Source organism: Azospirillum brasilense, assembly GCF_001315015.1.
Taxonomy (GTDB): domain Bacteria; phylum Pseudomonadota; class Alphaproteobacteria; order Azospirillales; family Azospirillaceae; genus Azospirillum; species Azospirillum brasilense.
This window is the reverse complement of the sequence record NZ_CP012916.1, coordinates 565,344-680,686: the sequence shown is the minus strand read 5'-3', so window position 1 is coordinate 680,686 and position 115,343 is coordinate 565,344. Positions and strand designations below refer to the sequence as shown.

The following is a 115,343-nucleotide window of genomic DNA, read 5'->3' as shown; positions in this document are numbered from 1 at the left end:
GGATGATCCCCGGCGATCCCGCCCAGTACATGCTGGGCGACTACGCGACCGAGGAGGCGCTGGCGACGCTGCGCGCTCAGCTCGGCCTCGACCAGCCGGTCTATGTGCAGTACGGGCTCTACGTGCTGCGCGCCGTCACCGGGGATTTCGGGTCGTCGGTGGTCACCGGCCGCCCGGCGCTGGAGGAGATCCTGTTCAGCCTCCCCGACTCCGCGATCCTGGCCTTCGCCGGCCTCGCGGTGGCGGTGGTGATCGGCATCCCGCTCGGCATCCTCACCGCGGAGCGGCAGGGATCGTGGAGCGACATGCTGATCATGATCGTCGCGCTGTTCGGCATCTCCTTCCCGGTCTTCTGGCTTGGCCTCGCCTCCGTCCTGCTGTTCTCGCAGGAGCTGAAATGGTTCCCGGCGCTGGGGGCCAGCTCGGGCGGCGGCGTCCTCACCCACCTGCACCATCTGGTGCTTCCGGCCGGCGTGCTGGGCATCTCGGTCGCGGCCTACATCACCCGCCTGACCCGCTCGGCAATGCTGGAGGTGCTGGGCCAGGACTGCATCCGCGTCGCCCGCGCGATGGGGGTGCCGGAGCGCCGGGTGGTGTGGCGGCTGGCGCTGAAGAACGCGCTGGTGCCGATCCTCGCCATCGTCGGGGTGACCTTCGCCTGGTCGCTGGGCAGCGCCATCCTGATCGAGGTGGTGTTCAGCCGGCCCGGCATCGGCTCGATGATCCTGAAGGCGGTCTCGGCCCGCGACTACCAGCTCGTCCAGGCGGGCGTGCTGGTGCTGGCCGTCGCCGTCGTCCTCGTCAACAGCCTGCTCGACCTCGCCTATGGGCTGGTCGATCCGCGCCTGTCCATACGGTGACCCATGGCAGCCACAGCATCCCTCTCCGCGTCCGCTTCGGCGCGGCGGTCGTCCCTGATGCGCTATTTCCGTCATCCGGGCTTCCTGATCGGCGTGATCCTGCTGACCCTGCTGCTGATCGTGGCGGTGGCGGCCCCTTGGATCGCCCCGATGTCGCCGCTTGAGACCGACCTCGCCAACACGCTGGCCCCGCCCTCGGCCGCGCATCTCCTGGGCACCGACCAGTTCGGGCGCGATGTGCTGTCCCGCCTGATCTGGGGCACCCGCATCTCGCTCCAGGTCGCCGTCGCGGTGATGGCGCTCTCGCTGTCGCTGGGCATGGTGATCGGCGCGGTCGCCGGCTTCTTCGGCGGCTGGGTCGAGCGGGTGACCGTCTCGATCATCGACATCCTGCTGGCCTTCCCCGGCTTCCTGCTGGCGCTGGCCCTGGTGGCGGCCCGCGGCTCCTCGCTGGAATCGGTCATCATCGCGGTGGCGCTGGCCTTCACGCCGCGGGTCGCCGCGGTGATGCGGGCGGTCGTGCTGACCATCAAGCCGCGCACCTACGTCGAGGCGTCGCGGGCCATCGGCATGGGCACGATGCGGCTGCTGTTCCTGCATGTCGTGCCGAACAGCCTGCCGCCGGTGATCGTGGTCGCCACGGTCAGCGCCGCCACCGCCATCCTGGCCGAAGCGGGCTTGAGCTTCCTCGGCCTCGGCGTCCAGCCGCCGGCCCCGACCTGGGGCAACGTGATCGCCGACGGGCAGAGCTTCCTGGCCTCCAACCCGCTGATCTCGCTGTCGGCGGGCATTTGCATCGCGGTGATGGTGGTCGCCCTGAACCTGCTGGGGGACGGCCTGCGCGACACGCTCGACCCGCAGATGCGCCGCTCCTCCGGACGCGTGCTGTGAGAATGTCCATGCCGAACCTTCATCCCGTGGCGCCGACGGCTCCGGTCGCCCCCGCCACGGCTCCCCGCCCCGTCGCGCTGGAGTTGCGCGACCTGACCACGGTCTTTCCCGGCGACGACGGACCGGTCACCGTCATCGACGGCGTGTCGCTCGCCGTGCGGGCCGGCGGAACGCTGGCGGTGGTCGGCGAGTCCGGATCGGGCAAGTCGATGACCTTCCTGTCGGCGCTCGGCCTCGTCGCCGCACCGGGCCGCGTCCGCCGCGGCGAGGTGCGGATCGACGGCGCCGACATCCTGCACCAGCCGCCGGAGCGGCTGCGCCGCTTGCGCGGGGCGGTCATTTCGATGATCTTCCAGGATCCGCTGACCGCGCTGAACCCCGTCTTCACCATCGGCGAGCAGATCGTCGAGGTGCTGCGGGCCCACCAGCGCATCGGCCGCGCCGCCGCCCGCGCCCGCGCCATCGAGCTGCTGGCCCGCGTGCAGATCCCCGACCCGGCGCGGCGGGTGGACGACTACCCGCACCAGCTCAGCGGCGGGCAGCGCCAGCGCGTGCTGATCGCCATGGCCATCGCCCTGTCGCCCAAGATCCTGATCGCCGACGAGCCGACCACGGCGCTCGACGTGACGGTGCAGGCGCAGATTCTCGACCTGCTCGCCGACCTCCAGGCGGAGACCGGCATGGCGCTGGTCCTCATCACCCACGACCTGGGGCTGGTCGCCAAATACGCCGACGACGTGGCGGTGATGTACGCCGGGCGGCTGGTCGAGACCGGCTCCATGGAGGAGGTCTTCACCAAGCCCCGCCACCCCTACACCCGCGCGCTGTTCCGCAGCATCCCCCGCCTCGACGGCCCGGTGGACGAGGAGCTTCCGGCCATCGAGGGCCAGCCGCCCAACGTCGCCCGCCTGCCGCCCGGCTGCGCCTTCGAGCCGCGCTGCACGGTCGGCCGCGGGCGGGCGGACTGCTGCACCCGGCGGCCGCTGCCGCTGGCCGGCGACCGCTCCGGCCACCGCAGCGCCTGTTTCCACGAAGACCTGCCCGACCGGAAGGAGGCCACCCGATGAGCGACACCCTCTCCGCACCCTCTCCGGCCCTGGAACTCGTCGACGCCACCCGCGTCTTCACCCGCCGCGGTGGCCTATTCAAGAAGGCCGGCAAAGCGGTGCGGGCGGTGGACGGCGTGTCGCTGACCATCCGCGCCGGAGAGACGCTCGGCCTCGTCGGCGAGAGCGGCAGCGGCAAGAGCACGCTGGGCCGCCTTGCCCTGCGGCTGGTCGAACCGACCAGCGGGCGGCTGCTGGTCGACGGGCGCGACGTGACCGGCGTGTCGAAGGCCGAGATGCAGGCGATGCGGCGCGACATCCAGATGGTCTTCCAGGACCCCTACGGATCGCTCGACCCCCGCGTCACCATCGGCCAGAGCATCGCCGAGCCGCTGAAGGTCCATGGCCTGTGGGACGGCGACGGGCCGCAGAAGGTGGCCGGGGTGATGAGCCTCGTCGGGCTCGACCCCTCGCACGCCGACCGCTACCCGCACCAGTTCTCCGGCGGCCAGCGCCAGCGCATCGGCATCGCCCGCGCCCTGACGCTCGACCCCAAGATCCTGGTGCTGGACGAGCCGGTGTCGGCGCTCGACGTGTCGATCCAGGCGCAGATCATCAACCTGCTCCAGCGCATCCAGAGGGAACGCGGGCTGTCCTATCTGTTCATCGCCCACGATCTGGCGGTGGTCCGCCATGTCAGCCACCGCATCGCCGTGATGTATCTCGGCAAGGTCGTGGAGATGGCGGAGCGCGACAACCTCTACCGCCGGCCGCTGCACCCCTACACCGTCTCGCTGCTGGCGGCGGTGCCCATCGCCGAGGTGCGGATGCGCAACCGCCGCCGCACCTCGGTGACGATGGGCGAGATCGGCTCGGCCACCAACGTGCCGTCGGGCTGCCGCTTCCACCCGCGCTGCTACCGGGCGCGGCTGGTCGCGGCGGCGGGCGGCGTGCCCACCGAACGCAGCGGCGACGCCCTGCTGCCGCGCGCCTGCCTGACGGACCATCCCGCGCTGAGGTCCTGCGGCGGCACCGACCAAGTCGCCTGCCACTTCCCCGAAACCCCGGAAACCCGGTCCGAGGTCGCCACGGCGGTCCTTCAGGACATCGGCTATCCGCCCATCCGTCCCATTCCCCTGCAAACGGCCTGAGGATCACTCCCAATGTTCAGCGTCACCGACGAACTCAAGGACAACTATTCCGGCGTCTTCCAGAACCGGATCGGCTTCGGGCGGAAGGCCGCCATCATCTCCATCGACTTCATCGACTTCTACACCCAGCCCGGCGCTCCCTTCTTCGGGCAGGGGGTGGTGGACGCGACGATCGCCAGCGTGCCGCTTTACGCCGCCGCCCGCCGCGCCGGCCTGCCGGTCATCTACACCAAGGTCGTCTATGACGCGGCCGGGACCGAAGGCGGCATGTTCGTCAAGAAAATCCCGGCGCTGCGCGCCTTCACCGCCGACAACCCGCTGGCCGAGTTCGACGCCCGCGTGACGCCGGAGCCGCAGGACGTCGTGCTGGTCAAGCACCATTCCTCCGCTTTCTTCGGCACGCCGCTCAGCACCATGTTGCGCGTGATGGAGTGCGACACGGTGATCCTCACCGGCTGCTCGACCAGCGGCTGCGTGCGGGCGACGGCGGTGGACGCGGTGTCCCACGGCTTCCGCGTCATCGTCCCCGCCGAATGCGTGGGAGACCGCCACCAGTCCCCGCACGATTCCGCCCTGTTCGACATGAATGCCAAGTACGGCGACGTGCTGCCGGTGGCCGAGGTGATGGCCTACGTCGAGAAGCAGGCCGAGGCCGTGGCCGCCTGATCCCGTTCCTCCGTCCCTGACCTCTTCCGAACTGTATGGAGCGGTGGCGCGCCCGCGGCCGACCGGCGGGCGCGCTCCTGAGCAATCTGCCGACATGATGCCCCTTTCCAATCCCCTCCAGTGGTGCCTGCTGGTGGGGGCGACCCTCCTGTTCACCGCCCTGTTCATGGTGGCCGGCCTTCCCGGCGCGACGCTGCTCGGCCCGATGGCGGCGGCGATCCTGCTGGGGGTGCGCGGCGCCTCCATCGAGCTGCCCAAGCGCTTCTCCTGGCTGGCCCAGGCGCTGACGGGGGGCGTCGTCGCCCGGTCCATGGACGTGACCATCCTGCACGACGTGGCGCTGCACTGGTTCCCCATGCTGATGGCATTGTCCACAATGCTGGCCGGCGCGGTGCTGGTCGGCTGGCTGCTGGAGCGGTCGGGCCGCTTTCCCGGCGGCACCGCCCTGTGGGGGACCATGCCGGGCGCCGCCCCGGCGATGATCGCCATGGCCGGCGATTTCGGCGGCGACCCGCGCTTCGTCGCCGTCATGCAGTATCTGCGGGTGATCGTGGTCGTCGTCCTGGCCTCGCTCGTCTGCCATTTCCTGCTGGGCAGCGTTCCCGTGCCAATCGGCGTTCCGGGCGCCGTTCCCGGTGCCGTTCCCGCGCCATCGGCCTCCGTCGCCTCGACACTGGCGCTGGTGGCGGTCGCGTTGGCCGGCGGCTGGGCCGGCACCGTGACGCGGCTTCCGGCGGGGCCGCTGTTGGGGCCGATCCTGCTCGGCGGCACGCTCAACATGACCGGGCTGGTGGTGCTGGACTCGCCGTCCTGGCTGATCGCCGTCGCCTTTACGATCATCGGCTGGACGACCGGCCTGCGCTTCCGGCGGGAGCTGCTGCGCGATCTTGTGGCGTCGGTGCCGCTGATGCTGCTGTCCACCTTCGGTCTGGTGGCAATGTCGCTCGGCTCCGCCTGGCTGCTGGTCACGCTGACGGGAAAGGACGCGCTGACCGCCTATCTGGCGACCAGCCCCGGCGGGCTGGATTCGGTGACGGTGGTGGCGCTGGGCAGCGCCGCCGACGTGCCCTTCATCCTCACCCTGCAGACGCTGCGGCTGTTCGGGACGATCCTGATGAGCGTTCTGCTTGTGCGATTCCTGCGCCGCCGATAGAACGCAATCCCTTGCCCCGCCATTTTCCAACCGCCGGTGCCCGACGCCCCGGCCGGAGGACACCGTGACCCCGTTCAGCGATGAGAAGGCGACCGGGACCGTCCGGTCCGAGCAGGTCGGCTCCGTCATGACCGCCCTGCGCAACCGGGTGCTGGAGGGCAAGCTGCTCCCCGGCACCAAGCTGAAGGAGGCGGAGCTGGCCGCCCAATTCGGCGTGTCGCGGACACCGATCCGCGAGGCGCTGGTGGCGGCGGAACGGGAAGGGCTGGTCACCTACGAGACCAACCGCGGCTACACGGTGCGCCAGTTCACCCGGCGCGACCTTCTGGAAAGCTATGAGATGCGCGCCCTGCTGGAGGGGCACGGCTGCCGCGTCGTGGCGGAGCGCGGCCTGCCGCTCGACGTGGAGCGGGCGCTGCGCAACGGCCTGGACCGCGCCGAGGCGCTGATGTCCGGTGACAGCCCGCTGGAAGGGGAGGCGCTGGAGCAATGGCGCCTGCTGAACCAGCGCTTCCACACCACCCTGATGGGGCTGGTGCCGAGCGGGCTGTTCAACCGCTCCTTCCAGACCGTCTACCGGGTTCCGAAGATCTACGATGTCCTGGAGATGGAGAAGGATGGCCCAACCCTGCGCCAGTACAACGAGGAGCACCGCCGCATCCTCGACGCCATCGCCCGCCGCCAGAGCGGGCGCGTGGAATTCCTGATGCGGGAGCATCTCCAGGGCCCGTGCGATCTGCTGCTCCGCCGGATGGAGGAAGCGCCGGGCGGGTGAGGGGGGCCGTGCTGACGGTGCCCCCATTTCCTGCACTGACCCACCCGGCATATATGCCGTCTATACGACAGACCCTCTTCCGCCCCCCTCGAATCTATACGCGCATCGGGCGCAGCCTGATCGTGCCGGACACAGCCGTGCCGGCATCCGATCCACGCTGACGCGCGCCCGGTTCCGCCCGGGTGCGCCCCGGAGAGCACCCATGCTGGACATCATCGCGCTGGCGATCACCGCGGCCTTCTTCGCCGCGTCCATCGCCTATGTGCACGCCTGCGACCGCTTGTGAGGGAGGGCGGGCCATGATCGTCGATTACGCGCTCGGCGGCCTCGTCGCCGCCGGGCTGCTGGGCTACCTCGTGTACGCCCTGATCCGCCCCGAACGGTTCTGAGGAGACTCCCATGACCGTCAGCGGCTGGATCAACATCCTGCTCTTCGCCGCCCTCGTGGCCGCCGTGGCGCGGCCGCTCGGCGGCTACATGACGCGGCTGTTCAACGGGGAGCGCACGCTGCTGTCGCCGCTGCTCGGCCCCGTCGAGCGCGGGCTCTACCGCTTGGCCGGGGTGGACGCGAAGGCGGAACAGCATTGGGTGACCTACGCCGTCGCCATGCTGCTGTTCAACGCCGCCGGCCTGCTGCTGCTCTACGCGCTGCAGCGCTTCCAGGGCGTCCTGCCCCTGAACCCCAACGGCATGGCGGCGGTCCCCGCCGACCTCGCCTTCAACACCGCCGCCAGCTTCGTCACCAACACCAACTGGCAGAATTACGGCGGCGAAAGCACGATGAGCCATCTCGTGCAGATGGCCGGGCTGACCGTGCAGAACTTCGTCTCCGCGGCGACCGGCATCGCGCTGGCCGTGGCGCTGGTCCGCGGCTTCACCCGCACCGGGGCGCGGACGGTCGGCAACTTCTGGACCGACCTGACCCGCGGCACGCTCTATCTGCTGCTGCCGCTCAGCCTGCTCTACGCGCTGTTCCTGGTGTGGCAGGGCGTGCCGCAGACGCTGGCCGGGACGGTGGACGCCACCACGCTGGAGGGCGCCCGGCAGACCATCGCGCTCGGCCCCGTCGCCTCGCAGGAGGCGATCAAGATGCTGGGCACCAACGGCGGCGGCTTCTTCAACGCCAACTCCTCCCATCCCTTCGAGAATCCGAACGCCCTGACCAATCTGGTGCAGATGCTGTCGATCTTCGCCATCGGCGCCGGGCTGACCAACCTGTTCGGGCGCATGGCCGGCGACGAGCGGCAGGGCTGGGCCATCCTGGCCGCCATGGGCCTGCTGTTCTTCGTCGGCGTGGCCGCCGTCTATTGGGCGGAGGCCCAGGGCAACCCGGCCTTCGCCGCCTTCGGGCTGGACGGAAGCGCCGGCAACATGGAGGGCAAGGAGACCCGCTTCGGCATCGCCATGAGCGCCCTGTTCGCCGCGGTGACCACGGCGGCCTCCTGCGGCGCGGTCAACGCCATGCACGACAGCTTCATGCCGCTGGGCGGCATGGTGCCGATGGTCAACATGATGCTGGGCGAGATCATCGTCGGCGGCGTCGGGGCCGGTCTCTACGGCATGCTGCTGTTCGCCATCGTCACGATGTTCGTCGCCGGGCTGATGGTCGGGCGGACGCCGGAGTATCTGGGCAAGAAGCTGGAGGCGAAGGAGGTCAAGATGACCATGCTCGCCGTGCTCTGCCTGCCCTTGATGATGCTGGGCGGCACCGCCTTCGCCGTGGTGCTGGACACCGGCCTCGCCTCGCTCGCCAACGCCGGCCCGCACGGCTTCTCGGAAGCGCTCTACGCCTACGTCTCGGCGGCGGCCAACAACGGCAGCGCCTTTGGCGGGCTGTCGGGCAACACGCTCTGGTACAACCTGACGCTCGCCGCCGGCATGCTGGTGGGCCGCTTCCTGGTCATCGTACCGATGCTGGCGGTTGCCGGTTCGCTCGCCGCCAAGACCCGCAGCGCGGCCTCGGCCGGCACCTTCCCGACCCATGGCGGCCTGTTCGTCGGGCTGCTGGCCGGCGTCATCCTGATCGTCGGCGGCCTGACCTTCTTCCCGGCGCTCGCCCTCGGCCCGGTGGCCGAGCATCTGGCGATGCGCGCCGGCCTCCTCTTCTGACCGGGGACCTTCCATGGACACCCATTCGAAAACCGCCACCCGGACTCCGGCCTCCACGCTGCTGGACCCGGCGATCCTCCTGCCCGCCGTCGCCGGATCCTTCCGCAAGCTCGACCCGCGGCTGATGGCCCGCAACCCGGTGATGTTCTGCGTGGAGGTGGTGGCGGCGCTGACCACGCTGCTGTTCCTGCGCGATCTCCTGACTGGCGCCGGGGGCATCGGCTTCTCCCTGCAGATCGTGCTGTGGCTGTGGTTCACCCTGCTCTTCGCCAACTTCGCGGAGGCGGTGGCGGAGGGCCGCGGCAAGGCCCAGGCGGCCAGCCTGCGCCGCACCCGCACCGAGACCACCGCCAAGCGGCTGGCGGGCGAGGGTTGGGAGAGCGTTCCGGCCACCGCCCTCAAGCCCGGCGACCTCGTTCTGGTGGAGGCCGGCGACCTCATCCCCTCCGACGGCGAGGTGGTGGAGGGCGTGGCCAGCGTCAACGAGGCGGCGATCACCGGCGAATCCGCCCCGGTCGTCCGTGAATCCGGTGGTGACCGCTCCGCGGTGACCGGCGGCACGCAGGTGATTTCCGACTGGATCAAGGTGCGGATCACCGCGGCCCAGGGCAACACCTTCCTCGACCGCATGATCGGGCTGGTCGAGGGCGCGCAGCGGCAGAAGACGCCCAACGAGATCGCGCTGAACATCCTGCTGGCCGGCATGACGGTCATCTTCGTCATCGCCGTGGCGACCATCCCCAGCTTCGCCGCCTACGCCGGCGGGTCGGTCGGGGTGCTGGTCCTTGCGGCGCTGTTCGTCACGCTGATCCCGACCACCATCGGCGCGCTGCTGTCGGCCATCGGCATCGCCGGCATGGACCGGCTGGTCCGCTTCAACGTGCTGGCCATGTCGGGCCGGGCCGTGGAGGCGGCGGGCGACGTGGACACGCTGCTGCTCGACAAGACCGGCACCATCACGCTGGGCAACCGTCAGGCGGCGGAGTTCCTGCCGATCTCCGGCGTGGCCGACCGCGACCTCGCCGACGCCGCCCAGCTCGCCTCGCTGGCCGACGAGACGCCGGAGGGCCGCTCCATCACCGTCCTGGCGAAGGAAAAATACGGCATCCGCGCCCGCGACATGGGCGGGCTGCACGCCCGCTTCGTGCCCTTCACCGCCCAGACGCGGCTGAGCGGCATCGACAGCGACGGCGTGACCATCCGCAAGGGCGCGGTGGACGCCGTGCTGGCCCATGTGCGGACCCTCGGGCAGGGAATCGCCAACCAGGGCAACACCGTTACCGGCAACACGGTGATCGGGCTGCGCCCCGATCCCGCCCTGGAGGCTGCGGTGCGCGAGGTGCAGGCCATCGCGGAGCGCGTCGCCAAGTCCGGCGGCACGCCGCTGGCCGTCGCCCGCGACGGCCGGCTGCTCGGCGTCATCCACCTGAAGGACATCGTCAAGGGCGGCATCCGGGAGCGCTTCGCGGCGCTGCGCAAGATGGGCATCAAGACGGTGATGATCACCGGCGACAACGCCATGACCGCCGCCGCGATCGCGGCGGAGGCCGGGGTGGACGACTTCCTCGCCCAGGCGACGCCGGAGATGAAGCTGCAATTGATCCGCGACGAGCAGGCGCGGGGCAAGCTGGTCGCCATGTGCGGCGACGGCACCAACGACGCCCCGGCGCTGGCCCAGGCCGACGTCGGCGTGGCGATGAACACCGGCACCGTCGCCGCCCGCGAGGCCGGCAACATGGTCGATCTGGACAGCGACCCGACCAAGCTGATCGAGATCGTGGAGATCGGCAAGCAGCTGCTGATGACCCGCGGCGCCCTGACCACCTTCTCCATCGCCAACGACGTGGCGAAGTATTTCGCCATCATCCCCGCCATGTTCCTGGCCTTCTACCCGCAGCTTGGCGCCCTGAACGTGATGGGGCTGGCCAGCCCGGAGAGCGCCATCCTGTCGGCGATCATCTTCAACGCGCTGATCATCGTCGCGCTGATCCCGCTGGCGCTGCGCGGCGTCGCCTACCGCGCGGTGGGTGCGGCGCGGCTGCTGCGCCGGAACCTGCTGATCTACGGGCTGGGCGGCCTGATCGTGCCCTTCGTCGGGATCAAGCTGATCGACCTGCTCGTCACTGCCATCGGACTCGTGTGAGGACCCCGCCATGATCAAGGAACTGCGTCCCGCCCTCGTCATGGTCGCCGCGCTGACCGTGGTGACCGGGCTGATCTACCCGCTGGCCGTCACCGGCATCGCCCAGGCCGTCTTCCCGCATCAGGCCAACGGCAGCCTGATCGAGCGGAACGGGACGGTCGTCGGCTCCGCCCTGATCGGCCAGGGCTTCACCGGGGAGGGCTATTTCCACGGGCGGCCCTCGGCCACGCTGGGGCCGGACCCGGCCGACCCGTCGAAGAGCGTGCCGGCGCCTTACAACGCCGCGGCCTCCGGCGGCTCCAACCTCGGCCCGACGTCCCAGGCGCTGGCCGACCGGGTGCGGGAGGAGACGGAGCGGCTGAAGGCCGAGAATCCCAACGCCCCGGTGCCGGTCGAGCTGGTGACCAGCTCGGCCAGCGGCCTCGACCCGCACCTGTCGCCCGCCGCCGCCGATTTCCAGGTCCCCCGAATCGCCCGCGCCCGCGGCCTGTCGGAGGCCCAGGTCCGCGCCCTGGTCACCATGAACACCGAACAGTCCCCGCTGGGACCGCTGGGGGAGCCGGTGGTCAACGTGCTGCGGCTCAATCTCGCTCTCGACGCCGCCACGGCGACGCATTAGCTGAAGGTCAACAGGCGGCCCCGTCCGTTCCCCCGCGCGGGCGGGGGAGGGGCGGGGCCGCCGATCCGTTCCGAAAGCCGTCACCCGATGCCGAACGATCGAACCGCCACCACGGCCCGGCCTTCGCCCGAAGCGCTCCTGCGCGAAGCGGCGCGGGAGGGGCGCGGGCGGCTGAAGCTGTTCCTGGGTGCGGCCCCCGGCGTCGGCAAAACCTACGAAATGCTGCTGACCGCCCAGGCCAAGCGGCGCGACGGGGCGGACGTGGTGGTCGGCGTGGTCGAAACCCACGGCCGGCGCGAGACCGAGGCGCTGATCGCCGGGCTGGAGGTCATCCCCCGCCGCAAGGTTGAGTACAAGGGCCGCCGGCTCGACGAGATGGACCTCGACGCCATCCTCGTCCGCCGCCCGGCCATCGTGCTGGTGGACGAGCTGGCCCACACCAACGCCCCCGGCAGCCGCCACGCCAAGCGCTACCTCGATGTCGAGGAGATCCTCGCCGCCGGGATCGACGTCTACACGACGATGAACATCCAGCATGTGGAGAGCCTGAACGACGTCGTCGCCCGGATCACCCGCGTCCGCGTGCGCGAGACGGTGCCGGATTCCATCCTCGACCGCGCCGACGACATCGAGGTCATCGACATCACGCCGGACGACCTGATCCAGCGGCTGAAGGATGGCAAGGTCTATGTCCCGCGCACCGCCGAGCGGGCGATCCGCCATTACTTCTCCCCCGGCAACCTGACGGCGCTTCGCGAGCTGGCGTTGCGCCGCACGGCCCAGCGGGTGGACGAGCAATTGCTCACCCACATGCAGGCCCACGCCATCGCCGGCCCCTGGGCGGCGGGGGAGCGGCTGCTGGTCTGCGTGAACGAGGACCCGGCCTGCGCCGCCGTCGTCCGCTACGCCCGCCGTCAGGCGGAGCGGCTGCGCGCCCATTGGACCGCGCTGCACGTCGAGACTCCGCGCAGCCTGCGCCTGAGCGAGGCCGAGCGGGACCGCATCGCCGACGCGCTGCGCCTGGTCGAGAAGCTGGGCGGCGAGGCGGTGACCATCCCCGGCGGCGACGTCGCCGGCACGGTGGTCGAGTATGCGCGGACCAACAACGTCGCCCACATCGTGATCGCCAAGTCCCATCGCGGCCCCTGGGCGGAGCTGCTGCGCAGCTCCATCGCCTTCCGGCTGATCCGGCAGGCCGGGGGCATCAGCGTCCATGTCATCGCCGACGACGCCGAGGAGCCGATCCCGCCCAAGACCGTGCGCACCGCGGCCCCCCGGCGCCCGGCGCTGTCCTGGTGGCCCTACGCCGCCGCCACCGGCTATGTCGCGCTGGCGCTGGGCGTCGGGGAAGTGCTTCAGCAGATGCTCGATGTCAGCAACGTCGCGCTGGTCTTCCTGACGGCGGTGCTGAGCAGCGCGGTGACCGGCGGGCTGGGGCCGTCGCTCTACGCCTGCGTCGCCAGCATCCTGGCCTTCAACTACTTCTTCCTCAACCCGCTCTACACCTTCTCCATCGCCGATCCGGAGAACATCGTCGCGCTGTTCTTCTTCGCGGTGGTCGCGGTGATCGCCAGCAACCTGACCGCCCGCGTGCGCGCCCAGGCCGTCACCGCCCGGCTGCGCGCCAAGACGACGGAGGATCTCTACGGTTTCAGCCGCAAGCTGGCCGGGGTGGTCACCATGGACGATCTGCTGTGGGCGACCGCCCACCAGATCGCGGCAATGCTGAAGGTGCATGTGGTCCTGTTGCTGCCCGACGGCGGCACCGTGTCCGTCCGCGCCGGCTACCCGCCGGAGGACGAGCTGCGCGAGGCCGACCTAGCCGCCGCCGTCTGGGCCTGGGAGAACAACCGGCCCGCCGGGCGCGGCTCGGACACGCTGCCCGGCGCCAAGTGGCTGTTCCTTCCCCTGCGCACCGGGCGCGGCCCGGTCGGGGTGGTCGGCATCGACACCGACACCGCCCGCACCGGCAAGCCCGGCGCCCTGCTGACCCCGGACCAGCGCCGGCTGCTCGACGCTCTGACCGATCAGGCAGCACTCGCCATCGAGCGGGTCACCCTGGCGGAGGATGTGGACCGCGCCCGTCTGGCCGCCGAGACGGAGCGGCTGCGCTCGGCCCTGCTCACCTCGATCTCCCATGACCTGCGCACGCCGCTGGCCTCCATCCTGGGGTCGGCGACCAGCCTGACCGCCTACGGCGCCGGGATGGACGAGGCGTCGCGCCGCGACCTCGCCGCCACCATCCAGGAGGAGGCGGAGCGGCTGAACCGCTTCATCGCCAACCTGCTGGACATGACGCGGCTGGAATCGGGGGCGATCCGCCCGCGCACCGGACCGGTCGATCTGGCCGAGACGGTGGGCAGCGCGCTGGGGCGGGCGGGCCGCATCCTGGCCGGGCACCGGGTGGACGTCGATTTGGCCGCCGACCTGCCGATGCTGGACGCGGACGACGTGCTGTTCGAACAGGTTCTCTTCAATCTGCTGGACAACGCGGCCAAATACGCGCCAACAGGCTCGCTGATCCAGGTCGGGGCGTCGCGGGAGGGCGGTCGGGTGCGCATCGAGGTGCGGGACGAGGGCGACGGCATCCCGGCGGCGGATGTCGAGCGCATCTTCGACAAGTTCTACCGCGTCCAGGCCCAGGACCGGCAGCGTGCCGGGACCGGACTGGGGCTGGCAATCTGCCGCGGCTTCGTCGAGGCGATGGGCGGCACCATCGCCGCCGGCAACCGCAAGGACCGCTCCGGCGCCGTCTTCACCCTGACCATGCCCGCCGCCGCCGCCCTGCCCAGCCTTGAGGAAGAGGTGACGCCATGAGGTCGGACACCCTGCCGTTGCGCGTCCTGGTGGTGGACGACGAGCCGCCGATCCGCCGCTTCCTGCGCACCACTCTGTCCGCCCAGGGCTACGACATCGCGGAGGCGGAGGATGGCGCGGGCGCGCTGGAGGCGGTGCGGCGGCGCCCGCCGGACCTGCTGGTGCTCGACCTCGGCCTGCCGGGCATCGGCGGGCTGGAGGTGATCCGCCGTCTGCGCGCCGATGGGGTGGCCGCCCCGATCATCGTCCTGTCCAGCCGCGCCGACGAGGCGGGCAAGGTGGAGGCGCTCGACCTCGGCGCCGACGACTATGTGACCAAGCCCTTCGGGATGGATGAACTGCTCGCCCGCATCCGCGCCGCCCTGCGCCACCGCCTGCAGCAGCAGGGGGAGCGCCCGTTGTTCCGCAGTGGCGACCTCGCCGTCGATCTGGTCCGGCGCATCGTGACCGTCCGTGGCGCCGAGGTGAAGCTGTCGCCCCGCGAATACGACCTGCTGCGCCTGCTCGTCGCCCATGCCGGCAAGGTGCTGACCCACCGCTTCATCCTGAAGGAGGTCTGGGGTGCGGACACCGACGTGCAGTATCTGCGCATCTACATCCGCCAGCTCCGCCAGAAGATCGAGGCGGAGCCGGAGCGCCCCTCGCACATCCTGACCGAGACCGGCGTCGGCTACCGGCTGCGCGCGTCGGACTGATCCCGCCCCATACCCGTTGCAACCCACCGCTGCACGCCAAACCTGCTGCGCCGTGGTTGGATTCGTGCGACAGAACCCCCAGGGCCGCTGTTTCAAGCGCAAGCCCCAACAAAAAAGATGACCGCACACCACAATTGAGCCCAACCGAAGCCTTCGAAGAGATTTTCATATGGAAAGCGTCGATCTCTGGTCGCAGCTCACCGCCCTCGGGCAGGTGGTCGCCATCGACCTCGTTCTGGCCGGCGACAACGCCATCGTCGTCGGCATGGCCGCCGCCGCCGTTCCCAAGGAGCAGCGCCGCAAGGTGATCGTCTGGGGCATCGGCGCCGCCATCATCCTGCGCATCGCCTTCGCCCTGATCACCACCCAACTCCTCGCCATCATCGGGCTGACGCTCGCCGGCGGCGTGCTGCTGCTGTGGGTCTGCTGGAAGATGTACCGCGAGCTGCGCTCCCACGGCGAGGACGAGGTGACGCCCGACGAGGCGCTGGCCGCGAACGGCTCCGGGGACGCCGCGGTCGGTGCTGCGGTGGCGACGACCACCTTCGGCGCGGCGGTCTGGCAGATCGTGGTGGCGGACGTGTCGATGTCGCTCGACAACGTTCTGGCCGTGGCCGGCGCCGCCAAGGACCATCCGACCGTCCTGGTCATCGGCCTGCTGCTCTCCGTCGTCCTGATGGGCGCCGCGGCCAACATGATCGCCCACATCCTGCACAAGCACCGCTGGATCGGCTGGATCGGCCTTGCCATCATCACCTACGTGGCGCTCGACATGATCTGGCGCGGCGGCAACGAGGTCCTGGCCCAGGCCCATCTGCTTTGATGAGCCGAAAAAAAACCCCCGCCGCTCCGGCGGGGGTTTTTTCTTCAGGCGCCAGTACCCTCCAGCAGCCCCCGCAAATCCTCCTGGCGCTGGACCGTCCGCACCCCCAGCGTGCCGTCGCGGCCCCGGATCGCCACCTCCCGGCGCTCCAGATGCTCCAGCCGCCGGAGCCCCGCCAACTCGGCGGCCGCGTCGGAAAAGACCACGGTGGCGCCCAGCGTCTTGGTCATCTCCTCCAGCCTCGCGGCGACGTTGCCGGTGTCGCCGATGAATTGCAGCGACCCGTCCTCCGAACAGGCCACCGCCCCGACCACGGCGAGGCCGGAATGCACCCCGGCCCCGAAGGCCAAGGGCTGGTCCAACTCCTCCGCAAGGTCGCGGCTCAGAAGCTCGATGTCGCGCCACAGATCGGCGGTGGCGCGCAGCGCGCTGGCCGCCGCCGCCGCGGGGTCCTCCTCGTTGGCGAACATGCCCATCACCCCGTCACCGGCGATGGCGATGACGTAGCCGCCGTGCTTGCGGATCGCGTCGGTGACCACCTGGACGTAGCGGGTGACGATGAACAGGGCGTCGAAGGGCAGCCGCTCCGCCGCCAGCGAGGTCGATCCCCGCAAATCCACGAACAGCGCGGTGATCGCCAGCTCGCGCCCGCTGTCCATGGGGGCGGAGACGGCGAAGGTGCGGCCGTTGTCCCGCGCCGACAGCAGCGGCGTCACCGACAGCGGCGCCACCGGGCGGAGCTGGCAGGCCAGCCGGACGGCGCGCGGCGCCTTCATCCGCTCCAGCACCGCCCGTTCCGTGGCGTTGGGCGGCGGCAGGGCGTCCACCCCCTCGGTCACCCGGATGCGGCAGGTGGAGCAGCGCCCCCGCCCGCCGCACAGCGCGGTGTGCGGGACGCCGTTGGCGCGGCTGGCCTCCAGCACCGAGGTCCCGCGCGGAACGGTGACCGAGCGCCCGCCGGGATAGGCGATGCGCACCGGGCTGGTCGCCCGCGCCCGCCAGTTGCGGTATTGCCGCATCCCCAGCGTGCCGACCAGCAGCAGGACGTAGGTGTTGAACACGCCGCCGCTGATCGCGGCCAGCGCGGCGCGGTTCTCCGCCTCCGGCGTGCCGGGGGCGGGCGGGCGGAACTGCTCCAGATAGGTGGGGTCGGCGGCGTCCCGGCGCTCGGCGTCCCAGCCGGCGTTGACGATCCCGGCCAGCGCCAGCAGCGGCAGCAGCATGGCGAAGGCGCCGAGCAGCGCGGCGCGGCGCCGGTACCAGGGCTTCGTCATCAGCCAGCCCCGCACCCCGATGCAGCCATGGATCCAGACGATGACCAGCAGCAGGAGCTGGCGCCACAACAGGGTTTCCGGCGCGGTGATCCAGTAGAGGACGATCGCGCGGGGGTAGGTCAGCGGGTCGTTGTAGAGGTCGTCCGACAGCATCCCGGCCATGCCGTGGGAGATCAGCAGGAGCGGGATGCACAGCCCCAGCCCCAGTTGCCACGCCTCCCCGGCGGGCATGCGCAGGTGGCGGCGCCGGTACAGCGCCCAGAGACCCAGCCCGGCGTGGGTGATGAAGGAGCCGGCGAGCAGCGCCTGCCCCGGCGGCGTGTCCCAGACCCACAGCAGCGTGCGCCGCGCCACCTCCATCCCCGGCAGCAGCAGCAGCCCGGCGGCGTGGGCGAGGAAATGGGTGATGACGAAGGTGAAGAGCGTCAGGCCGGTGAACAGGCGCAACGGGCGTTCGATCCGGCGTTTCATGAACGGTTCCGGGTCATGGACGGGACCGGGCGGCGGAGGGGACGGTCGTCATGTCGGTCAGCGGGCTCGGCTTCTGCGTGGCGTCCCTTGGCATCCTATGAGATCATCCCGCGCCATGCCACAGCCCGACACCCATTCCCCTCCATGAGGCCCGTTCATGAGGCGCCGGACCGAAACGTTGGCCGGGGCGGCGCTGTTCCGCTCGCTGTCCCCCGACGAACTGCGGGCGCTGGAGGACCGTTGCCTCTGGCGCCGGGTGGAGGCCGGGCAATGGATCATCGATTTCGAGGATGAGGGGACCGACGTCTTCGTCGTCGCCGCCGGTCTGGTCCGGGTGACGATCCGCGCGATCTCCGGGCGGACGGTGATCCTGCGCGACATCCCCGCCGGGGAGTTCTTCGGGGAGCTGGCGGCCATCGACGGCAAGGCCCGCTCCGCCGGCATCGTCGCCGTGACCAACGCCACGGTCGCCTGCATGCCCGCCGCGCTGTTCCGCGACTGCATCCACCGCCACCCCGACGTCTGCGACCAGGTGATGGTCCTGCTGGCCGGGGAGATCCGGAAGCTCGCCACGCGGGTGAACGAGTTCAACACGCTGGACGTGCGCCACCGCATCTACGCCGAGCTGCTGCGGCTGGCCCGGCCGGACGGGCGGGGGGAGCACAGCGCCACCATCTCCCCACCGCCGCCCCACGCCGACCTCGCCGCCCGTGTCAGCACCCGGCGCGAGGCGGTCTCGCGGGAGCTGAGCGCCCTGGAGCGCGACGGGCTGCTGGAGAAGCGACGGGGCGCGCTGGTCCTGCTCGACACCCGCCGCCTGCGGGAGCGGGTCCGGCAGGCGGCGGAGGAGGACTGAAGGCGCTCTTTACGCCTTCACCGCCTCGGACTCGATGATGATCTGGATGTCGTCGCCGATGTTCGGCACGCCGTACTTCATGCCGAAGTCGGAGCGCTTGATCGTGCCGCGGGCGGAAAAGCCGACCGTCTCCTGCTTGCTGGCCGGGCTGACGCCGTCCTTGTTGAAGGTCACGTCGAGGACCACCGGCTTGGTCACGCCCAGCAGGGTCAGGTCGCCGTGCAGCTTGCCGGTCTTGTCGCCGGTCTTCTCGATCTTCGTGCTCTTGAAGGTCAGCTTCGGGAACTCCTTCACGTTGAAGAAGTCCGGCGACTTCAGGTGCTCGTCGCGCTTGGCGTGGTTGGTGTCGATGCTGGCGGTGTCGATGGTCACCGACAGGCTGCTCTTGTCCGCGGCGTCCTTGTCGAAGGCCAGCTCGCCGGCCACCGTGTTGAAGCTGCCGACGGCCTTGGAGAAGCCCAGATGGTCGACGATGAAGACCACCGCGGTGTGGGCCGGGTCGAGCTTGTAGGCGACCGGGGCGGCCTGGGCGGTCAGCGGCAGGGCGACGAGGGCGGACAGGGCGGCGGCGGAGAGAAGACGCTTCATGATTCGGAAGTCCTTTGTCGGATGGAACGGGATGACTGGGGTGGATCAGTAGCCGGACACGTCGGAACCGGCGGAGAGAAGGAAGGCGACGCCCACGGCGGCGACGGCCGGCACCAGGGCGAGGACGGTCAGCGCCACGGTGCCCATGGCCCGTCCCGCGGCGGTGCGCGGCAGGGGCAGCCGGTCGCGCAGCCGGTCGGCGAAGAAGGCCGGCAGGACGAGCAGCAGGGCTTCGGCGTGGGCGGAGGAGAAGAAGGTCAGGGTGGCGGCCAGCAGCACCAGGATGCCCAGCGCGGCCTGACCGGCGTTGCCCCAGGCGTGGCGCTCCACCGGCCAGTTCCACAGCAGCAGGCCGCCGGTGGCCGCGGCCAGCGCGAAGGCGAGCTGGGCGACGGAGGCCGAGGCGCCGACCAGCGCCACCCCGCCCACCGCCACCGCGGCGGCCAGCAGGGCGACGCCGGGCGTCGCCACCCCCTCGCCCTCGCCGGCGGTGCGGGACAGGGCGATCCAGCCGCCGGCCAGCAGCAGCACCGCGGCGGTGATGGTGTCGAGGCTTCCCGGCAGCACCGGCAGGGCGATCCACAGCAGCGCCGCCGTCACCCAGGCGCCGAGCAGCCATGTGCCGCGACGGCGGTCGAGCCCGGCGAGGTCGGCGCCGACGCCGATGACCAAGCCGGCCACCGCGCTCCAGAACAGGCGGCCCATGCTGGAGGGCGGGGGCAGGGCGGGCAGGCCGACGATCAGCGCGTAGGCCGCCAGGAAGGCGGCGGCAACACCCGCCGCCGCCAACCGGGGACCCCGCGTGCGCCCGCCGGCGAGACGGACCACACCGACGGCGGCGACGCCGACCACCAGGGGAAACAGGGCGGTCTGCACCACAAGATCATCGAGCAGAGTCATCGTCGGGGCACTCCAAGCCGCAGGAAACGGGACGCGGGGCGGAGCCTGCCGGGATGGAACGGTCAGGCCAGCGCTTCGCGGCGCGGCTGGAGAGTGCCGTCACGGCCCGCCGACGCCTGTGCGAAAACGCACATCGCGAACGTGGTGTGACCGGGTTTTTGGGCGTGAACGACGCCGTTGGAGCGGAACGTCTGTTCAGCTCGTGTGTGCATTCAGTGTCGGGTCGGAGGATGGCTGCAACGTTGCAAAGGTCAGGGCTGCTCCCTGGACAGTCACTTGCATGTGTCGGTTCAGCGCCAGGAGCCGACCTCAGATGATACAGCAGATGTGTTCGCCAAATTACCGCTTGACGGATACGGTCTGTACGCTTCCGCTGTTGAACCTCAATAGCCATTCAAGTGCACTTGTAAATATCTGACCAATGTCATTATAGTCACTTGAAAGGACCATGGCAGCATTCAAAGCGTCACGCTGAACTTTTAATTTTATGTCTATGAAAAATTGGGAAGGTTGACGAGGCATAGCGATTTTCTTAAATCATCTTCAAAACGCGAATTCATTCTGACCGCCAAACATTACTGCTTTTCAGAAGAAGTGCACAGAAGCGCAGATGCAAATTGGAAGTCATGATTGTTGCAAAAAGCCTTAGCTTTAATAGATTTTTCGCGGATTGTCCATTGAAATGCTAAAATGCAAACCATCACCAGCACAGCAATGAACAGAACAATTTTTGTCCAAACAAAAGTTTTTTCACCTCTTTTTACACGGTTCCATTCAAATTTTAGCAATTTGCGAGATGCCTTAAGAAATTCCTGCTCAGCAGAGCGAATTTTCTCAGGGGTAATATTATCATTATTGTTGGCAATGCTCTCAAATTCACCCATAGCTTTTAGAAGCGCTTTGGCCGGCCTTTCATCCGAATTAATGCGCAGTTTAATTCCGTTGCTTGCCTCATTGAGTAGCTTATATTGAGATACCATTTCTTTTGCTTCAATATTCTGTCCTGACTTTTTAAGGCGCAAAGAATCAGAAATGGCATTTATATTTACAAGATAAGCGACAATACATTTCCTTAACTCGTCAATCCAAGCCTGCCTAAACTCAGATACTTTCTGCTCCTTTCCGATAATAAGCCCTAGGAGCGAGACAAGGCCTGCAACGATGGCCGCCCCCACCGCTCCAATGCTAATGTCGCCCATTTCTATCTCCTCTGCGTCAATAAGGCGCGGTTATTGCATCAATTAATACCGATTTTTATTGTTTGGCAAGACAAATGGTGTAGGCTTTCCGGAGAATGAACCATTGAGGTCTAGAACCTCGGAGGAGGAGGAATGTCAGAGGCTTTGACTTTTCATTTCGAAGGCGCGCTTGCTGATTCCCACAGAATGAATTTCTACGAATGCGCTCGCTTCCAATATGCCGCTGCCAGATTGATGGTAAAACTGGCGCAATTTAGGAATCAAGGAAAATTTGCGAAGAAAATAACAAATTCTTCTAACTTCAATATTGATCTGGTCAGCCAATCTGATGGTTCATTCAACATTAATGTTGAAGATAGCGGGCAATCCACGCATGACAATCCTTTTATTGAAATATCATTGGCAGATTTGATAGCTTATGTTAGTGAGCGTATCATTGAAAAAGTGGATGATGATACTTTATCCAACGCAGCTATTTCCAATCGTGGAAGGCAATCAATCAGAGACATAGCAGATGAAGACCCCGCTGCGGCGCTAAACAAACTAGTCCAGGCGGCGATGGATGATAGAGCTCTTACTACAAATCTACCAGCAGAGGTTCAGGATTTAGTAAAACGACGTGTGGCTGAGCTTTATCGGGAAAGGCGACTGACGCTTAGTCAGCCAGCCATATCTCGAATTGATGCCGCACGAAGCCAGAAACTGATTGCCATGTCAGCTCCACTGATTAGTGAAATGGCCACGGCACTGCGGAGAAGCGCTGACACATTGGAAGTTACCTCTTCCGTAAACGGTCAAAATAAATCTGTTTTATTTCTCAATCGGGAAATGGCAAAAGAAATAGAGATTTCTGCAGTCGATGAGGACATAACACCAATTCTCGGAGATATAACGCAGTTCAATAAAGACAACGGTTGGGGAAAACTAAAAATAGAGAATGGAGCTAAAACTTTGAGCTTTAGTATTCCATATGATCTTTTGCCGACAATGAGACAGAAATTGATCGAACACATGAAACGGGATCTGGTCTACCTACAATCATATTTTGTTCGAAACCACGCTGGGGAAGTGGTTCGCCTAATCGCGGTTGGAATTTTGCCTACGCCTTCGGAGTAACGGAACTTGAAAGTTCCGGTGACATTGCACATTATTCGTAAATCCACTTTACCGCCCCCAACTTCCAAAACGCCGTTCCGCTCCCAGCCGCTCCCAGCCGATTTCGCACGTTGGATTGGGGAAGATCGATTTCTGCTTTTGGCGCAACGCTGTCAAAAACGAAGGTCCGCATTGGGTCAGATTTTGACGTTCGAGAGCGCCCCAAAAGCGACAGCTGAACCGGTGACGCTTCGTGTCAAGGCGGGCGCTGATGCCCCTCTTCCCTCCGGTCGGCTTCGCCTTTGCCCCTTCCGCGCCGCCGGATCGGTGTGTTCGGCATCGGCCGGCGGCGAACGCCGACCGTCCGGACGTCAAGATGGACCGGCACCGTCACGCAAGGGACCGTACCCTTGGCATCCCTCTCCCCTCCGGGATTGTGAAGAGCCGTCAAAACCCGTGGAAGCGGGTGAAGTCGGCGACCGGGGCGCGCTCGGTTTCCAAGCGGTTTTCCGGCGCGTCGGGGTCGGCGTGGCCTAGCGCCATGCCGCTCAGCAGGATGTCGGTGTCCGGGATGTCGAGATGGCGGCGGACGATGCGGTGGTACGTGATGAAGGCGGCCTGCGGGCAGGTGTCCAGCCCGAAGCCCCGCGCCGCCACCATCACATTCTCCATGAACATGCCGACGTCGAGCCAGCTTCCCTGCTCCATCCGCCGGTCCATCGTGAAGAACAGCCCGACCGGGGCCCCGAAGAAGTCGTAGTTGCGGGCGTGCTGGTGGGCCATCGCCTCCCGGTCGCCTTTGGCGATGCCGAGCAGGCCGTAGAGGTCCCAGCCGATCTTCCGCCGCCGCCCCAGATAGGGCTCGAACCACTGGGTCGGGTAATAGGTGTATTCCGCCCCGGCCTGGGTGTCCGCCGGGTTGAAATGGGCGGCGCGCAGCTCCGCCGACAGCGCCTCGCGCGCAGCACCCGACACCGCATGGACCTTCCATGGCTGGATGTTCGACCCGCTGGGCGCCCGGCTGGCCGCTTCCAGGATCTCCTCCACCACGGCGCGCGGCACCGGCTCGGCGGTGAAGGCGCGGACGCTGCGGCGGCCGCGCACGGCCTCCAGGGCGGACAGGGGGCGGGAAAAGGATTCTTCGGACGCCATGGGCACGCTCCGCTGCGGACGGTGTCTCACGAACCCTGTCCGGGGAACGGCGGCCCTCTCAGGACCGAGAAGGACGGTCAGGCTGGCAGCAGGCGCTGCACCGCGTCAAGGAGCTGGTCCTCCTCGAACGGCTTTTCCAGGAAGGCCGTCACGCCGGCTTCCCGCGCGCGGGCGAAGGTCGCGGGATCGCCGCGCCCCGACACCATGATGACGGGCAGGCCATGCAGGTTCGCCCCGAAGCGCTCGATGAACTCCAGCCCGCTCATCACCGGCAGGTGCAGGTCGAGGACGAGGCAGCCCGACGGCTTCCCGTTGTACTGATCCATGAAACTCTGACACGACGCGTAGTCGCGCACTTCGAAGGCACAGGCTTCGAGCAGCGCCTTCATCGAGTCCCGCACCGGCTCGTCGTCGTCGACGATGTAGACGATGCTATCGCCCGGTTCGGCCAAGACTGCCTCCAGCATCGGAAATCACGCGGAATGACGCCCGTTGTGGGGCGTTACAGGGAAGATAGAAGCCGACCGGCGGTGCCGGAATACGGAGTTCCCCTTATCGGGCGTGGTTTTGATGTGGATCAGTCGCCGCCGGCGCCGCCCGGCGGCCCGAATCACTCCCCCTTGGGGGTGATCCCGGCGGACAGGGCCATGCGGACCAGCGAGGGCAGGCTGTCGGCGCGCATCTTCTCCATCACGCGGGCGCGGTGGATCTCCACGGTGCGCGGGCTGATGGACAGCTCGAAGGCGATGACCTTGTTCGACTTGCCTTCGACCAGCCATTGCAGCACGTCGCGTTCCCGCGGCGTCAGGCTGGACAGCCGCTCCAGCACCTCCGGGGAGACGGCGGGGGCGGCCGGGGCGGGGGCCGGCGCCTGGGCCGCCTGTGGGGCGGCGGGCGGAACGGCGCGGGCCAGGGCGGCCTTCACGCTGCCGATCAGGGCCTGCTCGTCGAAGGGCTTCTCCACGAAGTCGATGGCGCCGGCCTTCATCGCCCGCACCGCCAGGGGCACGTCGGCGTGGCCGGTCATGACGATCACCGGCAGGCCGCGCCCCTCCTGCACCAGCCGCTCCTGCACGTCGAGCCCGCTCATCTGCGGCATCCGCACATCGACCAGCAGGCAGCCGGGCCGCGACGGCGCGTCCGACTCCAGGAAGGCGAGGGGGGACGCGAAGCCCTCGACCCGGAAGCCCTCGCATTCCAGCAGGATCACGACGGAATCGCGCACCGCCTCGTCGTCGTCCAGGACGAAGACCGTCATGTCCGACGGGGATAATTCGGGCAGCAATGGGGACTCAGGGCGCATCATCCTCTCCGGCAACCGGCACGGTGAAGGCAAAGGTGGCCCCTCCGTCCCCCGGTTCCAACCACAGGCGGCCGCCATGGGCCTCGATGATCGACCGGCAGATCGACAGGCCGAGCCCCATCCCTTTCTCCTTGGTGGTGACGAAGGGTTGGAAAAGCTGGGCCAGCACGGTCTCGTTGAGGCCGGGGCCGGTGTCGCGGACGGTGACGCGCATCAGCGCCGCCGACTCCGGGTCGGGGCCAGTGGCGACGGTCAATTCCCGTATCTCCGACTCGGCCATGGCCTCGATGGCGTTGCGGACGAGGTTGAGGACGACCTGCTGGATCTGGATCTTGTCGATCAGCACCGGCCGCTCGTCGCCGCTCATCTCCAGCCGGACATGGACGCCGCGCTCCTTGGCGCCGACCAGGGCGAGGGCGCTGGCCTCCTCCACCACCTTGCCGATGCTCTCCGCCGTGTGCTCGGTCTGGCCCTTCTCGATGAAGTTGCGCAGGCGGCGGATGATCTGGCCGGCGCGGGCGGCCTGGGCGGTGGCCTTGTCCATCGTCTCGCGCGCCTTGTCCGCCCCGTCCGGACGGTCGAGCAGGCGCTTCACCGCCTTGGCGTAGTTGATGACGGCGGTCAGCGGCTGGTTCAGTTCGTGCGCCAGGGTGGAGGCCATCTGGCCCATGGCGCTGACCCGGCTGACGTGCAGAAGCTCGGCCTGAAGCTCCTGCAGGCGCTTCTCGGTCGCCTGCCGCTCGGTCAGGTCGCGGATGAAGCCGGTGAAGCAGCGGTGCCCGGCCAACTGCACCTCGCCCACCGCCAGCTCCATGGGGAACACCGAGCCGTCGCGGCGCAGGCCGGAGACCACCCGCCCGATGCCGATGATCCGGCGTTCCCCGGTGGTCAGGTAATGGTCCATGTAGCGGTCGTGCTGCTCCCGGTAGGGGGAGGGCATCAGCATGCTGACGTTCCGTCCCGACACCTCGGCGGCGCTGTAGCCGAACAGCCGCTCCGCCGCCGGGCTGAAGGACTCGATCAGCCCGCGCTCGCTGATGACGATGATCGCTTCGGGCACGGTCTCCAGGATGGAGGTGAGGCGGGCCTCGCGCTCGCGCAGGGCGGTTTCGGCCCGCTTGCGCTCGCTGATGTCGCGGATGATGCCGATGTAGACCCCGCCGCCCCCGGCCTCCCGGCAGGCCTCGCCGACCGACAGCTCCATCGGGAAGGTGGTGCCGTCGCGGCGCAGGCCGGTGACCTCGCGCCCGATGCCGATGATCCGGCGCTCGCCGGTGCGGTGGTAGCGCTCCAGATAGCCGTCATGCTCCTCCCGGTAGGGCGGCGGCATCAGCATCTTGACGTTGTGGCCGATGACCTCCGCCGCCGTCCAGCCGAACAGCCGCTCGCAGGCCGGGTTGAAGGTCTGGATGCGCCCTTCGGCATCGATGATGACGACCCCGTCCGGCACCGTGTCCAGCATGGCCTGAAAGCGCAGCAAGAGGTCCGGGCTTCCCGTACCGATATCGTCCGCCATCCCCGTCCCCAACTTCTCTTGTCCTTCGGACCTGTTCAGGGTCAAGAGTAGTTGAGTTGATTTCTTGGTCAATGGGTTTGGGGGTGAGGGGGCGCGGAGTCCCTTTACGCCGCCTGCTGGTCCTCCAGGGTGACGGCGCGGTCGTGCTGAAGCTGGGCCGACACCTCCTCGGCGAGGCGGAAGGCCAGCGCCACGAGGTTGATGGTCGGGTGGTCGCAGCCCATGCTGGGGAAGACCGAGCTGCCGCCGATGTACAGGTTGTGCATCCCGTGCACCTTGCAGCGCGCGTCCACCACGCCCTGCTTCGGGTCGTCATGCATGCGGGTGGTGCCCATATGGTGCCAGCACCAGGAGATGCGCTCCGCCCAGGCGCGTTCGGCGGCCTCCTGCGGGTCGGGCTCGGTCACCGTGATCAGGCCGTTGCGGGTCAGCTCCGTCCGCACCAGCTCGTTGGTGCGCAGGAAGTTGTCGCGGTCCTGCTCGGTCAGGCGCCACACCGTGTCGGCCCGGTTGAGGCCCAGCGCGTCGCGCTCCGCCGCCAGGGTGACGCGGCTGTCCGGGTTGGGCACCGGCTCCACGATGGTTTCCAGCAGGAAGCTGCGCGCCACCCAGGCCGGGTTGACCACATTGTCGAACAGCGCGTAGGCGAGATTTGGCAGATTCAGCGCAATCTGCGGCACCGCCTCGCGCAGCAGGGCGCGCAGGTCGCCCTCGGCGTGGCCGAACTTCCGGCGGTCGGACATCAGCATGCGCAGGTCGTGCAGTGCCCGCACCCCGGCGGTCGCCTCGCCGTGATACTGCGCCACCAGATAGCTGCGCGAGTTCATCAGCCCCAGCCGGCGCTGCGTCTCCACCGTCGGCGACAGGGAGGCGGAGACGGGCAGATGCTTGGCGTTCAGCCGGCGGCGCGACAGCGTCAGCGTCATGTCGTAAAGGCGGCGGTGCCGAGCCTGATCGGTCAGGCGGACGGAGCCGGCCTTGATCCGCGGGTGGTCGGTGAAGTAGCGGCCGACCAGATCGTGGCCGTTGCCCAGCCCGGCGCTCTGCACCCGGTTGGACAGCAGCAGCAGGCGGGCGTTCTCGATGCCGCCGCAGCACAGGACGAACTGGCGCGCGGTGACCGTGAAGCGGGCGCCGCTGAGCGCGGCGCAGCGCACCCGCTCGACCACCGTGGCGGTGTCGTTGGTCTCGAACTCGGTGACATTGGCGTTCAGGTAGCAGGCGATGTTCGTGGCCTGGACGATCTCGTCGACGGAGGTCACGCCGACGCGCGGCTGGTCGCTGATCTGGGCGATGCGGTTCTCCAGCGCGCCGCCCTCCACCGGCATCAGTTCGATCCCGTCCGGCGCCAGGGTCTGTTCCCAATGGCCGTTGTCGTAGATGTTCGACGGCAGGTTCAGGTGGCTGTGGGCGCGGGCGTAGTAGGGGGCCAGCGTCTCCGGCCCGAAGGGCCAGCCGCTGTTCGGCACCCAGGGCCGCGCCTCCATGTCGATCGGCTCGAAGGGCCGGCAGAAGCCGCCCCAGCAGTTGGTGCTGCCGCCGAAATAGCGGCTGCGCGCGGTGGACAGTCGCTCGTAGGGCAGGCCGAGATTCTCCCCGGCGTAGAGCGACTGGGTGTGGCCGTCGGGGTCGAGCCCGCCGCTTTCCAGAAGGACGATCTTCCAGCGCGAACCAGCCAAGGCACGGGCTATGGCGAGCCCGGCGGCGCCGGCGCCGACGATGCAGAGGTCCGCGTCAAGGTTGGTGCCCGAGGACACCGAGCGAGCATCGAGGATCATGCTGCGCCTGCTTTTCTTTGGGGTTGAACGCACGGGACTCAGATAAATCCCAAGTTCCCGGCGACGTTACTGAAATTGCGGGCTAGCCCGTCCAGTGGGATAACCCCGGCGCCACCCACACCGTCAGCATTTGCGCGGATTTTACCCGTTCTTCCAAAGGATTGGCAGCCTCCCTCCCGCACCACTTCCGATGCGGAGTCCGAAGGGGTAGCCCGGCCTTTCCCCGGATTAAAAATTCGGCGGAGTGCCCCCCAACGCCTGGAGAAGCGAGACGGCAGCCAGCAGGCGGCTCTGCCGCACCGACAGGGCGCTTTCCTCGTCCGACAGGGCGGCGGTCTGGGCGGTCAGGACGCTGCTGTAGGGCAGGGTGCCGGCCCGGTACTGGTTCAGGGTCAGCCGCTCCGCCTCGCGCGCCAGCCGCACCGCGTCGTCCTGCACGGCGGCCTGCTGGGCCAGGATGCGCTGGGCGGCGAGCTGGTCCTCGACCTCCTGGAAGGCGGTCAGCACGGTCTGGCGGTACTGCGCCACGGTCTGGTCGAAGACGGCGCGGCGCAGTTCCACCTCGGCCGTCCGCGTGCCGCCGTCGAACAGAGTCTGGGCGACTTGCGCCCCGACTGCCCAGAGCGCCGTCGGCGCCTGGAGCAGCCGCGGCAGGATCGTCGCGCTGTTGGTGAGGGAGCCGGACAGCACGACGTCCGGGTACCAGGCCGACTCCGCGATGCCGATCTGGGCGTTGGCCTGGGCCATCTGCCGCTCCGCCGCGGCGATGTCCGGGCGGCGTTCCAGAAGGGCGGAGGGGACGCCGGGTGGGATCGCCGGGACCGCCGCGGTCAGAGGCGCCGGGGCCAGCACGAAGGCGGCGGGCGCCTGCCCGACCAGAACCGCCATGGCGTGCTCGAACTGGGCGCGCTGCACCCCCAGCGCCACCAACTGCGACTCGGTGGAGCGGACCTGGGTCTCGGCGGTGAAGACGTCGGCCAGGGTCGCCGTGCCCACGGCGTGGCGGTTGCGGGCGATCTCCAGCGACTGGCGGTAGGCGGCGATGGCCCGCTCCAGCAGCGCCTTGCGCTCGTCCGCCACGCGGAACTGGACGTAGGCGGTGGCGAACTGCGCCTGCGCCGACAGGCGGGCGGCAGCGAGGTCGGCGGCGCTGGCCTGGAGGTTGGCGTCGTTGCTTTCCACCGAGCGGCGGATGCGGCCCCAGAGGTCCGGCGCCCAGCTCGCCCCCAACCCGGCGTCGTAGGTGGTCAGCGGGGTTCCGCTGCGGCTGATGCCGGTGCCGGTGCCGGAGGTGGCGCGGTCACCCGACCCGACGCGTCCCACCCGGTCCGCCCCGCCGCTGATGGACAGGACGGGGAAAAAGGCGGAGCGGGCCTGATCCGACAGCGCCTTGGCCTGCCGGTAGGCGGCCTCCGCCGCCTTCAGGCTCTGGTTGTCGACCTCCACCCGGCGCATCAGCCCGTCCAGCACCGGATCGTTGAAGACGGTCCACCAGGGCCCGGCCTCCGCCTGTCCGGGGGCGGCGGGGCGCCAGCCGTCGTCGCGCGGGACAGGGGGAGCGAAGGCCACGGGGGTGATGCCGCCTTCCTTGTAGGCCGGCGGCACGGCGACGGATGGCCGCTCGTAATCCGGCCCCACCGCGCAGGCCGACAGCAGGGTGAGGGTGCCGAGCGCCGTGCCCAGGAGACGGGCGCGCCGCCCGAAGATCGTCGTCATGTCAGGCCCATCCAAAGGACAAATCCCCTCTCCCCTCTGGGGAGAGGGTTATTATGGCCGAAAGCCTCCATCATGCCGCGACCCCCGCCTCGGGGCGCCGCCAGCGCCGCCGGCACCACAGCCGGAAGCGGTCGAGGTACAGGTAGGTGACCGGGGTCGTGTAGAGGGTCAGCATCTGGCTGACCACCAGACCACCGACGATGGCGATGCCCAGCGGCTGGCGCAGTTCCGCGCCGTCGCCGGAGCCGAGCGCCAGCGGCAGGGCGCCCAGCAGGGCGGCGACCGTGGTCATCATGATCGGGCGGAAGCGCAACAGGCAGGCGCGGTGGATCGCGGTGCGCGGGTCCAGCCCCTCGCTCCGCTCCGCCTCCAGCGCCACGTCGATCATCATGATCGCGTTCTTCTTGACGATGCCGATCAGCAGGATGACGCCGATCAGCGCGATGATGCTCAGCTCCTTGTCCAGCGCCATCAGCGCGACCAGAGCCCCCACCCCGGCGGAGGGCAGGGTGGACAGGATGGTCAGCGGGTGGATGTAGCTCTCGTAGAGCACGCCCAGGACGATGTAGACGGCCAGCAGCGCCGCCAGAATCAGCACCGGCTGGTCGCCGATCGACTGCTGGAACACCCTCGCGGTGCCCTGGAAGCTGCCCTGGATGGTGGTCGGCACGCCGATCCGGTCCATGGTGTGGCGGATGACGGCCAGCCCCTCGCCCAGCGAGACGCCGGGGGCGAGGTTGAAGGAGAGGGTGGTGGCGACGAACGGCCCCTGATGGTTCACCGACAGCGGCGTGTTCTCCAGCGAGACGCGGGCGATGGCCGAAAGCGGCACCATCGTCTCCACCCCCGTGCTGAGCGCCGACCCGGTGGAGGCGGCGGTGCGGCCGGTTGTGGCGATCTGGTTGATGCGCTGGTTGCGCGCGGCCTCGGTGTCGGCCGTAGCCGCCCCGGCGATGGCGCTGGTCGCCTGGGTCCCGCTGACCGCCCCGCCGGATTTGCTGATGAGGATGTCCTTCATCATCTCCGGGTCCTCGCGGTACCGGGGGGCGACCTCCATGATGACGCGGTACTGGTTCAGCGGGTTGTAGATGGTCGAGGCGGAGCGCTGGCCGAAGGCGTCGTAGAGCGTGTTGTTGATCTGATTGAAGGACAGGCCCAGCCGCGCCGCGGCGTCGCGGTCCACCGTCACCTCCAGCGCCAGCCCGCGCTGCTGCTGGTCGGAGTTCACCTCCGTCAGCTCCGGCACCTGCTGGAGCGCCTGGGTCAGGCGGGGCGCCCAGGTCTGCAGCTCGTCCAGCGTGTCGCCCTGCAGCGTGAACTGGTAGTTGGCGTTGGCCTGCCGCGCCCCCGCCCGCAAGTCCTGCATGACCGACAGGTACAGGTTCGCGCCGGGGACCTGGGTGAGCTGGGTGCGCAGCCGGGCGATCACCGCGTCCGCCGTCACGTCGCGCTGCGCCAGCGGCTTCAGCGACACGGCCATGAAGCCGCTGTTGGTCCGGCTGCCGCCGGTGTAGCCGACCACCGTGTCCACCGCCGGGTCGGCCTGCACCAGCGCCACGAAGCGCTCCATCTTCTCCTTCATCAGCGCGAAGGAGGTGCTCTGGTCCGCCACGACGAAGCCGATCAGCCGGCCGGTGTCCTGTTGCGGGAAGAAGCCCTTGGGGATGATCGTGAAGAGATGGACGCTGAGCGCCACGGTCGCCGCGAAGACCACCATGGTCAGCAGGCTGTTGTCGAGCGCCGCCGTCAGCGTCCGGTCGTAGAGGCGCAGCGTGCCCCCGCCGATCCGCGTCCCGAAGCGGCGCAGCGCGGCCACGGCGCGGCCCGGCTCCTTCGCCTTGCGCGGCTCGCGCAGCAGGACGGCGCACATCATCGGCGTGGTGGTCAGGCTGATGACCATCGAGACCAGGATGGCGATGGACAGGGTCAGGGCGAATTCGCGGAACAGGCGCCCGACGATGCCGCCCATCAGCAGGATCGGGATGAAGACGGCGACCAGAGACACGCTCATCGACAGGACGGTGAAGCCGACCTCCCGCGCGCCGCGCAGCGCCGCCTGGGTGCGGGACATGCCGTTCTCGATGTGGCGGGCGATGTTCTCCAGCACGACGATGGCGTCGTCCACCACGAAGCCGGTGGCGATGGTCAGCGCCATCAGCGACAGGTTGTTCAGGCTGTAGCCGAGCAGATACATGGCGCCGAAGGTGGCGACCAGCGACACCGGCACCACCACGCTGGGGATCAGCGCCGCCCGCGCGTTGCGCAGGAACAGGAACACCACCATCACCACCAGCCCGACCGCGATGATGAGCGTGTGCTCCACCTCGGCCAGCGAGGCGCGGATGGTCGTGGTGCGGTCGCTGGAGACCGACAGGTCGATGTCGGCGGGGATGGAGGCGCGAAGCTCCGGCAGCATGGCCTTCACCCGGTCCACCGTCTCGATGATGTTGGCCGCCGGCTGGCGGTTCAGCATCAGCAGGACCGACGGCTTGCCGTTGGTGATGCCGGCGTTGCGCAGATCCTCCACGCTGTCCGACACCTCGGCCACGTCGGACAGGCGGACCGCCGCCCCGTTGCGGTAGGCGATGACCAGCGACCGGTACTCCTCCGCCTTGCGGGCTTGGTCGTTGGTGTAGATCTGGAAGCGCAGCTCCCCGTCCTCGACGGCCCCCTTGGGGGCGTTGGCGTTGGCGGACGCGATGGCGGCGCGCACATCCTCCAGCCCGATGCCGTACTGGAACAGGGCGCGCGGGTTCAGCTCCACCCGCACGGCGGGCAGCGAGCTGCCGCCGATGCTGACCTGCCCGATGCCCTCGACCTGCGACAGCTTCTGCTGGAGCACGGTCGCCGCGGAATCGTAGAGCTGCCCCTGGCTGAGCGTCGCCGAGGTCATGGTCAGGATCATGATCGGGGCGTCGGCGGGGTTGACCTTGCGGTAGGTCGGGTTGCTGCGCAGGCTGGACGGCAGGTCGGCGCGGGCGGCGTTGATAGCCGCCTGCACCTCCCGCCCCGCGCCGTCGATGTCGCGGTTCAGGCCGAACTGGAGCGTGATGCGCGTCGATCCGGCGGAGCTGGAGGAGGTCATCTCCGTCACGTCGGCGATCTGCGCCAGATGCCGTTCCAGCGGCGTCGCGACGCTGGCCGCCATGGTTTCCGGGCTGGCGCCGGGCATCGAGGCGGTGACCGAGATGGTCGGGAAATCCACCTGCGGCAGCGGCGACACCGGCAGCCCGACGAAACCCAGCGCCCCGGCCAGCGCCAGCCCGAGCGTCAGCAGGGTCGTCGCCACCGGCCGCCGGATGAAGGGCGCCGACAGGTTGGCGGCCCAGCTCATCGCGCGGCCCCTTCCGTCCGCCCGTCGGGACGCCCGCGCAGGCGCGCGGCCAGCCGGTCGAAGGCCAGATAGATCACCGGCGTGGTGTAGAGGGTCAGAAGCTGGCTGAGGATCAGCCCGCCGACGATGGACACGCCCATCGGCTGGCGCAGTTCCGACCCCGTGCCGGTGCCGAGCATCAGCGGCAGGGCGCCGAGCAGCGCCGCCATGGTGGTCATCAGGATCGGGCGGAAGCGCAGCAGGCAGGCCTGATAGATCGCCTCGCGCGGGGGCTTGCCCTCCTCCCGCTCGGCGTCGAGCGCGAAGTCGATCATCATGATCGCGTTCTTCTTCACGATGCCGATCAGCAGGATGATGCCGATGATGGCGATGATGTCCAGGTCGTGCCCGGCCAGCATCAGCGCGATCAGCGCCCCCACCCCCGCCGAGGGCAGGGTGGAGAGGATCGTGATCGGGTGGATGTAGCTCTCGTAGAGGACGCCCAGCACGATGTACATCGTGACGATGGCGGCCAGGATCAGCAGGAGCTGGTTGCCCAGCGACGCCTGGAAGGCCAGGGCCGCGCCCTGGAAGCGGGTCAGCACGCTGGCCGGCAGGCCGAGTTCCTGTTCCGCCGCCTCGATGGCCTTGACCGCGGCGCCCAGCGAGACCCCCGGCGCGAGGTTGAAGGAGACGGTGACCGCCGGGAACTGCCCGAAGTGGTTGATCTGGAGCGGCGCGTTGCGCACCTCCATCCGCGCGAAGGCGGCCAGCGGCACCTGCCCGCCGCCCGCCGAGGGCAGATGGATGGAGGTGAGCAGCTGGTCGACCGTCATGCGGTCGGGGTCGGCCTCCAGGATCACGCGGAACTGGTTGGCCTGGGTGAAGATGGTGGAGACGATGCGCTGGCCGAAGGAGTCGTACAGCGCGTTGTCGATGGCCGCCGTGGTGACGCCGTAGCGCGCGGCGGTGTCGCGGTCGATGGTGATGGAGGCCGACAGCCCCTTCTCCTGAAGGTTGCTGGTGACGTCGGTGATCTCCGGAACCGCGGCCAGCCGGTCGATCAGCCTCGGCGCCCAGACGCGCAGCTCCTCGGGATTCGCGTCCTCAAGCACGAACTGGTACTGGGTGCGGCTGACCGTGGCGTCGATGGTCAGGTCCTGCACCGGCTGCATGAACAGCTCGATTCCGGGGACGGCGGCGGTGTTGTGGCGGATGCGGCGGATGATGTCGGCCACATGGTCCGTCCGCTGCTCCTTCGGCTTCAGGTTGATGAGGAGGCGGCCGCTGTTCATGGTGGTGTTGCTGCCGTCCACCCCGATGAAGGAGGACAGGCTGACCACGTCCGGGTCCTTCAGCACCTCCACCGCCAGCGCCCGCTGCCGCTCCGCCATGGCGGCGTAGGAGACGGACTGGGTGGCCTCCGTCACGCCCTGGATCAGGCCCGTGTCCTGCGCCGGGAAGAAGCCCTTGGGAATGGCCGTGTAGAGCACCACCGTCAGCGCCAGCGTGCCCACGGCGACCAGAAGCGTCGCCCCCTGGCGGTCCAGCACCCAGCGCAGCGTGCGGGCGTAGCCGGCGATCACCGCGTCGAACCACGCCTCGCTGCGCCGCGCGATGGCGGACATCTCGCGCGGCTCGCGGTGGCGCAGCAGCTTGGCGCAGAGCATCGGCACCAGCGTCAGCGAGACGACGGCGGAGATCAGGATGGTGACGGCCAGCGTGATGGCGAACTCGCGGAACAGCCGGCCCACCACGTCGCCCATGAACAGCAGCGGGATCAGCACCGCGATCAGCGAGACGGTCAGCGACACGATGGTGAAGCCGATCTGCTTCGACCCCTTCAGCGCGGCCTGGAGCGGTGGCTCCCCGCGCTCGACATGGCGGGCGATGTTCTCGATCATCACGATGGCGTCGTCGACGACGAAGCCGGTCGCGACGGTCAGCGCCATCAAGGACAGGTTGTTCAGGCTGAAGCCCGCCAGATACATCACCGCGAAGGTGCCGACCAGCGAGAGCGGCACCGACAGGCTGGGGATGATCGTCGCCGGGATGTTGCGCAGGAACAGGAAGATGACCAGCACCACCAGCCCCATGGCCACCATCATCTCCATCTGCACGTCCTCGACGGAGGCGCGGATGGTCACGGTGCGGTCGGTCAGCACGGCGACATCGACCGAGCCGGGCAGGGCGGCGGTCAGGTTGGGCAGCATCTCCTTCACCCGGTCCACCACCTCGATCACGTTGGCGCCGGGCTGGCGCTGGATGTTCAGGAGGATGGCCGGCGTGTCGTTCATCCAGGCGCCCAGCCGGGTGTTCTCGGCGCTGTCCAGCACCTCGGCGATGTCGGACAGGCGGACCGGGGCGCCGCTGCGGTAGGCGACGACGAGGTCCTTGTACTCGTCGGCCCGGCGGAGCTGGTCGTTGGCGTTGATGGTGTAGTTGCGGGTCGGCCCGTCGATGGTGCCCTTGGGCGAGTTGACGTTGGCCGTGTTGATGGTGCTGCGCAGGTCGTCGATGTTCAGGCCATAGGCGGCCAGCGCCTGGACGTTGGCGCGGATGCGCACCGCCGGCCGGTGCCCGCCGCTGAGGCTGACCAGACCGACGCCGGGAAGCTGCGACAGCTTCTGCGCGAAGCGGCTGTCGGCGAGGTCCTGCACCTGGGTCAGCGGCAGCGTCTTGGAGGTCAGGGCCAGAGTCAGGATCGGCGCGTCGGCCGGGTTGACCTTGGCGTAGATCGGCGGGGCGGGCAGGTCGGAGGGCAGCAGGTTGCCGGCGGCGTTGATGGCCGCCTGCACCTCCTGCTCCGCGATGTCGATGCTGAGTTCCAGCCCGAACTGGAGTGTGATGACCGACGCCCCGGCGGCGCTGACCGAGGACATCTGGACCAGCCCCGGCATCTGGCCGAGCTGGCGCTCCAGCGGGGCGGTGACCGAGGAGGTCATCACCTCCGGGCTGGCGCCGGGGAAGAAGGTCTGGACCTGGATCGTCGGGTATTCCACCGCCGGCAGCGCCGACAGCGGCAGGAAGCGGTAGGACACCGCCCCCACCAGCAGGATCGCCAGCATCAGCAGCGAGGTGGCGACCGGGCGGACGACGAAGGGGTGGGAGATGTTCATGGCGACAGGCGCGCGTTACGACGCGTTGCGCTGGGGGCGGCGCTGCGGGCGCGGTCCCTCGCTGGACGGGGCGGGGGCGGTTGGCTGGGCCGAGCCGTCGGTCGCCGCGACCTTGGCGCCCTCGCGCAGCCGGTCGGCGCCCTGGATCACCACCGTCTCGCCGGGCTGCACGCCCTGTGTGATGACGGTCTTCGCCCCGTCGCTGGCGCCCAGCGTCACCGGGCGGACCGAGGCCGTGCTGTCCTCGCCGTTCACCACATAGACGTAGGTGCCGGGTGCCCCACGCTGCACCGCTGCCACCGGGACCATCGGTACACCGGCCAGCGTGTCCACCAGAAGCTGGACGTTGACGAACTGGTTGGGGAACAGCGACTGGTCGGCGTTGTCGAACTGGGCGCGCAGCTTCACCGTGCCGGTGGTCACGTCGATCTGGTTGTCCACCGTGGTCAGCGTGCCGGTCGCCAGCACGCGGTCGCGCGTCCGGTCGTAAGCGGTCACTGGCAGGTGTGCCCCGTCGCGCAGCCGGGCCATGATCGCCGGAATGTTGTCCTCCGGCAGGGTGAACAGGACGGAGATCGGCTGCACCTGGGTGATGACGACGATGCCGCCGGCCTCGCCCGCGGTGACGTAGTTGCCGGGATCGACCAGCCGCAGCCCGGCGCGGCCCGACACGGGCGCGGTGATGCGGGTGTAGGACAGGTTCAGCTTGGCATTCTCCACCGCCACCTGATCGGCCTTCACCGTGCCCTCATACTGCTGGACCAGCGATTCCTGGGTGTCGCGCTGCTGCTTGGCGATGGAATCCTGCTTGACCAGCAGGCGGTAGCGCTCCAGGTCCAGCCGGGCGTTCTTCAGCAGCGCCTGATCGCGCAGCAGCTGGGCTTCGGCCTGCTCGACGGCGAGCTGAAAGGGCCGCGGGTCCACCTCCGCCAGGAAGTCGCCCTTCTGCACGGCCTGCCCCTCGGTGAAGGCAACCTGGGTGAGCTGGCCGCCGACCTGCGGGCGCACCGTGACCGTGGCGAGCGAGGAGACGGTGCCGAGCCCATTCAGCCGGATCGGCATGTCGCCCTTCTCCACCGTGGCGGTCACCACCGGCGAGGCGGTCGGCATGCCGGGCCGGAACCCGCCGGGGCCGCCACGGGTCGCCATCTCGGGCGCCGGGCGGAAGGCGAACCACCACACCCCGCCGCCGATCAGCGCCAGCACCACCAGCCACGCCAGCACCCGTCCCAAGATCGAGCGGCGTCTGGGCGCGTCGGTCCGCTGGGCCTCGGGAGCCGTCCGGTCCCGGCGGGCCTCCGGCGCTGCCGTCGCGGGACTGTCCGGCCCGGGCGCGGGCGGCGGTTTCAGGGGCGTGTCCAAATCCATCGGGTCCTTCATCGCCTGCGGGCGTCGTCCGGAAAGTCGCGTCGGGAGGGGTGCCGATGGCCCGGCCCTGATCCCGGCGGGACGCTATCACGGCGTCGCGCGCAAAATATGTCCAGAAGGGATTAGATTTGTAACGCTCGGTAACAGCGTCGAGGGGCCGTCGAGAGTCCCCTCTCCCCTCCGGGGAGAGGGTTAGGGTGAGGGGGTTGCGCTTATGCCGGACGTTCCGCCACGCGCAACCCCCTCACCGGCCCTGCGGGCCACCCTCTCCCCTCCGGGGAGAGGGTTACGTCACGCCAATCCCGTCACAAAGGCGGCGATGCGGCGGCAGGCCTCCGCAAGCTCCGCCTCGCCGACCGCGAAGGACAGGCGGACGCAGCCCGCCGCCGCCGGGCCGAAGGCGCCGGCGTCGAGCACCGACACGCCGGTCTCGCGGAACAGCCGCCACGCGAACTCCATGGTCGGCAGGCCGGTGCCGCGCACGTCCACCAGCATGAACATGCCGGCCTCCGGCTTCAGGCAGCGCAGGCCGGGAACGGAGCCGAGCGCTTCCAGCGCGATGTCGCGGCGGCGGCGGTAGCCCTCGCGCATCGACGCCACCGCCTCGTCGCCCTGCTCGACGGCGACCAGCGCCGCCTGCTGGACGAAGCCCGGCAGGCCGTAGAGCATGCACAGCGCCAGCGTGCCCATATGGGCGACCAGCGGCGCCGGGGCGACCACCCAGCCGGCGCGCCAGCCGGTCATGGCGTGCGACTTGGACAGGCTGTTGATGGTCACCGTGCGCTCCGCCATGCCGGGAAGGGTGGCGATGCTGACATGGGGGCGGTCGAAGGTCAGGCTGGCGTAGACCTCGTCGGCGACCACCCACAGATCGTGGCGGCGGGCGAGGTCGGCGACGGCTTCCAGTTCCTCCGCCGACATGACGATGCCGGTGGGGTTGGCGGGGGTCGCCAGGAAGATGGCGCGGGTGCGCGGGGTGACCGCGGCGGCCAGCGCCGCCGGGTCCAGCCGCAGCGTGGCGGCGTCCGGGGCCACCGGGACCAGCGTGGCGCCCGACGCGCGGACGCAGGCCTCGTAGGTGAGGTACATCGGCTCCGGCACCAGCACCTCGTCCCCCGCCTCGACGAGGCAGAGGGTGGCGTTGAACAGGCCGTTCTGCGCCCCGGCGCAGACGATGACGTTCTCCGGCTCCACCGGCAGGCCGGTGCGGCGGGCGACGTCGCGGGCCAGCGCGGCGCGCAGCTCCGGACGGCCGGGAATCGGGGTGTAGTGGGTGTCGCCGGCGTGAAGGGCGGCGATGGCCGCGTCGCGCACCGGGGCGGGCGTGTCGAAATCCGGGTCGCCGACGCTCAGCACGATCACGTCCTCGCCGCGCCCCTTGGCGGTCCAGGCGGCGAAATGGATGTCCCAAGCCGCGACGCGGTCGCCGCGGATGCGGTCGGTGAGGGAAGAGAAACGCATCGGCGGAGGCTCCCTGGCAGGCTTTCCCGTTGGCCGGACACGGGTCACGGCGGAAGCCCATCCATATGCCCCAGGGCAATGCCGGGGCACAACCGGGCGTTTGAGGAGCGACGGCGCAAGGCGGCCATTCATGCCCATTAGGACACCCTGATATGACCGACCGGCAATTGCAGCGCTGCGAAAACGGGGCCTATGACGGACCTCAAAGAAAAGAATGAGTGAATCGTCTGCCGAACAATTTCAACAGGCAACAAACGCCCGAGAACGTGCAAAGGATGACCATGTACCGCGATCGTATTCGCCTGAAGTCCCTGTGGGGTAAGGTGGTGACGCCGGAAGAGGCGGCCCTGCTGATCCGTGACGGCATGACCATCGGCATGAGCGGCTTCACCCGCGCCGGGGACGCCAAGGCGGTGCCGCTGGCGCTGGCCGAACGCGCCGCGACGGAGCGGTTGAAGGTCACGCTGATGACCGGCGCCTCGCTCGGCAACGACGTGGACCGCATCCTGACGGAGGCCGGGGTTCTGGCCCGCCGCCTGCCGTTCCAGGCCGACCCGGTGCTGCGCAAGGCGATCAACCGCGGCGAGGTGATGTTCGTCGACCAGCACCTGTCGGAAACGGTGGAGCTTCTGCGCTCCCGTCAGATGGGGCCGGTGGATGTGGCGGTGATCGAGGCCTGCGCGATCACCGAGACGGGTGGGATCGTCCCCACAACCTCCATCGGCAACTCTGCGACCTTCGCCATCCTGGCGGAGAAGATCATCGTCGAGCTGAACCTGACCCAGCCGCTCGACCTGGAGGGAATGCACGACGTCTACATCCCGACGCGCCGCCCCTTCCGCGAGCCGATCCCGGTGGTGACGGCGGAGAGCCGCGCCGGCCTGCCCTACATCCCCGTCGACCCGTCGAAGATCGCGGCCATCGTGGTGACGCGCAAGCAGGACAGCAGCGCCACCATCCTGCCGCCGGACGGCGAAACCCGGAACATCGCCGGCCATCTGATCGAGTTTCTTGACCGCGAGGTGCGGCAGGGCCGGCTGGGCCGCTCGCTGAATCCGCTCCAGGCCGGGATCGGGACCATCGCCAACGCCGTGCTGCACGGCATGATCGACAGCCCGTTCCACGATCTGACCATGTACAGCGAGGTCCTGCAGGACAGCACCTTCGAGCTGTTCGATGCGGGCAAGCTGACTTTCGCGTCGGGCTCCTCCATCACGCTGAGCGCCGGGAAATACGCGGAGGTTCTGCCGAAGATCGGGAGCTACAAGGGCCGGCTGCTGCTGCGGCCGCAGGAGATCTCCAACCACCCGGAGGTCATCCGCCGGCTGGGCGTGATCGGCATCAACACGGCGCTGGAGTGCGACATCTACGGCAACGTGAACTCGACCCACGTCAACGGCACGCAGATGATGAACGGCATCGGCGGCTCCGGCGACTTCGCCCGCAACGCCCATCTCGCCATCTTTGTCACGAAATCCCTGGCCAAGGACGGGAAGATTTCCAGCGTTGTGCCGATGGTCACCCACGCCGACCACAACGAGCATGACGTGGATGTCCTGGTGACCGAGACCGGGCTGGCCGATCTGCGCGGCCTCGCCCCGCGCGAGCGGGCGGAGGCGATCATCCGCAACTGCGTCCATCCCAGCTACCGCGAACTGGCGCTGGATTATCACCGCCGGGCGCTCCAGCGCGGGGGGCACACGCCGCACCTGCTGGAGGAGGCCTTCTCCTGGCATCTGCGTTACCAGCAGACGGGCAGCATGCAGCCGGCTTAAGGCCTCCGCTCCGCCCCGCACCGTCCCTACGGCGTGGGAAAGGTGCGGGGCTGGGCAAACGCCTCCAAGCTGACCCTCACGGACGTCCGGACACCGTCCCCGCGGTCCGCAGGCTGAGGGCGTCGTGCAGCGAGGCGGCCAAAGTGCGCGCCACGCAGTCGTAGCCGAAGTCGTTCTGGTGGATGCCGTCCGGCCCGACCAGATCGCTCATGGCGGACTGCCGCGTCTCCACCCATTGGCGCATGACCGCGTAACGGTGGAACAGGCCAACCCCTTCCTCCGCCGCGACGCGGGCGATGCGGGCCTCCATCTCCTCATGCTGGGGCTTCGCCAGCATGGCCGGGGCGTATTGCAGGTCCATCAACACGACGTCCAGACCGGCGTCCTTCAGCGTCCGCACCCCGCTGCGGATTACCTGTTCCGCCGCTTCGGGATCGTCGCCGCGCAGGATGGTGTTGGCCGCGACTTGCCAGATCACCAGATCGGGGGCCTCGCTCAGAACGTCGCGAGGGAATCGCTTCAGCATGTCGGGTCCGGTTTCCCCGTTGGCGCCCTTGTTGAGGACGGTCAGGGTGAGGCCGGGGTAGCGCGCCCCCAGATGTTCGGCCAGCCGCGCCGGATAGCTGTGCTCCGGTTTGCTGGCCCCCGCCCCGGCGGTGGAGGAGGATCCGATGGCGACGATGCGCAGCGGCCTTCCGGCGGCCAGCGCCCGCGCGCTGCGCGGCAGCGGAACGGCGAGATCGGCGGTCTGCACGGACACGGCGCAGGCCGCCGCCTTCACCGGATCGGGCCCGGCCATCAGGCCGGCGAGGAATGGGACGAGGGACAGAAGGGCGGCGGAGAGGACGGCGGCCCTCCGGCCACGGGTCCGGGGGGCTTGGGTGCCGATCACGGAGCGGGTCTCCCGGCGCGGTCGATCATGGTGGACACGGTATCGGCCAGAATGCGGCCAAGGCAGCGGTGGACGAACTGATAAGCCTGCAGCTTTTCCGCCTTGGAATCGGGGGCGAAGCCAACGCGGCCCTCTTCGAACCAATGCCGCATCATCTCGAAACGGGGGAAATGGACCACGTCGCTGTTCTGCGACATCCATTCCACATAATCCAGGTAGGGTTGGAAAGTGATGAGCTGGGTCGTCTGCGGGCTGTATTGCATGTCCATCAGGATCACGTCGGCGCCGCGCCCCTGGGCCACCGCGATGCCGCGGCCCAACGCCTCCCCGAAGCTGTCGGGCCCGATGTTCCGCATGGCGTCCGCCGTCCCCACCTGCCAGACCAGCAGGGAGGCGGATGAGGAGGCCAGTTCCCGGTTCAGGACGGGCAGCATCTCCTGCGCGGTCGCCCCCGGCGCGTTGCGGACGGTCACGCTGACCTTGCGGTCGGGCATCCGGGCCGCCAGCTCCTTTTCCAGCAGCACCGGATAGGCGGTGTCGGGGCGCGAACTCGCCGAATTCAGCACCAGGATCGGCAGCGCGCCGCCGCGCTTCAGCCGTTCCCAGGCGCGCGGCAGGGCGCCATCGATGGTGTAGACGGTTTCCGGAACGGCGCAGGGGTCGGTGGGCGTCTCCGACGCCGCATGCGCGACGCTTGCGGAAATGGTGGTGGGTGCGGTCAGTCCCGCAAGGAAGGCCAGGGTCAAGACGGTCGCGCGCTTCATGCGCTCGGGTCCTTGGCAGGGCCCAATGGGGCGGCAGGGGCCAGTGGAGCGGCGGGTGCCGCGGGCGGGGCGGATGCCGGTTGGCGTGGCGGCCGTCCCACGGACTGATACCAGGTCAGCACCCGCGCGGCGGCCACCATCACGGCGATTCCGGCGAGTGTGACCGAAAACTGGGCCAAAAGCGAGGCTGACCAGTGGTTCAGCACCGTCTGGCCGGCGAAGGAGAGGAAGATGCCCAGGCAGAAGACCTGAAGCGACTGCCGGCCGCACAGGATCACCGGGGCCAGCACCGGCCACCGCAGCCACGCACTGTCGAACCGCGCGACCTGGAGGACGACGTAGGCCAGCGCGCAGAAATGCGCAAACCGCAGCAGGTCGAGGTCGGTCTTGCTGATCGGGTAGAGAATCTCCGCCAGCCACACCGGCATCAGCGCGGCCATCGGGGCGATCTGCCAGGAGGTCACCAGCAGCAGCGCGGCGAACAGATAGCTCCCCGCCAGCCACAGCAACACCGTCCGTCGCCTGGTCAGTGCCGCCGCGACCTTGGGCAGCCGCTGCATGGTGGCCCCCAGCACGAACAGGAGTTGCCAGGCGAATGGGTTGAAGAACCAGACGCCGCCGTCCGGATAGGTCGGCAGATTCCAGTCCAGGATGCGTGCCGCCGTGTAGAGTGTCACCGACCCGGCCAACAGGGCCAGCGGCCAGCGCCGCAGCACCGGCAGCACGACCGGGAGGGACAGCAGCAGCACGATGTAGAGCGGTAAAATGTCGAGGTTGGCCGGTCGGAACTTCAGCGCCAACGCCTGCACCAGCGATACCGCGGGATCGGCGAAGAAGCCGGCGATGCCCATTTCCTCGGTGAACAGCGGGTTGTCGAAGACCCGCGCGGTGTAGGCGACCTGCGCCGTGAAGGCGATGAACAGGAACAGATAGGCGATGTAGAGCGTCCAGCAGCGGTCCAGCACCTTGGCCGCCGCGAAGCGCCAGCCATGCTGGTCCAGTATCCGCGAATAGACCAGCGCCGATGTGTAGCCGGAGATGAAGACGAACACCTCGGTCGCGTCGCTCAGACCGAAGTTGCGCATCGTCACCCAGGCGATCTGGTTGCCCGGAATGTGGTCCACGAAGATGAACCACAGGGCCAGACCGCGAAAGAAGTCCAACCGAAGATCGCGCATCCCGCCCGACGCCACCGCCTGGTCCCGCTCTGATTTCGTGTGCGGCGCACCGTGGCACGGTGTTCCCTTCTTGGCAATCGGCTCGGCGGCGGGGCTGTTGCATGGGCTGCGGGACGAACGGCCCCATGCGGACCAACGCGTGTTGTGCCATCACCGCGCACAACCGGTTTCGCTCGACGGCACCACGCCGCCGCCGGCCAAGCGAAGGACCCATGATGGCGACCATTGAAGAAGCGCTCGACATCGCGATCGACCATCACGCGTCCGGTCGCTTGGCGGAAGCCGAAACCATCTACAGCCGCATCCTCGACGTCGATCCGCGGAACGCGCCCGCCTTGCATCTGGCAGGGGTGCTGGCCTGCCAGACGGACCGCCTCGATACTGCGCTCGACCGGCTGGGCCTCGCCGTCCGGGAGGCTCCCGGCATGGCCGCCTACCGCGTCGACCATGCCAAGGCGCTGACCGCCGCGCGACGGTGGAGCGACGTCGCGGCGGCCTTGCGGCCCGCCCTCCTGGTGCTGGCCCCCGATTCGGCCGAGGGTTGGTATTTCCTGGCCCTGCTGAAGGCCGACGTGGAGGGCATGGAGGCGATGGTGGTCGAGGGTGCGGTCCGCAGCATCGCCCGCTGCCGCCCCGCGCTCTACCTGGAGAATGACCGGGAGGAGCAGTCCGCGGATCTGATCGCCATGCTTCAGGGCCTCGGCTACCGGCTGTGGTGGCACATCGTGCCAATCTACAACCCAGCCAACCACGCGGGAAATCGATACGATGCCTTTCCCGGCGTGGTGTCGTTGAACCTTTTGGGGCTGCCCAAAGGACGCCCGTGCCCCATGCAGACTCTGCCGCCGGTCATTGGGCCCGGCCAGTCCTGGCGCGAGGCTTTGACCGGGTAGGGGCGCCGTTGACCATCCGTGCGCCGGGCTTTCCCCCGGTGGGCTGGCTTGTTCAAGCCGTGTCGGCCTTGCGCACCCGCACATGGCTGTCGTGGAAGGCGGCGCCGCCGAAGGGTGCCACCGGGTCGGCGCCGGTCAGGCTGTTGATGCCGCGTCCTCCCTCGTGCGCCGCGTTGGGCCAGATGGATTCGGCAATGGCCACGCCCCGCCGCACCCCGTCGAACAGCCGCGCGTGCAGCAGCACCGCGCCGCGCCCGTTGGCGGCCTCCACCCGGTCGCCCTCCGCGATGCCCAGCGCCGCCGCGTCGTCGGGGTGAAGCATCAGGCTCGGGCGGCGCTCCCGCCCGGCGGAGGTCGGGGTCTCGGTGAAGCTGCTGTTCAGGAAGTTGCGGGCCGGCGCGGTGACCAGCCGGAAGGGATGCTCGTCATCGGCCTCCTCCGTCACCGCCCAATGATCGGGGAAGGTCGGCATCGAATCGACCGGGCCGAAGGTGGACGGCGCGGCGTAGGGCACCTTGGGCCAGTCCGGCTTCAGGCGGAACTTGCCGTCGGGCCAGCGGAAGCCCTTCACGAAATGCGCGTCTTCGAAATTCGGCTGCACGTCGAGGAAGCGCCGGGATTCCAGCGCCACCAGCGTGCCGTGGCCGGACGCGCGCAGCGTGGCGTCGATCAGCTCCCGCTCGGTCATGGCGAAGCCGGGGTGGGAGTCGCTGCCCAGCCGCCGCGCCAGCTCGCCGATGACGGCGTGGTTGGGCCGGCAGTCGCCGGGCGGGTCGACCAGCTTGGGCCCGAGCAGGATGTGCTGGTTGCCGCCCGCCTGATAGAGGTCGTCGTGCTCCAGAAACATGGTGGCGGGCAGCACGATGTCGGCCATCCGCGCCGTCTCGGTCATGAACTGCTCGTGCACGCAGACGAACAGGTCGTCGCGGGCGAAGCCGCGGCGCACACGCGCCTGATCGGGGGCGATGGTCACCGGGTTGGTGTTCTGGATCAGCAGCGCCGTCACCGGCGGGCCGCCGGCCAGCGCCTCCGGGTCACCCTCCAGGATCGGGCCGATGCGCGACTGGTCGAGCATGCGCACGGCCGGGTCGCGCAGGTCCAGCCCCTCGATCAGCGTCTTGTTCCAGCCGTAGATGCCGCTGTTGGAATGGAAGGCGCCGCCGCCCTCGACCTGCCAGGCGCCGCTGACCACCGGGATGCAGGAGGCGGCGTGCATGTTCACCGCCCCGTTGCGCGAGCGGGTGAAGCCGTAGCCCAGCCGGAAATAGCTGCGCGGCGTCCGCCCGACCAGCCGGGCGAAGTCCTCGATCTCCGCCGCCGGCAGGCCGGTGATGGCCTCCGCCCATTCCGGAGTCCGGGTGGCGAGATGCGCCTCCAGCCCGGCGGGGTCGTCGGCGTGGCTGGCGAGATAGGCGCGGTCGGCCAGACCGTCGCGGAACAGCACATGCATCACCGCGCAGGCCAGCGCCCCGTCGCTGCCCGGACGGATCAGCAGGGGAATATCCGCCTGCTCCATGGTCGGGGTGCGGTAGACGTCGACCACGGCGATCTTCGCCCCGCGCTCCTTGCGGGCGCGCACCGCGTGGGTCATCACGTTGACCTGGGTGGAGACGGCGTTGGTGCCCCAGATCACCACGAGGTCGGACTTGGCCATCTCGCGCGGATCGGCCCCGGCCAGCTTGCCGGCGCCGGCCAGCCAGCCGGCCCAGGCCGGGTTGGTGCAGATGGTGGCGAAGAAGCCCGACCAGCGCCGGGCGTGGCGCAGCCGGTTGATGCCGTCGCGCTGCACCAGCCCCATGGTGCCCGCGTAGTAGTATGGCCACACCGTCTCCGGCCCGTGCCGGCGCTCGGCCTCCAGGAACTGGTCGGCGACGACGTCCAGCGCCTCGTCCCAGGAGATCGGCGCGAACTGGCCGGAGCCCTTGGGGCCGGTGCGGCGCAGCGGCTGGGTCAGCCGGTCGGGGTGGTGCACCCGCTCGGCGTAGCGGGCGACCTTCGCGCAGATCACCCCCGCGGTGTAGCTGTTGTCGGCGGCGCCGCGGATGCGCCCGATGCGGCGCTCGTCCAGCACCTCGACCTCCAGCGCGCAGGTGGACGGGCAATCGTGCGGGCAGGCCGAGGCGTGCAGGCGGGGGGCGGTGCGGTTTGACATGGGTCTACAGATGGGTGCGGGAGGGGGTCAGGGAAGGGCGGCGGTGCTGTGCAGCGTCACGCGCAGGCCGCCGTGCGACACCGACGGGCCGGAGGGCTGGAAGGGCAGGCCGGTCGTCTGGGCCAGCGACGCCTCGTTGGTGACGAGGCCGACCCGCCAGCCGGAAAAGCGCGACAGCAACGTCTGCCCCAGCGCGCCGTAGAGGGCGAACAGCGGCTTCTTCTCGCCGATCCGCGCGCCGTAGGGCGGGTTGACGATGACGAGGCCCGGCGGACCCTCCGGCGGAGGCATCAGGTCGCTGACCGCGTGCTTCTGGAAGTCCGTCAAAGCGGCGACGCCCGCGCGCTCGGCGTTGGCACGGCTCATGGCGATGGCCCCGCCGTCACGGTCGCTGCCGTAGAAGCGAAACGTCGGCGTTTGAGCGTTGCCGCCTGCGGAGCGCATCGCCTGCCACGCCGCGTCGTCGAAGGAGGCGAGCTGTTCGAAGGCGAAGCGGCGGCTGCGTCCGGGGTGCAGGCCGGCGGCGATCTCCGCCGCCTCGATGACGAAGGTGCCGGAGCCGCACATGGGATCGACCACCGGTTCCGTCCCGTCGTAACCGCAATGGTGCAGGAACAGGGCGGCCAGCGTCTCGCGCAGCGGGGCCTTGTGGATCTCCTCCTTGTGGCCGCGCTTGTGCAGGGACTCGCCCGACGTGTCGACGCTGATGGTGCACAGGTCGTCGTCGATGCGGGCCTTGATGGAGACCTCGGCCTCGGCGGAGATGGGGGCGCCCAGCTCCTCGGTGATGGCGCGCTCGATGCGCTGGGCGGTCGCCCCGGCGTGGTAGATGCGCGAGCCCTTGCAGGACGCCTCGACGCGGACCGGCACGTCGGGGCGCAGGAACTCGGCCCAGGGCACCCGGCGCGCCCGCTTGTCGAGCTGGGCGAGGTGGAAGGCGCGGAAGGAGGCGACGCGGGCCAGCACGCGGGTTGCCCCGCGCAGCTCCAGGTTCGCCCGCCAGACCTCCGGCCAGCCGCCGCGGATGGTGACGCCGCCCTTGATGGCGGTGGCGTCGCGGAAGCCCTTGGCCTTCACCTCCGCGCAGAGCACGGATTCCAGGCCCGGCGCGGTGACGATGAAGATCTCGAAATCGGTGCCGGTACGGTCGGCGGCGGCGGTGTCGCTGGTCATGGCCCCTAGATATCCCGAAGCCCCGTCGCCTTCGACATCTTTCTAACCGCCGGCCCTCTCAACGCGGCTTTGCTCATTCACGCCGGAAAGCAAGCGGCCTGAATGAGGCGGTTGAGCTTGGATTTCTCATTGGTTCCGGACACGATTCAGCAGGGTGATGAATTCCTGCCGATCAAGGTACCCATCGTGATTGGTGTCGGCCTGTTTGAAAGCGGAATCGACGATGTCAAGGAATTCAAGGGTGTCGATTTTGCCATCCATTCCGGCGAAGGTCGCGAACACATTAGCCGGCAGAAAAGTTTCATCGGCGCTTAAGGCAAGATCCTTGTTGCGATCCAGAATGTAGAACACCAACATTTGGTTGTTCTTGAACTCCATCATGGAGACTTTGCCGTCCTGATCGTCGTCGAGAAGTTCGAAGATCCTGGCGTCGCGTGTGTTCTCAACGGAAGCCGCCGCTGCGGTCGCTGCACTGTGTGTGAGCGCCGCCAGAGCCACAATCAACGTGAACGCCCCTCGCGCCTTCGCGGCCATGGTCGATCTCCCCTTTCAATCCGGGATGCTTTGCTTCTTTCTGGTATCGGGCCGCAAGCCGGCATCATTTCAGGCGTAGCGTACGGCCGCTTTCACGAATGCTACGGTAACGACGCGTTGCATCACTGTGTTCGGAGCCTCTCGCCGTCGGCCGTCTGCGACGGAGGAATGGCAAGACCGGCCTTGCGCAAGCCATCAACGATCCGGACGATGATGTCCGGGTGGATGTTGCGGCGTTCGAATTCGGAGATCGCCTTGACCGGGAAGTTCGGGTCGAGCCGCAGGATCTCGGAAACCGCTTTTGCCGCCTCGGCCCGGTTTCCGGTCTGGCCGTGTATCATCGCCAGCGCAACGTGGCCGAGGATGACCTCCCGCCCCAGATTGGCCCGTCGCATCTCCTCAAGCGCGTCGTCATAGCGACCATTCACGTAATGATAGGTGGCGATTACGATGCGGTACCAGCTTGGCTGCGCCGGGTTGCGGGTGAAGGCTTCGCGGATCAGAGGAATTCCGCGCTCCCACTCGCCGGTCAAGCTGTAGCAGCGCCCCAGGTCGGCGAGGATCGCGCTGTCGTTCGGGTTGAGCGCGAGCGCCTGCTCATACGCGGCGATGCTGCGCTGGGGCTCTCTGCGCAGCCACCAGGCAAGCCCGAGCGCCTGATGGGACAACGCGCTGTCCGGAGCGAGCGTCACCGCGCGCTCGGCCAATTGCAGTCCGTCATCGATCGGGTTTGGGCGGGACGGACGGGGGTTGAAGCCGAGCCGGGCTTCGTCGATGGTGACCATGGCGAGCGCCGCCCAGGCTTCCGGATAACCAGGGTCGCTCCTGGTTGTCCGTTCAAGGCAATCCCGGACCTCGGCGTGGAGGACGAGGCTGAGTTGGCGCCAATACTGACGGGCGCGCAGAAGGCAGGCATAGGACGACAGATCCTGTGGCGCGTGCCGGTCGCTCAACCGCGCCTCTTCGCGCTCGATCACGCCGTCCGATTGCGCCAGGGTGCGGGCGACCTGAACGGCGATGTCATGGCGCAGGTCCAGCAGCTTGGCCGGCGTGACGGCGCGACGGAAGCTGTCCGACCACAGGTAGCGATGGTCCTTGGCCGCGATCAGCGTGGCCGTCACTTGGATGTAGTCACCGGTTTGAGCGACGCTGCCCTTCAAAAGATAGTCGACATGGCTGGTCGGGACGGCTTCGCGCAACGCCGGCGCCGAAGGGTAGCGGAAGCTGGTGTCGGCGCCGAAGACCAGAAAATCGTCGAAGCGGATGAGTGCCGCGACGAGATCCTCGGTGATGCCGTTGGCGACGAGGTCGAGCGTCGGGTCGCCGGAGCCGTTGGTGAACGGCAGAACCAACAGGGCCGGACCGCGCACCGCTCGTTGTGGCGCGGCCGGCGCCGTGGCTCCCTCCAGAGCGCTCCTCGACGGGTCGGGAGCGACGCCGCGCCACCCGGCGACGAGTTCCAGACCGGCTACGGCCAGAAGCAAGAGGGCCAGACTCATGACTGCGGCCGCGATGGCCAGCCAGCGGAACGGGCGGTCGATGCGGCGTCCAAGGATCAGCGACGCGCGGGGCAGAGTCAGCCTCGCACGGGGTGGCACGGATGCCGGACCGGAGATTTCGTCCGGAAGGTCGGCCCCGGCCGTGACCGGCACCAGGGAGAACTGGGGGACGTAGCCGCCTTTGGGAATGGCGATGCGCAGGGGGTCGGCGGCGCCTTCGGTCAGATAATAATGCTCCAGTGCGCGGCGAAGGCGGCCGGCCTGGATGCGGACCACCGGGTCGAGCAGCGGGTCGAAGCTGGCGTCGCGGTCGAACACGTCCATGGCGATGGTGTAGGCCTTGATGCGGTTGGCGCGCCCGGCCAGAGCCTCCTGCACGATGAATTGCAGAAAGCGGCGGCCACGGGCGGACCCACGCAGGCTGCGGCTGGCCAGCACGCGCGCCAACGCGGCATCGATGAGCGGTGCCGTGATGGTGGAGGCTGGTAAATCAGTGGCCTGCGGTTCGTCGGAGGCGTGAAGCACGAGCGCCCTCCTTCCGTTAAGTCCATCCGGCAGCCATGCCCACAGGGCAAGGGGTTGCTACACCATGCGGTCCATGCCGGGACGGTCTACATAGCCAGGCGCTGGGGCCAGACACTGGAAGCTGTAGACGTCATGATCACGAGGCGCACGATACAACATCTAGAAAATTTGTTCGAATGTAAATCAAGTTTCCGCGCATGAGCGGTGGACGCGATCATTGCAGAAACCCATGCCGGACAAGGGCAGTGCGCAGTTTATTCCTATGAAATGGAGACTGGAACACTCACTGACGGTATAGCCGCTTCACGCCCACGCCCTGGCTTCATTACTTCCTCCGGAATGATAGCCCTTACCTTTTTCGTGAAGCGCACAAAGCTGCTCTTTCTGCCTGTTACGGTATCAAAGCCAACCGTTTCACCCTTCAAGGCGGTGGACGATCCGGTGCAGGTTGGTCAAGAGCAAAGTCCGGAACGAGGCAGGCCCCCCGGCGCTCTTCCAGAACCGGGGAGACTCGCCCATGTCGGATAAGCTACGGCACGTCGTGGAGCGATTCCCGGACTTGGCGGGGATGATCAAACAACACAGCGCCGACAATCGGTTCTTTCGCAGTCTCTGTGAGGACTATGGCGAGGCCGTCGAGATTCTGCGGGGGTGGGAGGCATCGAACAGCGGGCGACGCTCGAAACGCACCGCCGCGTGCCGCGTCCTCATCGCGGACCTCGAACAGGAAATCCTGCTCGAACTCCAGAACCGGATCGATGGTGTATGACCATCCGCCGGACTGCCGCCGGGTCTGTCGTCAAGTCTGTTCGCCGTTTCTGCCAATGAACCGCCAGTCCCGTCACGGATCACACCCAACACCCGTCCGCAAGGATGATGAGCATGGCAAAGAAGCTGAAGACTGCCCATCGCGTCGAGTCCGCGCGACCAAAGCTCAAGCGGCGGGACTACGAAAGTGCGCTTGCGGATCTTCATGTCGAACTGGTGAAGCTGCAACAATGGGTTGTTCGCAAAGGCATGAAGGTCTGCATCGTCTTCGAAGGTCGCGACACCGCCGGCAAGGGCGGAACCATCAAGGCCATCACCGAGCGCGTGAGTCCGCGCGTGTTCCGCGTCGTCGCCTTGCCCACGCCGACCGAGCGCGAAAAGTCGCAAATGTACATTCAGCGCTACATCCCGCACCTGCCCGCCGCCGGGGAGGTCGTCATCTTCGACCGGAGCTGGTACAATCGCGCCGGAGTTGAGCGGGTGATGGGCTTCTGCACCGAGGAGCAGGCGAAGCGGTTTCTCGACGTCGTCCCGAGCGTGGAGAAGGCCATCATCGAGTCCGGGGTGGTTCTGCTGAAATACTGGCTCGAAGTCAGCCCCAAAGAGCAGACACGCCGCCTTGAAGCACGGATCAACGACGGGCGGAAGGTCTGGAAGCTGTCGCCGATGGATTTGAAGTCCTACGGCCACTGGTACGATTATTCGCGCGCGCGCGACGAGATGTTCAGGGAGACCGACACCTCCTGGGCGCCGTGGTTCGTCGCGCGGTCGGACGACAAGAGGCGGGCGCGCTTGAACATCATCCGCCATATGCTCGACCACATCCCCTATGAAGAGCTGCCCAGGGAAACCGTGAAGCTGCCCAAGCGCCAGGACCCGGACGGCTACGAGAACCCCAACTACCCATTGAAGGTCATTCCGGAGCTGCAATGGCCCACGGAGTGAGGCCGAACGGTCATTTTGGTTCAGCGCCGCCGCCGGACGAGCCACAGGCGAACCGACCACAGGCCGGCGGCGAGAAGTCCGGCCACCACGGCACCCAGAAGGGCGACGTCGCCGACACCCGGCCGTGGGAGGCGACCGCTCTCCCACGCTGTGCGGACCTTCTCCAAATCCTCCCTCAGCGAAGGGAGGGGGAGCGCGGCGAGATCCTCCACGGGGAGGGAGCCCAGAATGCGCCGGGGGTCCGCCACCGCCCGCCACCGGCTGTCCAACGGCAGGCTCTCGGCAAGCCGGCCGATCTCGCCCTCGTCCGTGAAGAACTGCGGATCGAGCGTCAGCGGGAACAGGGTCGTCTCGCCCCGCATGCGCAGTTCGATCATCGCGTTCACGTCGTTGCAGACGCCCAGCGCGTAGTAGCCGCCAAACGGTAGCTCCGGATGGCGCCGCTTGATCGCGTCGTAGGCGCGCACAATGACGCCGGCGAGGCGGATCACCTCCATCGCCTCCTCCCCACGGTAGCGGTGCGCCACCCTGCCCATGACCCAGGCCTGATCGCGAGTCACGCTCGGGCGGAACACGGCTTGGCCGTCGATTCCGAAATAGAAGGACAGATCCGCGTTGACCACCGGGCCGCGGACGACGAGTTCGTGCTGGGAATGGCTGACCGGAACCAGAAGGTTGCGGTCCGTCCCGGGGACCGGCAGTCGGGTGTCGATCCAGAACGGCGTCAGGACGTCGCGGCCCTGATAGATCAGGTCGCCGAAATTGGCAAAATACCGTGAATCGCGGACCTCCACGTCGTGGCCGCTCCGCTCCAACGCTTCCACCAGGGCGCGGGGCGTGTCCAACACCCGGCCGTCAAGGACGACCCGGTAGCGCCCTCCGCCGTCCGGCGTGTTCAAGGAAAAGCGGTTGAGCAGTTCGGCCAGACGCAGGCTATCGGCGTAATGTTCGGCCATCGCGGGATCGACGCGGTCGCCGGTCTCCAGCCCAAAGCCCAGCGGGCGCAGATAGGCATCCGGCGCCAGAGGGGTGCCGACGGCGGGAATGCCCAGCCCCTCCTCGGCCGCCGTCTCAATCGCCTTTTCGGCCGGCGCGGGCTCCGGTGGGGCGTCATCGTCGCTGGGCCGGTCCAGCATCGCCCCGGCGAGCCGCACGGACCGGCCCATTCCCTGGACCGTCAGCCCGGGAAACCGGTCCAGCTCCTCGAAATTCTTGCCGAGGATCATCTCGCGCAGGCGTTTGATCTCGTCCGGTCCCAGAATGCCGCCCGCCTTCGGATCGCGCCCCAGGCGCCGGTACAGGGCTTCCACGAACTCGGGGTTCCGGGCCAGTTCGGCCATGACCTGCGAGACGGGCAGCCATGGCGCCTCATCCGCCCGCAGGTCCGCCCGCGAAGGCGCGGAGCACAGCAGGGCGCTGGACAGGATGAGAGCGGAAACGGCGCGTCCCAGGCCCATCATGCCAAGCCCATCATGGGAGCCACCGTCAACGGGTCCGGCTCGCGATGCGGGGGGCGCCGGTGCCCGGTGGTCCGCACTCGTTGCGTTTCGTACAGGATTCCTCCCAATGGAGGAGAAGGATGCGGCGCACCTCCTCGATCGTGCGCGGGTCGGACTGCGTCGAGTGCCCGGAACGCACGATATACTCGGACTCGACCCCGTCGATGTGGGCGCTCTTGTACTCCACGACGCCGTCGTCACCGGTTTCGACCGGCCCGTCGCCGCGCACAGCGATGATCGAGTGCGCCTTGACCCCCGCGGCGATGGGCGTGCGCGCCAGGGTCTGGACCAGCAGGCTGCCGGGCGTCATGGCATGGACGCTGCCAAACCCCGTCTGTCCGGCAAGTGTGGTGCTGGCGTCGTCCAGCTTGCCGATTTCCGTACTCACTCTCAGCAGGCGTCCCGGCAGCCGCACCAAACTTGCGACGAACTGGCTGATCCGGTTGCCGGCGACGTAGCTGCCGCCATGTGGCGTGGCGATGAAGACGAGGCGCTTGACCGACGGAACCGGCTTTATGAACAGGGCGCGCGTCAGCAGGTCGCGCGTTTCCGGGTCGAGCTGAAGCTGGTCGGGCGGCTTGCGAAACGCCGTGTTCCACAGTCGGGCGCCCGTGTCCACCGCCGTCAACTTGGTCAGCAGGCCACCCTGGCTGTGCCCGATGACGACCATCTCGTGCAGCGCCGGTTCCCGCCCGGACGGGTCCAGGGTGGACACCGCCTCCTGCAGCGAATCACGCAGCAACAATGCGGAATAGGGAACGGGATTGCCCGTCTCGTAGCTGAAGAACCAGAACTGAAAGCGGTCGCGGATGCGCGGGTCGCTCCTCAGATCGTTCAGCATCTCGGCCCAGCGCACCGGGCTCGATGCCGTTCCGTGAACGAAGACGACGGGAATGCGGCCGGACCGGAATGGTTCCAGCGCGACCAGGCGGGACGGCAACTTATCCAGCAGACCGCCGCGCAGGAAGCCGCCGAACTCGAATTCCCAGACCGGCATGCCGTCCAGCATGTAGGCCAGCGTGGCGGTGTGCTCGACCTCCAGCGGCACCGGTTGGCGGTCGATCAGCACCGCTTCGGTGTCGGATGAGGGATAGAGTTCGAGTTGCGCGCGCACCTGCCCGCTCATGATCTGGTGCCGGGGATCGGGGATGCGCAGCAGCGCGGTCACGGGCGTCTTGACGCGCGGGGCGACCTGGAAGCCCTTCGCCAGGGTGCTCTGCGTGGTTCCCGCCGCCAAGGGGGCGCCGATGCCGGGTTGGCGATAGCGGGCGTCGAGGCCGTGAACCTGCAACTCGGCGACCGGAAAGAAGCCGGTCAGCTGGCGCCCGCCCCACACCAGTTCCCGAGAATCGAAGGCCACGTCCAACTCACCGAACGGCAGCGGGTGGCGGGCCTCCCGAATGGCGATGCCGGTTCGGTCCTCCGTCGCCAGCCCGGAGGTCAAGCCACGGTTGTACAGATCGGTGGCCAGCCGGAACCGGGGATCGTAGGGGCTGGGCGGCTGGTCCAGTCCTCCCGGAAAGAGAAACGCGTAGGCGTAGAGGGCGGACGCCAGATAATAGGGCCGCCCTCCCTGCTCCTCGGCGTGCAGAAACGACATCTCGGCCAAGGCGAAGATCTCGTCGGCGCCGCCATGCCCCTGCGTGACCAGCGCGCGGAGGTCGGCCATGGCGTTCTCCGGCTGCGTCAGGAAGCGGTCCGTCAGGGACCACCGGCGCAGCACGTTGTGGGTCGGATCGCTGAGCGCGTGCGCCGACAGGACGTTGTGCGTAAGCTGCTGATGGACGGTGCCGTGGTCCACGCGTTCGACGCTGACCGCCGTCGCGCATCCTCCGGCAAGAATCGTCCAGACCAGCAGGACCGCGACGGCGAAGCCCCTCGGAAGGGGCGGGCGCCTCATCCCGCAGGCTCCTGCGCCGCCCGTCGCCACTGGCCGGGCATCCTGGCTTGCGTGCACTCCCATGCCCTCCGCCCGTGCTTCTTGGCTCCGCCCCTTCGACTGCGTGCGCGAGGACCGCCGTTCAGAACCAGCTCTTGCGCGCCGGCTCGATCGACACCGCGAGGGCTTCGCTGACGACGGCGGTGATCGTGTCGCCGACCTTCAGCGAGGGAAGCTTCGCCTGACGGGCGGGGTCCGTCACGTTGACGGTGTAGACCTCGCCGCCATTGGGATTGACGAGGTCGATGCTGTTCGCGCCGAGGTCGATGCCGACGACCAGCCCGCTCAGCCGCGTCACCTGCACCCCGATGCCGCCCGGCGCCTCGACCGAGCGCGCGACCGTCTGCTGGATCTCGTCCTCGGGCACGGGCGCACCGGGTTGGGACACCATGAAGGCCACGGAGCGGTAGAACTGCGCGTCGACGGTGTCTCCCACCTTCAGCATTTCCAACCGGACCGCCGGCCCGGCCATGACGGTGACCGGCGTGCCCGACCGTCCGGTCAGCGTGACCTTCCGCTTGGCCGCGTCGATGGCCGTGATTTTCGCGTGGAGCGTGACGGCGGCACTTTCCGGAATGACGTTCGTCAGAACGGGCCTGTCCTGCGCCGACGCCGGGTGCGGAACGGTGCCCGGCACCAGGAATACACCGCAGAGGATGCCCACTGCGGTGGCGGTGGCCGTTGGCAAGGTTGCACGACGCTTCATGCTGTCCTCCTGTTTTGCCCGGCATATCCCAGCGCCGTCTTCGAAGCGCGAAATTGGGGTGCGGATCTGGGGCTGTCCGGTGTGGTGCGTTGTTGTCCACAGCCAAGTCCTGTAGCCTGGGACGCTGTCTTTGACGAGTATTCTACGGTAGCCTGGATTTCGCTGATCCCTGCCGTTGGACCAGCTGTTCAGAACGCGCCCGGCCCGGTGACGAGCGTAAGCATCGGACGGCTTCCGCGGTCTCGGTTACCGTAATGGATGTTACGGTTGCGTACTTGGCGCAATCACCGTGGTCCGCCCAACAGGGACTCGACCGGCTCCGGGCGCACCGGCAATTCGGGACAGCGATACCGTAGCGGCCTGCATCGACCGTGGCTGCTACTTTCAATGGTTCCGTTCCACGCGGCTCAATGACTCCAGGCCCCTCATCAATGCCGCCGGCGCAGCGTTCGGGACAGGAGGCGGGGCAGGAGGGATGTCGATGAACGGACCCAGGTGGCTGATACGGTCGGCACTGTGCTCGGCGCTCTGCGTTTTCGCCCTGGTCGGGCCGGCCTTCGGGACCGAGGCGCCGCCGTCCGACAGCCCGCCGCAAGCGGTCGAGCAGGACGAGCCGGATGACTCGCCGATCGACGACGAGGCGATGACCGTCCTGACGCGCATGGCCGACACGCTCGCCCAGACCCAGCGCTTCACCGTGACCATCCGGGCCAGCTACGACGTGGTTCAGGACACGGGGGAGAAGATCACGTTCGGCGAGCGGCGCGCCCTCACCCTGAACCGCCCCGACGGGCTGCGGGTCGAAGCGCAGGAGAGCGACGGGAAACGGTCGCTGGTGACGTTCGACGGCAAGGCGATCTCCGTGTTCAACGCGGATGAGAACGTTTATGCCCAGATCGAACGGGCCGGCACCATCGACGACGCCGTGCGCTATCTGGTCCAGGATCTTCAGGTGCGGCTGCCGCTGGCGCTGCTGCTGGTCAGCACGCTGCCGGATGAACTGGAGCAACGCCTTCAGACGCTCGACTATGTGGAGCGGGACATGCTCACGGCGGTGCCGACCGATCACCTGGCGGGGCGCACCGAGGATGTCGACTTCCAGATCTGGATCGCCACCGAAGGCCCGCCGCTGCCCGAGCGCGTGACCATCACCTACAAGGGCGACGAGGGCGAGCCGCAATACCGGGCCGAATTCTCCGATTGGAACCTCAATCCGGACGTCCAGCCGGCGCAACTCGCCTTCCATCCTCCGGACGGCGCGGAACGCATTCCGGTCATGATCCGTGTCCGCCGCAACGCCGCCGGCGGTTCGGCCGGCAGTTCGGAAGGAGCGCCGAAATGAACACGCCAACTTCACGAATTGCCTTTTCCATCGCCGCATCCCTGCTGCTGGTGGCCGGATCGGTCGCGGATGCCTATGCCCGCGGCGGCGGTCGCGGAGGCGGAGGCGGAGGGGGAGGGGGAGGGGGCGGCGGCCGAGGAGGGGGTGGCGGAGGCTTCTCCCGGTCCGGTCCGGCGGCAGGTGGCGGCTTTTCCGCTCAACGCTCCTCGGCGGGACGATCCACGGCGGGAGTGGGAGCCCGTCAGGCCGGCGCCACCGAGCGGTCGAGCCAGCGGACGGCCTCCGCGCAGACGGCGTCCCGGCAGTCCGGTGCTACGGAACGGTCCGCGCAGCGCGCCGAGACGAAGCAGACGCGCACGGAGTCCCGGGCCGACACGCGCACTTCGGGCCAGCAGGAGCGGACCGAGCGGCAGGGGCAGCGCCAGCAGGGCCAGACCGAACGTACGGAAGCCCGCCAGCAAGGCCAGACCGAGCGCACGGAATCGCGGGCCTACGCGGCGCAAAACATCGCCAACGATTGGGACGGTCATCATTACTACGACGATGACGACGATTGGGGGTGGGCTCTTGCGGGTGCGGCGGTTGGAGCGACCGCCGGCTACATCGCCGGCGCCGCCACGGCGAGGCCCACTTATGTGACGGTGCTTCCCTGCACGCCCACCGTCGTGCCGTACGGCGGCGTCAGCTATTACGGCTGCGGCGGAACCTGGTACAATCGCAGCTATGTGGACGGAAGCGTCACCTACGTCACCGTCACCCCGCCTCCCGGTTATTGACCGCCCCAGGCGTGGTCATGGCGCAGGCGCACCCGCCTTGTCAGCCGGCCGATCAGTCACTCTGGCGATGTTCCAGCCGTCAGGGTCCGGATGCGTGCGATGACGTGGTCAACATGCGGTCGCACCCCCGACGCGAGATCGTTCCAATCCTCCCGCTCCTCGCCGAGATAGGCCGCCCGGGCGTGCGCCAGAACGCGCCGGTGCTCCTCGGGCAGACGCGCGAGCGCCCAATCGGCGGCTTGATCCTTCGGGAGGATCTTGCCGGTCGTGAGCGTCGTCCAGATGCGCGCCAGGGTCAGCAGCCCGTTTCGTCTGTCGTCCCCTTCTTCGATGCCTGGAATTAGGATCGGCACCATGTCCACCATGGCCCGGACGAGATCCGTGCGCGGCACCGGATCGAGGACGGAGTCGACGGGCGGGCCGAAGAGCGGCAGGGCTCCGCGGCGGGCCGTCTCGATCAGGACGGCGACGTCGGGATCCCGGCACGGCCATTCGGGCATGCCGCCCCGCTCGAACTCGGTGCGCATCCATTCGCCATACTGAAGCTCGAGGCAGCCGGGGTGGCGCCATGGGATCAGGGCTGGGCGGGCGAGAATGGTGAGTTCAATGGGGCGGCCGGGCCCGCCGATGGCGGCGCTTCCCGAGATCGGCAAAAGCTGACGGATGATCGCGACGCGCTCATCGTCGGACAGCGATCGCTCAGTGACGACTAGGATGTCGAGATCGCTGTTCGGGCGCAGGCCGCCCGCGACTGCCGATCCGTAGAGATACGCGGCTGAGGCGGCGGCACCGAGAATGTCGCGAACAACCGCCGCAGCGGCAACGGTCTGCTCACAGGATCGCGGTTCATGCGCCAGGAACGGTATCATCGCCATCAGAATGCCAGCCACGTTGCGGCATGACAACGTTACGGCATGACAACGGCTGGCCAAGCTGCGCAATCGTCGTTTACGCGGTCGTCGGCGATGCCCGTGACGAGGACTCGGCCGCCATCCAGCGGCATCGGCGGCATGGCGAGAACGTTCCTGTCAGCGCATGACCGCCGCGGGTCACTGGGTGCCGCTTCGCTGGGTGGACCCCTGCTGGACGCCGCGCTGGTAGGCCGAGGCCTCGGTCCGCTTGTGATAGTCGTAGAGCAGACCGCCGGCCAGACCGGCACCGGCGCCGATGGCCGCACCCATGCCGGCGTTGCCGGCGATGGCGCCGATCAGTGCTCCGCCGGCAGCGCCTCCGGTCGTGCCGGTGAGCGCGCGTTGCTGGGTCGGTGACATGTCGGCGCACGCCGCAAGGGGAAGCGCGACGACGGCGACGCGGAGGATTTGTGTGGGTTTCATGATTTTTCCCATCCTGGTTGGCCTTTGATCGAAGGCCGTGGACCGCGGCGGAGGAAGCGGATGCCGGCGGGATCAGGCGCGGCAGGGATAGCGTTGGGACAGGAAGCGGAACAGCCCATCCACCGGCGGCGTATCCATCAGCTTGGGATTCTGCTTTGCCCAGGTGACGAAAGCGGAAACGGCGTCGTTGCGCGACGGCGGTGGCGTCGGCGCGCACACCAGTTGACGCTTGCCTTCGGCGGCCGTCACGACCTGATGGTATTGATAGGCGCCGACGGCGAAGCCGTGGCAGAAATGGAGCGCCGCGATGCCGGTCGCGTCGTTTGGCGTGGCTTCGCACAGCCGCACAAGGTCGCCCGTGGTCCGGACCTGAAAATTGGTTTCCGTGGGGGCCGGCCCCATCTGCGCGTTCGCGGCGGTGATCACCGTCGCCGTCAGGGCAACGGCCAGAGCGACCTTGGTTCGGAGTTTCATGGTTTGCTCCCAGCGCTTTTTGTGGGCGGCTTTTCGTAAGCGGATTTTTAGGGACAGGAGACGCTTCCCCCGACGAACCGGCCGGCCCGATGCGAAATCAATGGACAGCCGATCGGATGGATGGCGTGCACAGATCGGGGGGTGAATTTAACTCGCAAGGCATTGTGCTTTGGAAGGTAGCATTCCTCCAAGCCAAAGCGCAGTCATGCTACGGTAACGCCCACCGTATCGGTCATGTGAAGAGGGGCATTCTCTGTTCGAAATACCGATGACCGAACAGAATTTACCCCCTTACAGGGCGCCTTATTGCTTATTGGAAAAAAAATCATAAAGGATTATTAATAAATATCTTATAAAAGTACGCTGGGTTGGATTTCCAAAAATCCGAATTTTATTCACGGAAAATCCAAAGTCCAAATCCCCTCTGGGACACGGTGGCGCCGCAGTGTTCCAGAGATGACCCACCAGGGGAACGCGGTCTGATACGGTAACAGTACCAACTGTTGCATGCTTCAACGCTGCGGATGATGCGGTGCAGTATTTCCCGTGTCTAAAGCCAGCGCCTTGGCCCCTCACGTTCTCATCATGGGTCGGTATCCGCATGGGTCTGTATCCGCAGCGCCGGCGTCGCAACGTCTTCGCGGATGCAAAAGAATCCTGCCGGCACAGCGAACGCACAGCCGGCGCAGGAGCGTACAGCCAAAGAGGACATGTGATGAAAAATCGGCGGGTGCGTCCCCTGACGGAACAGCAGCCTTTGGCAAGCTGGTTTTCCGCCTGGACCGCGGCATTTCCCTTTCTTGGCCCTTTCGTCGAACCCGCAGAAAACGGGACCGCAGTAAAGTCAACGGGAGCGAAGCCGGCTGGAGCAAAGCCGGTCGAAGAGACGGCGGCCGGGAAAGGTGCTGATGGTTGGCCAATGCCGACTTTCCCCAACCCTTTCAACCTTCCCAACCCGTTTCAGGACGCCGTCGACTACGGCGTCGATGCCATGCAGCGTTGGGTCCTGTTTCTGGATGTCTTGCGGCGGCGCGGCGACCAGTTCATGAACCATGCCGATAAAGGAAAGCCGCCCGTCCTGTCCTTCCCGTACGAGGTCGTGATGGAAGGGCGGAAGCTGAAGCGGCCGTGCAATTACATGCTGCTTCACATCCTGCCGGACCCCGCCGTCGGCACGGACCCGGCCAAGCGTCCGTTCGTGATCGTCGATCCGCGCGCCGGCCACGGTCCAGGAATCGGCGGCTTCAAGCCCGACAGCCAGATCGGCGCCGCTCTGCGCGCCGGCCACCCCTGCTATTTCATCGGTTTCCATCCTGAGCCGGAGCCGGGCCAGACCCTCGCCGACGTCGGGGAGGCTGAGGCCTTCTTCATCGAGCATGTCGGAAAACTGCACGACGGCGTGGGCGGCAAGCCGTGCGTCATCGGCAATTGCCAGGCCGGCTGGGCGGTGATGGCGCTGAGCGCGGTCCGGCCCGACCTGATGGGGCCGATCATCATCGCGGGCTCTCCGCTGTCCTATTGGGCCGGCGTGAAAGGGCGGAACCCGATGCGCTACCTCGGCGGCCTCTATGGCGGCGCGTGGCTCGCCGCTCTGGCCAGCGACCTCGGCAACGGCCGCTTCGACGGGGCGCATCTGGTCGGCAACTTCGAGAAGCTGGACCCGGCCAACACCTATTGGAAGAAGGCGTACAACCTGTACGCCCATATCGACACGGAAGCGGACCGGTACCTTGAATTCGAAAAGTGGTGGAGCGGCTTCTTTCTCATGAACGGGGAGGAGATCGAGGCCATCACCGACGAGCTGTTCGTCGGCAACAAGATGACCAGCGGCGGCATCGTCAGGAACGGGCGCCGGCTGGATCTGCGCAACATCCGCTCCCCCATCCTCGTCTTCGCGTCCTTCGGCGACAACATCACGCCGCCGCAACAGGCGTTGGGCTGGATCCTCGATCTCTACAGCGACGTCGAGGACATCCGGGCCCACGAGCAGACCATCGTCTACAACCTCCATCACGACATCGGGCACCTGGGCATCTTCGTGTCCGGCCGTGTCGCCCGCAAGGAAACGTCGGAGTTCGTCGAGAACATCGACTTCATCGACCTGCTGCCGCCCGGTCTCTACGAGATGATTCTTCAGCCGAAGGACCCGAACGTCCCCGGCGCCGATCTGGTCGCGGGCGATTACGTGACTCGGTTCGAGCCGCGCACGCTCGACGACATCCGCGGGCTTGGCGGCAACACGCCGGAGGACGACCGGCGCTTCGCCGCGGTGGCCCGTATCTCGGACATCAACAAGGGTCTGTACGCCACCTTCGCCCGGCCCTCGATCCAGGCGACCGTCAACGAGCCCTTCGCCGAATGGCTGCGGATGATGAATCCGGCGCGCAGCCAATATTACCTGTTCTCGCACCTCAACCCCTTCATGGCGCCGGTCGGCCCCATGGCCGACTGGGTGCGCGAGCACCGCCGCCCGGTGAGCCCGGACAACCCGTACCTGAGCGCGCAGAACCGCGTCTCGGACGAGATCGTGCAGGGGCTCGACCGCTGGCGGGACGCGCGGGACGGCGCCGTCGAGCGCCTGTTCATGGGCCTCTACAACGCGCCGCTCCTTCAGGCTCTGGTCGGGCTGGCCGCACCGGGCGAAGACGCGCGGCCACCGCACATCCGCGACGAGGCGTTCGAAGCCCTGGTCGAGAAGCGGATGGCCGAGATCATGGGCCGCGTCGCGGAAGGCGGGGTGCGGGAGGCGCTGTTCCGCATCCTGATCCACGCGCGGCGCGGCGAAGGCGCCCTCGACGAGCGTGCCTTCCAGATGCTGCGGAAAATCCGCGAGGAGCATCCCGGCACCCAGCAGTTGTCCGTGGATGCCGTCCGCGCGGTCTTCCGCGAGCAGGTCTTCCTGATGCTGATGGATGAAGCCGCGGCGATGAGCGCGCTGCCCAAGCTGCTGCCCGGCGAGAAGGAGCGCAAGGAGGTGATGGCGCTGGCGGAACGTGTTCTGGAGGCCTCAGGACCGCTGACTTCCGACCAGCGTGCCCGCCTGCGGCAGGTGGACGCCCTTCTGCACGACAAGGAGGAGCGCATCGAGGCCGGGCGCGAGCCGCCCCTGCGCGTGCTGCCCGGGGCCGGCGGAGTGTCGTTGGCCAAGGCCGCCTCCGACATCAGCCGGGCGGACGCGCCGCCCAGGACGATGGGCACCGCGAAGGCCAAGTGAACCCGCGGTGTCGAGACAAGAGGCTGACAAGCAACAAGGGGAACGCGTCATGAGCAACATGGACCAGACCAGGGCGGCCGCGGCCACCCCCGACATCGGTGACGATCTGATCTCGCCCGACGAACTCCGGAAGCTCGGCGAGGAGCACGAAATGGCCCTGCTCCAGGAAGCCCTGGAGCGGGAAAAGAAGCACATGAAGGAACAGGACACCGTCCGCGAAGCCTTCATGAACCAGCACATCCGCCCTGACGCCAAGGAGCGGTTCACGCGCGCGGTGCGCGACGCCGCGTCGCGCGGCGTGAAGGAAATCCAGGTGGCGCGCTTCCCGAGCAGCTACTGCACCGACGGTGGCCGGGCGATCAACAATTTTGAGCCGGACTGGCCGAATTCCCTGACCGGCTTCGCCCGCGAAGCCTACGAGGTCTTCGACAAGAATTTGAGGGCGAAGGGTTACAAGCTGCGGGCGCAGATCCTGGACTATCCCGGTGGCATGCCGGGGGACGTCGGGCTGTATCTGCGCTGGTGAGGAGGGAACGCCATGGCCGGTAGCCAGCCACCGTCCCCGCAACGGCATGAGAAGTACGAACGGCTGGTCGCCGCCTGCCGCGACATCTCCCCCATCCCCACGGCGGTGGCGCACCCTTGTGACGCCTCGTCCCTGGGCGGTGCCGTCGACGCGGCCCGACAGGGCTTCATCACGCCGATCCTGATCGGTCCGGCCGCGCGCATCCGGGCCGTGGCGGACGAGTCCGGCCTCGACATCGCCCCATACGAGATCGTGGACGTGCCGCACAGCCACGCCGCCGCCGCCACGGCGGTGGAACTGGTGCGCCAGGGGCGTGCGCAGCTTCTCATGAAGGGAAGCCTGCACACGGACGAACTGCTGCGCGAGGTGGCCAGGAAGGACAGCGGGCTGCGGACGGAGCGGCGCATCAGCCACGTCTTCATCATGGACGTGCCGACCTACGGCAAGCCGCTGTTCATCACCGACGCCGCGGTGAACATCGCGCCGACCCTGGAGGACAAGCGCGACATCATCCAGAACGCCATCGATCTGGCGCAGGCGCTGGGGAACCCCCAGCCGAAGGTGGCGATCCTGTCGGCGGTCGAGACCATCAACCCAAAGATCCCCTCCACCGTGGAGGCCGGCGCTCTGTGCAAGATGGCCGACCGGGGGCAGATCACCGGCGGCCTGTTGGACGGGCCGCTGGCGCTTGACAACGCCATCAGCCCCGAAGCGGTGAGGATCAAGGGCATCGCCTCCCCGGTCGCCGGGCAGGCCGACATTCTCGTCGTGCCGGATCTGGAGGCGGGCAACATGCTTGCCAAGAACCTGACCTTCCTGGCGAACGCCGATGCCGCCGGCATCGTGTTGGGCGCGCGGGTGCCCATCGTGCTGACCAGCCGGGCCGACAGCGTCATGACGCGCATGGCTTCTTGCGCCGTGGCGGCGCTGTACGCGCACCGGCAGCGGATCGAGCAGCCGGTGAAGGGGTGATGCCGCCATGACCGAGACGACCATCAGCGAGACGATCCTGGTCATCAACGCCGGTTCCTCCAGCATCAAGTTCCAGCTGTTCGATGCGGCGGACGGGACGCTGCCGGTGCGCCTGCGCGGCCAGATCGAGGGGATCGGCACGACGCCCCGGCTGGTTGGTCAGGACGGCAGTCTTCCCTTGCCGGCCGAATGCGGTGACGGGGTACCCGGCGCGCTGGCCTTTCTCGGCGCGTGGCTGCGGGAGCGGCTGGGCGGTGCCATGCCCGTGGCGGTCGGGCATCGGGTGGTTCACGGCGGGCCGGCCTACGACAGCCATGTGGCGGTGGACGACGCGGTGATCGGCACGCTGGAGACCTACGTTCCGCTCGCCCCGCTCCACCAGCCGAACAATCTGGCGCCGATCCGGGCGATCCGGAAACTCTTGCCGGACGTGCTTCAGGTGGCTTGCTTCGACACGGCCTTTCACCGGCACCATTCCGAGTTGGCCGACCGCTACGCCATCCCGGAGGCCCTCCACCGGGATGGCGTGCGACGCTACGGCTTTCATGGCTTGAGCTACGAATACATCGCCGGGCGTCTGCCGGACCTCGCCCCCGGGATCGCCGGTGGGCGGGTCGTCGTCGCGCATCTCGGCAGCGGGGCCAGCATGTGCGCCATCCGGGACGGGGGCAGCGTGGACAGCACCATGGGCTTCACCGCGCTGGACGGGCTGCCGATGGGCACGCGGCCGGGACAGTTGGACCCCGGCGTGGTCCTCTACCTGATGGACAAGGGCATGGACGCCCGCGCCATCGAACGGCTGCTCTACCACGACTGCGGGCTGAAGGGGCTGTCCGGCATCAGCAACGATGTCCGCGACCTGCTGGCCAGCACCGATCCGCGGGCCAGGCTTGCGCTGGACTGCTTCGTCTACCGGGCGAGCCTCGCCATCGGGACGCTGGCCGCCGCCATGGGGGGCATCGACGGGCTCGTGTTCACGGCCGGCATCGGCGAACGGGCGCCGGCCATCCGCAAGGCCATCGCGGAGCGGGCGCGCTGGCTCGGCTTCGTTCTCGACGAGGCGGCCAACGCCGCGAACGCGCTGTGCATCACGACGCCGGACAGCCGGGTCAAGGGCTGCGTCATCCCGACCGACGAGGAACGGATGATCGCGCTCCACACCCGCGCCATCCTCCGCCGCCACCGCTCCGCCTGACACGGACCCGAGAAGGAGAGAGGCATCATGTCCTGGCTATCCGGGTTTGGGTCATTCGGGCTCGGGTCATCCAGATCGGTGATCCTCGCCGGCCTCCTGCTTCTCGGCTGCGAGCAGCCGACACCGCCGCCGGCCGAGGCGACGCTGATCCGCGCCCTGCCGGTGCAGGTGAGCCAGTTCGACCGCACCGCCGCGCTGACCGGTGAAATCCAGGCCCGCCACGAGAGCAACCTCGGCTTTCGCGTCGGCGGCAAGGTGGTCGAGCGGCTGGTGGACGTCGGGCAGGCGGTCACGTCCGGGCAACTGCTGGCGCGGCTGGACAACCAGGACCAGACCAACGCCGTGAGGTCCGCCGAATCCGACGTGGCGGCAGCGCGCGCCGCCGTCGAGCAGAGCCGGACGCAGGAGGAGCGCCAGCGCTCCCTGCTCGCCAACGGCTTTACCACCCGGGTCCAGTACGACAACGCCCTGAAGCGCTACCAGCAGGCGCAGGCCGAGCTGAACTCCGCCGAGGCGCAGCTGGGCTCGGCCCGCGACACGCTGTCCTACACCGAACTGCGCGCCGACCGCGACGGGGTCATCACCGCGAAGATGGCGGAGCCCGGGCAAGTGGTCGCCGTCGGCCAGACGGTGTTGCGGCTGGCCGATCCGGGAGAGCGGGAGGCGGTCTTCCAGGTGCCGGGCGCCAGCATCCGGCTGGAAGGACGGGAGGGCCTGCCGACGGTCGAGGTGCGGCTCGTCAACGATGCGAAAGCCGTCACCGAGGGAACGATCCGCGAGGTGTCTCCGGGGGTCGACCCGGTGACCCGGACCTACACCGTGAAGGTTTCCCTGCCCAACGCCCCCGACGCCTTCCTGCTCGGCTCCTCCGTCGTCGGACGGGCCAAGCTGCCGGCGCGGCCGGTGGTCAATCTGCCGTCCTCGGCGCTGTTCCAGACGGAGAATGGAAAACCGGCGGTCTGGGTCGTGGCGAGGCCGGCCGACACGGTGAGCCTGCGTCCCGTCTCCGTGCTGCAATACGACACCGGCACGGTCACCGTCTCCAGCGGCCTCAGCGATGGCGATCTGGTGGTGATCGGCGGCGTCCAGAAGCTGCGGCCGGACCAGAAGGTCACCATCAAGCAGGGGAGCGGCGCATGACCCGCATCGCGCGACCAACCATGCGGCCCCCAGGCATGCGGCAGCCTACCACGAACCCGCTTCTCATCGTGCTGCTGGCCCTGGCCCCGACACTGGCGGCCTGTCAGCCGCAGGGCGGCCATCACGCCGACGCGGCGCCGGTGATCCGCCCGGTGCGGACCATCACTGTGGAGCCGGTGACCTTCCGGATGGGCGGCTCCGCCACCGGAACCATCGAGGCGCGGGCCGACGCCGACCTTGGCTTCCGCATCGCCGGAAAGCTGGTCGAGCGACAGGTCGATGTCGGCAGTCTGGTCAAGGCCGGCGACGTGCTGGCCCGGCTGGACGACCAGGACCAGCGCAACGCGCTGCGGACCGCCGAGGCGAATCTCGCCTCCGCGCAGGCCGATCAGATGCAGGCGCGCAACGAGGAGGCCCGCAAGCGGGAACTGCTGGCCAACGGCAACGCCCCCCAGGCGCAGTACGACGCGGCGCTGCTGGCGATGCGCACCGCCGACGCCAAGGTCGTCGCCACGCAGGCGGCGCTGCAATCGGCCCGCGACCGGGTCGGCTATACGGAGCTGCGGGCGGATCGGGACGGCGTGGTGACCACCATCGGGGCCGAGCCCGGACAGGTGGTCGAAGCCGGCCAGATGGTGGTGCGCGTTGCCCAGCCGGAGGAGCGCGAAGCCGTCTTCAACGTCGCCGAGACCGGCATCCGGGCGGCGCCGAAGGACCCGGTGATCGAGGTCTCGCTGGCCGGCGCACCGGACATCACGGCGGTGGGCCGCGTCCGCGAGATCTCGCCCCAGGCCGATCCCGTCACCCGGACCCACACCGTCCGGATCGCGCTGGACAACCCGCCTGACGCCCTGCGCCTCGGCGCGACCGTCGTCGGCCGCCTGAAGCAGCCGCCCGCCCCGGTGGTCGAGCTGCCGGGAACGGCGCTGTTCGAGGAGGCCGGGCGGAGCTTCGTCTGGCTCGTCGACCCGAAGGCCCAGACCGTCCGGCGCCAGCCGGTCGTGATCCGGCCCAGGGATGGTGCCAGGGACACCGATGGCCCGGTCATCGTCACCGAGGGACTGACCCGCGGCGACGTCGTGGTCACCGCGGGCGTGCACAGCCTGAGCGAAGGCCAGCGGGTCCGGTTCAACCAGAAAATCGAAACGGCGGCGGCACCATGACCGGCTTCAACCTCTCCGAGTGGGCTCTGCGCCACCGCTCCTTCGTCTGGTACCTGATCATCTCGCTGACGGTGGCGGGCGGCATGGCCTACATGCGCCTCGGCCGCGAGGAGGACCCGGCCTTCACGATCAAGACCATGGTGGTCCAGGCCAACTGGCCGGGCGCCACCATCGAGGACACCATGAAGCTGGTGACCGACCCGATCGAGAAGAAGCTGGAGGAGATCCCCTATCTCGACTACGTCAAGAGCTACACCAAGCCCGGCATCTCGGTCGTCTACGTCAACCTGAAGGACTACACGCCGGCCGAGGCGGTGCCCGACCTGTGGTATCAGGTCCGCAAGAAGATCGCCGACATGAAGTCCACCCTGCCGCAGGGCGTGCAGGGGCCGGCCTTCAACGACGAGTTCGGCGACACCTTCGGCACGGTCTTCGCCTTCACCGCCGACGGCTTCAGCTACCGAGAGCTGAAGGACTACGCGGAAACCGCGCGGGCCGATCTGATGCGCGTGCCGGACGTCGGCAAGATCCAGTTCGTCGGCGTCCAGAACGAGCGGATCTACCTCGACTTCTCGACGCGCAAGCTGGCCGCGATGGGGATCGACCGCGAGCAGGTCATCGCCGAGCTTCAGGCGCAGAACGCCGTGGCCCCGGCCGGCGTGGTGCAGGCGGGCGACGAGAAGATCTCGGTCCGGGTCAGCGGCGCCTTCACGTCGGAGGACAGCCTGCGCGCCATCAGCCTGCGCGCCAACGACAAGTTCTACCGGCTGGCCGATCTGGCGGACATCCGGCGCGGCTACGCCGACCCGCCGTCGCCGCTGTTCCGCTACAACGGGGAGCCGGCCATCGGGATGATCATCTCCATGGCGGCCGGCGGCAACGTGCTGACGTTCGGCGAGGGCATCCGCGAGCGGATGCGGCAGGTCGAGGCGAACCTGCCGGTGGGCATCGGCGTCCACCTCGTCGCCAACCAGTCGGTGGTGGTGGAGGAATCGGTCGCCGGCTTCACCAAGGCGCTGAAGGAGGCCGTCGTCATCGTGCTGGTGGTCAGCTTCATCAGCCTGGGCCTGCGCGCCGGGCTGGTGGTGGCGACCTCCATTCCGCTGGTGCTGGGCATGACCTTCATCGGCATGGAGTTCTTCGACATCACGCTCCAGCGCATCTCGCTGGGCGCGCTGATCATTGCGCTCGGCCTGCTGGTGGACGACGCGATGATCACCGTGGAGATGATGATCACCAAGCTGGAGGAGGGCTTCAGCCTCGATAAGGCGGCGACCTTCGCCTATACCTCCACCGCCTTTCCCATGCTGACCGGCACGCTGATCACCGTGGCCGGCTTCATCCCCATCGGCTTTGCCCAGGGCGGTGCGGCGGAATACTGCTTCACGCTGTTCGCCGTGGTGGCGATGGCGCTGCTGTTCTCCTGGATCGTGGCGGTCCTGTTCGCGCCCCTCATCGGGGTAAACGTGCTGCCCAAGACCATGAAGGCGAAGCATGGCAGCGAGCCGGGGCGTCTGATGCGGATGTTCCGGGGCAGCCTGCGCCTGGCCATGCGGGCGCGCTATGTGGTGATCGTCGCCACGCTGCTGCTGTTCGGCCTGTCGGTCTTCGGCCTGCGCTTCGTCCAGCAACAGTTCTTCCCCGCTTCCGACCGCCCGGAACTGCTGGTCAACCTGACCCTGCCGCAGACGGCCTCGATCCGAGCGACCGAGGAGGTGGTGGATCGCTTCGAGAAGGTGCTGGCGGCCGACCCGGACGTCGAGCGGTGGAGCTTCTACATTGGCCAGGGCGCCGTGCGCTTCTACCTGCCGCTCGACGTGCAGCTGGCCAACGACTACTTCGCGCAGGCCGTGGTGGTGACCAAGGGCTACAAGGTTCGCGAGGCTGTCCGCGCGCGGCTGGAGAAGGTGCTGAACGAGAACTTCTCCGACCTGAACACGCGGGTCAGCCCGCTGGAGATGGGGCCGCCGGTCGGCTGGCCGATCCAGTACCGCGTCTCCGGACCCGACGTGGGCGAGGTACGGGCCATCGCCGCCCGGATGGCCGACACCATCGGCACCAACCCCTACACGCTGCTGGTCAACTACGACTGGAACGAGCCGTCGAAGGTGGTGCGGGTCGATGTGGACCAGGACAAGGCCCGCCTGCTGGGGATCAGCTCCAAGTCGCTCAACCAGGCGCTGAACGCCACGGTGTCGGGTGCCGCCTTCACCCAGGTGCGCGACGACATCTACCTGATCGACGTGGTGGCCCAGGCGACCAACGCGGAGCGCAGTTCCATCGAGACGCTGCGCAACCTTCAGATCGCCATTCCGGACGGACGCACCGTGCCGCTGGGCGAGGTCGCGACCATGCGCTACGACCTGGAGCAGCCGGTGGTCTGGCGGCGGACGCGCCTGCCGACCATCACCGTCCAGGCCGATCTGGTCCCCCCGTTGCAGGCCGCCACGGTGGTGCAGCAGCTGGCCCCGGCGGTGGACGAACTGCGGCGCAGCCTGCCGCCCGGCTACTCCATCGAAGCGGGCGGCACGGTGGAGAACAGCGCCAAGGGCATGGCCTCGATCACCGCCGTCTTCCCGATCATGGTCTTCATCATGTTGACCATCCTCATGATCCAGCTTCAAAGCTTCCAGAAGCTGTTTCTGGTCATCAGCGTGGCGCCGCTCGGCCTGATCGGCGTCGTCGCGGCGCTGCTGCCGACGGGCACGCCGCTGGGCTTCGTCGCCATTCTGGGCGTGGTCGCGCTGATCGGCATGATCGTCCGCAACTCGGTCATCATGATCGCCCAGATCGACGAGCATCTGGAAGCCGGGGAGCATCCCTGGGACGCCGTCATCAACGCCACCATGCACCGCGTGCGGCCGATCCTGCTCACGGCGGCGGCGGCCAGCCTGGGCATGATCCCCATCGCCCCGGAGGTCTTCTGGGGTCCCATGGCCTACGCGATCATCGGCGGCCTGATCGTGGCGACCCTGCTGACGCTGTTCTTCCTGCCGGCGCTGTACGTCGCTTGGTTCCGGATCCGGGAACCGGCGGCGGAGGAACGCGCCAAGCCGCGGTACGACGAGGCCGTCCATCCGCCGGGCCCGGCGCCGACCAAGGGCGTGACCAGCGGCGTGTGACCACCCGCTAATCCGTCCTCCGCCGACGCGGCGTGCCTTCGCGGGCATCTCCGGCGGCGCCGGATGAGCGGGAGCTTCAACGAACGATCCAGCGAGGGAGGGGAACATGCCGGACCGGGCTGAACGGCTGGAAGGCGGTCGGACCGCCGAGCAGGTGCGGCTCGACCAGGCGCGCGAACAGGGCGTCCCCTGGAAGACGTGGGGTCCTTATCTCAGCGAGCGGCAATGGGGCACCGTGCGCGAGGACTACAGCGAACACGGTGACGCCTGGAACCACTTCCCGCACGATCACGCCCGCTCGCGCGCCTACCGGTGGGGGGAGGACGGCTTGGCCGGCATCTCCGACGACCGCCAGCGGCTCTGCTTCGCGCTGGCGCTGTGGAACGGGCGCGACGCCATCCTCAAGGAGCGGCTGTTCGGGCTGACCAACGGCGAAAGCAACCACGGCGAGGATGTGAAGGAATACTATTACTACCTCGAAAGCACGCCGACCCACTCCTACATGAAGTATCTCTACAAGTATCCGCAGGCGGCCTTTCCCTACAACGATCTGATCGAGACGAGCCGCCGGCGGAGCCGCCAGGACTTGGAATACGAACTGCTCGACACCGGCGCGTTCGACCAGGATCGTTATTTCGACGTCTTTGTGGAATACGCCAAGGCATCTCCCGAACGAATTCTGATCGAGATCACCGTTCACAACCGTGGGCCGGAGGCGGCGGACCTGCACGTCCTGCCGACGCTGTGGTGGCGCAACCAGTGGTCACGGGACGACGGTTCCGAGGACACCGCGCGCAAGCCCACGCTCCGCGAAGCCGTAGCGGGCCGCCGCATCGCCGCCCTTGATCCCGAGGAGGGGGAAAAGGCGCTGCATTGCGACGGCGGTCCGGCGCTGCTGTTCACCGAAAACGAGACCAACCGCCAGCGCCTGTTCGGTGTCCCGAACCGCACCCCCTACGTCAAGGATGGGATCGACGCCTGCGTCGTGCGCGGGCAGGCGGAGGCGGTGAATCCGGACAAGTCCGGCACGAAGGCCGCCGCCCATTATCGCCTGACCCTCGCCCCCGGCGGGAGCCGGACCATCCGCCTGCGCCTGGACGCGGACAACACGGCTGGAGAAGCCGCGGGCGACGATGTCTTCGGCACCGCCTTCACCGACCTGTTCGACGCCCGCCGCCGGGAGGCCGAAGCCTTCCACGCGTTCCTCACCCCGCCGTCGTTCAGCGCGGACGAGTCCCTGGTGTTCCGCCAGGCCCTGGCGGGCATGTTGTGGAGCAAGCAGTATTACGAATACGACGTCGGCACTTGGCTGAAGCAGCACGGAGCGAACCCGTTCGCGGCGGCCCGCCGGATCGGTCCGCGCAACAGCCAGTGGCACCACATGCACAACGCCGACATCGTGTCGATGCCGGACAAGTGGGAATACCCCTGGTACGCGGCCTGGGATCTGGCCTTCCACGTGCTCGCCCTGACGCTGGTTGATCCCGACTTCGGCAAGCAGCAGCTGGAGCTGATGCTGCGCGAACGCTACCTGCACCCCAACGGGCAAATTCCCGCCTACGAGTGGAATTTCGGTGATGTGAACCCGCCGGTGCACGCCTGGGCGACCATCTTCACCTACCGGCTGCTGAAGCCGCGGAACGACGAGGCGGATCGCCGCTGGCTCGAGCAGACCTTCCACAAGCTGCTGCTGAACTTCACTTGGTGGGTCAACCGCAAGGACCGCGAGGGAAGGAACGTCTTCGAAGGCGGCTTCCTCGGGCTCGACAACATCGGCGTGTTCGACCGCAGCGCACCGTTGCCGACCGGCGGCTGTCTGGAGCAGGCGGACGGCACGGCCTGGATGGCGCTGTTCTCCCTGAACATGCTGGAGATCGCGGCGGAACTGACGAAGACCGATCCGCTCCACGCCGACATGGCCGTCAAGTTCGCGGAACATTTTCTGTGGATCGCCTCGGCGATGACCCGCATCGGCGACGACACCGGCATGTGGGACGAGGAGGACGGCTTCTTCTACGACGTGTTGCGGCTGCCGGACGGACGGGCGGAGCGCCTGAAGGTCCGATCCCTGGTGGGCCTGCTGCCGCTGTGCGCCGTTTGCGTCTTCGACGGCGAGGTCCTGGCCAAGCACCCGGACATCGCCGCGCGTTTCCAGTCCTTCCTGGCCGATCGCCCGGAGTTGGTGGGCGCCATGCACGACCCGCGACAGGTCGGGTTCGACGGGCGCCGGCTTGGCGCCATCCTGAACGAAGGCCGGCTGCGCCGGGTTCTGACGCGCATGTTGGACGAGCGGGAATTCCTCAGCCCCTACGGCATCCGGTCGATGTCCCGGCATCACGCCGACCACCCCTACGTCTTCGTCGTGGGAGGCCAGGAATTCCGCGTTCCCTACCTACCGGCGGAGTCCGACAGCGGCATGTTCGGCGGCAATTCGAACTGGCGCGGGCCGATCTGGATGCCGATCAACGCGCTGATCGTTCGCGGGCTGCTCCAATACTACGCCTATTTCGGGAACGACTTCCTCATTGAATGCCCGACCGGGTCGGGGAGCATGATGAACCTCTATGAGGTCGCCCAGGACATATCGCGGCGCCTGGAGAGCATCTTCCTGCGCGACGAACACGGCAATCGTCCGGTGTTCGGCGGCGCCCGGACGTTCCAGCAGGACCAGCACTGGAAGGATCACATCCTCTTCTACGAGTATTTTCACGGCGACATCGGCGCCGGCATGGGGGCCAGTCACCAGACCGGCTGGACCGGTGTGGTCGCCCGTCTCATGCATGTCTTTGCAACGACCACGGCGGACGGCTTCCTCGGCAACGCGAAGGAAGCCTACGCCGACAGAGCCGTCCACGAACAGCGCGTGTGAGGGTGCGCCGGCCTTCCGGCCGTCATGACCGGTTCAACGTCATGCGGGAGCCGAGGCATCCCCACCCGATGAACGTCTGCAAGATCGACAAGGATGTTTGGACCATCGCGCCCTGAAGGGATCACGAACCATGGCGGACTTCGTTCACGACCGGCTCATGCCGCACGCCGACGCCTCGGAATTCCCGGAGCGGTACGAGATGAGCTATGTCCGCAAGGCGCTCGTCCTGTCGATGATGCTGATCCTGCTGATCGGTTGCTTCGTCGTGCTGCGCCCCTTCATCCCGGCGATCCTCTGGGCCGTCATCCTGTCCTTCAGCACCTGGCCGCTGCACCGGCGGATCGAACGCGCGCTCGGCGGCCGCACAACGCTGGCGGCGGCGATCATGACGCTGATGGTCATGGCGATTCTCGTCGGCCCCCTCGCGGCGCTCGGAATGAAACTGTCGGAAAGTGTTGTACGCGTCTTCGAGGCGGTTCATGCGGCCATGGACCGGGGACTTCCACCGTTGCCGGACTGGCTGGTCGTCCTCCCGATCTTCGGGGACCAGTTGCAGGAGATCTGGAACGTGCTGGCGAGCGGCGAATCCGCTCTGCGTATGACGCTCCAGCCCTATTCCGGCCAGATCCGCGACTGGGTGCTGGAGAGCGGCGAGCATCTTCTTTCGGGGACGTCGCTGATCGCGCTGAGCGTGCTGATCGCCTTCTTCCTCTACAGGGACGGCCGCACCGCCGTGCGCCGGCTGCGCAGCGTCGTTGGGCGGATCGCCGGCGCCCGCGCGCGGCAGTCCCTCGACGTTGCCGCCGAGACGATCAACGGAGTCGTCCATGGCGTGCTCGGCACCGCTCTGGTGCAAGCCGTCGCCGCCGCCGTGGGCTATTGGATCGCGGGAATTCCCGGCGTTCTGTTCCTCGGCTTCGTCACCTTCTTTCTGACGCTGGTGCCGATGGGGCCGGTGCTGATCTGGTTGCCCGCCGCGATCTGGCTGACCAGCCAGGGCCGCACCGGCATGGCGATCTTTCTGGTGGCCTGGGTCGGTGTGCTGGTCGGCAGCCTCGACAACGTCTTGCGTCCAATCCTGATCGGTCGAAGCAGCGATCTTCCCTTCATCATCATTTTTCTGGGCATCATCGGCGGTCTCGTCGCCTTCGGCCTGATCGGCATTTTTCTCGGCCCGACGCTGCTCGCCGTGGCGTACGGCCTCATTCGGGAATGGAGTGGGGGAAACGAGCCAGGCGACCCCACTGGCCGCGGTACCGAGGCTGCCGAATAACCCGTCGCCATTGCGGTCGCGGTACTGTGCCAGTGTCGCGTCATGGTCGTCCCACACCAGGACATGCGGCACGCCCACCCCCTCCGCGTCCAGTTTGGCCGGTACGCCGCCGGCGTGGGGATTGGCGATCCGTCGCTCATCAAGGCAAGGCGCGCAGAACCCGTTCACGTGGATCGGAGGAATATGGCTGGCCCCTGGCGTGGAAAAAATCGCCGTGAATTCGGGGCAATCCGTTCAGATTGTCCGGGTGACCTTGCGCAGGTGGCGGGGGCGGTCGGGGTCGAAGCCGCGCGCGAGCGCGAGCCGGGCCATAAAAGGGTAGAAGGCCTGGATCGCCGCGATGGGGTCCAACACCGGATGCAGCGGCGGCGGCAGCAGCAAAGGCGTGTCGGCCAGAGCGAGCGCCCGCTCCTCAGCGGCGGCGACCAGCAGATGGGCGCCGGCCCGCTTCAGCGCGCGGGCGGTGTCCAGCACGCCGTCCAGCGTCTCGTCCCGCACCGCCACCACGAGCACGGGGAAGCCCGGCTTGACCAGCGCCATCGGGCCGTGCATCACCTCCGCCGCGCTGAAGGGCTCGGCGTGGACGGCGGCGGTTTCCTTGAACTTCAGCGCCATTTCCTGCGCGATGGGGTAGCTGCGCCCCCGCGCGACGATGAGCAGGCTGGAGGCAGCCTCCAGGACCGACAGCGCTGCCGACCAATCCGCAGCACCGGCCCGCTCCAACTCATGGGGCAATCGTGAAAGGGCGGCGAGAAGCGCTTGGTCATCCGCCCAGACGGCGGTCAGCCGGGCAACGGCGGCGAGGCTGGTGACGAAGCTCTTGGTCGCGGCGACGCTCAACTCCGGCCCGGCATGGAGCGGCAAAGGATGGGCGACCCGCTCCGCCAGCGGCGTGTCCTCGGCGTTGATCAATGCCGCCGTCAAAGCGCCGCCAGCCCGCGCCCTTTCCGCGACGCACAACAGGTCGGGGCTCTGCCCCGATTGGGAGATGGCCAGGACGAAGGCGTCCTTCACCTGCAGATCGGCGCCGTAGGCCGTGACCACCGACGGCGCCGCCGAAGCGGTGACCAGTCCCAGCGCCGCCTCGAACAGGTAGCGGGCGTAGCCGGCGGCGTGGTCGCTGCTGCCCCGCGCGATGGTCATCGCGAAGGGCGGCGGCACGGCCCGCAAGCGGTCGGCAAGGGCGGCCACCGCCGCGGCGTCGGAGTCCAGCAGGCGCCGCACCGCCGCCGGGGCGGTTGCGGCCTCCTGCATCATCAGGGGAGCGCTGGTCATGGGTCGGCCTCCGTTCCAGGCCGATCATAACACGGCGGTGCCGCTTAACTCACGCTGGGCCGGTCGGCGCCTTCGCCAGCACGGCGGCATCGGACGCGTCCATCTCCTCCGCCGGGGCGGGTTCGGCCTGGGGTGGTTTCCAGTTGCGCAGCCGGTTCACCATCGCGCCGGCCTGGGACTTCCAGCGGTCGGCCTGGACGCGCATCGATTCGCCGCCCTGGACCAGCAGGCGGCTGGGCAGCGGGCCGGGCGTCTCGAAGGTGCCGATGTGAAGCGTCTCGACCGGATGCTTGCCGGCGAGGCCGCGCTTGAACTGGTAGACGCCGGGGTTGGTCTGGGCGTTCACCCCGTGCAGGTCGTAGCGCAGCCCGCCGTTCGCCTTGATCCACAGCAGCGCCCGCCATTGCAGCAGATAGGCGGCGTTGACCCGCAGACCGGCCTCCAGCGTGGCGGAGTTCTGCATCTGCCCGGTGGTGCCGAACAGCGACACGACCACCCCGGCCACCGGACGCCCCTCATGCATGGCGAGGAAGGCGCGCATCTTTTGGCGCGGCGGCAGCGCCTCGTTGATGCGGGTGAAGGTGCGGCTGTCGTAAGCCTTGAAGCCCTTGCGGCGCTGCGTCTCGACGAAGATGTCGTCGATGGTTTCCAGCAGTTCGGTGTGGGAGCCTTCGACGACCTCGATCCCCATCCGCTCGGCCTTGTTCAGCCCGCGCCGCCAGTGGTGGGACAGGTTGGAGCGCAATCCCGGCTCGTCCGGCGTCAGGTCGGTGATGAAGGTGCGGTAGGGTGCCTTCTCCTCCCGGAACCGCATCCCCAGCGAGGCGAGAGCCGCCGTCACCGACTCCCCGTCCGCCTGGGAGACATGGGGCAGCAGACGCAGCATCAGGCCGCGCCGATCCGTGTATTCCGCCTTCAGCGCGTGCAGCGCGGTCATCAGGGCGGTGTGGTCCGGCCCCTGGCCGCGCGGGTGCCACATCGGCCCCCACATGACCAGCGCCAGGCCGCCGATGCCCGGCACGCGGCGCAGCAGCACCTGCACCGCGGCCACCGGGCGCCCGTCACGCCGCACGACGAGGTGGCTCAACTCCCGCCCGGCGTGGGCGATGCGGCCATAATCCCAGGTCTGAAAGATGTTGGCGTCGTCGAAGCCATCGAGGATGGCGTACCAGCCGCTGCGGTCGACCCGGTCGATCTCGATGGAGGACGCGGGGCACAGGACATCGCCACCAAGCGCGTCGGTGTACATTCAGGTTTCTCCCCTGGAATTCACGGCGATCGTTTTTTGTGAAAGCGTTTGGTAACGGTCAGATGATTGGTCACACGGTTCCGCCGGAGCGGTAGAAGGTGCTGAAGGCGGGGCGGGCCGAGAAGGCGGCCTGCGGGATGTCGAGCAGGCGGCGCAGCCGGTCGCGCACTGTAGGTTCCAGGACCGCAGCGACCAGCAGGGCCACGGCGATGGACAGGGCGCCTCCCGTCACCGCGCCGGCCATCGAGGAGGCCCCGGCCTGCATCGCCAGCGCCTTGGCCGAGCCGCCGATGACCTCGTGCAGCAGGTAGAGCGGGTAGGTGGCGAGCCCGACCACGCGCAGCAGCGACAGGATGGACGGCGGCAGCGTGGCGATCTCCGCCCGCCAGCGCGCCGAGGCGACGATGGCGAGGAGCGACGCGCCCCAGATCAGCAGCGGGTTCATCCACAGGTCGGCGAGGTTCAACGGAACCGGCGAGCGCTCCACGAACTCCACCGACCGGGCGGTGATCTCCAGCGGCGCGGCGATCAGGGCCAGCAGGGCGGCGGCCATGCCCGTCCGGGTCAGCTTGCCGCGCGACCACAGCCACAGGAAGATGCCCAGCGCGAAGAACACGCCGTGGCGCAGCAGCGTCATGTTCAGCATGCCGTACTCGAACTCCAGGAACGGCAGGTTCACGACGCCGAAGACGTGCAGGCTGTAGACGCCGAGATAGGCCGAGCTGGCGGCGGTCAGCGCCAGAGCGAACTGCGGCAGCCGGTGGAAATTCCCGCTGAACAGCAGCAGGAACACCGCGGCGTAGAAAGCGATCTCGACTGGCAGCGTCCAATAGGCCGACGCGATGTAGGGGCCGGCGGGCGCCAGTGTGAAGGAGGCGATGAAGCGCCGCGCCAGATCCGGGTCGGGACCGGGCATGAGCACAAGCGCGACGAGGCACAGGATGGAGCAGACCCAGGCCGCCGGATAGAGGCGCAGCAGGCGCGACCGGATGAAGGCGATCGGGGTGGCGTTGTTGGCGGAATTCGCGATGACGAAGCCCGACACCACGAAGAAGACCTGCACCCCCGCCCAGCCGGACCACATGACGTCGGCGACCGCCGGGTCGCGCCAGGTCAGGTGGAAGCCGGTGACCAGCAGAGCCGCGGCGAACCGCACCATGTCGATCCCATAGACGTAATCGGCCCCGGACCTGTGGCGGGCAGGCCCGCCCCCCGGCAGAGTGTGCTTTATCGGCGTTTCAGGCACGATTCCTCCCTTCCTGCATGGGGCGTGCCCATGTGCAGGTTCTCGACGTCTGTTGATTCCGGAAGACGAGCGCGGTGCAGCCTCAGGACGCAACTTGCGTGCTGCCGGGAGCATACTCGTTGGAGGGCGCGGATACAGGGACCCGAACGGATTCAACAGGAAATCTGCGGGAGTATACTGTTCAGATGAGCGTCGGTTACCGAAGCCATGGCACAAAGGAGAGGTGTCTGGCGCGAATGGTCTGCCCGATCCCGGGCGCTTTACTTTGAAGGAATATGACGGAGAGCGAAAGGCACACGGCCCGCTCCCGGTTTGGAAACCGAGAACGGGCCGTGTGATTCAACGAGCCGTTTGCTTCCGGTGCCTTACTGGTAGTTCAGGCCGCCGTTGATGTTCAGGGTCGAGCCGGTGACGTAGCCGGCGATCTCCGACGCGAGGTAGGACACCGCGCCGCCGATCTCGTCCGGACGGCCCAGGCGCTTCATCGGGACGCTGTCGGTGATCGCCTGGCGGATGTCCTCACGGATGGCCATGACCATGTCGGTGCCGATGTAGCCCGGGGCGATGGCGTTGACGGTGACGCCCTTGGTCGCCAGCTCGGCGGCCAGCGCCTTGGTGAAGCCGATCACGCCGGCCTTGGCGGCCGAGTAGTTGGTCTGGCCGGCCTGGCCCTTCACGCCGTTCACCGACGAGATGTTGATGATGCGGCCCCAGCCGCGCTCGGCCATCTTCGGCGACACCTGCTGGGTGACGTTGAACAGGCTGCTCAGATTGGTGGCGATGACCGCATCCCACTGGGCCTTGTCCATCTTCGCGAAGAACTTGTCGCGGGTGATGCCGGCGTTGTTCACCAGGATGTCCACCGGACCCAGGTCGGCCTCGATCTTGGCGACCATCGCCTTGCAGCTTTCGAAGTCGGAAACGTCGCCTTCCGCCACGTAGAACTTGAAGCCGAGGGCTTCCTGCTGGCCCAGCCAGGCGGCGGCCGGCTCGAAGTTCGGCAGGCAGTTCGCCGCCACGATGCAACCGTCCTTGGCCAGGGCCTGGCAGATGGCGGTGCCGAGACCGCCCATGGCACCGGTGACGAGCGCGATCTTCTGAGACATTACAATCGCTCCAGTAATAGAAACGGCCAGCTCCTGGTGAGGCAAGCCCGCTGGTGAACCGCAGAAGCAAAGGGGTTGCTTCTTGTTACGGATGCTGTCGTGCCAATGGTCCTTATGGGGGGGCCATCAACCGCGGCGGCAGGCATAACATAGAACAAGTCCGGCTCCGGGCCAATGCGCTGCAACATCGCAGATGCGAGCGGATGCGATTTTTCACAGGAATGTCAATAAGAAATGAATTTTCAGAGCCTTACTGCACCGCACCAAGTGGTGTGACCAGTTGGATTCGGCTCAAATCCGTACAATTCGTTCGCCGGCCTTGAGCGCGAGCGGAAACAGCTTGGGCGCCACCGCCCCCAGAAGCCAGGGCCGCAGCTTCGCCAGGGCGGCCGGAGCGGCCAGAAGGGCGAGCGTCGCGGCGCTGTGCGCCCACCGCCCGGTGGTCATTTGCTCGAAGCCGTTCCACAGCAGGACGCCGCCGCTGCACAGCCCGGCCAGGGCGGTGACGGCCTCCCCCAGCGCCTGCAGCGCGTCGATGCCCCACAGCGGGTTCGTCGTGGTGACCCGGCCGACCAGCCGGCGCATCTGCGCGGTCAGGCGCCTCGCCGCTGCGGCGTCGAACCGCCCGTCCTCGACCGCGGCGCGGGGCAGGGCGACCAGGACGTCGCCGTCGGGCTGGATCGACACGCGGACCGGGACGGTGCGCAGGCCGCTGCCGGGTAACGGCGCGGCCAGAGGCACGCGCAGGCTGATGGTCCGCCCGCCCTGGGCGAAGAATTGAAGAGCCAAGGCAATGCCATGCCCGCGCCGCGGAATCAGGCCAGACTTGCCGTGCCGCAGCCGCCCGACCATCTCGGCCAGGGCGTCGCGTCGCCAGACGAAGCCATGCGGGAGGTCGCTGATGAAGCGTCGGCGCAGCGGGCTACCCCGTGTCTCCCACCAGGGTGTTCACGGCTTTTCCGGCAAACCGCCCCAACGCGTCGATCAGAAAGCTCCAATAGCGGAAGGAGACGTCCACCGCGTCCTTGTGGACGCCGATCACGACGCTGTTGCCGGCGGTGTCCCGGCCCTTCAGCAGGCGGGTGACCACGTCGCCGTCGATCTGGATGGTCGACTGCATGACCACCAGCTCGGTCCCCACGTCCCAGGCCTTGCGGATGGTCACCACATCCGCCGTCTTCAGCGCCGGCATGCGGCGGACCTCCTCGTCCATGCCGCGCAGATAGCTGACGGTGTCCAGCCCGCGCCGCCGCAGCACGTCGTTGATCTGGTCGGAGTTGCGCTGGATGCGCATCAGGATCGGCATCGTGTCCTGGTCGATCAGCGCTGCGGCGGACACCACGTCGGCACCGGCGCCGGGTTGCCGGGCGGCGTCCAGGGTGCGGTCGGTCATCTCGCGCAGCCAGCTCGCCACCTCGCGCAGGTCGTCGAAGACCTTCAGCGTGGTGCCGCGGGCGGGGTCGTTGCCCGGCAGGTCGCGGCTGAAGAAGAACGGGTCGTAGCGGTCCGGCCGGGCGGCGTCGGACGGCGGAACGAACGGCGCCATCCCCCAATGGAAGCTGTCCGAGATCGGGCCGGCCCAGGGGGCGAGGATCGCCGTCTCGCGGCTGCCGAAGACCTCCAGCGCCTCGCACAGGAAGACATAATACTCCTGCGCCAGATCGATCAGCGCGTCCCCCGCCATCGGCATCTTCTCCGCCGAAATGCCGGTTTTCAGCACGGTGTTGATTTCGAGCGCGAGAAGGTTGCGCGCCAGATCGACGAACTGGGACATCGGCCACCTTGCTGGGTTGGGGGGCGCTGGGTTGGGGAGCGCTGTGGAGCGGCGGGGAGAGGGAATGGCTCCCCGCCGTTCCGGAGGCGCGTCAGCTCGGGCGGCCGGAGATCTGGACGGCCAGATCGCGGATCGCCTTCAGGTTGGTGCTGACGATGTCACTGCTCTTGGTCACCTGGGCGAGGTGAAACTCGGTCAGGCTGTGATAGGCGGTGTTGGTCGCGAAATCGCGGCTGATCAGGTTCTCGATGTCGCCGGTGACGAGGTTCACCTGGGTCTGGAACGCCTCGATGGTCGTGCCGGACTTGGGGCGGCAGGTGAAGCCGACCTGATTGGGATCGTCCTGCACCACGTCGATGTCGGCGATCGCGGTGACCACCGTCAGTGTGACCAGCCGGTCAAGCTTGTCCGCGATGGTGTTCAGCAGGGAGTTCGCCTTGCCCTGCTCGTTCTGGATGACGGCGGCGCCGCTCGGTGGGGGGGCGGAGGGTGCCGCCGGCGCCTGAACGGCCGGCAGCTGGATGGTGGGGGCGGCGGGGTCGGCGACGGCGGTATCGGACATGGCATCACCTTTTGGAGACGGATGGCGTAACATTGACCAAGCGTCACGCAAGAGTCGAGTTCCGTCTAATGACTGCCAGCCGGACGAAAGCGTGATGAAAAATCTCTCGCCCGCGCTGAGTCCCGCCGCTCCGTCACTCGCGTAGAAGCGCGTCGATGGCGTCACGCAGGTCGCGCAATTCCCGCCGCTGGTCCTCGGCCAGCGCATGGCCCGACGCGCGCAGGCTGTGGATCTTGTCCACGTTGCTGCGCAACGCCCGCAAAGCGGGTGCCGCGGACGGGGTGGCCGGGAGGGCCGCCTTGCGCTCCTGCTTGGCGTTGCGCACGTCCTTCACGGTCAGGCCGTCGCCGGCCCGTTTCCAGAGCGCGAGCTGGATCGCCTCGTCGGGCAGCTCCGCCAGCTCCATGAGGAGGGAGACGGAGACGGCGGGCCGGTCCGGAGCCTCCTCCAGGATGGGGGCGGGCAGGCGCAGGATGCCCAGCAGGCGGGCCACATATTCCTGCGACTTGCCGATCAGGACGGCGGCCTGCTCCTGCGTCAGCCCCTTGTCGCCGATCAGCTTGGCGAGCGTCAAGGCGAGGTCGATGGGGTGCAGGTCGACGCGCTGGGCGTTCTCGATCAGGGCCAGCGCCTGCACGTCGTCGGTGTCGATGACCAGCGCCGGGATGGTCTCCCGCTCCAGGGCGCGGTAGGCCCAATAGCGCCGTTCCCCGGCCACGATCTGGAAGCGGTCGGGGGCGACCTCCCGCACGTTGATCGGCTGCAGCAGGCCCCGTTCGCCGATCGAGGCGGCCAGCGCCGCGATGTCGGCCCCGCGGGCGTTGCGCCGCGGCTGGTCGGGGTTCGGCTCCACCTGATCCAGCGGGATTTCGCGGTGGCGCATCTTGCCGGACAGGCCGAACAGAGCGGCGTTGCTGCCCCCGCCGCTGCCGGTGCGGCTGAGCGCCCGCTTGAACAGGCCGGCGTTGGAGGTGTCGAGCTTACGCGCCATGGCGCATCTCCTCCCCGGCGAGGGCCAGCAGGGCGTCGGCGATCTCGCGGTAGCTCTCCGCGCCCGCGGAGTTCGGGTTGTAGGCGAGGCCGGGGCGCCCGGCCATCACGCTCTTGGAATAGTCGGCGGCGCGCTTGACCGGAGAGAAGAGGTGGAGTTGCTCGGCCGCGGCAAGCTCGCGCAGTTCCTTCATCACCGTCTCGTCCTGAAGGCGGCGCGGGCTGTACATGGTCGGCAGGACGCCGAGGATCTGGAGGCGCGGATTCACCAGCTCGCGCACACCGGCAATGGTCTCGAAGAGCTGCGGGATGCCCATCATCGACAGCATCTCCGTCTGGGTCGGAATCAGCAGCTGGTCGGCGGCGTTCAGCACCGAGACGGTCAGCTCGCCCAGATGCGGCGGGCAGTCGAGCACCACGAAGTCGTACTGGCCGGCGAGCTGGGCGATCTTGGCGCGCAGGATCAGCGTGCCGTTGGGCTGGCGCAGCAGCTCGCGGTCGGTCGCCGCCAGCGAGATGGAGGAGGGCAGCAGGTCGAAGGCGCCGTCGCAGACCGGAGACATGAACTCCTTCATCGGCCGGCTGGCCTTCAGCGCGTGGGTCAGGGTCGCCTTGGCCAGCTCCCGCTCGTGCGGATCGACGCCCAGATGCACGGTGGCGTTGGCCTGCGGGTCGCAGTCGATCAGCAACACGCGCCGCCCCGACTGGGCAAGCAGCCACGCGACGTTGACGCAGGTGGTCGTTTTGGCGACCCCGCCCTTCTGGTTGGCAGCGCAGAACACCACCGGGGCCGCCCGCACCGCCGCGGCGGGGATGCCCACCGGCTCCGTCGCGGTCTTCAGGGCGCCCGCGACGATCTGCGGAATCCGCTCCGCCCCGGTTTCCCAGCGGGAGATCTTGGCGCGGTCGTAGCGCCGGTTCAGCCGTTCGTTCAGCCAGCCGACCAGAGCCTGCTGGTTCATGCCGCGCTGTTCGCGGTAGCGGCGCAGCTCCTCGCCGCTCATCTCGTGGGCCACGGGGGCATCCCTTATTTGGGGTGATCGCGCAGGCACCATGAGTCATGTTGATGGTGGTGTCAACATCCGTGCCGCACATGTGATGACGCTTCGAAATGGATACGGAACTGTGGCCCGGCGTGGAACAAGGGGGGCGCGCTGCGGCTTTCCTGTGGTGCGAAAGGCCGCTATGGTCGCGGCCGAAAATCCTGCGCCAGGAATCGTGAGGGAGACCCAATGGACGCCGACTCCATCCGCGCCGCCTACCGGCGCTACGCGCGCTTCTACGACCCCGTCTTCGGGAACCTGCTGGCGTCGGGCCGGCACGCCGCCGTGAAGTGGATCAACCGCCGGGGCGGCCTGCGCGTTCTGGAGGTGGGCGTGGGCACGGGCATCTCCCTGTCCGACTACCGCAAGGACAACCGCGTGGTCGGCATCGACCTGTCGTCGGAGATGCTGCGCGTCGCCCAGGACCGGGTGGACCGCGAGCGGCTGGAGAATGTGGAAGGGCTGCTGGAGATGGACGCCGGCAAGCTGGCCTTCGCCGACGGCAGCTTCGACCTCGTGGTCGCCATGTATGTGATGACCGTGGTTCCCGACCCGCAGGGCACGATGAACGAGCTGGAGCGCGTCTGCCGTCCCGGCGGCGACATCCTGATCGTCAACCATTTTGCCGCCGACAAGCCGGGCATCCGCCGCTCGGTGGAGAACTGGATGGCGCCCTTTTCCAAGAAGCTGGGCTGGCGGCCCGACTTCACGCTGGACACGCTGATGTCCGGCTCCCGCCTGACGGTGGAGGAGTTGCAGACCGTGCCGCCCTTCGGCCTGTTCAGCCTGCTGCACTGCCGCCGCGACGCCGCCACTCCCGCCTGACGGGCCGGGGAATAAGCGTCAGGGAACTCGACCGCGGCCATTGCAGTTTCCCTTCCGGACCCGGATCGACCGGGAATGGAAGGGGCTCCATGGCGCGGCGGTGCGCGTTGCTCTTGGCGGGGATGCTGACGGCCGTCTCGGCGCTGCCCGCCGCCGGGGCGACGGTGACTCTTGCCTGCAGCGGGCTCGGCATCAGCTTCGACCTGTGCCGCGACGGCGCCCAGGAATGGGCACGGCGCAGCGGGAATGAGGTGCGCTTCGTCTCACCGCCCAAGGGGGCGAGCGAGCAGTTGGCGCTCTACCAGCAGCTTCTCGCCGCCGGATCGCCGGACATCGACGTCTTCCAGATCGACGTGGTCTGGCCGGGCATCCTCGGCAACTACTTCATCGACTTGAAGGACCGCGCCGGGCCGGACGTTGTCGGCCGGCATCTTCCGGCGATGATCGAGGCCGCGACGGTCAAGGGGCGGCTGGTCGCGATGCCCTGGTTCGCCGACGCCGGGGTCCTCTACGCCCGCAAAGACCTGCTGGAAGCCCACGGGCGCCCCGTGCCGCAGACCTGGGAGGAGCTTCAGGACACCGCCGCCCTGATCCAGCGCGAGGAGCGCGCCGCCGGGCGCGACCGCATGTGGGGCTATGTCTGGCAGGGCCGCGCCTATGAGGGGCTGACGGTCAACGCCCTGGAATGGATCGCCAGCCGCAACGGCGGCACCATCGTGGACCCGGACGGCACCATCACCATCGACAACCCGCGCGCTGCCGAGGCGTTGGCCATGGCCCGCGGCTGGGTCGGTTCGATCAGCCCGCCCGGAGTCCTCAATTACATGGAGGAGGAGGCGCGCGGCGTCTTCCAGTCGGGCAATGCCGTCTTCATGCGCAACTGGCCCTACGCCTGGACGCTGGTCAACGCGGCGGACAGCGCGGTCGGCGGCAAGGTCGCCGTGGTGCCGCTGCCCAAGGGCGGGGCGGACGGACGCCACACCTCCACGCTGGGCGGGCAGTTGCTGGCGGTCAGCAAATTCTCCGCCCATGCGGACGAGGCCGCGGACTTGGCGCTGTACCTGACCGGCTTGGCCGAGCAGAAGCGGCGGGCGATCCACGGCGCGTCGAACCCGACCATCCCGGCGCTCTACGAAGATGCGGAGGTGGTGGCCGCCAACCCCTTCTTTGCGGAGTTGGCCGACTCCATCGCCAACGCGGTCAACCGCCCGGCCCAGGCGACGGGCATGCGCTACAACCAGGTGTCGGCGGAGTTCTACGCCAACGTCCACGAGGTGCTGACCGGACGGCAGGACGCCAAGGCGATGCTGCCGGACCTCAAGGAGGCTCTGGTTCGCATCAGCCGGGGAGGGCGCTGGTGAGCGACCCCCAGACCCCCAGTCTGATGCGCCAAAGGCGCCGGGCGGCGTGGCTGTTCCTGCTGCCGATGCTGGTCGTGCTGGCGGGGGTGGCCGGCTGGCCGCTGTTCCGCACCGTCTTCTTCTCCTTCACCGACGCGACGCTCGCTACGCTGGACGACTTCCAGGGGGTGGGGCTGGACAATTACCTGTGGCTGATGCGTGACCCCGTCTGGTGGCGGGCGGTGTGGAACACGCTGGTCTTCGCCGTCGTGTCGGTGGGGATCGAGACGGCGCTGGGGCTGGGCATCGCGCTGATCCTGAACGCGCATCTGCCGGGGCGCGGGCTGCTGCGCGCCGCCGTTTTGATCCCCTGGGCGATCCCCACCGTAGTGTCGGCCCAGATGTGGGGGTGGATGTTCCATGATCTTTACGGCGTGGTGAACGCGATCCTGATGGGGCTGGGGCTGATCGCCAAACCGCGGGCCTGGACCGCTGATCCCGATCTGGCGCTGCCGGTGGTGATCGCGGTCGATGTCTGGAAGTCCACGCCCTTCATGGCGCTGCTGATCCTGGCCGCGCTCCAGATGCTGCCCCGCGACCTTTACGAGGCGGCGCGGGTGGACGGGGTGCATCCGGTGAAGGTGTTCGTCCGCATCACGCTGCCGCTGATCCGTCCGGCGCTGATGGTGGCGGTGCTGTTCCGCACGCTGGACGCGCTGCGCGTGTTCGACCTGATGTATGTGCTGACCGGCAACAGCCGCTCCACCATGTCGATGTCGGTCTATGCCCGGCAATATCTGATCGACTTCCAGGATGTGGGCTACGGCTCCGCCGCGGCGACCCTGCTGGTCCTGGTGCTGGCGGTGGCGACGGTGCTGGCGGTAACGCTCGGCCGCGTCCGCGTCGATGCGGGGAGGTGAAGACATGGTAGGCCTGAGACGTATCGCCTTTGCTCTTGTGGTTCTTGGGATCGTCGCCTGGGCGGTGTTTCCTTTCGCCTGGGCCATCGTCACCTCGCTGAAGGCGGGCAGCGCGCTGTTCACCGTGGAGGCCTGGCCGTCGCAGCCGTCGCTGGCGAACTACGCGGCGATCTTCCGGGAGCAGCCCTTTGGGCGGAACATCCTGAATTCGCTGATGGCCGCCTCGGCGGTGGTCGCGCTGTCGCTGGTGCTGGCGGTGCTGGCCGCCTACGCGCTGGGGCGGGTGCGCTTCCGCGGGCGGGGGCTGCTGCTGTTCGTGGTGCTGGGCGTATCGATGTTCCCGCAGGTCGCCGTCTTGTCGGGCCTGTTCGAGCTGGTGCGCTGGCTCGGCCTCTACAACCGGATCGGCTCGCTGGTGCTGTCCTACCTGATCTTCACGCTGCCCTTCACCGTCTGGGTGCTGACCACCTTCATGCGCGAGCTGCCGAAGGAGCTGGAGGAAGCCGCCATGGTGGACGGCGCCGGCCCCTTCGTGATCGTGACGCGGGTGTTCCTGCCGCTGATGGGGCCAGCGCTGGCGGCAACCGGGCTGCTCGCCTTCATCGCCGCCTGGAACGAGTTCCTGTTTGCCCTGACCTTCACCCTGACCGACGACGCGCGCACCGTGCCGGTGGCGATCGCGCTGATGTCGGGGGCCAGCCAGTACGAGCTGCCCTGGGGCCAGATCATGGCGGCGTCGGTGGTGGTGACGGTGCCGCTGATCGGGCTGGTGCTGCTGTTCCAGCGGCGGATCGTCTCCGGCCTGACCGCCGGCGCTGTGAAGGGGTAGGGCGATGGCGGGCGTCACGCTGCGCGGGGTGCGCAAGAGCTTCGGGCGGATCGAGGTGATCCATGGCGTCGACCTGGAGGTCGCGGACGGCGAGTTCGTCGCCTTCGTCGGCCCGTCCGGCTGCGGCAAGTCCACCCTGCTGCGGCTGATCGCCGGGCTGGAGGAGCCGAGCGCCGGGGACCTGTCCATCGGCGGGCAGCGGGTGAACGAACGGCCGCCGGCGGCGCGCGGCATCGCCATGGTCTTCCAGTCCTACGCGCTCTACCCGCACATGACCGCCTACGACAACATGGCCTTCGGCCTGACCCTGGCGCGGACCGACAAGGGGACCATCGCGGAGCGGGTGCGCGCCGCCGCGCGTCTGCTTCAGATCGAGGACCTGCTCGACCGCAAGCCGCGCGACCTGTCGGGCGGGCAGCGCCAGCGGGTCGCCATCGGGCGGGCCATCGTGCGTGAGCCGCAGGTCTTCCTGTTCGACGAGCCGCTGTCCAACCTCGACGCCGGCCTGCGCGTGCAGATGCGCCTGGAGATCGCCAAGCTGAAGGCGGATCTGCGCGCCACTATGATCTACGTGACCCACGATCAGGTGGAGGCGATGACCCTGGCCGATCGCATCGTCGTGCTGAACGCCGGGCGGGTGGAGCAGGCCGGCACGCCGCTGGAGCTGTACCACCGCCCGCGCAACCGCTTCGTCGCCGGCTTCATCGGCTCGCCGGCCATGAATTTCCTGGATGTGGTCTCGGAGGGGCGGGCGGACGGGTCGGTGCGGGTGTGGTTGCCCGGCGGGGTGCCGCTCGATGTCGCCGTGGATGGCGCCGCGCCGCGAGCGGGCACGCCCCTGACGCTCGGCGTGCGGCCGGAGCATGCCGGTTTGGCCGATGGCGGGGCCGGGCTGGTCGCCACCATCCTGGCCGTGGAGCGGCTGGGCGGCGAGACGCATTGCCACGCCGCGCTGGAGGATGGGCAAAAGCTTCTGGTCCGCCTCGACGGCGACCGGCCGGCGGCGGCGGGGGAGCGGTTGCGCTTGAACCTGCGGGGCGAAACCGCGCATCTCTTCGGGTCCGACGGGCAGAGACTCTGAACGTAGGGGTGGATCGCGCTGTTTTGCTTTCGAATGAACTTGCGGGCGAAGCGGCGGTCCGCTTGAATGCCGCCATGGACATCATGACTCCCCGGCAGACCGACATCCTGGCGCTCGCCCGCACGCAGGGGCGCGTGCTGGTCGACGATCTGGCCGCCCGCTTCAACGTCACGCCTCAGACGATCCGCAAGGATCTGAACGAACTGTGCGACCGCCGCCTGCTCCAGCGGGTCCACGGCGGCGCCGTCGCCGGGTCGGGGGTGGAGAATCTCGGCTACGAGGCGCGGCGGCTGATCGCGCAGGACGAGAAGCGCGCCATCGGCCGCCGGGCAGCGGAACTGGTGCCCGACAGCTCCTCCCTCTTCATCAACATCGGCACGACGACGGAGGAAGTCGCCCGCGCGCTCCAGGGGCGCAGCGGGCTGGTGGTCATCACCAACAACATCAACGTCGCCAACCTGCTGCGCCCCGAGCCTCACATCGAGGTGATCGTGGCCGGCGGGGTGGTGCGGCGGTCGGACGGCGGCATCGTCGGCGAGGCCGCCATCGACTTCTTCAACCAGTTCATGGCCGACTTCGCGGTGATCGGCGCGTCGGCCATCGACGAGAGCGGGGCGTTGCTCGACTTCGACTACCGCGAGGTGCGGGTGTCGCAGGCGATCATGGCGAACGCCCGCCACGTCATCCTGGTCGCCGACCGTGGCAAGCTGGAGCGCACCGCCCCGGTGCGCATCGGCCACATCTCGCAGGTCCATACCTTCGTGACCGACGCCTTGCCCTCCGACCGGCTGGCCCGCATCTGCCGGGAATCCGGCGTGCGGGTGGAGGAGCTGTTCCCCGACCGCGCGACGGAGCCGGAACCCCAGGACTGACTCCTACACCAGCCAGACCCAGGCGGTGACGACGAGGAGCAGCGACGCCGTGGAGGCGACGCCGATGGGCAGAGCCAGCCGGTAGATCGCGGATTCCGCCTTGGTCAGCCCCAGGAGGCTGGAGGCCAGCACGATCCGGCCCGGCGTCAGCAGCGTGCAGACGCTGCCGGCCACCACCTGGATCGCGGCGGCGGCGATCAGCGGCAGGCCGCTGCCCGACGCGAGATTGACCTGGATGTGCATCATCAGGGCGTTCGACGCCGTGTTGGAGCCGGTCAGCATCCCCGTCGCCGCCCCCAGCACCGGCACGGCCAGCACGGCGGCGGAACCCGCCACCGCCTGCCACGCCTGCCCGAAGGCCGTGGCCCCGCCGGAGGCGGCCATGAAGGCGGCCAGTTCCACGAAGACCAGGGTCGCCGCCATCGGCACCAGCGCGGCGCGCAGGGCGGGGACCGCCACGTGCAGGGCGCGCCCGCGCGGCAGGCCCGCCAGCATGACCAGGGCGATGGCGACCAGCCACGTCGAGGGGTGGCGCAGCAGGGGCATCGGGGCCAGCCCGCCGAACGGGTCGAGCACCAGAAAGTCCGCCGTCCAGCCCGACATCGGCGGCACCAGCCGGGTCGCCATCAGTCCGCCGACCAGAACCACGTAGGGCCACAGCAGGGCCAGCAGCCGCGACAGACCGGCGGCGTCGCGCGGCAGCCGCCGCGCCTCCACCGCCAGCAGAAGCACCGCCGTGGCCAGCCCGCCGCCCAGTTCCGGCGCCACAAAGCGGTTGGTCAGCCAGAGCAGCCCGGCCAGCGCCAGCATCAGGGCGAGGTCCCTGGCCCGGTCGATCGGGCTGGAAATCAGGCCGGCGCCGTGGATCAGCCTCCAGAACACCAGCAGCAGGCTGGGCAGGACGACCACCATCAGCGCCGCGCTGGCCGTGCCCAGTTCGGTGAAGGACACGCCGATCAGCTCCGCCCCGACCCGCGTGCCGACGCCGAGTGCGCCCCACGGGGCGAGCATCTGGCTGAACAGTCCCAGCGCCGCGGCGTGGGCCGGTGGCAGGTTCAGCGGGCGCAGCAGGGCAAGCGCCACCACCAGCCCGACGCCGAACCCCGTCACCGACTCGGCGAAGGGACCGGCGAGCAGGCAGGCGACGAAGACGGCGCGGCGGCGCTCGGCCGGTGTCTTCGCCTCGACCTGCGCCTCGGCCTTGACGGTGCGGGCCTCGAAGGCGCGGTGGAACAGCAGGCCCGCCGCGATGATCGACATGGCGTGCCACGCCAGCCACGCTCCTTCGCCGGCCTTCAGCGCCACGGCGGGGAGCAGGCTGGGCAGTTGGGCCAGCCGGTCCGGAGCGGCGCCGCCGCTCGGCTGCGCCACCATCAGGGCCGCCATGAGCACCCCGGCGGCCAGCGCCATGCCCGCGGTCCCGGCGGTCAGCATGCTGACACGCCGCGACACGAGCAGGGCGACGGTGGCGGCGAGCGGCAGGAGATGGAGGGTCAGGGGCATGATCGACACAGGAGGCCGTGGAAGAAGCGTGCTGATATACTAATATCGACACGCTTCGGCCAGCCTCATCGGTCTTTGCGCGGCTGCCCCGCGCTCCTGGCCCGCCTTCCAGGAGGCTCAGGCGCCCGTGGCGCCGCGCAGCAGGGCGATTTCCGACAGAAGGTCGTCGATGGCGGCCAGCGCGAAGTCCAGCGCGGCCTGGTCGGTCAGCCGGCCGTCCTTGATCTTCTCGTGCACCATGCCGATGACCACCTGCGGGCGGGCGATGACCCGGCCCATCATGCCGGACAGCGTCTCGCGCATCTCGTGCTGGGCGCGCACGCCGCCGGTGAAGGCGGGGGAGGCGGTCATGATGAGGATCGGCTTGCCCCGCACCGGCGACTTCATGGCCGGGCGCGACGCCCAGTCCAGCGCGTTCTTCAGCACGCCCGACATGCCGTAATTGTATTCCGGAGAGATGATGACCAACCCGTCGGCCGCGGCGATGGCGTCGCGCAGGGCGGTGGCCGGGGTGGGGGTGTTCTCCGCGTCCAGGTCGGGATCGTAGGGCGGGATGTCGTTCAGCGCGAACAGCGTCATCTCCGCCTTGTTGCCCGCCTTTTTGCCCAGCGAGTCGGCGAGCGTGTTCAGCACCGCGGTGCAGTGGGAGTGGCGGCGGATGCTGCCGGAAAGACCGAGAAGGCGGACGGGCTTGGCGGTGTCGGTCATCGTGGCTGTCCTGTTGCGGTTTGAGGGGGATGTCCGTTCCAACGGTGCGCGTGGAGGATGGTGCCGCCCCCGCCATCGCTCCGCAACCCGGAGGAACCGATGGCCGGCGCCGATCTTGAATCGGAGCGGACTCCGTAGAATCCACAATAGGGGCGAAGCGCCTCGAAAATGTCTAAAATACAAGGCAAATCGCCGATTTTCTCAACGCCAGCAGTGACCTAGCGGATGGACCGCTCCCCGAACGCCTCTGACTTAGGTCGGGTAGGGTGCGACAATATGGTGGTGATTTTCTGGCCTTAATACAGTAGAAATAAAACTTAAGTAGTGTTTTATGCGTGTTCTCCGCGACGGGGTGCTGGCTTATGCGCGATAATGGACCGGTTACGAACCGCGAAATCGAAATGACCGACGATATGCTGCTCGTGTCGCGAACCGACACCCGCGGCAAAATTACGTTCGTCAATAAAGCATTCGTTGATATTAGCGGTTTCTCAGAAACGGAATTAATCGGCGCCCCCCACAATGTCGTCCGCCATCCGGACATGCCCCCGGCGGCCTTCGCCAACCTGTGGGAAACCATCAAGGATGGCCGGCCATGGGAAGGTCTGGTCAAGAACCGCTCGAAGAACGGTGACCATTACTGGGTGAAGGCAAACGTCACCCCGATCACCGAGAAGGGGGTGGTGACGGAGTACATCTCCATCCGGTCCAAGCCGAGCCGCGACGCGGTGGCGGAGGCGGAGCGCATTTACGCCGAGATCCGCGCCGGGCGCGGCCAGCAATACGGGCTGCTGGACGGGCAGATCGTCCGCCGCGGCTTCGGCGTCTGGCTGGGAGACCTGGCGTCCAGCATCGCCGGGCGCATCGTGGCGACCTCCGGTCTCCTGTTGCTGACCGTCATGGTCCTCGGCTGGCTGAGCCTGACCGGCAGCGACAGCGTCGAAGCCTTCGCCGGGCTGATGCTGTTCGGCCTGCTGGTGGCCGGCGTCGGCACGCTCAGCGTCCTGGGCACGGTGCGGCGCCCGCTCGGGCTGGTGGAAACCCACCTTGACGCCATCGCCCGCGGCGACCTGATGACCAACGTTCCCAGCTCCGGCGTGGCGGAGTTCGCCCGCATCCGGTCGCAGATCCGCGCCGTGAAGGCGAAGCTGAACTATTCGACCCAGGAGCGAGCGGAGCGCCAACGCCAGGCGGAGGAGGAGCGCATCACCGCCCTCCAGTCCATGGCCGAGACGGTGGAGCGCGAGGCCAGCCACGCGGTGGAGCAGGTGGCCCTGCGCACCGGCGGCATGGCCCAGGACGCCGACGCCATGGCAACCTCCGCCGAGCGGGTCAGCATCAACGCACAGAACGTCGCCGCAGCGGCGGAAGAGGCGCTGGCCAACGCCCAGACCGTGGCGGCGGCGACGGAGGAGCTGGCGGCCTCGATCCGCGAGATCTCCGCGCAGATCGCCCATTCCAGCGCGGTCACCCGCCGCGCCGTGGAGAACGGCCAGCGCACCCAGGGCACCATCCAATCGCTGTCCGAGGCGGTGGGCCGCATCGACGAGGTGGTGAAGCTGATCACCGACATCGCCAGCCAGACCAACCTGCTGGCGCTGAACGCGACCATCGAGGCGGCGCGCGCGGGCGAGGCCGGCAAAGGCTTCGCGGTGGTCGCGCAGGAGGTGAAGAACCTCGCCAACCAGACCGCCCGTTCGACCGAGGAGATCACCCGCCTGATCGCGGAAATCCAGGGGGTGACCAGCACCGCCGTGGGTGCGGTGGCGGAGATTGGCGACACCATCGGCGAGATCGACCAGATCTCCAGCGCCATCGCCGCCGCGATGGAGGAGCAGGCCGCCGCCACCCAGGAAATCAGCCGCAACGTGGTGGAGACCTCCAACGCCGCGCAAGAGGTGTCGGTGCGCATCGCCGCCGTCTCCAGCGACGCCGACCAGACCGGTTCCCAGGCTTCTGGCGTGCGGGCCGGCTCGGACGAGGTGGCGACCAGCATCGACGAACTGCGCCGGGTGCTGGTGCGCGTCGTCCGCACCTCCACCAGCGACGCCGACCGCCGCCGCAGCCCGCGCTACCGGGTGAACGAGGCCTGCGGCGTCGTGGTCCATGGGCGCGACCAGTCCGGCACGCTGACCGACCTGTCGAACGGCGGCGCCATGCTGAGCGGGATCGCCGGTCTCGGCGTGGGCGACCGTGGCACCCTGCGGCTCGACCGCTTCGGCCTGACCGTCGCCTTCGAGGTACGGGCCATCGACAAGACGGCGATCCATGTCCGCTTCGCCGAAAGCGACGTCGCCCTCCCGCGCTTCCGTGACGCCTTCGCCCAGTTGACCCGCGGGCTTCAGCCGGTGGCGACGGCGGCGGCCTGACGAACAGCAACCCGCCCTGAAAAAGCGACGGCCCGGCGTTCTGCACGCCGGGCCGTCGTCGTTTCGGCCTTTTCCCCGTCAGCCTTGCGGCTTGTCCACGCGGTAGCGGAAGTCGCAATGGCTGGCGCCCTGCATGATGGTCTGCGTCCGCTCCATCTTGATCGACGGGTCGTAGCCCGTGCAGAAGGCGGCGTCGCGGTTGCAGGACAGCAGGTGTCCGATGGGACCCAGCCCCATCTCCCGGTACATCTCGGCGTAGCGGCAGCGGGTGACGTTGTAGTCGAACCGCGTCTCGTCCTGGTGCAGCACCTCCAGCCGCAGCGCGTCGTCCTTGGTCCATAGCGGCTGCAGGTCGGCGAAGCTTTTCAGGCTGGTGCCGTTCGGCTCGGTCGCGGCGAAGGCCGCGGCGGATTCCACCGCGGCGCGGGTGATGGCGGCGCCCAGGATCTCCTGCGCCACCGCCTCGCCCAGCCGGGCGGCCATCTCCTCATAGACCGGCTTCAGGATCGCCGCCTCGATCCCGCGGCGCTCCAGCATGCCCATTGCGGGTTTGGCCGCGGGCGTGTCGGTCGGTTCGGTCATCGGTGTCTCCGTCTCAAGAGGCCGTCAATGCGCGTGCCCGCCGAGATAGGCTTCGGCGATGCGGGGGTCGTCGCGGAGCTGGGCGGCCGGGCCGGCCAGCACGATGCGCCCGTCCTCCATCACCGCCGCGTGGTCGGCGACCCGCAGGGCGGCGCGGGCGTTCTGCTCGACCAGCAGGATCGACACGCCCTCCGCCCGGATGCGCTGCACCAGATCGAAGATCTGCGCGACCACCATCGGGGCCAGCCCCAGCGACGGCTCGTCGAGCAGAAGCAGGGCCGGGCGGCGCATCAGGGCGCGGGCGATGCACAGCATCTGCTGCTCGCCGCCCGACAGAGACCCGGCGTTCTGGCGCAGGCGCTCCCGCAGGACCGGGAACATGTCGAGCATCCGGTCGAGTTCGCCGAGCCCGACGTCGCCGCCGCCGAGCACCAGATTCTCCCGCACGCTCATGTTGGAGAAGATCTGGCGGCCCTCCGGCGCCTGCGACAGGCCGAGCTTGACGATGCGGTGGGCGGGCAGGTTGGCGATGGCCTCGCCGCGGAAGGCGATGCCGCCCCGGCTCGCCCGGTAGACGCCCGAGATCGCCCGCATCAGCGTCGTCTTGCCCACGCCGTTGGAGCCTAGCACGGCGACGATGGCGCCCTGCGCCACGGTCAGGTCGATGCCGTGCAGGATCTCCTGCGGCCCCATGGTGACGTGCAGGTTCTCGATCGCGAGGATCGGGCCGGTGGCTTGCGGCTGGCTCATGCGTCCACCCCCAGATAGGCTTCCAGGACCGCTTGGTCGCGGCGGATGGCGTCGGGCGGGCCGTCGGCGATCTTGCGGCCGGAGGCGAGCACCAGGATGCGCTGGCAGATGCTCATGACCAGCGTCATGTCGTGCTCAACGAGCATGATGGTCAGGCCGGTGCCGTGCAGCCGCTTGATGAAGTCGGCCAGCGCGCGGGTCTCGGTGTCGTTCAGGCCGGCGGCCGGCTCGTCGAGGATCAGGAAGCGCGGCTGCATCGCCAGCGCGCGGGCGATCTCCAGATACTTTCGCTGGCCGTAGGGCAGGTTGGCCGCCAACTCGCCCGCCACATGGGTCAGGCCGACGGCCTCCAGCGCCTCCCAGGTGCGGCGGCTGATCTCGGCGGAGCGGGCGCCGCCCCCGGCGAGGGAGCCGAACAGGGCGCCGAGCGCCCCCTGCGGCAGCGCGCCCACCGCGCCCACCGACACGTTGTCGAACACCGACATGTTCGGGAAGACGCGCAGGTTCTGGAAGGTGCGGCTGATGCCCAGCCGGGCCACCTGGTTGGTCTTCAGCCCGCTGATGGTCCGGCCGTCGAAGGCGACGGTGCCCGACGACAGCGGCGTGAAGCCGGAGATCAGGTTGAACAGGGTGGTCTTGCCGGCGCCGTTCGGGCCGATCAGCCCGACCAGCTCGCCCTCGTCCACATGGCCGGTCACGTCGTTGACGGCCAGCACGCCGCCGAAGCGGCGGCTGACGTTGCGGATGTCGAGAAGATGGGTCATCGCCAGCCGATCCCTTCGCCCTTCACGGTGTTGCGCCACGCCGCGCCCAGCTGGCGCCGCGCGAGCTGGAGCGCGGAGACCTCGCCCAGCAGGCCCTTGGGCAGCAGCAGGATCGACAGGAACATCACCAGACCGACCATGATGTTGCGGAAGTCGCCGAAGGCGCGCAGACCCTCCGGCAGCAGGATCAGCAGAAGCGCGCCGATCACCGCGCCGGGCAGGCTGCCCAGGCCGCCCACCACCACCATCGCCAGGATCAGGATGGATTCGGAGAATTTGAAGTCGCCCGGCGAGATGTAGCCGGTCATGTGCGCCCACAGGCTGCCCGCCACGCCGGCGAAGAAGGCCGACAGGGTGAAGGCCTCCATCTTCAGGCGCGCCGTGCTGACGCCCATGGCGTCGGCGCACTGGTCATCCTCGCGGATCGAGCGCAGGGCGTTGCCGTAGTAGGAGTGGCTGAGCCGCCCGATCGCCAGGACGCACAGCGCCACCACCGTCGCCACCGTGTAGTAGGTGGCGAGCCGGCCCGACAGGCTGAAGCCGAACAGCTCCAGCCCCTTGGTGACGATGATTCCGTTGGGGCCCTTGGTGAACTCCACCCAGTTCAGCATGACCAGATAGAGCATCTGCCCGATCGCCAGCGTCGCCACGGCGAAATAGATGCTGACCAGCCGCATGGTCGGCAGCGCCACCAGGAAGGCGATCAGCGCCGCCACCAGACCGGACAGCGGCAGCGTCACCGTGAAGCCCAGCCCGAACTTGGTGGACAGCAGGGCGGCGGTGTAGGCGCCGACCCCGTAGAAGGCGGCGTGCCCGAGATGCAGCAGCCCGGCGACCCCGGTGACCAGATGCATGGAGGCGGACAGCAGGATGAAGATCAGCGCCAGATTGGCGATCTGGTAGAAATAGCCGCGGTCGAAGCCGGCCAGCACGGCCGGCAGCCCCACGAAGACCAGCAGGGCGAGCAGGAGCGGAATCAGCGCGCCTTGCCCGCGCCGCGGCGCCGACAGGTCAGACACGTTCACGGCGCGCTCCGAACAATCCGTTGGGGAAGAAGATCAGGGTCAGGATCAGGAAGCCGTAGGCCACCATGTCCGACCAGCCCGACGACACGAAGGTCGTCGCCATGCTCTCCGAGATGCCCAGGATCAGGGCGCAGATCACCGCACCGGGGATCGAGGACAGCCCGCCCATCACCATGGCGACGAAGGCCTTGATGCCGGGCACGAAGCCCATGGCGGGGAAGATGGCGCCGTAATAGAGCCCCGTCAGGATGCCGGCCGCCGCCCCCATCATCGAGCCGACGACGAAGGTCATGATGATGGTGCGGTCGGTGTCGATGCCGACATACTTGGCGCCCAGCGGGTTGTTCGACACCGCCCGGATCGACAGGCCGATGCGGGTGCGGGTCAGCAGATACTGGAGACCGATCAGCATCGCCGCGGCCACGCCGAAGATGATGAAGTCGCCGGTCACCAGGATCACCGGCCCGATGCGCACCGGCGTGTTGATGAGATACTCGAACGGGACGGAGCGCATCTGCGACCCGAACACGATCTCCAGCGCCTCGCGCACCACGATGGACACGGCGAGCGAGGAGAGCAGGGTGGATTCGCGCATCGCCCGCGACTTCAGCGACGCCTCGTCGGTGAAGCGGCGGAAGGGTTTGAAGGCGATCCGCTCCAGCGAGAATCCGGCCATGGCGCCGATCGCCAGGGCGATGAAGATCACCGCGAAGATCGGCGGGGCCGTCGCGGAGATCAGCACCAGCCCGGCGAAAGCGCCCAGCGTGTAGACCTCGCCATGGGCGAAGTTGACGACGTTCAGCACGCCGAAGATCAGCGTGAAGCCGATCGCCATCAGCGCGTAGGTCATCCCCAGCGACAGCCCGATGGCGAGCTGCTGGAGGTAGTATGGGTCGATCATGCGGGCCGTTCGCTGGAGATCGTTAGGCTATCGGGTCGGAAGGGGGCGCGCCGCTCAGTCGGCGACCGGCACGAAGGCGCCGCCCTTGACCTCGACCTTCACCAGCTCCTTCTCGGCCTCGCGGTCGGCGCTGAAGCTGGTCTTGCCGGTCACGCCGGCGAAGTCCTTGGTCTCGGCCAGGGCGTCGCGCACCTTTTCGCGGGTCGGGTTCGGGTAGGCCTTCTCGACCGCGGCCAGCATGATGCGCACGGCGTCATAGGCCTGGGCCGGGAACTGGCCCGGAACCGCGCCGTTGGAGGCGGCCTTCCACTCCGTCACGAAATGCTGGATGTGCGGGGCCGGGTCGGTCGGCAGGAAGTTGGAGGTCAGGTGCACGCCCTCCGCCGCTTCGCCGGCCAGCTCGATCAGCTTCGGGCTGTAGGCGGCCGAGGTCGAGTAGACCGGGGTCTTGATGCCGAGCTGCTGCACCTGACGCAGGAACTGCGCGCCGTCCTCGTAGAAGAAGCCGGTGTAGATGGCGTCCGGCTTCGCGCGCTCCAGCTTGCTGATCAGCGAACGGTAGTCCTTCAGCCCGCGGTTGAAGAACTCGGAGAACACCACCGTGCCGCCGTTGGCCTTCACGCCGTCGGTGAAGCCGGAGACGACGGACTGGCCCCAGTCGGTCTGCTCGGCGATGACGGCGATGTTCTTGTAGCCCTTGGACAGCATCCACTTGGCGTTGTAGGGGCCTTCCTGCGCCTGGGTGGCGATGTTGCGGAACTGGTACTTGGAAATCTTGGTGTAGTCGGGGTGCGAGGCCGTCTGCGAGAGCTGCGGCATCCCGGCGTCCTTGTAGACCTGCGCCGAGGCCATCGACACGCCCGAGGTGAAGTCGCCCAGAACGCCGACGATCGCCTTGTCGTCCACGAACTTGCGGGCGATGTTGGTGCCCTCCTTGGCGTCGGAGCGGCTGTCCTCGAAGACGATCTCCGCCTTGAAGGGCTTGCCGGACGCGTTGAACTCGGTCAGCGCGATCTCGGCGGCCTTGCGGAAGTCCTGGCCGTACTGGGCGGTCTCGCCGGTCAGCGGCAGCTGGTAGCCGATCTTCACGGTGTCGGCGGCCAGGGCGGTGCCGGCAAGCGCACCGGTCATCAGGGCGGCGAGGGAGGCGGTCTTCAGGGCGGTCATCGCGTGTGAACCTTTCTTGTGAAGGCCGGCTTCGAGGCCGGTGTTGGGCAGCGTCGTACGGTTGGGTGGCTTACGCGGCGGATCAGGCGGCTTTCGGGCCGGGCAGGACCTTCAGGCGGCAACAGCCCTCGTCGCCGGGCTTCCAGGTCTCGCCGCGGAAGACGAAGCCGGCCGCCTCGAACAGGCCGCCGTCGATGGCGCCGGCCATGTTGCAGAGCAGCTCCAGATCCTCGTCGGACTTGCCCTGGGCCTGCCACGCCTCCTTCAGGGGACAGCGGTGGAAATGGATTTCCAGCGCGTCGCCGTCGCAGCGCTTGATCTCCGGCGCGAACATGGAATCGCGGTTCGGAATGCCGTCGAGGAAGGCGTGGCACAGGCCGGCGAGGTCGTCGGGGCCGTGCGCCGCGTACTTCACCCCCATCGCCTCGCCCAGGCGGCGGGTCGCCTCGCGCCCGATGTCCAGCGCCGTCTCGGTGCCATAGCGCTCGCGCAGCACGTCGAACATGTGGGCGTAGGACGCGGCCCGCATGGCGTAGGCGTTGCGCAGCTGCGTGGCGTGGTCCGGGGCGGCAGGCGGCTTGGTGTCTTCAGTCATCGTCAGATTTCCCGGATGTCGTTCCAGCGGTATTGCAGGAGTTTGAACGGCCCGATGCGTTGCAGCAGGTCGTTGAAGGGCAGGGGGCGCGGCTCGGTCAGCGGCAGCGCCAGCTCCGCCGGATCGTGGCCCAGCGCCGCGTAGGCCAGCTCCCGCCCCAGCGAGACGGACAGGGCGACGCCGCGCCCGTTGCAGCCCGCCCAGGTGAAGGCGTTGGGGCCGAGCTGGTGGACCCGCGGGGTGTAGTCGGTGGTCATGGCGATCCGCCCGTTCCACACATGGTCGAACCGCAGCCCGCGCAGGGTGGGGAACATCGAGGCCAGCCGCAAGCCGACGATGCGGCGCAGCCGGTCGGCCCCGTCGACGGGGACCAGCAGCGCGCCGCCGCTGACCAGCCGGTGGTCGGCGGTGTAGCGCATGAAGCGCAGGTCGCCGTGGGTGTCCGACATGGCCTGACGGCCCGGCAGGATGCTGCGCCGCTGCGCCTCGTCCAGCGGCTGGGTGGCCATCTGCCAGGACAGGACGGGGACGACCTCCGTCCGGATTTCGGGGAAGACCGCGGCGGCGTAGCCGTTGGTGCCCAGCACCAGGGCGTGGGCGGTCACCGTGCCGTTGGGCGTGCGGGCGACCCAGCGGTCGCCGCGTCGCTCCACCGACAGGACGGGGGAGTTGATGAAGATCGACGCGCCGGCTTCGACCGCCTTGCCGGCCAGCCCGCGGGCCAGGGCCAGCGGGTTGATGTGGCCGCCGCTGCGGTTCATCCAGCCGCCGTAATAGGCGTCGGTGCCCAGCAGGTCCGAAATGCCGGCGCGGTCGAGCAGCTCCACCGGAGCGCCCCGGCTGCCCCACTGCTTCGCCCGCCGTTCGGCGATGGCGATGCGGCCCGGCGAATGGACCGGCTGCACCCAGCCGGTCTGCTCGGCCGCGCAGTCGATGCCCAGGCGGCGGACCAGGGCGAACAGGGTCTCGGCGCTGTCGCGGATCAGCGCGACGAAGCGCTCGCCGCGCTCCGGCCCGAACTTGGCGACGAGGTCCTCGGGGTCCGGGCGCGTCAGCGTCGGGATCACCTGCCCATTGTTGCGCCCGGACGCGCCGCGCCCGATCTCCGATGCCTCCAGGACGACGGCGCGCTTGCCCGATTCGGCGGCGTGCAGGGCCGCCGACAGGCCGGTGAAGCCACCGCCGATCACCAGCAGGTCAGTCTCAACCGCGTCCTTGAGCACCGGAAGGGCCGGCGGCGGCGGGGCCGTGGCCTCCCACAGGGAGTCGGGCCGCTGCCAGATGCCGCCGGTTCCAGGAACACCGGTCTTCTTCTCTATCGCCTTCACCGTGCCTTGTCCCACGTCTGTCGGGTGAAATCGGCCCGATCATGGGACAAATTGCATACTCGGGCAATTACCATGGACGGGGCGCGGTAATTTTCCTGTTTCATACACAAACCATAGGGAGATAGGAATGGTTTGTACAAAGCTGCCGGAATGATGGCGGTGTCCTTTGTAACCCTCTCCCCAGAGGGGAGAGGGGATGTCGGATGCGAGCGCGGTTACGCCGCCCGTGGCAGCACCGTTTCGGCCAGCCGCACCCAATAGCTGAGGCCGATGGGCAGAACCGCGTCGTTGAAGTCGTAATGCGGGCTGTGCAGATTGCGCCCGCCGTCCGACGGCCCGGCGCCGACCCAGACGTAGCAGCCGGGACGCTGCTGCAGCATGAAGGCGAAATCCTCCGCCCCCATGCTGGGCATCGGGTCCAGATCCAGCCCCGATTCGCCGACCACTCCGGCGGCGGCGCGGCGGGCCAGTTCGGTCGCCCCGGCCTCGTTCACCGTGGACGGATAACGGCGCTCGTAGCGCATCTCCGCCTCGATCCCGAAACCGCCGGCGATGGCCTTGGCCAGTTCGCCCATGCGCCGTTCCACCATGTCCTGCACCTCTTTGCGGAAGGTGCGGGTGGTTCCCCGCAGGACGGCGGTGGCCGGAAGGACATTCCACGTGTCACCCGCGTGGAATTGCGTGACGCTGACCACGGCGGAATCGACGGGATGCACGCTGCGGCTGGCGATGGTCTGCCAGGCGTTGACGATCTGGGTGCCGGCCAGGATCGTGTCGGTGCCCAGATGCGGCATGGCGGCGTGGGTGCCCTTGCCGGTCAGGGTCAGCTCGAAAATGTCGTAGGCGGCCATGATGGGGCCGGGGCGCAGCGCGATCTTGCCGACCTCGAGCCCCGGCCAGTTGTGCATGCCATAGACCTGCTCGACGGGGAATTTCTCGAACAGCCCGTCCTCGACCATCACGCGCCCGCCGCCCTCGTTCTCCTCCGCGGGCTGGAAGACGAAGGCGATGGTGCCCTGGAAGTTCGGATGCGCCGACAGGTGGCGCGCCGCGCCCAGCAGCATCGCCGTGTGCCCGTCGTGTCCGCAGGCGTGCATGCGCCCCGGATTGCGCGAGGCGTGGGGCAGGTTGGTCTGCTCGTGGATGTGCAGGGCGTCCATGTCGGCGCGGAAGGCGACCGCCGGACCCTCGCCATTGCGCAGCAGCCCGACCACGCCGGTCTTGGCGATGCCGCGGTGAACCTCCAGCCCGAAGGAGGCCAGCTTTTCCGCCACGAAATCGCTGGTCCGCTCCTCCTCGAAGGCCGTTTCCGGGTGGGCGTGCAGGTCGCGCCGCCACGCGGTCATGTCGGCCGTCAGCGCCTCCGTCCCGTCGATCGTCCTCACCATGTCCCTGGTTCCCTGTGTTTCATGAGTGTGTGCGAATGATCTTGCCCAAAAAGGCACCCGTCGTGCAAAGCGCACGACGATGCGGTGCCGTCACATCACCCTTGCAGCACGGACCGGTTCCGTGCAGGATGTGAGTGAACGTTCACTCATGATGGACGCCACGAACGGGAACGCCATGTCCAAAGATGTCCGCAACGATGCCCGCCACAAGGTCCGGGACGCCGCCATCGCGCTGTTCGCCCAGAAGGGGGTGAAGGCGACCACCATCAAGGACATCGCCCGCGCCGCCGGGGTGTCGGAGGGGGCGCTGTACCGCCATTGGGCCAGCAAGGAGGATCTTGCCGCCGCCCTGTTCGCCGCCGAATACACCGCCCTGTCGCATGACCTGCGCGCGGCGGCGGGGAGCGGGCCGGCGCCGCAGCGGCTGCGCCGCGTCATCGTCTGGGCCTTCGGGCTGGCCGAGGCGGCGCCGGACCGCGCGCGCTTCCTCCTGCTGTCGCAGCACGACGCACTGCCGTTGGTTCCTGACGGGTTGGAGACGCCGGTGGACGCGGTCTGCGCCATCGTCGGCGACGGCATCGCGGAGGGGAGCATCGTCGACGCCGACCGCGAGGCGCTGGCCCATACCGTGATCGGCGCCATCGTCCTCAACATCCAGTCGCACGTTTACGGACGGCAGACGGCCCCGCTCGGCACGCTGGCCGACACGGTCGCCGACGCGCTGCTGCGCGGCCTGTCCACCGGAAAGGAAACCTGAGCCATGGGCGAACTCGGTCTTCTCGCCACGCGGCGCTTCCTGCCGCTGTTCGTGACGCAGTTCCTCGGCGCCTTCGGCGACAACGTGCTGCGCGGCGCCATCGCGGTGCTGGCCGTCTACGGCATGGCGGGGACGGCGGGCGACGGCGCGCTGATCTCGACGCTCGCCGCGGCGGCCTTCACCGTGCCGTTCCTGCTGTTCTCGGCGACCGCCGGGCAATTGGCCGACCGGTTCGACCGCACGCTGATCGCCCGCGCCGTGAAGGTGGCGGAGATCGGCCTGATGGCGATCGCCGCCTGGGGCATCATGCGCGCCGACCTCGGCGTGCTGATCGTCGCGCTGGTCGGCATGGGCGCCCATTCCACCGTCTTCGGGCCGGTCAAGTACGGCCTGCTCCCCGACCTGCTGAAGCCGGAGGAGCTGACCGCCGGCAACGGTCTGGTGGAGGCCGGGACCTTCGTGGCGATCCTGCTCGGCACCATCGCCGGCGGCTCGCTGGCGATGGCCCACCCGCTGGCGCTCCCGGGGCTGCTCGGGGCGACGGCGCTGGGCGGGCTGGCGGCGTCGCTGCTGATCCCGCGGGCGGGCAACGCCGACCGGACGGTGCGCGTCGGGCTGAACCCGGTGTCGGTCACCCTGCGCGTGCTGCGCGCCACCGCGCAGGACCGCGTGTCGATGCTGGCGATCTACGGCATCTCCATCTTCTGGGGAGTCGGCGCGGTCGTCATGGCGCAGTTCCCGGCCATTGCGCGGGAGACGCTGGGCACCGACAGCGAGGGGGCGACCCTGCTGCTGGCGGTCTTCGCCGTGGGCGTGGCGGTCGGCTCCGTCTACGCCGGGCTGGGGCACCGGGTGCCGTCTCGCTCCGACGCGCGCCGCGCCGCCCTGGCGGGCCTCGTCGCGGCGGTGGCCGGGGCGGCGCTGCCCTTCCTGACGCCCGACGTTCCGTCGGCGGAGCCGCTGTCGGCGCTGGCGCTGCTGGCCCAGCCCTGGGCGATGCCGCTGCTGGCCGACCTGTTCCTGATCGCCGCGGCGGGCGGCGCCTTCGCCGTGCCGCTCTACGCGCTGATCCAGCACCGCGCGGCGGTCTCGGCCCGCGCCCGGGTGATCGCGGCGGCCAACGTGGTCAACGCGCTGTTCATGGTGGTCGGCTCCGGCATCGCGGCGGCCATGCTGGCGCTGGGCGTGACGCCGCTGACCGTCGCCGCCTGGGGCGGGGCGAGCATGCTGGCCGCCGTCGTCCTGGCGCTCGCCATCGACGCGGTGGGGATGGGGCGGGCGCTGGCCCGCGCCTTCTTCCGGCTGGCCTTCCGGGTGGAACTGCGCGGCGCCGAGCATCTGGAGCGGCTGGAGGGGGCGGCGGTCGTCACGCCGAACCACCAGTCCTTCCTCGACGGCGCGCTGCTCGCCGCCTTCCTGCCGGGCATGCGCTTCGCGGTGGACAGCTTCATCGCGCAGCAGGCCTGGGCCAAGCCCTTCCTGGCGCTGGCCGACCATGTGACCATCGACCCGACCAAGCCGATGGGCACGCGCCTGCTCGCCCGCACCCTGGCCGAGGGCCACAAGATCTGCATCTTCCCGGAGGGGCGGATCACCGTCACCGGCTCGCTGATGAAGATCAACGGCGGTCCCGGCATGTTGGCCGACAAGGCGGGCTGCCCCATCGTGCCGGTCTGCATCGAGGGCGCGCAGCGCTCCATCCTGTCGCGAATGCACGGGCGGCTGCGGCTGGGCCTGTTCCCGCGGATCACCATCACGGTCATGCCGCCGGTCGCCACCCCCGACGTGACCGGGCTGGCCGGCAAGAAGCGGCGGGCGGAGCTGAAGTCCTGGCTGTCGCGCGTCATGACGGAGACCGTCTTCGCCGCCGGGCAGCGGCCCGACACGCTGGCGCTCGCCCTGTTGGAGGCCGGACGGAAGACCGGCTGGGGCAAGGCGGCGGTGCAGGACGGCGATTTCACGACGCTGTCCTACCGTGCCCTGACCGCGCGTTCCCTGGTGCTCGGCCGCATCCTGGCCCGTGGCACCGAACCGGGGGAGGCGGTGGGCGTGCTGCTGCCGACCGCCTCGCCGACCGCGGCGGTGTTCTTCGGGCTGGCGGCCTACGGGCGGCCCGCGGCGATGCTGAACTTCACCGCCGGGGCGGAGGCCGTGAAGGCGGCCTGCCGCGCCGCCGGGCTGCGCCGCATCGTCACGTCGGCCCGCTTCGTGGAGATGGGACGGCTCGGCCCGCTGGTCGAGGCGCTGGCCGCCGAGCACAGCATCGTCTATCTGGAGGAGGTGAAGCGCGGGTTGGGCATCGGCGACAAGCTGCGGGCGCTGGCCGCGTCGGTGGCGCCGGAGCGCTTCCTGCCGGAGCAGGGCCAGCCGGACGATGTGGCGGCGATCCTCTTCACCTCGGGGTCGGAGGGGCCGCCCAAGGGCGTGGCGCTGACCCACGACAACCTGCTCGCCAACATGGCGCAGGTGGCCTCCGTCGTCGACTTCACGCGGCAGGACGTGGTGTTCAACTGCCTGCCGGTCTTCCATTCCTTCGGGCTGCTCGGCGGGATGCTGCTGCCGATCCTGAACGGGGTGAAGACGGTGCTCTACCCCAACCCGCGCCACGTCCGGCTGATCCCGGAGCTGGTCTACCAGACCAACGCCACGGTGCTGTTCGGCACGGACTTCTTCCTGAACGCCTGGGCGCGGGCGGCGGACCCCTACGACTTCCGCTCGCTGCGGCTGGTCTTCGCCGGGGCGGAGCGGTTGCAGGAGGAGACGCGCCGCACCTACACGGAACGGCTGCGCGTGCATCTTCTGGAGGGGTACGGCACCACCGAGACATCGCCGGTGATCGCGGTCAACACGCCGGCCCGCTTCCGCCCCGGCACGGTCGGGCAGGCCCTGCCGGGCATCGAGACGGAGCTGCTGCCGGTCCCCGGCGTGCCGGTGGGCGGGCGGCTGCGGGTGCGCGGCCCGAACGTGATGAAGGGCTACATGCGCGCCGACAATCCCGGTGTGGTCGAACCGCCGGAGGACGGCTGGCACGACACCGGCGACATCGTGGACATCGACGCCGACGGCTTCATCCGCATTGTCGGGCGCGTCAAGCGCTTCGCCAAGGTGGCCGGCGAGATGGTCCCGCTGGGGCTGGTCGAGGAACTGGCGCTCCAGGCCGACCCCGACGCCGCCCATGCCGCCGTCGCCCTGCCGGACGCCCGGCGTGGCGAGCGGATCGTCCTGGTCACCGCCGGCACCAGCCCGACCCGCGACGCGCTGATGGCGGCGGCCAAGGCCAAGGGCGCGCCGGAGATCGCCATTCCCCGCGACGTGCTGCGGGTGGAGACGATCCCCCTGCTCGGCACCGGCAAGACCGACTACCCGGCCGTCAGCCGGCTGGCCGCGGCGATGCTGGCGAGCGAGACGGCCTGAGGACCGGTGTGGTCAGGGGCGGCAGGCGACGTGCAGCCCCTTGCCCACCGGGAAGACGGTGGAGCCGAAGCCGGGCAGGGCCTCCACCGCCGCGATGTAGCCGGCGATCTCCTTTGGGTGGGACAGGGCGTTGTCGGCCAGCAGCAGGCAATCCGGCTCCAGCTTCGGCAGCAGAAGACGCAGCTGCTCCGGGGCGCTCCAGCGGTCGGCGTCGAAGAACACGCAGTCGAAGGGGCCGTCCAGCCCCGCCACCGTCTCCGTCGCGTCGCCGACCAGCAGGGTGACGCGGCTGGCCAACCCGGCGCGCTCCAGGTTGGTGGCGGCCTGGGCGCTCTTGCCCGGATCGCGCTCGATGCTGGTCAGCGGCTCGGTGGCGCCGATGGCCTGCAACGCCGCGGCGAGCCACAGGGTGCTGACGCCGTTGGAGGTGCCGATCTCCAGCACCCGGCGGCGGCGCCCGCTGCGCACCAGCATGTGGAGAAGCTCCGCAGTCTCGCGCTCCAGATTCAGCATCTTGCGGGCACGGTCGCCCTCGCGCGCGTCGTTGTCGCGTCCATAGCTCTCGAGATCGCGGAGCACGCGGTCGACGGCGTCATCCAGCAGCATGGTGTTGGTCCCGGTGGCGGAGAGTGGGACAAGACCCTGCGCCGATTGTGGCCGTGCGGTCAAGAGAGTGCCGTCAACGAAAAGCCCCCTCCCGCCGGGTGGCGGGAGGGGGCTTGTGGTTGGAGCGGTTATGCCGCCTGGTTGAGCTGCTCGGCGCGCTGCGGGGCGATCTTCAGGCGGGTGGCGAGGTAGGTGAGATAGGCGCGTTCCGCCTCATGCTCGCGGTCCACCGCCATCAGCGAGGCCAGATAGACCTGCTCCGCCATGTCCGGATCGGTCACGGAGCGGACCAGCGAGTCGAGCGATTGCGGCTGGGACAGCTCCTGCTCCACGATCCGCCGTTCCTCCGGGCCGCCGCCGGCCTCGTCCAGGGCGGACATGACGCGCTGGCGCTCGGCCGGGGAAATCTCACCGTCGGCGTTGGCGGCGGCGATCATGGCGCGGATCAGCAGCAGGGCGTGCTGGTCCTCCATGGCGAGTTCCGGGAACGCGCCTTCGCCGGCTCCCGACGGGGCGGCGTCGGGCGGGGGAGCGGTGCGCTGCTGGAAGACCTGGGACAGCCGCTCGCCCAGCGATCCGCCGCCGGAAGCGCCGGCCCCGCCGAGGATGCCGCCGAGGATGCCCCCCGGCGTGTTGCCCGAACCGGACGGCGGCGCCCCCCATGGGCTGGCCCCCGGCTGCCCGGAGCGATCCGGCGCCTGTCCGGAGGAAGGCTGTCCGGAGGGCGGCATGTTCTGCTGACGCTCCTGATAGGCGCGGTAGGCGAGGTAGGCCAGCGCGCCCAGTCCGGCCATGGGGCCGACGCCCATACCGCTGCGGGCGTGCATCGCAGGTCCGGCACCCATTCCCGAACGATTCAGGATCGACCCAAGATCCTGTGCGCTCCTGCGGCTGTGCCCTCCCATACCGGTTGCCAGAAGGGTGCCGAGGATGTTCTGAAGATTCGCCATGACGCGCCTCTCTCCTTATCGATGCAGCTTCGCGCCTCATCAACAGACGAAAGGGATTGGCGTCACGGCACAGCTGTCGGTGCCAATGATGGGCCTGACCAGCCGATCCCTCCTCTATGACGGCCTCTATGCCAGAGGTGGGGTGGCTTTCGAACAGGCTGTGCAGGGCACCGACTTCCGCTATCGTAGCGCGCATCAGAGCGCAGCAAGCGCCAACGCCCGCCGGTCGGCGGGTGGCATTTTGGAGGAGACGCCCATGACCTTCGACCGGCACGCGGAACCGCCTCCGCTGGACGTGTCGCCGACACCGTTCGTTCCACCGCCGGCCCCGGCCTGCGGGTCGCTGTGGAGCGACTATCTCCACCGGCTGCTGGGCACGGCGCACGGTTGCGTCGCCGCGAACGACGACGAGTCCGATCCGGAGCCCGCCTGCTGCTGCGCCGCCGGATGATGCCGTGACACCGTGCCCCTGAAACCGTGCCCCTGAAATCGTGATTGAGAGCGGTCGGGTGCCCGTCAGCGGGCGCCCGCCGCCTCGATGATCACCGCCGCCACCGCGTCGGGCCGGGAGGCGTGCGGGATGTGGCTGGCCCCGACCTCCACCGTCCGCGCGCCGATGCGCTCGGCGGTCGCCCGCAGGAAGGTCGGGGGAAGCATCCGATCCTCGCTGGCGACGACATACCAGGACGGCTTGTGCTCCCACGCCGCGGCGGTCACCCGCGTGCGGAAACAGCCGGCATGGACCGGTCCCTGCGTCGCGGCCAGCAGCGCCGCCTCCGCCGCCGGCACATCCTGGGCGAAGTTCGCCGCCAAGCTCTCCGCCGACAAATGCAGATAGCCGGCGCGGTCCATCGACACGCTGGACAAGCCGGGCGAGGGCGGGAAGGGCTTCAGCGTGTCGTTCGGCGACTGGCCGACCCCTGGCGCGAAGGCCGCCACATAGACCAGCGCCTTCACCTTGTCCTGATTCCCGATCTGGGTGATCACCGCCCCGCCCCAGGAATGGCCGACCAGCACCACCGGCCCCTTGGCGCGGTCGATGGCGCGCTGGACATGGGCGACGTCCTCGTCCAGCGAGGTCAACGGATTCTGCACGGCGATCGCCTCCAGCCCCTGGGCCTGGAGCAGGGGGATCACGCGGCTCCAGGCAGAGCCGTCGGCGAAAGCGCCGTGGACGAGGATGACGGAAGTGGCGACCGGGTCCATGGACCGATTCCCGTGACAGTGACCGACCCTATCCTCTGAGCACGCCCGCGCCCGCCTGTCCAGCGCGGAGCCTACGCTTTTCCTCCCTGCGGAAAAGCCGCCCGGACTCTGGGGTCAAAGGGTGTCTTGCTGCGGAGCGGGATGAAAATTTCGCAAAAACGCCATTGAAGCTAAGATTGTTCTGGGATACGGTATACAAACAGTGAGGCGGGGCGATTGTCCGCCCCCTCCGCCAAGCCAGTCCGTCCTCCGCATCGCCAGCCCGAGCCCTTGAGGTGAGCCATGGTCAAGACCCTCTCCGCCGCCCGTCCCGGAAGCCGCCCGAATGCCGTCCGCGGTGTCGACGATGCCGCTCCCGCTGGCGTCGTGGTCGCCCTGCGCCCCGATCATCGCCATTCTGATCATCGGCAGCGGGCCGCGGTTCTGGCGGCGACCACCGGCGGGCGCGGCCCGCGCATGGACATGCTGACGATCACCCACAGCCGCGGCGCGGCGGAGGATCGCGGGGCGGAACTCATCCACATCGACGGCCCCTATGCGGACGTTCTGGCCTACATCGCCGACTCGCCGGACTGCGTGGTCTGCTTCGACACGCTGCACGGCGGCATGGCCCGCGCGCAATTGTCCGTGCCCTGACATTGTCTGCGCCCTGACCGGGCGCCGGGTCCTGCTGGAGAGCGAACCGATGAACGCCTGTATGATGAGTGATTGTGTGACGACGCCCTTTTCCGGGCAGGAACTGGCCTCCGCGATCATCGCGGCGGCGCTGTCGCTCCCATCGGCCAACGGCCGGCTGCATCTGCCCAGCGGCGCTTTCCTCTGCGACCCGGCGGCGCTGGAGCGGGAGTTCACGGCGGCGGCGCAGGGGCTGTCCCACTGGCTGGCGCAGAACGACCAGGAGATTGCCGGCGCGGCGCGGGCGAGCCGGCTGAAGATCGCGGCTGGGGTCATCCGGGCCGCCGTGGCGACGCTGGAGCACGCCGAACGGCGCTGCCGTGACCTGCGCGACCGTGGAGAGCGGGCGCTGTCCATCGACTTCAGCGCGGTCTGCGACCGGGTTCAGGAGCGTCCGGGCCTGCTTGCCCAGACGGTGGCCGCCGCCGCCGCCGGCCACACCATCCACGCGGTCGCCGCCTGAGAAAGGCGTCCGCTGGCGGTTGAGCGTTACAGAAGGGTGTGCTCGACCAGGATCTTGGTGCCGATGGCGAGCAGGCCGAGGCCGCCGATCAGCTCCGCGCGACGGCCGAGCAGCGGGCCGGCGGCGCGCCCCAGCAGGACGCCGCCGAAGCCCATCAGGAAGGTGACGACGCCGATCAGGCTGGCGGTCACCGCGATGTTCACATCCGCCATGGCGAGGCCGACTCCCACCGCGCTGGCGTCGATGCTGGTCGCCACCGCCACGGTCAGCAGGGCCAGCCAGCCCGACCGCGCAGCCGCCGCCTCGTCGTCCTCTTCCCCGGCGAGCGCGTTGCGGATCATCGATCCGCCGATCAGCAGCAGCAGGCCAAAGGCGATCCAGTGGTCGATCGCCTGGACGAAGCCGGCGAAGGCCGAACCCACCGCCCAGCCGATGGAGGCCATCGAGAGCTGGCAGAGGCCAAAGGCGAAACCGACCCGCAACGCCTCGGACAGGCCGGGACGCTTCTGAACGGCGCCACGGCCCAGCGCCGCAGCGAAGCTGTCCATGGAAAGGCTGACGGCGAGGACGAGGGAGGTCACACCGAGCATGGCAACGAACTCCGGCCAAACGGACACGACAGCACGGCTACCCCCGGTTGGCCTTCGGGAGCGTCCGCACCATCGGTCTTGCCGAACCGGCCGGACTCTGTCCGGCTGCCGCGTGCGCCACGGGACCGCCTGAGGCAGGATGGTCCCGAGTCTGTTGGCGCACGCCCCTCTCGCAGGAGGGTGGCTACTCCCCAATGACGGGGCGGACCCTAACGCCGGAGAGTGTGGGTGTCAATCTATATGAACAGCTGTTCATATATATTTGAATCGCTCTAAACAAGGATGCGCCACGCCCCGCCGCGGGCGAGGCATGGTGCGGCCCGGAACGATTTGTTAAGAGCCTCTGACGCTTTTATGCCGCTGCGGTTCGTTGGGGTACGAAACGCTCGGATTCAATGGGCATCATTGGGCGCGGGGGTTCGCCATGGGGTTGCTGACGGGGGTCGGCTCGCTGTCGCTTTCGGGCAAGACGGTGTCGCTGTGTGTCGGTGGATTGGTCGTGTTGACGAGCGCCACCTTTGCGGTCAACGAAACGTTGCTGAGCCGCTATGCGGAGCGCATGGCGGTCGAGCGGCAGGAAACCAACATGCGCGTCGCCTGGGACGTGCTGAACCAGTATGGGCGCGACATCAGCGTCCGCGACGGCGCGCTGTACGTCGGCGACCGCGCGCTGAACGGCTTTTTCGAACCGGTGGACCGCGTGAAGGCGCTGGTCGGCGGCACCGCCACCCTGTTCATGGGCGACACGCGGGTCACCACCAACGTCCAGAAACCGGACGGCGGGCGGGCCGTCGGCACCAAGCTGGCCAAGGGGCCGGTCTATGACGCCGTGCTGGTGCGGGGCGAGCCGTACCGCGGGCAGGCCGACATTCTGGGCGTTCCTTTCTACACCGCCTACGACCCGATCAAGGACCGCTCGGGCAAGGTGGTCGGCGTGCTCTATGTCGGCGTGCCGAGGGCGGAATTCTTCGCCCCGATCCGCGACACCCAGACGATGATCGGCGGGCTGGGCGCCGTGGTGACGCTCCTGGTGGCCGGCGGCAGCCTGCTGCTGTCGCGGCGCATCTTCCGCCCGTTGTCCGCCATGCGCGGCGCCATGGAGCGACTGGCGACGGGGACCCTGTCGGTCGAGGTTCCGGCGCTGGGACGCAAGGACGAGATCGGCGGGATGGCCCGGGCGCTGAGCGTCTTCAAGGAGAACGCGCAGCGGGTCGCCCGGCTCGACGCCGCCCAGGCGGAGGAGCGCGCCCGCGCCGAACGGGACCGCCGCGACGCGCTGGAGGCCGTCGCCCGCAACTTCGAAGGCACGATGCTGAGCGTCGTCGAGACGCTGAGCGCCACCACGGCCCAGCTCGAATCCAACGCCCAGCGCCTGCATGGCATCGCCGAGAACAGCAGCGGGCAGGCCGCCGCGGTCAGCGGTGCGGCGGGCGAGGCCAGCGACGACGTGCGGACCGTGGCCGGCGCCACCGAAGAGCTGACGGCGTCCATTGTCGAGGTGTCCCGCCAGATCGACGAATCCTCCCGCATGGTCCGCAACGCGGTGGAGGAGGTGGAGCGCACCAACCACACGGTCGAGGGCCTTGCCGCCGCCGCCGGCAAGATCGGAGAGGTGGTGACGCTGATCCAGAGCATCGCCGCGCAGACCAACCTGCTGGCCCTGAACGCGACCATCGAGGCGGCGCGGGCGGGGGAGGCCGGCAAGGGCTTCGCCGTCGTCGCCAACGAGGTGAAGGGGCTCGCCAACCAGACGGCCAGGGCAACCGACGAGATCGCCCAACAGGTTGCGGAGATCCAGGCGGTGACCGGCAGCGCGGTGACGGCCATCGGCGGCATCGGGCGCACGGTGGTCGCGGTCAACGATCTGGTCGGCCGCATCGCCGGGGCCGCCGATCGCCAGAACGCCACCACCGGCGAGATCGCCCGTAGCGTCCAGCGCGCCGCCGACCGCACATCGGAGGTGACCTACAGCGTCCGCGACGTGTCGGCCTCCGCGCACGAGACCGGCACCATGGCGTCGGAGGTGCGCTCCGCCGCCGCCGACCTCGGCCGGCAGGCGCTGGCCCTGCGCGAGCAGGCCGGGGCGTTCCTGCGGCAGATCCGTTCGGCCTGAAGGGAGGGTTTCGCCCGTGTTCCGCAACCCGCGTTCGTTGCTGTTCGTGTTCTTCTTCGCGTGCCTAGCGGCGTTGCTGGTCTTCAGCGGCGACCCGCCGGACGGCGGGCGGACCGACGCGAACCGGGATTTCCTGGCGGCCTGCGAGGCCAGCCCCTTCGCCGCGCAGAGCACCGGCTCCACCGAGGCGGCGGTGCGGGTGTGCTCCTGCATCCTGTCCTGGCACCGCAAGGAGGGTGAGGCCACCGGCCGGCCGCTTCCCGCCGCGCTCTATGGCGGGGAGGGGGGAGCCGGCGCCGCGGCGATGGCGGTGGACGAGCGGGCGCGGGCCTCCTGCCTGTCCGGGCGTGTGACGCCCTGATGATCGGAGACCCGCTTTTTTGAGAATCGTCCGCAGGACGGGGCGGCCGGGGCTTTTCCTTCGGCCCTGCCGCACCCATCCTATGGCGCTATGAGCACGCACGACACCCGCAATCCCTGCACGAAGCTCTGCCGCTATGACGCGGCGGACCGCTGCATGGGCTGCTTCCGCACCCGCGCGGAGGTGAGGCACTGGAAACGCCTGCCGGACGAGACGAAGGCGGCGATCAACGCCCGCATCGCCGCGCGCGGCGGCACCGTCTCCAAGAAGGACGGCAAGCGGGCGAAGAAGCTCGACAAGAAAATCCGCAAGCTTGAGGCGAAGCTCGCCACCCTGCGCGCCCGCCGGTCGGACTTGGAAGGGCCGGTCGTCAAAGCGGCGGAGTGAACACCGCCTCACCCGATCCCGGCGTGCCTCTCCACATACAGCAGCAGGGCGGGGTAATAGTGCCTTTGTGAAGCCGTCAGTTCCTGGCAGTAACGGCGGGCCATACCGTTGGATAGCCAAGCATCAAGCT

98 protein-coding genes and 1 riboswitch (2 of these 99 cut by a window edge) are annotated in these 115,343 nt (G+C 68.5%); of the genes, 46 read left to right on the top strand and 52 right to left on the bottom strand.

Annotated elements, in window-relative coordinates; all coding sequences use genetic code 11:
• From AMK58_RS24320 to AMK58_RS24255, 14 genes are all read left to right on the top strand, one after another.
• Positions 1-860: the 3' portion of an ABC transporter permease gene (locus tag AMK58_RS24320; protein ID WP_035680132.1), read on the top strand. Its footprint begins 79 nt before the window's first position; only the last 860 of its 939 coding nucleotides appear in the window; its start codon lies beyond the left edge, outside the window; the stop codon is at positions 858-860.
• Positions 861-917: 57 nt separating this feature from the next.
• Entirely contained in the window at positions 918-1,751 is an 834-nt protein-coding gene (locus AMK58_RS24315) for an ABC transporter permease (RefSeq protein WP_014242070.1), read from the top strand.
• 8 nt (positions 1,752-1,759) lie between these two features.
• On the top strand, positions 1,760-2,818 hold the full coding sequence (locus tag AMK58_RS24310; protein WP_051140739.1) for an ABC transporter ATP-binding protein: 1,059 nt from the start codon (positions 1,760-1,762) through the stop codon (positions 2,816-2,818).
• Positions 2,815-3,948: an ABC transporter ATP-binding protein gene (locus AMK58_RS24305; protein ID WP_035680136.1), complete on the top strand. Its 1,134-nt coding sequence runs from the start codon at positions 2,815-2,817 to the stop codon at positions 3,946-3,948. The genes AMK58_RS24310 and AMK58_RS24305 overlap by 4 nt, the downstream gene beginning before the upstream one ends.
• Positions 3,949-3,960: 12 nt before the next feature.
• Entirely contained in the window at positions 3,961-4,614 is a 654-nt protein-coding gene (locus tag AMK58_RS24300; protein ID WP_035680138.1) for an isochorismatase family protein, read from the top strand.
• A 94-nt stretch (positions 4,615-4,708) separates the two neighbouring features.
• Positions 4,709-5,767 carry an AbrB family transcriptional regulator gene (locus AMK58_RS24295; protein ID WP_035680139.1) on the top strand — a complete coding sequence of 353 codons (1,059 nt, stop codon included), beginning with the start codon at positions 4,709-4,711 and terminating at the stop codon, positions 5,765-5,767.
• A gap of 64 nt (positions 5,768-5,831) precedes the next feature.
• Positions 5,832-6,542 (top strand): GntR family transcriptional regulator, encoded by a 711-nt coding sequence (locus tag AMK58_RS24290; RefSeq protein WP_059399550.1) that lies wholly within the window; start codon positions 5,832-5,834, stop codon positions 6,540-6,542.
• 299 nt (positions 6,543-6,841) lie between these two features.
• Positions 6,842-6,931, top strand: a complete 90-nt coding sequence (locus tag AMK58_RS24285) for a K(+)-transporting ATPase subunit F (RefSeq protein WP_035680142.1) — start codon at positions 6,842-6,844, stop codon at positions 6,929-6,931.
• Between the two features lie 10 nt (positions 6,932-6,941).
• Positions 6,942-8,651 (top strand): potassium-transporting ATPase subunit KdpA, encoded by a 1,710-nt coding sequence (gene kdpA / locus AMK58_RS24280; protein WP_035680144.1) that lies wholly within the window; start codon positions 6,942-6,944, stop codon positions 8,649-8,651.
• A 13-nt stretch (positions 8,652-8,664) separates the two neighbouring features.
• Positions 8,665-10,794, top strand: a complete 2,130-nt coding sequence (kdpB, locus tag AMK58_RS24275) for a potassium-transporting ATPase subunit KdpB (protein ID WP_035680149.1) — start codon at positions 8,665-8,667, stop codon at positions 10,792-10,794.
• A 10-nt stretch (positions 10,795-10,804) separates the two neighbouring features.
• On the top strand, positions 10,805-11,413 hold the full coding sequence (locus AMK58_RS24270) for a K(+)-transporting ATPase subunit C (RefSeq protein WP_035680152.1): 609 nt from the start codon (positions 10,805-10,807) through the stop codon (positions 11,411-11,413).
• An 87-nt stretch (positions 11,414-11,500) separates the two neighbouring features.
• On the top strand, positions 11,501-14,230 hold the full coding sequence (locus AMK58_RS24265) for a sensor histidine kinase (RefSeq protein ID WP_059399549.1): 2,730 nt from the start codon (positions 11,501-11,503) through the stop codon (positions 14,228-14,230).
• Entirely contained in the window at positions 14,227-14,925 is a 699-nt protein-coding gene (locus tag AMK58_RS24260) for a response regulator (protein ID WP_035680154.1), read from the top strand. Before AMK58_RS24265 ends, AMK58_RS24260 begins: the two co-directional genes overlap by 4 nt.
• 169 nt (positions 14,926-15,094) lie before the next feature.
• Positions 15,095-15,748, top strand: a complete 654-nt coding sequence (locus tag AMK58_RS24255) for a TerC family protein (RefSeq protein WP_059399548.1) — start codon at positions 15,095-15,097, stop codon at positions 15,746-15,748.
• Between the two features lie 44 nt (positions 15,749-15,792).
• On the opposite strand, the gene AMK58_RS31800 is transcribed toward AMK58_RS24255, so the two are convergent.
• The gene (locus AMK58_RS31800) at positions 15,793-17,493 is read right to left on the bottom strand and encodes an adenylate/guanylate cyclase domain-containing protein (protein WP_035680159.1); all 1,701 of its coding nucleotides are present in this window, start codon (positions 17,491-17,493) and stop codon (positions 15,793-15,795) included.
• Between the two features lie 157 nt (positions 17,494-17,650).
• Here AMK58_RS31800 and AMK58_RS24245 point away from each other — a divergent pair, with 157 nt between their 5' ends.
• Complete coding sequence (locus AMK58_RS24245) at positions 17,651-18,349, top strand: Crp/Fnr family transcriptional regulator (protein WP_051140738.1); 699 nt, start codon at positions 17,651-17,653, stop codon at positions 18,347-18,349.
• A gap of 9 nt (positions 18,350-18,358) precedes the next feature.
• Here AMK58_RS24245 and AMK58_RS24240 read toward each other — a convergent pair whose 3' ends face one another.
• The 3 genes from AMK58_RS24240 to AMK58_RS30665 form a co-directional block, all read right to left on the bottom strand.
• Positions 18,359-18,937 (bottom strand): YceI family protein, encoded by a 579-nt coding sequence (locus AMK58_RS24240; protein ID WP_035680162.1) that lies wholly within the window; start codon positions 18,935-18,937, stop codon positions 18,359-18,361.
• 45 nt (positions 18,938-18,982) lie between these two features.
• The gene (locus AMK58_RS24235) at positions 18,983-19,837 is read right to left on the bottom strand and encodes a hypothetical protein (RefSeq protein WP_059399547.1); all 855 of its coding nucleotides are present in this window, start codon (positions 19,835-19,837) and stop codon (positions 18,983-18,985) included.
• 575 nt (positions 19,838-20,412) lie between these two features.
• Positions 20,413-21,036 (bottom strand): hypothetical protein, encoded by a 624-nt coding sequence (locus AMK58_RS30665; RefSeq protein WP_137165239.1) that lies wholly within the window; start codon positions 21,034-21,036, stop codon positions 20,413-20,415.
• 132 nt (positions 21,037-21,168) lie between these two features.
• On the opposite strand from AMK58_RS30665, the gene AMK58_RS29980 reads away from it, so the two are divergent.
• Positions 21,169-22,152, top strand: a complete 984-nt coding sequence (locus tag AMK58_RS29980; RefSeq protein ID WP_079285600.1) for a hypothetical protein — start codon at positions 21,169-21,171, stop codon at positions 22,150-22,152.
• Positions 22,153-22,578: 426 nt separating this feature from the next.
• Here the strand turns inward: AMK58_RS29980 and AMK58_RS24230 are convergent, their stop codons facing one another.
• From AMK58_RS24230 to AMK58_RS24185, 10 genes are all read right to left on the bottom strand, one after another.
• Positions 22,579-23,283 (bottom strand): nitroreductase, encoded by a 705-nt coding sequence (locus AMK58_RS24230; protein WP_035683741.1) that lies wholly within the window; start codon positions 23,281-23,283, stop codon positions 22,579-22,581.
• 77 nt (positions 23,284-23,360) lie between these two features.
• Positions 23,361-23,750, bottom strand: a complete 390-nt coding sequence (locus AMK58_RS24225; RefSeq protein ID WP_035683743.1) for a response regulator transcription factor — start codon at positions 23,748-23,750, stop codon at positions 23,361-23,363.
• Positions 23,751-23,893: 143 nt separating this feature from the next.
• On the bottom strand, positions 23,894-24,541 hold the full coding sequence (locus tag AMK58_RS24220; protein WP_059399546.1) for a response regulator transcription factor: 648 nt from the start codon (positions 24,539-24,541) through the stop codon (positions 23,894-23,896).
• Positions 24,542-24,575: 34 nt separating this feature from the next.
• Complete coding sequence (locus tag AMK58_RS24215; protein WP_051140740.1) at positions 24,576-26,102, bottom strand: PAS domain-containing sensor histidine kinase; 1,527 nt, start codon at positions 26,100-26,102, stop codon at positions 24,576-24,578.
• A gap of 104 nt (positions 26,103-26,206) precedes the next feature.
• Positions 26,207-27,880, bottom strand: a complete 1,674-nt coding sequence (locus tag AMK58_RS24210) for an FAD-dependent oxidoreductase (protein ID WP_035680203.1) — start codon at positions 27,878-27,880, stop codon at positions 26,207-26,209.
• A 228-nt stretch (positions 27,881-28,108) separates the two neighbouring features.
• Complete coding sequence (locus tag AMK58_RS24205) at positions 28,109-29,596, bottom strand: efflux transporter outer membrane subunit (protein WP_059399545.1); 1,488 nt, start codon at positions 29,594-29,596, stop codon at positions 28,109-28,111.
• Between the two features lie 70 nt (positions 29,597-29,666).
• Positions 29,667-32,930, bottom strand: a complete 3,264-nt coding sequence (locus AMK58_RS24200; RefSeq protein WP_059399544.1) for an efflux RND transporter permease subunit — start codon at positions 32,928-32,930, stop codon at positions 29,667-29,669.
• A complete protein-coding gene (locus AMK58_RS24195; protein WP_059399543.1) occupies positions 32,927-36,028 on the bottom strand; it encodes an MdtB/MuxB family multidrug efflux RND transporter permease subunit in 3,102 nt (1,033 codons plus the stop codon). The genes AMK58_RS24200 and AMK58_RS24195 overlap by 4 nt, the downstream gene beginning before the upstream one ends.
• A gap of 15 nt (positions 36,029-36,043) precedes the next feature.
• Entirely contained in the window at positions 36,044-37,396 is a 1,353-nt protein-coding gene (locus AMK58_RS24190; protein ID WP_035680221.1) for an MdtA/MuxA family multidrug efflux RND transporter periplasmic adaptor subunit, read from the bottom strand.
• Between the two features lie 291 nt (positions 37,397-37,687).
• Positions 37,688-38,857, bottom strand: coding sequence for a pyridoxal phosphate-dependent aminotransferase (locus AMK58_RS24185; protein ID WP_059399542.1), 1,170 nt, complete (start codon positions 38,855-38,857; stop codon positions 37,688-37,690).
• A gap of 281 nt (positions 38,858-39,138) precedes the next feature.
• Here AMK58_RS24185 and AMK58_RS24180 point away from each other — a divergent pair, with 281 nt between their 5' ends.
• Complete coding sequence (locus tag AMK58_RS24180) at positions 39,139-40,632, top strand: acetyl-CoA hydrolase/transferase family protein (protein ID WP_035680502.1); 1,494 nt, start codon at positions 39,139-39,141, stop codon at positions 40,630-40,632.
• 76 nt (positions 40,633-40,708) lie between these two features.
• On the opposite strand, the gene AMK58_RS24175 is transcribed toward AMK58_RS24180, so the two are convergent.
• The 3 genes from AMK58_RS24175 to AMK58_RS24165 are packed head-to-tail and all read right to left on the bottom strand — an operon-like array spanning position 40,709 to position 43,451.
• Positions 40,709-41,524 carry an SGNH/GDSL hydrolase family protein gene (locus AMK58_RS24175; RefSeq protein ID WP_035680505.1) on the bottom strand — a complete coding sequence of 272 codons (816 nt, stop codon included), beginning with the start codon at positions 41,522-41,524 and terminating at the stop codon, positions 40,709-40,711.
• Entirely contained in the window at positions 41,521-42,288 is a 768-nt protein-coding gene (locus AMK58_RS24170; RefSeq protein WP_051140764.1) for an SGNH/GDSL hydrolase family protein, read from the bottom strand. The genes AMK58_RS24175 and AMK58_RS24170 overlap by 4 nt, the downstream gene beginning before the upstream one ends.
• A complete protein-coding gene (locus AMK58_RS24165; RefSeq protein ID WP_236778317.1) occupies positions 42,285-43,451 on the bottom strand; it encodes an OpgC family protein in 1,167 nt (388 codons plus the stop codon). The genes AMK58_RS24170 and AMK58_RS24165 overlap by 4 nt, the downstream gene beginning before the upstream one ends.
• 227 nt (positions 43,452-43,678) lie before the next feature.
• Here AMK58_RS24165 and AMK58_RS24160 point away from each other — a divergent pair, with 227 nt between their 5' ends.
• Positions 43,679-44,359: an FkbM family methyltransferase gene (locus tag AMK58_RS24160; RefSeq protein WP_051140766.1), complete on the top strand. Its 681-nt coding sequence runs from the start codon at positions 43,679-43,681 to the stop codon at positions 44,357-44,359.
• Between the two features lie 52 nt (positions 44,360-44,411).
• Here the strand turns inward: AMK58_RS24160 and AMK58_RS24155 are convergent, their stop codons facing one another.
• The 4 genes from AMK58_RS24155 to AMK58_RS24140 all read right to left on the bottom strand — a co-directional run bounded on the left by AMK58_RS24155 (position 44,412) and on the right by AMK58_RS24140 (position 50,242).
• On the bottom strand, positions 44,412-46,511 hold the full coding sequence (locus AMK58_RS24155; protein WP_059399541.1) for a molybdopterin-containing oxidoreductase family protein: 2,100 nt from the start codon (positions 46,509-46,511) through the stop codon (positions 44,412-44,414).
• Positions 46,512-46,538: 27 nt separating this feature from the next.
• Complete coding sequence (locus AMK58_RS24150) at positions 46,539-47,684, bottom strand: THUMP domain-containing class I SAM-dependent RNA methyltransferase (protein ID WP_051140767.1); 1,146 nt, start codon at positions 47,682-47,684, stop codon at positions 46,539-46,541.
• A gap of 126 nt (positions 47,685-47,810) precedes the next feature.
• Complete coding sequence (locus tag AMK58_RS24145) at positions 47,811-48,218, bottom strand: EF-hand domain-containing protein (RefSeq protein ID WP_051140768.1); 408 nt, start codon at positions 48,216-48,218, stop codon at positions 47,811-47,813.
• Positions 48,219-48,340: 122 nt separating this feature from the next.
• On the bottom strand, positions 48,341-50,242 hold the full coding sequence (locus AMK58_RS24140; RefSeq protein ID WP_059399540.1) for a tetratricopeptide repeat protein: 1,902 nt from the start codon (positions 50,240-50,242) through the stop codon (positions 48,341-48,343).
• 517 nt (positions 50,243-50,759) lie between these two features.
• Between AMK58_RS24140 and AMK58_RS24135 the strand changes: the two genes are divergently transcribed.
• Together AMK58_RS24135 and ppk2 are read left to right on the top strand one after the other, a co-directional pair.
• The gene (locus tag AMK58_RS24135; protein ID WP_035671785.1) at positions 50,760-51,011 is read left to right on the top strand and encodes a hypothetical protein; all 252 of its coding nucleotides are present in this window, start codon (positions 50,760-50,762) and stop codon (positions 51,009-51,011) included.
• Positions 51,012-51,124: 113 nt separating this feature from the next.
• Positions 51,125-51,955: a polyphosphate kinase 2 gene (gene ppk2, locus AMK58_RS24130; RefSeq protein WP_035671787.1), complete on the top strand. Its 831-nt coding sequence runs from the start codon at positions 51,125-51,127 to the stop codon at positions 51,953-51,955.
• Between the two features lie 20 nt (positions 51,956-51,975).
• Here ppk2 and AMK58_RS24125 read toward each other — a convergent pair whose 3' ends face one another.
• From AMK58_RS24125 to AMK58_RS24115, 3 genes are all read right to left on the bottom strand, one after another.
• A complete protein-coding gene (locus AMK58_RS24125) occupies positions 51,976-53,415 on the bottom strand; it encodes a hypothetical protein (protein WP_035671789.1) in 1,440 nt (479 codons plus the stop codon).
• A gap of 25 nt (positions 53,416-53,440) precedes the next feature.
• Positions 53,441-55,354 (bottom strand): esterase/lipase family protein, encoded by a 1,914-nt coding sequence (locus AMK58_RS24120; protein WP_059399539.1) that lies wholly within the window; start codon positions 55,352-55,354, stop codon positions 53,441-53,443.
• Between the two features lie 121 nt (positions 55,355-55,475).
• The gene (locus AMK58_RS24115; protein ID WP_035671791.1) at positions 55,476-56,099 is read right to left on the bottom strand and encodes a hypothetical protein; all 624 of its coding nucleotides are present in this window, start codon (positions 56,097-56,099) and stop codon (positions 55,476-55,478) included.
• A gap of 481 nt (positions 56,100-56,580) precedes the next feature.
• On the opposite strand from AMK58_RS24115, the gene AMK58_RS24110 reads away from it, so the two are divergent.
• Together AMK58_RS24110 and AMK58_RS24105 are read left to right on the top strand one after the other, a co-directional pair.
• Positions 56,581-57,441, top strand: coding sequence for a DUF2092 domain-containing protein (locus AMK58_RS24110; protein ID WP_051140118.1), 861 nt, complete (start codon positions 56,581-56,583; stop codon positions 57,439-57,441).
• Between the two features lie 230 nt (positions 57,442-57,671).
• Positions 57,672-58,217, top strand: coding sequence for a hypothetical protein (locus tag AMK58_RS24105; protein WP_035669622.1), 546 nt, complete (start codon positions 57,672-57,674; stop codon positions 58,215-58,217).
• 56 nt (positions 58,218-58,273) lie between these two features.
• Here the strand turns inward: AMK58_RS24105 and AMK58_RS24100 are convergent, their stop codons facing one another.
• The 3 genes from AMK58_RS24100 to AMK58_RS24090 form a co-directional block, all read right to left on the bottom strand.
• Positions 58,274-59,107, bottom strand: coding sequence for an aminoglycoside adenylyltransferase family protein (locus tag AMK58_RS24100; protein ID WP_196813079.1), 834 nt, complete (start codon positions 59,105-59,107; stop codon positions 58,274-58,276).
• Between the two features lie 159 nt (positions 59,108-59,266).
• The gene (locus AMK58_RS24095; RefSeq protein ID WP_014239563.1) at positions 59,267-59,551 is read right to left on the bottom strand and encodes a glycine zipper family protein; all 285 of its coding nucleotides are present in this window, start codon (positions 59,549-59,551) and stop codon (positions 59,267-59,269) included.
• A gap of 72 nt (positions 59,552-59,623) precedes the next feature.
• Positions 59,624-60,025 carry a Rap1a/Tai family immunity protein gene (locus AMK58_RS24090; protein WP_035669628.1) on the bottom strand — a complete coding sequence of 134 codons (402 nt, stop codon included), beginning with the start codon at positions 60,023-60,025 and terminating at the stop codon, positions 59,624-59,626.
• A gap of 919 nt (positions 60,026-60,944) precedes the next feature.
• Between AMK58_RS24090 and AMK58_RS24085 the strand changes: the two genes are divergently transcribed.
• The 9 genes from AMK58_RS24085 to AMK58_RS24045 all read left to right on the top strand — a co-directional run bounded on the left by AMK58_RS24085 (position 60,945) and on the right by AMK58_RS24045 (position 75,499).
• Complete coding sequence (locus AMK58_RS24085; protein ID WP_035669631.1) at positions 60,945-63,239, top strand: DUF3141 domain-containing protein; 2,295 nt, start codon at positions 60,945-60,947, stop codon at positions 63,237-63,239.
• A 49-nt stretch (positions 63,240-63,288) separates the two neighbouring features.
• Positions 63,289-63,765 (top strand): hypothetical protein, encoded by a 477-nt coding sequence (locus AMK58_RS24080; protein ID WP_035669634.1) that lies wholly within the window; start codon positions 63,289-63,291, stop codon positions 63,763-63,765.
• A 12-nt stretch (positions 63,766-63,777) separates the two neighbouring features.
• Positions 63,778-64,737 (top strand): bifunctional enoyl-CoA hydratase/phosphate acetyltransferase, encoded by a 960-nt coding sequence (locus AMK58_RS24075; protein ID WP_035669637.1) that lies wholly within the window; start codon positions 63,778-63,780, stop codon positions 64,735-64,737.
• A 7-nt stretch (positions 64,738-64,744) separates the two neighbouring features.
• Positions 64,745-65,932, top strand: a complete 1,188-nt coding sequence (locus tag AMK58_RS24070; protein ID WP_035669640.1) for an acetate/propionate family kinase — start codon at positions 64,745-64,747, stop codon at positions 65,930-65,932.
• Positions 65,933-66,010: 78 nt separating this feature from the next.
• On the top strand, positions 66,011-67,072 hold the full coding sequence (locus tag AMK58_RS24065) for an efflux RND transporter periplasmic adaptor subunit (protein ID WP_035669644.1): 1,062 nt from the start codon (positions 66,011-66,013) through the stop codon (positions 67,070-67,072).
• Positions 67,069-68,235 (top strand): efflux RND transporter periplasmic adaptor subunit, encoded by a 1,167-nt coding sequence (locus AMK58_RS24060; RefSeq protein WP_196813080.1) that lies wholly within the window; start codon positions 67,069-67,071, stop codon positions 68,233-68,235. The genes AMK58_RS24065 and AMK58_RS24060 overlap by 4 nt, the downstream gene beginning before the upstream one ends.
• A complete protein-coding gene (locus AMK58_RS24055) occupies positions 68,232-71,357 on the top strand; it encodes an efflux RND transporter permease subunit (RefSeq protein ID WP_035669646.1) in 3,126 nt (1,041 codons plus the stop codon). The genes AMK58_RS24060 and AMK58_RS24055 overlap by 4 nt, the downstream gene beginning before the upstream one ends.
• Positions 71,358-71,463: 106 nt before the next feature.
• Entirely contained in the window at positions 71,464-74,226 is a 2,763-nt protein-coding gene (locus tag AMK58_RS24050; protein ID WP_051139998.1) for an MGH1-like glycoside hydrolase domain-containing protein, read from the top strand.
• A 130-nt stretch (positions 74,227-74,356) separates the two neighbouring features.
• A complete protein-coding gene (locus AMK58_RS24045; protein ID WP_196813081.1) occupies positions 74,357-75,499 on the top strand; it encodes an AI-2E family transporter in 1,143 nt (380 codons plus the stop codon).
• A gap of 234 nt (positions 75,500-75,733) precedes the next feature.
• Here the strand turns inward: AMK58_RS24045 and AMK58_RS24040 are convergent, their stop codons facing one another.
• The 9 genes from AMK58_RS24040 to AMK58_RS24000 form a co-directional block, all read right to left on the bottom strand.
• Entirely contained in the window at positions 75,734-76,774 is a 1,041-nt protein-coding gene (locus tag AMK58_RS24040) for an SIS domain-containing protein (RefSeq protein ID WP_035669648.1), read from the bottom strand.
• A 49-nt stretch (positions 76,775-76,823) separates the two neighbouring features.
• Positions 76,824-78,023, bottom strand: coding sequence for a lipid II:glycine glycyltransferase FemX (locus tag AMK58_RS24035; RefSeq protein ID WP_035669651.1), 1,200 nt, complete (start codon positions 78,021-78,023; stop codon positions 76,824-76,826).
• A 70-nt stretch (positions 78,024-78,093) separates the two neighbouring features.
• Entirely contained in the window at positions 78,094-79,269 is a 1,176-nt protein-coding gene (locus tag AMK58_RS24030; protein ID WP_035669654.1) for an acyltransferase family protein, read from the bottom strand.
• 365 nt (positions 79,270-79,634) lie between these two features.
• Positions 79,635-80,375 carry a beta-ketoacyl-ACP reductase gene (gene phbB / locus AMK58_RS24025; protein ID WP_035669664.1) on the bottom strand — a complete coding sequence of 247 codons (741 nt, stop codon included), beginning with the start codon at positions 80,373-80,375 and terminating at the stop codon, positions 79,635-79,637.
• Between the two features lie 291 nt (positions 80,376-80,666).
• On the bottom strand, positions 80,667-81,164 hold the full coding sequence (locus AMK58_RS24020; RefSeq protein ID WP_236778316.1) for a hypothetical protein: 498 nt from the start codon (positions 81,162-81,164) through the stop codon (positions 80,667-80,669).
• Between the two features lie 133 nt (positions 81,165-81,297).
• Positions 81,298-82,149, bottom strand: coding sequence for a hypothetical protein (locus AMK58_RS24015; RefSeq protein WP_035669669.1), 852 nt, complete (start codon positions 82,147-82,149; stop codon positions 81,298-81,300).
• A gap of 91 nt (positions 82,150-82,240) precedes the next feature.
• Positions 82,241-82,711: a hypothetical protein gene (locus tag AMK58_RS24010; protein ID WP_035669672.1), complete on the bottom strand. Its 471-nt coding sequence runs from the start codon at positions 82,709-82,711 to the stop codon at positions 82,241-82,243.
• A 133-nt stretch (positions 82,712-82,844) separates the two neighbouring features.
• Positions 82,845-83,702: a ParB/RepB/Spo0J family partition protein gene (locus tag AMK58_RS24005; RefSeq protein ID WP_051139999.1), complete on the bottom strand. Its 858-nt coding sequence runs from the start codon at positions 83,700-83,702 to the stop codon at positions 82,845-82,847.
• On the bottom strand, positions 83,692-84,717 hold the full coding sequence (locus AMK58_RS24000) for an AAA family ATPase (protein WP_051140000.1): 1,026 nt from the start codon (positions 84,715-84,717) through the stop codon (positions 83,692-83,694). The genes AMK58_RS24005 and AMK58_RS24000 overlap by 11 nt, the downstream gene beginning before the upstream one ends.
• 216 nt (positions 84,718-84,933) lie before the next feature.
• Here AMK58_RS24000 and AMK58_RS23995 point away from each other — a divergent pair, with 216 nt between their 5' ends.
• From AMK58_RS23995 to AMK58_RS23970, 6 genes are all read left to right on the top strand, one after another.
• Positions 84,934-85,569: a class I SAM-dependent methyltransferase gene (locus AMK58_RS23995; RefSeq protein ID WP_035669675.1), complete on the top strand. Its 636-nt coding sequence runs from the start codon at positions 84,934-84,936 to the stop codon at positions 85,567-85,569.
• 89 nt (positions 85,570-85,658) lie between these two features.
• Entirely contained in the window at positions 85,659-86,930 is a 1,272-nt protein-coding gene (locus AMK58_RS23990) for an ABC transporter substrate-binding protein (protein ID WP_035669679.1), read from the top strand.
• Positions 86,931-86,953: 23 nt separating this feature from the next.
• Positions 86,954-87,829 carry a carbohydrate ABC transporter permease gene (locus tag AMK58_RS23985; RefSeq protein ID WP_051140008.1) on the top strand — a complete coding sequence of 292 codons (876 nt, stop codon included), beginning with the start codon at positions 86,954-86,956 and terminating at the stop codon, positions 87,827-87,829.
• Between the two features lie 4 nt (positions 87,830-87,833).
• On the top strand, positions 87,834-88,658 hold the full coding sequence (locus AMK58_RS23980; RefSeq protein WP_035669681.1) for a carbohydrate ABC transporter permease: 825 nt from the start codon (positions 87,834-87,836) through the stop codon (positions 88,656-88,658).
• Between the two features lie 4 nt (positions 88,659-88,662).
• A complete protein-coding gene (locus tag AMK58_RS23975) occupies positions 88,663-89,739 on the top strand; it encodes an ABC transporter ATP-binding protein (protein WP_035669683.1) in 1,077 nt (358 codons plus the stop codon).
• A gap of 74 nt (positions 89,740-89,813) precedes the next feature.
• Positions 89,814-90,611: a DeoR/GlpR family DNA-binding transcription regulator gene (locus tag AMK58_RS23970; RefSeq protein WP_035669847.1), complete on the top strand. Its 798-nt coding sequence runs from the start codon at positions 89,814-89,816 to the stop codon at positions 90,609-90,611.
• Between the two features lie 3 nt (positions 90,612-90,614).
• Here AMK58_RS23970 and AMK58_RS23965 read toward each other — a convergent pair whose 3' ends face one another.
• Both AMK58_RS23965 and AMK58_RS23960 read right to left on the bottom strand, forming a co-directional pair.
• On the bottom strand, positions 90,615-92,114 hold the full coding sequence (locus AMK58_RS23965; RefSeq protein WP_059399581.1) for an L-lactate permease: 1,500 nt from the start codon (positions 92,112-92,114) through the stop codon (positions 90,615-90,617).
• Between the two features lie 117 nt (positions 92,115-92,231).
• On the bottom strand, positions 92,232-92,822 hold the full coding sequence (locus tag AMK58_RS23960) for an NADPH-dependent FMN reductase (RefSeq protein ID WP_035680528.1): 591 nt from the start codon (positions 92,820-92,822) through the stop codon (positions 92,232-92,234).
• A 362-nt stretch (positions 92,823-93,184) separates the two neighbouring features.
• Between AMK58_RS23960 and AMK58_RS23955 the strand changes: the two genes are divergently transcribed.
• The gene (locus tag AMK58_RS23955; protein ID WP_236778315.1) at positions 93,185-95,191 is read left to right on the top strand and encodes a methyl-accepting chemotaxis protein; all 2,007 of its coding nucleotides are present in this window, start codon (positions 93,185-93,187) and stop codon (positions 95,189-95,191) included.
• A gap of 78 nt (positions 95,192-95,269) precedes the next feature.
• Here the strand turns inward: AMK58_RS23955 and AMK58_RS23950 are convergent, their stop codons facing one another.
• The 9 genes from AMK58_RS23950 to AMK58_RS23910 form a co-directional block, all read right to left on the bottom strand.
• Positions 95,270-95,773, bottom strand: a complete 504-nt coding sequence (locus AMK58_RS23950; protein WP_035680530.1) for an L-2-amino-thiazoline-4-carboxylic acid hydrolase — start codon at positions 95,771-95,773, stop codon at positions 95,270-95,272.
• 24 nt (positions 95,774-95,797) lie between these two features.
• Positions 95,798-96,523, bottom strand: coding sequence for an ABC transporter ATP-binding protein (locus AMK58_RS23945; RefSeq protein WP_196813215.1), 726 nt, complete (start codon positions 96,521-96,523; stop codon positions 95,798-95,800).
• The gene (locus AMK58_RS23940; RefSeq protein ID WP_059399535.1) at positions 96,520-97,287 is read right to left on the bottom strand and encodes an ABC transporter ATP-binding protein; all 768 of its coding nucleotides are present in this window, start codon (positions 97,285-97,287) and stop codon (positions 96,520-96,522) included. The genes AMK58_RS23945 and AMK58_RS23940 overlap by 4 nt, the downstream gene beginning before the upstream one ends.
• A complete protein-coding gene (locus AMK58_RS23935) occupies positions 97,284-98,312 on the bottom strand; it encodes a branched-chain amino acid ABC transporter permease (RefSeq protein WP_199228224.1) in 1,029 nt (342 codons plus the stop codon). The genes AMK58_RS23940 and AMK58_RS23935 overlap by 4 nt, the downstream gene beginning before the upstream one ends.
• Positions 98,299-99,213, bottom strand: a complete 915-nt coding sequence (locus tag AMK58_RS23930; protein ID WP_040136279.1) for a branched-chain amino acid ABC transporter permease — start codon at positions 99,211-99,213, stop codon at positions 98,299-98,301. Before AMK58_RS23930 ends, AMK58_RS23935 begins: the two co-directional genes overlap by 14 nt.
• Before the next feature lie 54 nt (positions 99,214-99,267).
• Entirely contained in the window at positions 99,268-100,380 is a 1,113-nt protein-coding gene (locus AMK58_RS23925; RefSeq protein WP_035683035.1) for an ABC transporter substrate-binding protein, read from the bottom strand.
• A gap of 82 nt (positions 100,381-100,462) precedes the next feature.
• Entirely contained in the window at positions 100,463-100,975 is a 513-nt protein-coding gene (locus tag AMK58_RS23920) for an L-2-amino-thiazoline-4-carboxylic acid hydrolase (RefSeq protein ID WP_035683038.1), read from the bottom strand.
• Between the two features lie 2 nt (positions 100,976-100,977).
• Entirely contained in the window at positions 100,978-102,303 is a 1,326-nt protein-coding gene (locus AMK58_RS23915; protein WP_079285481.1) for an NAD(P)/FAD-dependent oxidoreductase, read from the bottom strand.
• 215 nt (positions 102,304-102,518) lie between these two features.
• Complete coding sequence (locus AMK58_RS23910) at positions 102,519-103,691, bottom strand: M20 aminoacylase family protein (RefSeq protein WP_035683039.1); 1,173 nt, start codon at positions 103,689-103,691, stop codon at positions 102,519-102,521.
• A gap of 175 nt (positions 103,692-103,866) precedes the next feature.
• Between AMK58_RS23910 and AMK58_RS23905 the strand changes: the two genes are divergently transcribed.
• Together AMK58_RS23905 and AMK58_RS23900 are read left to right on the top strand one after the other, a co-directional pair.
• Positions 103,867-104,448: a TetR/AcrR family transcriptional regulator gene (locus AMK58_RS23905; protein ID WP_035683049.1), complete on the top strand. Its 582-nt coding sequence runs from the start codon at positions 103,867-103,869 to the stop codon at positions 104,446-104,448.
• Positions 104,449-104,451: 3 nt separating this feature from the next.
• Positions 104,452-107,862, top strand: coding sequence for an acyl-[ACP]--phospholipid O-acyltransferase (locus tag AMK58_RS23900; protein ID WP_059399534.1), 3,411 nt, complete (start codon positions 104,452-104,454; stop codon positions 107,860-107,862).
• A 12-nt stretch (positions 107,863-107,874) separates the two neighbouring features.
• Here the strand turns inward: AMK58_RS23900 and AMK58_RS23895 are convergent, their stop codons facing one another.
• The gene (locus AMK58_RS23895; protein WP_035680559.1) at positions 107,875-108,468 is read right to left on the bottom strand and encodes an O-methyltransferase; all 594 of its coding nucleotides are present in this window, start codon (positions 108,466-108,468) and stop codon (positions 107,875-107,877) included.
• Between the two features lie 128 nt (positions 108,469-108,596).
• Positions 108,597-109,295 (bottom strand): tellurite resistance TerB family protein, encoded by a 699-nt coding sequence (locus tag AMK58_RS23890; protein WP_236778314.1) that lies wholly within the window; start codon positions 109,293-109,295, stop codon positions 108,597-108,599.
• Positions 109,296-109,674: 379 nt separating this feature from the next.
• On the opposite strand from AMK58_RS23890, the gene AMK58_RS31505 reads away from it, so the two are divergent.
• Positions 109,675-109,869 carry a hypothetical protein gene (locus AMK58_RS31505; RefSeq protein ID WP_035680564.1) on the top strand — a complete coding sequence of 65 codons (195 nt, stop codon included), beginning with the start codon at positions 109,675-109,677 and terminating at the stop codon, positions 109,867-109,869.
• A 65-nt stretch (positions 109,870-109,934) separates the two neighbouring features.
• On the opposite strand, the gene AMK58_RS23880 is transcribed toward AMK58_RS31505, so the two are convergent.
• On the bottom strand, positions 109,935-110,624 hold the full coding sequence (locus AMK58_RS23880) for an alpha/beta fold hydrolase (RefSeq protein WP_035680571.1): 690 nt from the start codon (positions 110,622-110,624) through the stop codon (positions 109,935-109,937).
• Between the two features lie 282 nt (positions 110,625-110,906).
• On the opposite strand from AMK58_RS23880, the gene AMK58_RS23875 reads away from it, so the two are divergent.
• Both AMK58_RS23875 and AMK58_RS23870 read left to right on the top strand, forming a co-directional pair.
• Entirely contained in the window at positions 110,907-111,260 is a 354-nt protein-coding gene (locus tag AMK58_RS23875; protein WP_035680573.1) for a hypothetical protein, read from the top strand.
• 76 nt (positions 111,261-111,336) lie between these two features.
• Positions 111,337-111,762: a hypothetical protein gene (locus AMK58_RS23870; protein ID WP_059399533.1), complete on the top strand. Its 426-nt coding sequence runs from the start codon at positions 111,337-111,339 to the stop codon at positions 111,760-111,762.
• Positions 111,763-111,788: 26 nt separating this feature from the next.
• On the opposite strand, the gene AMK58_RS23865 is transcribed toward AMK58_RS23870, so the two are convergent.
• Entirely contained in the window at positions 111,789-112,352 is a 564-nt protein-coding gene (locus tag AMK58_RS23865; RefSeq protein WP_035680575.1) for a manganese efflux pump MntP, read from the bottom strand.
• A gap of 83 nt (positions 112,353-112,435) precedes the next feature.
• Positions 112,436-112,557: riboswitch (yybP-ykoY riboswitch) on the bottom strand.
• 219 nt (positions 112,558-112,776) lie between these two features.
• Between AMK58_RS23865 and AMK58_RS23860 the strand changes: the two genes are divergently transcribed.
• The 3 genes from AMK58_RS23860 (at position 112,777) to AMK58_RS23850 (ending at position 115,213) form a co-directional block, all read left to right on the top strand.
• Positions 112,777-114,465: a methyl-accepting chemotaxis protein gene (locus tag AMK58_RS23860; RefSeq protein WP_035680577.1), complete on the top strand. Its 1,689-nt coding sequence runs from the start codon at positions 112,777-112,779 to the stop codon at positions 114,463-114,465.
• A gap of 16 nt (positions 114,466-114,481) precedes the next feature.
• Positions 114,482-114,826, top strand: coding sequence for a hypothetical protein (locus tag AMK58_RS23855; protein ID WP_059399532.1), 345 nt, complete (start codon positions 114,482-114,484; stop codon positions 114,824-114,826).
• A 90-nt stretch (positions 114,827-114,916) separates the two neighbouring features.
• Entirely contained in the window at positions 114,917-115,213 is a 297-nt protein-coding gene (locus AMK58_RS23850; RefSeq protein WP_035680581.1) for a DUF1289 domain-containing protein, read from the top strand.
• A gap of 8 nt (positions 115,214-115,221) precedes the next feature.
• Here AMK58_RS23850 and AMK58_RS23845 read toward each other — a convergent pair whose 3' ends face one another.
• Positions 115,222-115,343: the 3' portion of a hypothetical protein gene (locus AMK58_RS23845; protein ID WP_035680584.1), read on the bottom strand. Its footprint extends 61 nt past the window's final position; 122 of the gene's 183 nt are visible here — the last part of the coding sequence; the start codon falls outside the window, past its right edge — the gene reads right to left on this strand; the stop codon is at positions 115,222-115,224.

Coding starts and splice junctions, on each gene's coding strand:
- AMK58_RS24005 (WP_051139999.1), bottom strand. CDS start 83,702: ATGGCGCGTAAGCTCGACACCTCCAACGCCGGCCTGTTCAAGCGGGCG.
- AMK58_RS29980 (WP_079285600.1), top strand. CDS start 21,169: ATGTCAGAGGCTTTGACTTTTCATTTCGAAGGCGCGCTTGCTGATTCC.
- AMK58_RS24210 (WP_035680203.1), bottom strand. CDS start 27,880: ATGATCCTCGATGCTCGCTCGGTGTCCTCGGGCACCAACCTTGACGCG.
- AMK58_RS24155 (WP_059399541.1), bottom strand. CDS start 46,511: ATGTCAAACCGCACCGCCCCCCGCCTGCACGCCTCGGCCTGCCCGCAC.
- AMK58_RS23985 (WP_051140008.1), top strand. CDS start 86,954: ATGCGCCAAAGGCGCCGGGCGGCGTGGCTGTTCCTGCTGCCGATGCTG.
- AMK58_RS23865 (WP_035680575.1), bottom strand. CDS start 112,352: ATGCTCGGTGTGACCTCCCTCGTCCTCGCCGTCAGCCTTTCCATGGAC.
- AMK58_RS24075 (WP_035669637.1), top strand. CDS start 63,778: ATGGCCGGTAGCCAGCCACCGTCCCCGCAACGGCATGAGAAGTACGAA.
- AMK58_RS24265 (WP_059399549.1), top strand. CDS start 11,501: ATGCCGAACGATCGAACCGCCACCACGGCCCGGCCTTCGCCCGAAGCG.
- AMK58_RS24050 (WP_051139998.1), top strand. CDS start 71,464: ATGCCGGACCGGGCTGAACGGCTGGAAGGCGGTCGGACCGCCGAGCAG.
- AMK58_RS24260 (WP_035680154.1), top strand. CDS start 14,227: ATGAGGTCGGACACCCTGCCGTTGCGCGTCCTGGTGGTGGACGACGAG.
- AMK58_RS24285 (WP_035680142.1), top strand. CDS start 6,842: ATGATCGTCGATTACGCGCTCGGCGGCCTCGTCGCCGCCGGGCTGCTG.
- AMK58_RS23965 (WP_059399581.1), bottom strand. CDS start 92,114: ATGCCCCTGACCCTCCATCTCCTGCCGCTCGCCGCCACCGTCGCCCTG.
- AMK58_RS24170 (WP_051140764.1), bottom strand. CDS start 42,288: ATGAAGCGCGCGACCGTCTTGACCCTGGCCTTCCTTGCGGGACTGACC.
- AMK58_RS24015 (WP_035669669.1), bottom strand. CDS start 82,149: ATGTCCCAGTTCGTCGATCTGGCGCGCAACCTTCTCGCGCTCGAAATC.
- AMK58_RS23860 (WP_035680577.1), top strand. CDS start 112,777: ATGGGGTTGCTGACGGGGGTCGGCTCGCTGTCGCTTTCGGGCAAGACG.
- AMK58_RS24040 (WP_035669648.1), bottom strand. CDS start 76,774: ATGACCAGCGCTCCCCTGATGATGCAGGAGGCCGCAACCGCCCCGGCG.
- AMK58_RS24225 (WP_035683743.1), bottom strand. CDS start 23,750: ATGCTGGAGGCAGTCTTGGCCGAACCGGGCGATAGCATCGTCTACATC.
- AMK58_RS23875 (WP_035680573.1), top strand. CDS start 110,907: ATGGTCAAGACCCTCTCCGCCGCCCGTCCCGGAAGCCGCCCGAATGCC.
- AMK58_RS24090 (WP_035669628.1), bottom strand. CDS start 60,025: ATGAAACTCCGAACCAAGGTCGCTCTGGCCGTTGCCCTGACGGCGACG.
- AMK58_RS24205 (WP_059399545.1), bottom strand. CDS start 29,596: ATGACGACGATCTTCGGGCGGCGCGCCCGTCTCCTGGGCACGGCGCTC.
- AMK58_RS24215 (WP_051140740.1), bottom strand. CDS start 26,102: ATGGCGGACGATATCGGTACGGGAAGCCCGGACCTCTTGCTGCGCTTT.
- AMK58_RS23975 (WP_035669683.1), top strand. CDS start 88,663: ATGGCGGGCGTCACGCTGCGCGGGGTGCGCAAGAGCTTCGGGCGGATC.
- ppk2 (WP_035671787.1), top strand. CDS start 51,125: ATGGCAAAGAAGCTGAAGACTGCCCATCGCGTCGAGTCCGCGCGACCA.
- AMK58_RS24070 (WP_035669640.1), top strand. CDS start 64,745: ATGACCGAGACGACCATCAGCGAGACGATCCTGGTCATCAACGCCGGT.
- AMK58_RS23880 (WP_035680571.1), bottom strand. CDS start 110,624: ATGGACCCGGTCGCCACTTCCGTCATCCTCGTCCACGGCGCTTTCGCC.
- AMK58_RS24110 (WP_051140118.1), top strand. CDS start 56,581: ATGAACGGACCCAGGTGGCTGATACGGTCGGCACTGTGCTCGGCGCTC.
- AMK58_RS24305 (WP_035680136.1), top strand. CDS start 2,815: ATGAGCGACACCCTCTCCGCACCCTCTCCGGCCCTGGAACTCGTCGAC.
- AMK58_RS24295 (WP_035680139.1), top strand. CDS start 4,709: ATGATGCCCCTTTCCAATCCCCTCCAGTGGTGCCTGCTGGTGGGGGCG.
- AMK58_RS24120 (WP_059399539.1), bottom strand. CDS start 55,354: ATGAGGCGCCCGCCCCTTCCGAGGGGCTTCGCCGTCGCGGTCCTGCTG.
- AMK58_RS24095 (WP_014239563.1), bottom strand. CDS start 59,551: ATGAAACCCACACAAATCCTCCGCGTCGCCGTCGTCGCGCTTCCCCTT.
- kdpB (WP_035680149.1), top strand. CDS start 8,665: ATGGACACCCATTCGAAAACCGCCACCCGGACTCCGGCCTCCACGCTG.
- AMK58_RS23910 (WP_035683039.1), bottom strand. CDS start 103,691: ATGGTGAGGACGATCGACGGGACGGAGGCGCTGACGGCCGACATGACC.
- AMK58_RS24230 (WP_035683741.1), bottom strand. CDS start 23,283: ATGGCGTCCGAAGAATCCTTTTCCCGCCCCCTGTCCGCCCTGGAGGCC.
- AMK58_RS24315 (WP_014242070.1), top strand. CDS start 918: ATGCGCTATTTCCGTCATCCGGGCTTCCTGATCGGCGTGATCCTGCTG.
- AMK58_RS23990 (WP_035669679.1), top strand. CDS start 85,659: ATGGCGCGGCGGTGCGCGTTGCTCTTGGCGGGGATGCTGACGGCCGTC.
- AMK58_RS23895 (WP_035680559.1), bottom strand. CDS start 108,468: ATGCTGCTGGATGACGCCGTCGACCGCGTGCTCCGCGATCTCGAGAGC.
- AMK58_RS23900 (WP_059399534.1), top strand. CDS start 104,452: ATGGGCGAACTCGGTCTTCTCGCCACGCGGCGCTTCCTGCCGCTGTTC.
- AMK58_RS31800 (WP_035680159.1), bottom strand. CDS start 17,493: ATGAAACGCCGGATCGAACGCCCGTTGCGCCTGTTCACCGGCCTGACG.
- kdpA (WP_035680144.1), top strand. CDS start 6,942: ATGACCGTCAGCGGCTGGATCAACATCCTGCTCTTCGCCGCCCTCGTG.
- AMK58_RS23995 (WP_035669675.1), top strand. CDS start 84,934: ATGGACGCCGACTCCATCCGCGCCGCCTACCGGCGCTACGCGCGCTTC.
- AMK58_RS24240 (WP_035680162.1), bottom strand. CDS start 18,937: ATGAAGCGTCTTCTCTCCGCCGCCGCCCTGTCCGCCCTCGTCGCCCTG.
- AMK58_RS24235 (WP_059399547.1), bottom strand. CDS start 19,837: ATGACTCTGCTCGATGATCTTGTGGTGCAGACCGCCCTGTTTCCCCTG.
- AMK58_RS24190 (WP_035680221.1), bottom strand. CDS start 37,396: ATGGATTTGGACACGCCCCTGAAACCGCCGCCCGCGCCCGGGCCGGAC.
- AMK58_RS23850 (WP_035680581.1), top strand. CDS start 114,917: ATGAGCACGCACGACACCCGCAATCCCTGCACGAAGCTCTGCCGCTAT.
- AMK58_RS23890 (WP_236778314.1), bottom strand. CDS start 109,295: ATGCACGCCCGCAGCGGTATGGGCGTCGGCCCCATGGCCGGACTGGGC.
- AMK58_RS24310 (WP_051140739.1), top strand. CDS start 1,760: ATGCCGAACCTTCATCCCGTGGCGCCGACGGCTCCGGTCGCCCCCGCC.
- AMK58_RS24160 (WP_051140766.1), top strand. CDS start 43,679: ATGATGGCGACCATTGAAGAAGCGCTCGACATCGCGATCGACCATCAC.
- AMK58_RS23930 (WP_040136279.1), bottom strand. CDS start 99,213: ATGATCGACCCATACTACCTCCAGCAGCTCGCCATCGGGCTGTCGCTG.
- AMK58_RS23960 (WP_035680528.1), bottom strand. CDS start 92,822: ATGACCGACACCGCCAAGCCCGTCCGCCTTCTCGGTCTTTCCGGCAGC.
- AMK58_RS24185 (WP_059399542.1), bottom strand. CDS start 38,857: ATGCGTTTCTCTTCCCTCACCGACCGCATCCGCGGCGACCGCGTCGCG.
- AMK58_RS23980 (WP_035669681.1), top strand. CDS start 87,834: ATGGTAGGCCTGAGACGTATCGCCTTTGCTCTTGTGGTTCTTGGGATC.
- AMK58_RS24145 (WP_051140768.1), bottom strand. CDS start 48,218: ATGGCCGCGAAGGCGCGAGGGGCGTTCACGTTGATTGTGGCTCTGGCG.
- AMK58_RS23955 (WP_236778315.1), top strand. CDS start 93,185: ATGCGCGATAATGGACCGGTTACGAACCGCGAAATCGAAATGACCGAC.
- AMK58_RS24270 (WP_035680152.1), top strand. CDS start 10,805: ATGATCAAGGAACTGCGTCCCGCCCTCGTCATGGTCGCCGCGCTGACC.
- AMK58_RS24245 (WP_051140738.1), top strand. CDS start 17,651: ATGAGGCGCCGGACCGAAACGTTGGCCGGGGCGGCGCTGTTCCGCTCG.
- AMK58_RS23925 (WP_035683035.1), bottom strand. CDS start 100,380: ATGACCGCCCTGAAGACCGCCTCCCTCGCCGCCCTGATGACCGGTGCG.
- AMK58_RS23905 (WP_035683049.1), top strand. CDS start 103,867: ATGTCCAAAGATGTCCGCAACGATGCCCGCCACAAGGTCCGGGACGCC.
- AMK58_RS24010 (WP_035669672.1), bottom strand. CDS start 82,711: ATGTCCGATACCGCCGTCGCCGACCCCGCCGCCCCCACCATCCAGCTG.
- AMK58_RS24035 (WP_035669651.1), bottom strand. CDS start 78,023: ATGTACACCGACGCGCTTGGTGGCGATGTCCTGTGCCCCGCGTCCTCC.
- AMK58_RS30665 (WP_137165239.1), bottom strand. CDS start 21,036: ATGGGCGACATTAGCATTGGAGCGGTGGGGGCGGCCATCGTTGCAGGC.
- AMK58_RS24055 (WP_035669646.1), top strand. CDS start 68,232: ATGACCGGCTTCAACCTCTCCGAGTGGGCTCTGCGCCACCGCTCCTTC.
- AMK58_RS24080 (WP_035669634.1), top strand. CDS start 63,289: ATGAGCAACATGGACCAGACCAGGGCGGCCGCGGCCACCCCCGACATC.
- AMK58_RS24060 (WP_196813080.1), top strand. CDS start 67,069: ATGACCCGCATCGCGCGACCAACCATGCGGCCCCCAGGCATGCGGCAG.
- AMK58_RS24045 (WP_196813081.1), top strand. CDS start 74,357: ATGGCGGACTTCGTTCACGACCGGCTCATGCCGCACGCCGACGCCTCG.
- AMK58_RS31505 (WP_035680564.1), top strand. CDS start 109,675: ATGACCTTCGACCGGCACGCGGAACCGCCTCCGCTGGACGTGTCGCCG.
- AMK58_RS23920 (WP_035683038.1), bottom strand. CDS start 100,975: ATGACTGAAGACACCAAGCCGCCTGCCGCCCCGGACCACGCCACGCAG.
- AMK58_RS24255 (WP_059399548.1), top strand. CDS start 15,095: ATGGAAAGCGTCGATCTCTGGTCGCAGCTCACCGCCCTCGGGCAGGTG.
- AMK58_RS24115 (WP_035671791.1), bottom strand. CDS start 56,099: ATGAAGCGTCGTGCAACCTTGCCAACGGCCACCGCCACCGCAGTGGGC.
- AMK58_RS24300 (WP_035680138.1), top strand. CDS start 3,961: ATGTTCAGCGTCACCGACGAACTCAAGGACAACTATTCCGGCGTCTTC.
- AMK58_RS24200 (WP_059399544.1), bottom strand. CDS start 32,930: ATGAGCTGGGCCGCCAACCTGTCGGCGCCCTTCATCCGGCGGCCGGTG.
- AMK58_RS24195 (WP_059399543.1), bottom strand. CDS start 36,028: ATGAACATCTCCCACCCCTTCGTCGTCCGCCCGGTCGCCACCTCGCTG.
- AMK58_RS24150 (WP_051140767.1), bottom strand. CDS start 47,684: ATGACCAGCGACACCGCCGCCGCCGACCGTACCGGCACCGATTTCGAG.
- AMK58_RS24220 (WP_059399546.1), bottom strand. CDS start 24,541: ATGACGGTCTTCGTCCTGGACGACGACGAGGCGGTGCGCGATTCCGTC.
- AMK58_RS23945 (WP_196813215.1), bottom strand. CDS start 96,523: ATGAGCCAGCCGCAAGCCACCGGCCCGATCCTCGCGATCGAGAACCTG.
- AMK58_RS23940 (WP_059399535.1), bottom strand. CDS start 97,287: ATGACCCATCTTCTCGACATCCGCAACGTCAGCCGCCGCTTCGGCGGC.
- AMK58_RS23970 (WP_035669847.1), top strand. CDS start 89,814: ATGGACATCATGACTCCCCGGCAGACCGACATCCTGGCGCTCGCCCGC.
- AMK58_RS23950 (WP_035680530.1), bottom strand. CDS start 95,773: ATGACCGAACCGACCGACACGCCCGCGGCCAAACCCGCAATGGGCATG.
- AMK58_RS24085 (WP_035669631.1), top strand. CDS start 60,945: ATGCCGACTTTCCCCAACCCTTTCAACCTTCCCAACCCGTTTCAGGAC.
- AMK58_RS24125 (WP_035671789.1), bottom strand. CDS start 53,415: ATGATGGGCCTGGGACGCGCCGTTTCCGCTCTCATCCTGTCCAGCGCC.
- AMK58_RS24135 (WP_035671785.1), top strand. CDS start 50,760: ATGTCGGATAAGCTACGGCACGTCGTGGAGCGATTCCCGGACTTGGCG.
- AMK58_RS24180 (WP_035680502.1), top strand. CDS start 39,139: ATGTACCGCGATCGTATTCGCCTGAAGTCCCTGTGGGGTAAGGTGGTG.
- phbB (WP_035669664.1), bottom strand. CDS start 80,375: ATGTCTCAGAAGATCGCGCTCGTCACCGGTGCCATGGGCGGTCTCGGC.